The sequence below is a fragment of the Pseudomonas sp. GW823-FHT03E05 genome (genome assembly GCF_058796855.1).
In genome coordinates, this window is record NZ_JBXAJB010000003.1 from 56989 (window position 1) to 172331 (window position 115343).

The 115343-nt window shown below is 63.6% G+C and carries 102 protein-coding genes, 1 tRNA gene and 1 pseudogene (2 of these 104 only partly in view); 52 read left to right on the top strand and 52 right to left on the bottom strand.

Annotation, left to right across the window (positions count from 1 at the left end):
• On the top strand, positions 1–569 hold the 3' portion of the coding sequence (gene plsY, locus AC1RCO_RS13235; RefSeq protein WP_019094979.1) for a glycerol-3-phosphate 1-O-acyltransferase PlsY. It extends 1 nt beyond the left edge of the window; only the last 569 of its 570 coding nucleotides appear in the window; its start codon straddles the left edge of the window (only 2 of its three bases are visible, at positions 1–2); it ends in the stop codon at positions 567–569.
• A 45-nt stretch (positions 570–614) separates the two neighbouring features.
• On the opposite strand, the gene tsaD is transcribed toward plsY, so the two are convergent.
• A complete protein-coding gene (gene tsaD / locus AC1RCO_RS13240) occupies positions 615–1640 on the bottom strand; it encodes a tRNA (adenosine(37)-N6)-threonylcarbamoyltransferase complex transferase subunit TsaD (protein WP_011063838.1) in 1026 nt (341 codons plus the stop codon).
• Positions 1641–1840: 200 nt separating this feature from the next.
• Here tsaD and rpsU point away from each other — a divergent pair, with 200 nt between their 5' ends.
• The 5 genes from rpsU to AC1RCO_RS13265 all read left to right on the top strand — a co-directional run bounded on the left by rpsU (position 1841) and on the right by AC1RCO_RS13265 (position 10380).
• The gene (rpsU, locus tag AC1RCO_RS13245) at positions 1841–2056 is read left to right on the top strand and encodes a 30S ribosomal protein S21 (protein ID WP_002551877.1); all 216 of its coding nucleotides are present in this window, start codon (positions 1841–1843) and stop codon (positions 2054–2056) included.
• 483 nt (positions 2057–2539) lie between these two features.
• A complete protein-coding gene (dnaG, locus tag AC1RCO_RS13250; protein ID WP_019094980.1) occupies positions 2540–4513 on the top strand; it encodes a DNA primase in 1974 nt (657 codons plus the stop codon).
• A gap of 67 nt (positions 4514–4580) precedes the next feature.
• Positions 4581–6428 carry an RNA polymerase sigma factor RpoD gene (gene rpoD, locus AC1RCO_RS13255; RefSeq protein ID WP_410036825.1) on the top strand — a complete coding sequence of 616 codons (1848 nt, stop codon included), beginning with the start codon at positions 4581–4583 and terminating at the stop codon, positions 6426–6428.
• A gap of 116 nt (positions 6429–6544) precedes the next feature.
• Complete coding sequence (locus AC1RCO_RS13260; RefSeq protein ID WP_065365130.1) at positions 6545–10288, top strand: EAL domain-containing protein; 3744 nt, start codon at positions 6545–6547, stop codon at positions 10286–10288.
• A 15-nt stretch (positions 10289–10303) separates the two neighbouring features.
• A tRNA-Ile gene (locus tag AC1RCO_RS13265) sits at positions 10304–10380 on the top strand.
• 60 nt (positions 10381–10440) lie between these two features.
• Here AC1RCO_RS13265 and AC1RCO_RS13270 read toward each other — a convergent pair.
• The gene (locus AC1RCO_RS13270; RefSeq protein WP_170866334.1) at positions 10441–10746 is read right to left on the bottom strand and encodes a hypothetical protein; all 306 of its coding nucleotides are present in this window, start codon (positions 10744–10746) and stop codon (positions 10441–10443) included.
• Positions 10747–10965: 219 nt separating this feature from the next.
• Positions 10966–13341, bottom strand: coding sequence for a glucose/quinate/shikimate family membrane-bound PQQ-dependent dehydrogenase (locus tag AC1RCO_RS13275; protein WP_019094517.1), 2376 nt, complete (start codon positions 13339–13341; stop codon positions 10966–10968).
• A gap of 208 nt (positions 13342–13549) precedes the next feature.
• Between AC1RCO_RS13275 and AC1RCO_RS13280 the strand changes: the two genes are divergently transcribed.
• The 10 genes from AC1RCO_RS13280 to AC1RCO_RS13325 all read left to right on the top strand — a co-directional run bounded on the left by AC1RCO_RS13280 (position 13550) and on the right by AC1RCO_RS13325 (position 24582).
• Complete coding sequence (locus tag AC1RCO_RS13280) at positions 13550–14011, top strand: Lrp/AsnC family transcriptional regulator (RefSeq protein WP_011063845.1); 462 nt, start codon at positions 13550–13552, stop codon at positions 14009–14011.
• Positions 14012–14179: 168 nt separating this feature from the next.
• Entirely contained in the window at positions 14180–15862 is a 1683-nt protein-coding gene (locus tag AC1RCO_RS13285) for a flavin monoamine oxidase family protein (RefSeq protein ID WP_410036824.1), read from the top strand.
• Positions 15863–15973: 111 nt separating this feature from the next.
• Positions 15974–16768: a carbon-nitrogen hydrolase family protein gene (locus tag AC1RCO_RS13290; RefSeq protein WP_011063847.1), complete on the top strand. Its 795-nt coding sequence runs from the start codon at positions 15974–15976 to the stop codon at positions 16766–16768.
• 48 nt (positions 16769–16816) lie between these two features.
• Positions 16817–19279 carry a pyrroloquinoline quinone biosynthesis protein PqqF gene (pqqF, locus tag AC1RCO_RS13295; RefSeq protein ID WP_410036823.1) on the top strand — a complete coding sequence of 821 codons (2463 nt, stop codon included), beginning with the start codon at positions 16817–16819 and terminating at the stop codon, positions 19277–19279.
• A gap of 156 nt (positions 19280–19435) precedes the next feature.
• Positions 19436–19510: a pyrroloquinoline quinone precursor peptide PqqA gene (gene pqqA / locus AC1RCO_RS13300; RefSeq protein WP_003194766.1), complete on the top strand. Its 75-nt coding sequence runs from the start codon at positions 19436–19438 to the stop codon at positions 19508–19510.
• 104 nt (positions 19511–19614) lie between these two features.
• Entirely contained in the window at positions 19615–20526 is a 912-nt protein-coding gene (gene pqqB / locus AC1RCO_RS13305) for a pyrroloquinoline quinone biosynthesis protein PqqB (RefSeq protein ID WP_011063849.1), read from the top strand.
• Between the two features lie 92 nt (positions 20527–20618).
• Positions 20619–21371, top strand: a complete 753-nt coding sequence (gene pqqC, locus AC1RCO_RS13310) for a pyrroloquinoline-quinone synthase PqqC (RefSeq protein ID WP_492617786.1) — start codon at positions 20619–20621, stop codon at positions 21369–21371.
• Positions 21368–21643: a pyrroloquinoline quinone biosynthesis peptide chaperone PqqD gene (gene pqqD, locus AC1RCO_RS13315; protein WP_011063851.1), complete on the top strand. Its 276-nt coding sequence runs from the start codon at positions 21368–21370 to the stop codon at positions 21641–21643. The genes pqqC and pqqD overlap by 4 nt, the downstream gene beginning before the upstream one ends.
• Positions 21615–22784, top strand: coding sequence for a pyrroloquinoline quinone biosynthesis protein PqqE (pqqE, locus tag AC1RCO_RS13320; RefSeq protein WP_019094523.1), 1170 nt, complete (start codon positions 21615–21617; stop codon positions 22782–22784). Before pqqD ends, pqqE begins: the two co-directional genes overlap by 29 nt.
• On the top strand, positions 22750–24582 hold the full coding sequence (locus AC1RCO_RS13325; protein ID WP_492617787.1) for a S9 family peptidase: 1833 nt from the start codon (positions 22750–22752) through the stop codon (positions 24580–24582). Before pqqE ends, AC1RCO_RS13325 begins: the two co-directional genes overlap by 35 nt.
• A 36-nt stretch (positions 24583–24618) precedes the next feature.
• Here AC1RCO_RS13325 and AC1RCO_RS13330 read toward each other — a convergent pair whose 3' ends face one another.
• The 4 genes from AC1RCO_RS13330 to AC1RCO_RS13345 all read right to left on the bottom strand — a co-directional run bounded on the left by AC1RCO_RS13330 (position 24619) and on the right by AC1RCO_RS13345 (position 27778).
• Entirely contained in the window at positions 24619–24777 is a 159-nt protein-coding gene (locus AC1RCO_RS13330) for a YqaE/Pmp3 family membrane protein (RefSeq protein WP_011063854.1), read from the bottom strand.
• 297 nt (positions 24778–25074) lie between these two features.
• Positions 25075–25800, bottom strand: a complete 726-nt coding sequence (locus AC1RCO_RS13335) for a type 1 glutamine amidotransferase (RefSeq protein WP_011063855.1) — start codon at positions 25798–25800, stop codon at positions 25075–25077.
• Positions 25800–27083 carry an aspartate aminotransferase family protein gene (locus tag AC1RCO_RS13340; RefSeq protein WP_492617788.1) on the bottom strand — a complete coding sequence of 428 codons (1284 nt, stop codon included), beginning with the start codon at positions 27081–27083 and terminating at the stop codon, positions 25800–25802. The genes AC1RCO_RS13335 and AC1RCO_RS13340 overlap by 1 nt, the downstream gene beginning before the upstream one ends.
• On the bottom strand, positions 27080–27778 hold the full coding sequence (locus tag AC1RCO_RS13345; protein WP_015637267.1) for an MOSC domain-containing protein: 699 nt from the start codon (positions 27776–27778) through the stop codon (positions 27080–27082). The genes AC1RCO_RS13340 and AC1RCO_RS13345 overlap by 4 nt, the downstream gene beginning before the upstream one ends.
• Positions 27779–27880: 102 nt before the next feature.
• Between AC1RCO_RS13345 and AC1RCO_RS13350 the strand changes: the two genes are divergently transcribed.
• A complete protein-coding gene (locus AC1RCO_RS13350; RefSeq protein WP_011063858.1) occupies positions 27881–28810 on the top strand; it encodes a LysR family transcriptional regulator in 930 nt (309 codons plus the stop codon).
• Between the two features lie 237 nt (positions 28811–29047).
• Here AC1RCO_RS13350 and AC1RCO_RS13355 read toward each other — a convergent pair whose 3' ends face one another.
• The 10 genes from AC1RCO_RS13355 to bioB form a co-directional block, all read right to left on the bottom strand.
• Positions 29048–30826, bottom strand: coding sequence for an acyl-CoA dehydrogenase C-terminal domain-containing protein (locus AC1RCO_RS13355; protein ID WP_492617789.1), 1779 nt, complete (start codon positions 30824–30826; stop codon positions 29048–29050).
• Between the two features lie 183 nt (positions 30827–31009).
• Complete coding sequence (locus AC1RCO_RS13360; protein WP_401333013.1) at positions 31010–32806, bottom strand: acyl-CoA dehydrogenase C-terminal domain-containing protein; 1797 nt, start codon at positions 32804–32806, stop codon at positions 31010–31012.
• A gap of 91 nt (positions 32807–32897) precedes the next feature.
• Positions 32898–34190 carry a GGDEF domain-containing protein gene (locus AC1RCO_RS13365; RefSeq protein ID WP_011063861.1) on the bottom strand — a complete coding sequence of 431 codons (1293 nt, stop codon included), beginning with the start codon at positions 34188–34190 and terminating at the stop codon, positions 32898–32900.
• Between the two features lie 220 nt (positions 34191–34410).
• Positions 34411–36216, bottom strand: a complete 1806-nt coding sequence (locus AC1RCO_RS13370; protein WP_015637270.1) for a phenylacyl-CoA dehydrogenase — start codon at positions 36214–36216, stop codon at positions 34411–34413.
• Positions 36217–36512: 296 nt separating this feature from the next.
• Entirely contained in the window at positions 36513–36809 is a 297-nt protein-coding gene (locus AC1RCO_RS13375; RefSeq protein ID WP_011063863.1) for a hypothetical protein, read from the bottom strand.
• A 107-nt stretch (positions 36810–36916) separates the two neighbouring features.
• Entirely contained in the window at positions 36917–37597 is a 681-nt protein-coding gene (gene bioD / locus AC1RCO_RS13380) for a dethiobiotin synthase (RefSeq protein ID WP_011063864.1), read from the bottom strand.
• Positions 37594–38406, bottom strand: a complete 813-nt coding sequence (gene bioC / locus AC1RCO_RS13385) for a malonyl-ACP O-methyltransferase BioC (protein WP_053154238.1) — start codon at positions 38404–38406, stop codon at positions 37594–37596. Before bioC ends, bioD begins: the two co-directional genes overlap by 4 nt.
• A complete protein-coding gene (locus AC1RCO_RS13390) occupies positions 38399–39130 on the bottom strand; it encodes an alpha/beta fold hydrolase (protein ID WP_011063866.1) in 732 nt (243 codons plus the stop codon). Before AC1RCO_RS13390 ends, bioC begins: the two co-directional genes overlap by 8 nt.
• Positions 39123–40301 (bottom strand): 8-amino-7-oxononanoate synthase, encoded by a 1179-nt coding sequence (gene bioF / locus AC1RCO_RS13395; RefSeq protein ID WP_492617790.1) that lies wholly within the window; start codon positions 40299–40301, stop codon positions 39123–39125. The genes AC1RCO_RS13390 and bioF overlap by 8 nt, the downstream gene beginning before the upstream one ends.
• Positions 40302–40424: 123 nt before the next feature.
• Positions 40425–41480 (bottom strand): biotin synthase BioB, encoded by a 1056-nt coding sequence (bioB, locus tag AC1RCO_RS13400; RefSeq protein ID WP_011063868.1) that lies wholly within the window; start codon positions 41478–41480, stop codon positions 40425–40427.
• Between the two features lie 90 nt (positions 41481–41570).
• Here bioB and AC1RCO_RS13405 point away from each other — a divergent pair, with 90 nt between their 5' ends.
• The 5 genes from AC1RCO_RS13405 (at position 41571) to rarD (ending at position 47389) form a co-directional block, all read left to right on the top strand.
• Positions 41571–42311, top strand: coding sequence for a ComFC family protein (locus tag AC1RCO_RS13405; RefSeq protein ID WP_492617791.1), 741 nt, complete (start codon positions 41571–41573; stop codon positions 42309–42311).
• 64 nt (positions 42312–42375) lie between these two features.
• On the top strand, positions 42376–43140 hold the full coding sequence (locus tag AC1RCO_RS13410) for a TOBE domain-containing protein (RefSeq protein WP_492617792.1): 765 nt from the start codon (positions 42376–42378) through the stop codon (positions 43138–43140).
• An 84-nt stretch (positions 43141–43224) separates the two neighbouring features.
• Positions 43225–45129: a PhoX family protein gene (locus AC1RCO_RS13415; RefSeq protein WP_492617793.1), complete on the top strand. Its 1905-nt coding sequence runs from the start codon at positions 43225–43227 to the stop codon at positions 45127–45129.
• A gap of 158 nt (positions 45130–45287) precedes the next feature.
• Positions 45288–46262, top strand: coding sequence for a serine/threonine protein kinase (locus AC1RCO_RS13420; RefSeq protein ID WP_011063872.1), 975 nt, complete (start codon positions 45288–45290; stop codon positions 46260–46262).
• 239 nt (positions 46263–46501) lie between these two features.
• The gene (rarD, locus tag AC1RCO_RS13425; protein WP_011063873.1) at positions 46502–47389 is read left to right on the top strand and encodes an EamA family transporter RarD; all 888 of its coding nucleotides are present in this window, start codon (positions 46502–46504) and stop codon (positions 47387–47389) included.
• Between the two features lie 222 nt (positions 47390–47611).
• On the opposite strand, the gene AC1RCO_RS13430 is transcribed toward rarD, so the two are convergent.
• Positions 47612–48130, bottom strand: a complete 519-nt coding sequence (locus AC1RCO_RS13430) for a glycine cleavage system transcriptional repressor (RefSeq protein WP_011063874.1) — start codon at positions 48128–48130, stop codon at positions 47612–47614.
• 544 nt (positions 48131–48674) lie between these two features.
• On the opposite strand from AC1RCO_RS13430, the gene AC1RCO_RS13435 reads away from it, so the two are divergent.
• Positions 48675–50852, top strand: coding sequence for a malate synthase G (locus AC1RCO_RS13435; protein WP_011063875.1), 2178 nt, complete (start codon positions 48675–48677; stop codon positions 50850–50852).
• Between the two features lie 79 nt (positions 50853–50931).
• Here the strand turns inward: AC1RCO_RS13435 and AC1RCO_RS13440 are convergent, their stop codons facing one another.
• Positions 50932–51378, bottom strand: coding sequence for a response regulator (locus AC1RCO_RS13440; protein WP_015637278.1), 447 nt, complete (start codon positions 51376–51378; stop codon positions 50932–50934).
• A 258-nt stretch (positions 51379–51636) separates the two neighbouring features.
• Between AC1RCO_RS13440 and AC1RCO_RS13445 the strand changes: the two genes are divergently transcribed.
• The 7 genes from AC1RCO_RS13445 to AC1RCO_RS13475 all read left to right on the top strand — a co-directional run bounded on the left by AC1RCO_RS13445 (position 51637) and on the right by AC1RCO_RS13475 (position 60017).
• The gene (locus AC1RCO_RS13445; RefSeq protein WP_492617794.1) at positions 51637–53571 is read left to right on the top strand and encodes a putative nucleotidyltransferase substrate binding domain-containing protein; all 1935 of its coding nucleotides are present in this window, start codon (positions 51637–51639) and stop codon (positions 53569–53571) included.
• On the top strand, positions 53568–54275 hold the full coding sequence (locus AC1RCO_RS13450; protein ID WP_065365120.1) for a 3'-5' exonuclease: 708 nt from the start codon (positions 53568–53570) through the stop codon (positions 54273–54275). The genes AC1RCO_RS13445 and AC1RCO_RS13450 overlap by 4 nt, the downstream gene beginning before the upstream one ends.
• Positions 54276–54543: 268 nt before the next feature.
• Positions 54544–55062 (top strand): RNA polymerase sigma factor, encoded by a 519-nt coding sequence (locus tag AC1RCO_RS13455; RefSeq protein ID WP_011063879.1) that lies wholly within the window; start codon positions 54544–54546, stop codon positions 55060–55062.
• A complete protein-coding gene (locus AC1RCO_RS13460; protein ID WP_065365119.1) occupies positions 55059–56036 on the top strand; it encodes a FecR domain-containing protein in 978 nt (325 codons plus the stop codon). The genes AC1RCO_RS13455 and AC1RCO_RS13460 overlap by 4 nt, the downstream gene beginning before the upstream one ends.
• Before the next feature lie 181 nt (positions 56037–56217).
• Complete coding sequence (locus tag AC1RCO_RS13465) at positions 56218–58647, top strand: TonB-dependent siderophore receptor (protein WP_342402933.1); 2430 nt, start codon at positions 56218–56220, stop codon at positions 58645–58647.
• A 63-nt stretch (positions 58648–58710) separates the two neighbouring features.
• Positions 58711–59832, top strand: coding sequence for a PepSY-associated TM helix domain-containing protein (locus AC1RCO_RS13470; protein WP_492617795.1), 1122 nt, complete (start codon positions 58711–58713; stop codon positions 59830–59832).
• The gene (locus AC1RCO_RS13475) at positions 59829–60017 is read left to right on the top strand and encodes a hypothetical protein (RefSeq protein ID WP_145713302.1); all 189 of its coding nucleotides are present in this window, start codon (positions 59829–59831) and stop codon (positions 60015–60017) included. The genes AC1RCO_RS13470 and AC1RCO_RS13475 overlap by 4 nt, the downstream gene beginning before the upstream one ends.
• On the opposite strand, the gene AC1RCO_RS13480 is transcribed toward AC1RCO_RS13475, so the two are convergent.
• Complete coding sequence (locus AC1RCO_RS13480) at positions 59964–60416, bottom strand: hypothetical protein (protein ID WP_011063884.1); 453 nt, start codon at positions 60414–60416, stop codon at positions 59964–59966. The two genes, AC1RCO_RS13475 and AC1RCO_RS13480, sit on opposite strands and share 54 nt — an antisense overlap.
• 100 nt (positions 60417–60516) lie before the next feature.
• Between AC1RCO_RS13480 and AC1RCO_RS13485 the strand changes: the two genes are divergently transcribed.
• Positions 60517–61146: a glutathione S-transferase gene (locus AC1RCO_RS13485; protein WP_011063885.1), complete on the top strand. Its 630-nt coding sequence runs from the start codon at positions 60517–60519 to the stop codon at positions 61144–61146.
• Here AC1RCO_RS13485 and AC1RCO_RS13490 read toward each other — a convergent pair.
• The 5 genes from AC1RCO_RS13490 to rloA2 all read right to left on the bottom strand — a co-directional run bounded on the left by AC1RCO_RS13490 (position 61143) and on the right by rloA2 (position 65432).
• Complete coding sequence (locus AC1RCO_RS13490; protein WP_158267418.1) at positions 61143–61313, bottom strand: hypothetical protein; 171 nt, start codon at positions 61311–61313, stop codon at positions 61143–61145. The two genes, AC1RCO_RS13485 and AC1RCO_RS13490, sit on opposite strands and share 4 nt — an antisense overlap.
• Positions 61306–62682 carry a cell envelope integrity protein CreD gene (gene creD, locus AC1RCO_RS13495; protein WP_011063886.1) on the bottom strand — a complete coding sequence of 459 codons (1377 nt, stop codon included), beginning with the start codon at positions 62680–62682 and terminating at the stop codon, positions 61306–61308. Before creD ends, AC1RCO_RS13490 begins: the two co-directional genes overlap by 8 nt.
• Before the next feature lie 91 nt (positions 62683–62773).
• Positions 62774–64192 (bottom strand): two-component system sensor histidine kinase CreC, encoded by a 1419-nt coding sequence (creC, locus tag AC1RCO_RS13500; protein WP_019094051.1) that lies wholly within the window; start codon positions 64190–64192, stop codon positions 62774–62776.
• The gene (gene creB, locus AC1RCO_RS13505) at positions 64192–64872 is read right to left on the bottom strand and encodes a two-component system response regulator CreB (protein ID WP_011063888.1); all 681 of its coding nucleotides are present in this window, start codon (positions 64870–64872) and stop codon (positions 64192–64194) included. The genes creC and creB overlap by 1 nt, the downstream gene beginning before the upstream one ends.
• Before the next feature lie 59 nt (positions 64873–64931).
• Positions 64932–65432: a retropepsin-like aspartic peptidase RloA2 gene (gene rloA2, locus AC1RCO_RS13510; RefSeq protein ID WP_011063889.1), complete on the bottom strand. Its 501-nt coding sequence runs from the start codon at positions 65430–65432 to the stop codon at positions 64932–64934.
• A 237-nt stretch (positions 65433–65669) separates the two neighbouring features.
• On the opposite strand from rloA2, the gene yihG reads away from it, so the two are divergent.
• On the top strand, positions 65670–66557 hold the full coding sequence (yihG, locus tag AC1RCO_RS13515) for a 1-acylglycerol-3-phosphate O-acyltransferase, YihG family (RefSeq protein ID WP_011063890.1): 888 nt from the start codon (positions 65670–65672) through the stop codon (positions 66555–66557).
• Here the strand turns inward: yihG and AC1RCO_RS13520 are convergent, their stop codons facing one another.
• From AC1RCO_RS13520 to AC1RCO_RS13535, 4 genes are all read right to left on the bottom strand, one after another.
• Positions 66558–67715 (bottom strand): glutathionylspermidine synthase family protein, encoded by a 1158-nt coding sequence (locus AC1RCO_RS13520; RefSeq protein ID WP_015637287.1) that lies wholly within the window; start codon positions 67713–67715, stop codon positions 66558–66560.
• Complete coding sequence (locus tag AC1RCO_RS13525) at positions 67712–68407, bottom strand: DUF1190 domain-containing protein (protein WP_492617796.1); 696 nt, start codon at positions 68405–68407, stop codon at positions 67712–67714. Before AC1RCO_RS13525 ends, AC1RCO_RS13520 begins: the two co-directional genes overlap by 4 nt.
• Before the next feature lie 10 nt (positions 68408–68417).
• Complete coding sequence (locus tag AC1RCO_RS13530; RefSeq protein ID WP_011063893.1) at positions 68418–68846, bottom strand: DUF350 domain-containing protein; 429 nt, start codon at positions 68844–68846, stop codon at positions 68418–68420.
• A gap of 138 nt (positions 68847–68984) precedes the next feature.
• Positions 68985–69551 (bottom strand): DUF2780 domain-containing protein, encoded by a 567-nt coding sequence (locus tag AC1RCO_RS13535; RefSeq protein WP_011063894.1) that lies wholly within the window; start codon positions 69549–69551, stop codon positions 68985–68987.
• Positions 69552–69774: 223 nt separating this feature from the next.
• Here AC1RCO_RS13535 and AC1RCO_RS13540 point away from each other — a divergent pair, with 223 nt between their 5' ends.
• The 3 genes from AC1RCO_RS13540 to AC1RCO_RS13550 all read left to right on the top strand — a co-directional run bounded on the left by AC1RCO_RS13540 (position 69775) and on the right by AC1RCO_RS13550 (position 71832).
• Complete coding sequence (locus AC1RCO_RS13540; protein ID WP_015637290.1) at positions 69775–70419, top strand: sigma-70 family RNA polymerase sigma factor; 645 nt, start codon at positions 69775–69777, stop codon at positions 70417–70419.
• The gene (locus AC1RCO_RS13545; protein WP_492617797.1) at positions 70416–71090 is read left to right on the top strand and encodes an anti-sigma factor; all 675 of its coding nucleotides are present in this window, start codon (positions 70416–70418) and stop codon (positions 71088–71090) included. Before AC1RCO_RS13540 ends, AC1RCO_RS13545 begins: the two co-directional genes overlap by 4 nt.
• Before the next feature lie 157 nt (positions 71091–71247).
• A complete protein-coding gene (locus tag AC1RCO_RS13550; RefSeq protein WP_072443634.1) occupies positions 71248–71832 on the top strand; it encodes a hypothetical protein in 585 nt (194 codons plus the stop codon).
• Positions 71833–72030: 198 nt separating this feature from the next.
• On the opposite strand, the gene fdhA is transcribed toward AC1RCO_RS13550, so the two are convergent.
• From fdhA to AC1RCO_RS13590, 8 genes are all read right to left on the bottom strand, one after another.
• Positions 72031–73230 (bottom strand): formaldehyde dehydrogenase, glutathione-independent, encoded by a 1200-nt coding sequence (gene fdhA / locus AC1RCO_RS13555; RefSeq protein WP_011063898.1) that lies wholly within the window; start codon positions 73228–73230, stop codon positions 72031–72033.
• A gap of 170 nt (positions 73231–73400) precedes the next feature.
• The gene (purU, locus tag AC1RCO_RS13560; RefSeq protein ID WP_258611255.1) at positions 73401–74258 is read right to left on the bottom strand and encodes a formyltetrahydrofolate deformylase; all 858 of its coding nucleotides are present in this window, start codon (positions 74256–74258) and stop codon (positions 73401–73403) included.
• A gap of 156 nt (positions 74259–74414) precedes the next feature.
• Entirely contained in the window at positions 74415–75047 is a 633-nt protein-coding gene (locus AC1RCO_RS13565) for a sarcosine oxidase subunit gamma (RefSeq protein ID WP_492617798.1), read from the bottom strand.
• 53 nt (positions 75048–75100) lie between these two features.
• Entirely contained in the window at positions 75101–78118 is a 3018-nt protein-coding gene (locus AC1RCO_RS13570; protein ID WP_492617799.1) for a sarcosine oxidase subunit alpha, read from the bottom strand.
• Positions 78115–78417: a sarcosine oxidase subunit delta gene (locus AC1RCO_RS13575; RefSeq protein ID WP_019094046.1), complete on the bottom strand. Its 303-nt coding sequence runs from the start codon at positions 78415–78417 to the stop codon at positions 78115–78117. The genes AC1RCO_RS13570 and AC1RCO_RS13575 overlap by 4 nt, the downstream gene beginning before the upstream one ends.
• 14 nt (positions 78418–78431) lie before the next feature.
• Positions 78432–79682, bottom strand: a complete 1251-nt coding sequence (locus AC1RCO_RS13580; protein ID WP_016964291.1) for a sarcosine oxidase subunit beta family protein — start codon at positions 79680–79682, stop codon at positions 78432–78434.
• Between the two features lie 23 nt (positions 79683–79705).
• Entirely contained in the window at positions 79706–80959 is a 1254-nt protein-coding gene (locus tag AC1RCO_RS13585; protein WP_125062331.1) for a serine hydroxymethyltransferase, read from the bottom strand.
• 311 nt (positions 80960–81270) lie between these two features.
• Positions 81271–82011 carry a TraX family protein gene (locus tag AC1RCO_RS13590; protein WP_053160268.1) on the bottom strand — a complete coding sequence of 247 codons (741 nt, stop codon included), beginning with the start codon at positions 82009–82011 and terminating at the stop codon, positions 81271–81273.
• Between the two features lie 100 nt (positions 82012–82111).
• On the opposite strand from AC1RCO_RS13590, the gene AC1RCO_RS13595 reads away from it, so the two are divergent.
• From AC1RCO_RS13595 to AC1RCO_RS13605, 3 genes are all read left to right on the top strand, one after another.
• Positions 82112–83152, top strand: a complete 1041-nt coding sequence (locus tag AC1RCO_RS13595; RefSeq protein ID WP_011063906.1) for a threonine aldolase family protein — start codon at positions 82112–82114, stop codon at positions 83150–83152.
• A gap of 381 nt (positions 83153–83533) precedes the next feature.
• On the top strand, positions 83534–84979 hold the full coding sequence (locus AC1RCO_RS13600) for a purine-cytosine permease family protein (RefSeq protein ID WP_492617800.1): 1446 nt from the start codon (positions 83534–83536) through the stop codon (positions 84977–84979).
• Complete coding sequence (locus tag AC1RCO_RS13605; protein WP_283993969.1) at positions 84976–85803, top strand: nitrilase-related carbon-nitrogen hydrolase; 828 nt, start codon at positions 84976–84978, stop codon at positions 85801–85803. The genes AC1RCO_RS13600 and AC1RCO_RS13605 overlap by 4 nt, the downstream gene beginning before the upstream one ends.
• 78 nt (positions 85804–85881) lie before the next feature.
• On the opposite strand, the gene gbcB is transcribed toward AC1RCO_RS13605, so the two are convergent.
• Positions 85882–86982, bottom strand: a complete 1101-nt coding sequence (gene gbcB, locus AC1RCO_RS13610) for a glycine betaine monooxygenase reductase subunit (protein ID WP_011063909.1) — start codon at positions 86980–86982, stop codon at positions 85882–85884.
• 291 nt (positions 86983–87273) lie between these two features.
• On the opposite strand from gbcB, the gene gbca reads away from it, so the two are divergent.
• On the top strand, positions 87274–88569 hold the full coding sequence (gene gbca / locus AC1RCO_RS13615; RefSeq protein WP_011063910.1) for a glycine betaine monooxygenase oxygenase subunit: 1296 nt from the start codon (positions 87274–87276) through the stop codon (positions 88567–88569).
• Between the two features lie 422 nt (positions 88570–88991).
• Here gbca and AC1RCO_RS13620 read toward each other — a convergent pair.
• The 7 genes and pseudogenes from AC1RCO_RS13620 to AC1RCO_RS13650 all read right to left on the bottom strand — a co-directional run.
• Positions 88992–89287: pseudogene (locus tag AC1RCO_RS13620) on the bottom strand (hypothetical protein); the annotation flags it as partial.
• Between the two features lie 1157 nt (positions 89288–90444).
• Positions 90445–91215: an electron transfer flavoprotein subunit beta gene (gene etfB, locus AC1RCO_RS13625; RefSeq protein WP_342402937.1), complete on the bottom strand. Its 771-nt coding sequence runs from the start codon at positions 91213–91215 to the stop codon at positions 90445–90447.
• A gap of 9 nt (positions 91216–91224) precedes the next feature.
• Positions 91225–92445: an electron transfer flavoprotein subunit alpha gene (gene etfA / locus AC1RCO_RS13630; RefSeq protein WP_015637306.1), complete on the bottom strand. Its 1221-nt coding sequence runs from the start codon at positions 92443–92445 to the stop codon at positions 91225–91227.
• Positions 92445–94394, bottom strand: a complete 1950-nt coding sequence (gene dgcB, locus AC1RCO_RS13635) for a dimethylglycine demethylation protein DgcB (RefSeq protein WP_072443626.1) — start codon at positions 94392–94394, stop codon at positions 92445–92447. Before dgcB ends, etfA begins: the two co-directional genes overlap by 1 nt.
• 114 nt (positions 94395–94508) lie before the next feature.
• Positions 94509–96569, bottom strand: coding sequence for a dimethylglycine demethylation protein DgcA (gene dgcA, locus AC1RCO_RS13640; RefSeq protein WP_065365108.1), 2061 nt, complete (start codon positions 96567–96569; stop codon positions 94509–94511).
• 15 nt (positions 96570–96584) lie between these two features.
• Positions 96585–97115 (bottom strand): 4-vinyl reductase, encoded by a 531-nt coding sequence (locus AC1RCO_RS13645; RefSeq protein ID WP_011063916.1) that lies wholly within the window; start codon positions 97113–97115, stop codon positions 96585–96587.
• Positions 97116–97276: 161 nt separating this feature from the next.
• Positions 97277–98254, bottom strand: coding sequence for a dipeptidase (locus tag AC1RCO_RS13650; RefSeq protein ID WP_011063917.1), 978 nt, complete (start codon positions 98252–98254; stop codon positions 97277–97279).
• A 235-nt stretch (positions 98255–98489) separates the two neighbouring features.
• On the opposite strand from AC1RCO_RS13650, the gene AC1RCO_RS13655 reads away from it, so the two are divergent.
• Complete coding sequence (locus tag AC1RCO_RS13655) at positions 98490–98891, top strand: lysozyme inhibitor LprI family protein (RefSeq protein ID WP_492617801.1); 402 nt, start codon at positions 98490–98492, stop codon at positions 98889–98891.
• A 108-nt stretch (positions 98892–98999) separates the two neighbouring features.
• Here the strand turns inward: AC1RCO_RS13655 and AC1RCO_RS13660 are convergent, their stop codons facing one another.
• Genes AC1RCO_RS13660 through AC1RCO_RS13670 form a run of 3 tightly spaced genes read right to left on the bottom strand, consistent with a single transcriptional unit; the run spans position 99000 to position 101249 of the window.
• Positions 99000–99350 carry a hydroxyisourate hydrolase gene (locus AC1RCO_RS13660; RefSeq protein ID WP_065365107.1) on the bottom strand — a complete coding sequence of 117 codons (351 nt, stop codon included), beginning with the start codon at positions 99348–99350 and terminating at the stop codon, positions 99000–99002.
• Positions 99347–99856 (bottom strand): nucleoside deaminase, encoded by a 510-nt coding sequence (locus AC1RCO_RS13665; RefSeq protein WP_041120175.1) that lies wholly within the window; start codon positions 99854–99856, stop codon positions 99347–99349. Before AC1RCO_RS13665 ends, AC1RCO_RS13660 begins: the two co-directional genes overlap by 4 nt.
• Positions 99857–99911: 55 nt before the next feature.
• Positions 99912–101249, bottom strand: coding sequence for a nucleobase:cation symporter-2 family protein (locus AC1RCO_RS13670; protein WP_072451775.1), 1338 nt, complete (start codon positions 101247–101249; stop codon positions 99912–99914).
• A gap of 181 nt (positions 101250–101430) precedes the next feature.
• Between AC1RCO_RS13670 and AC1RCO_RS13675 the strand changes: the two genes are divergently transcribed.
• The 4 genes from AC1RCO_RS13675 (at position 101431) to AC1RCO_RS13690 (ending at position 103457) form a co-directional block, all read left to right on the top strand.
• Complete coding sequence (locus AC1RCO_RS13675) at positions 101431–102345, top strand: LysR family transcriptional regulator (RefSeq protein WP_011063922.1); 915 nt, start codon at positions 101431–101433, stop codon at positions 102343–102345.
• Positions 102346–102444: 99 nt separating this feature from the next.
• A complete protein-coding gene (locus tag AC1RCO_RS13680) occupies positions 102445–102699 on the top strand; it encodes a type II toxin-antitoxin system RelE family toxin (protein WP_011063923.1) in 255 nt (84 codons plus the stop codon).
• Positions 102683–103006, top strand: a complete 324-nt coding sequence (locus tag AC1RCO_RS13685) for a helix-turn-helix domain-containing protein (RefSeq protein ID WP_015637312.1) — start codon at positions 102683–102685, stop codon at positions 103004–103006. The genes AC1RCO_RS13680 and AC1RCO_RS13685 overlap by 17 nt, the downstream gene beginning before the upstream one ends.
• 34 nt (positions 103007–103040) lie before the next feature.
• Complete coding sequence (locus AC1RCO_RS13690; protein ID WP_011063925.1) at positions 103041–103457, top strand: DUF3010 family protein; 417 nt, start codon at positions 103041–103043, stop codon at positions 103455–103457.
• 37 nt (positions 103458–103494) lie between these two features.
• On the opposite strand, the gene AC1RCO_RS13695 is transcribed toward AC1RCO_RS13690, so the two are convergent.
• Complete coding sequence (locus AC1RCO_RS13695; protein ID WP_015637314.1) at positions 103495–104454, bottom strand: GlxA family transcriptional regulator; 960 nt, start codon at positions 104452–104454, stop codon at positions 103495–103497.
• 194 nt (positions 104455–104648) lie between these two features.
• On the opposite strand from AC1RCO_RS13695, the gene AC1RCO_RS13700 reads away from it, so the two are divergent.
• From AC1RCO_RS13700 to AC1RCO_RS13720, 5 genes are all read left to right on the top strand, one after another.
• Positions 104649–105593, top strand: a complete 945-nt coding sequence (locus AC1RCO_RS13700) for a choline ABC transporter substrate-binding protein (RefSeq protein ID WP_041120180.1) — start codon at positions 104649–104651, stop codon at positions 105591–105593.
• 88 nt (positions 105594–105681) lie between these two features.
• Positions 105682–106569, top strand: coding sequence for a 3-dehydrocarnitine:acetyl-CoA trimethylamine transferase CdhC (cdhC, locus tag AC1RCO_RS13705; protein ID WP_019095257.1), 888 nt, complete (start codon positions 105682–105684; stop codon positions 106567–106569).
• 159 nt (positions 106570–106728) lie between these two features.
• Positions 106729–107694, top strand: coding sequence for an L-carnitine dehydrogenase (locus tag AC1RCO_RS13710; protein WP_019095258.1), 966 nt, complete (start codon positions 106729–106731; stop codon positions 107692–107694).
• Between the two features lie 108 nt (positions 107695–107802).
• Entirely contained in the window at positions 107803–108279 is a 477-nt protein-coding gene (locus tag AC1RCO_RS13715) for a thioesterase family protein (RefSeq protein ID WP_103408019.1), read from the top strand.
• 24 nt (positions 108280–108303) lie between these two features.
• Positions 108304–109464 carry a gamma-butyrobetaine dioxygenase gene (locus AC1RCO_RS13720; protein WP_210672158.1) on the top strand — a complete coding sequence of 387 codons (1161 nt, stop codon included), beginning with the start codon at positions 108304–108306 and terminating at the stop codon, positions 109462–109464.
• A gap of 255 nt (positions 109465–109719) precedes the next feature.
• Here the strand turns inward: AC1RCO_RS13720 and AC1RCO_RS13725 are convergent, their stop codons facing one another.
• Positions 109720–110184 (bottom strand): DUF4952 domain-containing protein, encoded by a 465-nt coding sequence (locus AC1RCO_RS13725; protein WP_258611258.1) that lies wholly within the window; start codon positions 110182–110184, stop codon positions 109720–109722.
• A gap of 278 nt (positions 110185–110462) precedes the next feature.
• On the opposite strand from AC1RCO_RS13725, the gene AC1RCO_RS13730 reads away from it, so the two are divergent.
• A complete protein-coding gene (locus tag AC1RCO_RS13730) occupies positions 110463–110726 on the top strand; it encodes a hypothetical protein (protein WP_015637320.1) in 264 nt (87 codons plus the stop codon).
• A gap of 62 nt (positions 110727–110788) precedes the next feature.
• Positions 110789–111235 (top strand): aminoglycoside 6'-N-acetyltransferase, encoded by a 447-nt coding sequence (gene aac(6'), locus AC1RCO_RS13735; RefSeq protein WP_019095262.1) that lies wholly within the window; start codon positions 110789–110791, stop codon positions 111233–111235.
• On the opposite strand, the gene gbdR is transcribed toward aac(6'), so the two are convergent.
• The gene (gene gbdR / locus AC1RCO_RS13740) at positions 111236–112339 is read right to left on the bottom strand and encodes a choline metabolism transcriptional regulator GbdR (protein ID WP_011063935.1); all 1104 of its coding nucleotides are present in this window, start codon (positions 112337–112339) and stop codon (positions 111236–111238) included.
• Between the two features lie 412 nt (positions 112340–112751).
• Positions 112752–114128 (bottom strand): L-serine ammonia-lyase, encoded by a 1377-nt coding sequence (locus AC1RCO_RS13745; protein ID WP_011063936.1) that lies wholly within the window; start codon positions 114126–114128, stop codon positions 112752–112754.
• Positions 114129–114555: 427 nt separating this feature from the next.
• Between AC1RCO_RS13745 and AC1RCO_RS13750 the strand changes: the two genes are divergently transcribed.
• Positions 114556–115343: the 5' portion of a choline ABC transporter substrate-binding protein gene (locus AC1RCO_RS13750; protein ID WP_011063937.1), read on the top strand. Its footprint extends 169 nt past the window's final position; the window shows 788 of its 957 coding nt (coding positions 1–788); the start codon lies at positions 114556–114558; its stop codon lies beyond the right edge, outside the window.

Here is a 115343-nt window from a genome sequence, read left to right on the forward strand (position 1 = left end):
TGTTTTGGTTACTGGCGATTTTCGCCTACCTGCTCGGCTCTCTGTCCTTCGCCATTTTGCTCAGCCGCCTTACGGGTAATCCCGACCCGCGAATGAGTGGCTCGGGTAATGCCGGCGCCACCAACATGCTGCGCCTGGCCGGCAAGAAGCTCGCAGTCCTGACCCTGCTGGGAGATCTGTGCAAAGGCCTGGTGCCTGTGCTGATCGCCCACCTCGCGGGCTTGTCCCTGCAACAACAGGCCTGGGTGGGGCTCTATGCCGTCCTCGGCCATCTGTTTCCACTGTACTTCCGCTTCCGCGGCGGCAAGGGTGTCGCCACCGCCGCCGGCATGCTGCTGGGGCTCTACCCCCCGGCCGCGCTGCTGGCCATCGCCGCCTGGGCGCTGACCTTCTATCTCACTCGTACCAGTTCACTGGCCGCACTGATCGCCACCCCCCTGACCTTGCCACTGCTGGCCTGGCAGGAACCGGAGGCGCTATTGCCGATGAGCGTGCTGACACTGCTGATCGTCTGGCGCCACCGCGGCAATTTACGCGACCTGTTTGCCGGGCGCGAACGGCATTTTTGAATCCCTCAGATGAAAAGGCCTCAGCCCGAGCCTCCCCGCATGAAATCAGAGAGCTGACAACTGCTCCATCGGCCAACGCGCCTGTACGCTGATCGCCAGGCTTTCCTGCTGCCCGGCCTGCAAGCGCTGGCAACCGGCAAAGGCGATCATCGCTCCGTTGTCGGTGCAGAACTCGGGACGGGCGTAGAACACATTGCCCTTCATTTCAGCCAACATCTTTTCCAGCGAAGCGCGCAATGCCTTGTTGGCACTTACACCTCCTGCAATAACCAGACGTTTGAGACCGGTCTGCTTCAAGGCACGCTTGCATTTGATGGTCAGAGTCTCCACCACCGCCTGCTGGAACGCGAGGGAGATGTCGCAACGGGTTTGCTCGCCGTCGTCTCCAGCGCTGACGCACTGCTGCCAGGTGTTCAAAGCGAAGGTTTTCAAGCCGCTGAAGCTGAAATCCAGCCCCGGGCGATCGGTCATCGGCCGCGGAAAGACAAAGCGCCCCGCTACGCCCTGAGTCGCCAGGCGCGCAATCTCGGGGCCGCCCGGATAATTCAGGCCGATCATCTTCGCCGTCTTGTCGAATGCCTCGCCTGCGGCGTCATCCAGGGTCTCGCCCAACAACTCGTATTGGCCGATACCATCGACCCGAACCAACTGGGTATGACCACCGGAGACCAACAAAGCGACGAACGGGAATTGCGGAGGTTGCTCCTCCAGCATCGGCGCCAGCAGGTGGCCCTCCATATGGTGCACGCCCAGGGCTGGAATGCCCCAGGCAAAGGCCAGCGCCTGGGCGCAGGAAGCCCCCACCAGCAAGGCACCGACAAGGCCGGGGCCAGCGGTGTAGGCAATCGCGTCGATCTCGGTAGGCACGCAGTCGGCCTCGGCCAGCACCTGGCGGATCAAGGGCAGCATGCGCTTGACGTGATCCCGGGAGGCCAGCTCCGGCACCACGCCACCGTAGGCGCGATGCAGGTCGATCTGGCTGAACAGCGCGTCGGCCAGCAGGCCCCGCTCACTGTCGTATAACGCGACGCCGGTTTCGTCGCAGGACGTTTCTAATCCCAGTACTAGCATGGGTTTGCGCCTTGTAGAGGCTGAATTCGAAGGCGCGCATAATAGTCGCCACTCCCGCGCCCGACCAGCGGTTTTCGATCAGAGGCTTTGCATTCCGAGCGTTGAGGGGTTAACATCCGCAACCCTTAAAAACCGACGACCTCAGCCGCGATTTTTGCGACGAGAACGTTGACCCCGGTAATGAATGAAGGTAGCTCTGGATGCCAGCCGTCAAAGTTAAAGAGAACGAACCCTTCGACGTAGCTCTGCGTCGTTTCAAGCGCTCCTGCGAAAAAGCCGGTGTTCTGGCTGAAGTTCGTAGCCGCGAATTTTACGAGAAGCCGACTTCTGAGCGTAAGCGCAAAGCAGCTGCTGCTGTTAAGCGTCACGCCAAGAAAGTTCAGCGCGAACAGCGCCGCGCCGTACGTCTGTACTAATACACAGACGTTCGTTGCAAGCTTCTGCCAAGCCCGGCCCTCAGCCGGGCTAATGGCATTTGCGGAATACGCTTGATGCTTCACCGTCGAAGCCGCCCATGCGACCCAGACGATTCTGCTTCACCACGTCAGACCTGGCTTCTTGCCAGCGGTGCACGTCTTTTCTGACGAGCCTTCCAAGGCTACTGACGAGCACACCCTTATCTGATTCCTACAGACGATCAGCCCAAGGCGCCCTTCTCCAGCGCCCGCTTAATGAGCTATCCGAGGCCAGCCCAAAGCCACTGTCGGACTCAGCGCAACACCTTCAAATAGTCGAATACTGATTGAAACTAACGTCAGTGGACGTTCGGCAGATACACTTCCCGACTGCGATCACGCCGAAAACCAGGGTCGAGCCGCGCAACCTCACGCTTGGCCGCCACCTGAACTTTCGACAGTGTCGCCAGGGCTATCTTTGCGCGCAGTGATGACGAGAACGCCATGGCCGGGCTTATTCCCCAGAGCTTTATTGACGACCTTCTGAACCGCACCGACATCGTCGATGTCGTCAGTTCGCGCCTGCAAATCAAGAAAGCTGGCAAGAACTACACCGCCTGCTGCCCCTTCCACAAGGAAAAGACCCCCTCCTTCAGCGTCAGCCCCGACAAGCAGTTCTACTACTGCTTCGGCTGCGGCGCAGGCGGGAACGCCCTCGGCTTCATCATGGACCACGACAACCTGGACTTTCCCCAGGCCGTCGAGGAACTGGCGAAGGCGGCTGGCATGGAAATCCCCCGCGAAGAGAGCAGCCGCGGCCAGCGCAAGCCTCGGCAACCCACCGACTCACCGCTGTATCCGCTGCTCACCGCCGCCGCCGACTACTACCGCCAGGCCCTGAAAAGCCATCCAGCGCGCAAGGCTGCGGTCGACTACCTGAAGGGGCGCGGCCTTACCGGCGAGATCGCCCGGGACTTCGGCCTGGGCTTCGCTCCGCCTGGCTGGGACAACCTGTTCAAACACCTGAGCAGCGATACCCTGCAGCAGAAAGCCATGATCGATGCCGGCCTGCTGATCGAGAACGCCGAGACCGGCAAGCGCTATGACCGCTTTCGCGACCGGGTAATGTTCCCGATCCGCGACACTCGCGGCCGAATCATCGCCTTCGGCGGCCGGGTTCTGGGGGACGACAAGCCCAAATACCTGAACTCTCCGGAGACCCCGGTCTTTCACAAGGGCCAGGAACTCTACGGCCTGTTTGAAGCCCGCAAGAACAACCGCAACCTCGACGAAATCATCGTTGTCGAGGGCTACATGGACGTCATCGCCCTGGCCCAGCAAGGCCTGCGCAACGCCGTGGCCACCCTGGGTACCGCCACCAGCGAAGAACACCTCAAGCGCCTGTTCCGCATCGTACCCAACGTACTGTTCTGCTTCGACGGTGACCAGGCTGGACGCAAGGCCGCCTGGCGCGCCCTGGAGGCGACCCTGACCTGCTTGCAGGACGGGCGCCGCGCGCGCTTTCTGTTCCTTCCCGAAGGCGAAGATCCGGATACCCTGGTCCGCTCCGAAGGCACCGATGCCTTCCGCGCTCGAATCAACCAGCACGCACAGCCGCTGGCCGATTACTTTTTCCAGCAACTGATCGATGAAGCCGACCCGCGCTCACTGGAAGGCAAGGCCCATCTGGCGACCCTGGCCGCGCCCCTGATCGAGAAAATCCCCGGGGCCAACCTGCGTACCCTGATGCGCCAGCGCCTGAGCGAAATCACCGGCCTGACCAACGAAACGGTCAACCAACTGGCCCACAGCGCACCGCCCGAAGCGCCACCCGCGTACGACGCAGGCATCGATTACGACGCGATGCCGGATTATGCCGACTACCATGAGCCGCACCAGGAGGCGTACGCCCCACAACAAGAGTGGACGCCAAAGAAAAATGCCGGCGGCAAGAAGTGGGAAAACAAACCCTGGGACAAGAACGGCAAGGGCAAGCGCCAGGGCGATCGCGACCAGCCACGCGGCCCGCGCATTCCCGCTGCAGTGGAACCGCCGACCCTTTCAGCCTTGCGCACTTTGCTGCATCACCCGCAATTGGCAGAAAAAGTTGAAGATGCCGGGCATTTTGCCGATGACGACAACACCAATACCCAGTTGCTGGTGGCTCTGATCGAAGCCGTGCAGAAAAATCCTAAGCTACGCTCTATTCATCAATTGATGGCGCGCTGGCACGGCACCCAGCAAGGGCATCTGCTCACCGCATTGGCGGAAAAAGAATGGCTGATCGACGGAGATAACCTTGAACAACAGTTTTTCGACACCATTAATAGTTTGTCAGCTCGCCAACGCGAGCGTGTTTTAGAGCAACTTCTCAGGAAATCGCGTCAAAGCGAGCTCAGCAGCGAAGAGAAAAAACAGCTGGTTGAGCTTCTAAAACGCAATGTTCCCGCATCAAACCCGACCTCAACTGGCGCGTGAGGTCATAGCTCGGGTATAATCCTCGGCTTGTTTTTTGCCCGCCAAGACCTTCAGTGGATAGGGTGTTATGTCCGGAAAAGCGCAACAGCAGTCTCGCCTCAAAGAGTTGATCAGCCGTGGACGTGAGCAGGGTTACCTGACTTACGCGGAGGTCAACGACCACCTGCCGGAGGATATTTCAGATCCGGAACAGGTGGAAGACATCATCCGCATGATCAACGACATGGGGATCAACGTATTCGAGAGTGCTCCGGATGCGGATGCCCTTTTGTTGGCCGAAGCCGATACCGACGAAGCAGCAGCTGAAGAAGCCGCCGCAGCGTTGGCGGCTGTGGAAACCGACATTGGTCGCACTACCGACCCAGTGCGCATGTACATGCGCGAAATGGGCACGGTAGAGCTGCTCACACGTGAAGGCGAAATCGAAATCGCCAAGCGTATCGAAGAGGGTATCCGTGAAGTGATGGGCGCAATCGCGCACTTCCCTGGCACGGTTGATCACATCCTCTCCGAGTACACTCGCGTCACCACCGAAGGTGGACGCCTGTCCGACGTTCTCAGCGGGTACATCGACCCGGATGACGGCATTACGCCGCCAGCCGCCGAAGTGCCACCGCCTGTCGACACCAAGACCGCGAAAGCGGATGACGACAGCGAAGACGAAGAAGCGGAAGCGACCGAAGACGAAGAAGAAGCGGAAAGCGGTCCGGATCCGGTCATCGCCGCACAGCGCTTTGGCGCCGTCGCCGACCAGATGGAAGTCACCCGCAAGGCGCTGAAGAAACACGGCCGCGAGAACAAGCAAGCCATCGCCGAAATGCTGGCCCTGGCTGAACTGTTCATGCCGATCAAACTGGTTCCGAAGCAATTCGAAGGCCTGGTTGAACGTGTACGCAGTGCCCTGGATCGCCTGCGCCAGCAGGAACGCGCCATCATGCAGCTCTGCGTGCGTGATGCCCGCATGCCACGTGCCGACTTCCTGCGCCAGTTCCCGGGCAACGAAGTGGATGAAAGCTGGACCGACGTCCTGGCCAAAGGCAAGAGCAAGTACGCCGAAGCCATCGCCCGCCTGCAGCCGGACATCATCCGTTGCCAGCAGAAGCTGACCGCTCTTGAAGTCGAAACCGGCTTGAAGATCGCCGAGATCAAGGACATCAACCGTCGCATGTCGATCGGTGAGGCCAAGGCCCGCCGCGCGAAGAAAGAGATGGTTGAAGCCAACCTGCGTCTGGTGATCTCCATTGCCAAGAAGTACACCAACCGTGGCCTGCAGTTCCTCGACCTGATCCAGGAAGGCAACATCGGCTTGATGAAGGCGGTGGACAAGTTCGAATACCGTCGCGGCTACAAGTTCTCGACTTATGCCACCTGGTGGATCCGTCAGGCGATCACTCGCTCGATCGCCGACCAGGCCCGCACCATCCGTATTCCGGTGCACATGATCGAGACGATCAACAAGCTCAACCGTATTTCCCGGCAGATGCTGCAGGAAATGGGTCGCGAACCGACTCCGGAAGAGCTGGGCGAACGCATGGAAATGCCTGAGGACAAGATCCGCAAGGTATTGAAGATCGCCAAAGAGCCGATCTCCATGGAAACCCCGATCGGTGATGACGAAGACTCCCATCTGGGCGACTTCATCGAAGACTCGACCATGCAGTCGCCAATCGATGTCGCCACGGTTGAGAGCCTCAAGGAAGCAACTCGCGAAGTACTCTCCGGCCTCACTGCCCGTGAAGCCAAGGTACTGCGCATGCGCTTCGGCATCGACATGAATACCGACCATACCCTCGAGGAAGTCGGTAAGCAGTTCGATGTGACCCGTGAGCGGATCCGCCAGATCGAAGCCAAGGCGCTGCGCAAGCTGCGCCACCCGACGCGAAGCGAGCATCTGCGCTCCTTCCTCGACGAGTAAGCCCAAGACCCCCAGCCCAGCTGGGGGTTTTGCTTTTTGCAGCCCGTCCTTCTTTCCTTCCCCGCCCCATAGCCGGTCTACACTCGAAACATTCCCCGTGCCATAACGAGACGGTTATGCCCAGACTGTCGGCCATGCTCCTGCTGGCGCTGCTCACCTGGACCGCAACGGCTGGCGCGCTGACTCTCACCGACGAAGAACGTAGCTGGCTCAAGACTCACCCGGAACTGCGCCTGGGTGTGGACGCTTCATGGCCGCCTTTCGAGTATCGGGATGAAGAAGGCCGCTACCAGGGCCTGGCCGCGGACTACATCCACCTGATCCAGGAACGCCTGTCCGTAAACCTCAAGCCCGTCGAGCCCGCCAGCTGGACCGCGGTGCTAGAGGACGCCAAGCAGGGCAAGCTGGACCTGCTGCCCGGGATCATGTCGACCCCCGAACGCCAGAGCTACATGGCCTTCACCCGGCCTTACCTGGACTTCCCCATCGTCATCCTCGCCCATGAAGGCGGCGCGCAACCCCACAATCTCAAGGAACTGTACGGCCTCAAGATAGCGGTGGTGGAAAACTACGCCCCTCACGAACTGTTGCGCACCCACCACCCGGACCTGAACCTGGTGGCCATGCCCAATGTCAGCTCGGCGCTGCAGGCCCTGGCCACCGACGAAGTGGACGCCGTGGTCGGCGACCTCGCCTCCAGTGTCTGGAGCCTGCGTCAGCTCAAGCTCGACGGTCTCTACGTCAGCGGCGAAACCCCCTATCGCTATCAGTTGGCGATGGGCGTCCCGCGGGAAAACAAGGTCCTGGTAAGCATTCTCGACAAGGTGCTCGCCGACCTCAGCCCCGAGGAAATCAGCACCATCCAGCAACACTGGGTGGGCAGCGTGCTCGACCACAGGACCTTCTGGTCGGATGTCCTGATGTATGGCCTGCCTGGTCTTCTGCTGCTGGTGACCGTGCTGGCGGTGGTGATCCGTATCAACCGCCGCTTGAGCTCGGAAATTTCCCGGCGGGTCGCCCTGGAACAGGAACTGCGCAGCAGCGAATACCACTACCGCAGCCTGGTGGAAAGCCTGTCCGCGATTGCCTGGGAAGCGCGCATCAGCGACTTTACCTACAGCTATGTCTCGCCCCATGCCGAAGCCCTGCTGGGCTATCCCCTGGCCCATTGGCTGATACCCGGTTTCTGGCGCAACATCATCCACCCCGCGGACCTGACCCGGGCCCAGGCCTTCTGCGACCACGAAGTGCAGGCCGGGCGGGATCACAGCCTCGATTACCGGGTGATCGCCGCCGACGGTCGCTGCCTCTGGGTGCGCGACATCGTCAGCCTGATCGAGCATGGCCACGAACCGGTGATGCGCGGGCTGATGATCGACATCAGCGAGACCAAGCACACCGAAGAGGCCCTGCGCCTGTCCGAACAGAAGTTCGCCTCGGTGTTCCAGCAATGTCCGGACATCCTGGTGATTGCCCGGCTGTCCGACGGCTGCCTGCTGGAAGTCAACAAGGCCTTCGAGGAGCAGATCGGCCTGAGCGCGCAAAGCGTGGTTGGCCAGACCGCCACCGAGCTCAATATCTGGGGCATCCCCGGGGTCGGGCCGGGGCTGCTGCAACGCTTGCAGGCCGGCAGCATCCGCAATCTGGAAATGCCCTTTCGCCGGCATAACGGCCAGTTGTTCACCGGCCTGATCTCCGCCGAGCCCTTCGACCTCGACACCACGCCAGCGCTGGTGGTAGTGGTACGCGACATCAGCCAACTCAAGGAGACCCAGCAACAACTGCAGACCTCCGAGGAGAAGTTCGCCAAGGCCTTCCATGCCTCCCCCGATGGCCTGCTGCTGACCCGTCAGCGCGACGGTCTACTGATCGAGGTCAACGAAGGCTTCAGTCGCATCACCGGCTTCAACAGCGCCATGTCGCTGGACCGCTCGACCCTGGACCTGGGCATCTGGGTCAATCTCAATGAGCGCAAGCAGATGCTCGACCTGCTGCAGCGCGATGGTTTCGTCCGCGACTTCAACTGCCATATCCGGCGCAACGATGGCCAGATCCGCCTCTGCGAGCTGTCGAGCCGGCCACTGCCCATCGGCGGTGACGACTGCATGCTGACCATCGCCCGGGACATCACAGACCGACGCCTGATGCAGGAGAAGCTGCAACAGGCGGCGACCGTATTCGAAAGCACGGCCGAAGGCGTGATGATCACCGATACCCAGCAGCGCATCAGCGCAGTCAATCGCGCCTTCAGCGAAATCACCGGCTACAGCGAACGCGAAGCCCTGGGCCACACTCCGCGCCTGCTTGCCTCGGGCCTGCATGACAGCGCCTTCTACGCCGCGATGTGGCATCAGTTGACCCTGGAGGGCCACTGGCAGGGTGAGATCTCCAACAGGCGCAAGAACGGTGAGCTTTATCCCAACTGGCTGACCATCAATGCGGTGCGCAACCGGGAAAACCAGATCACCCATTTCGTCGCGGTGTTCGCCGATATTTCCAGCCTCAAGCACGCCCAGGCGAGGCTCGACTACCAGGCTCACCACGACCCCCTGACCGGCCTGCCGAATCGCACCCTGTTCGAAAGCCGGCTGCTCAGTGCCCTCAATAACCAACAGGACAACGGCAGCCAGGGCGCGGTGCTGTTCCTCGACCTGGACCGGTTCAAGCACATCAACGACAGCCTCGGCCACCCGGTGGGCGACCTGCTGCTCAAGGGCATCGCCGTGCGTCTGAAGGAACAGCTGAGGGATATCGACACCGTGGCCCGCCTGGGTGGCGACGAATTCATCATCCTGCTGCCGGGCCTGCACCAGGCCAGCGATGCCGATCACATCGCCACCAAGCTGCTGAACTGCTTTACCGCCCCCTTCCAGGCCGGCGAACACGAGTTCTTCATCAGTGCCAGCATCGGCACCAGCCTGTACCCCAAGGACGGCTGCGATGTCGCCACCCTGATCAAGAACGCCGACGCCGCCATGTATCGCTCCAAGGCCAAGGGCCGCAACCGCGTGGAGCGCTACACCCGCGACCTGACCGCCCAGGCCAGCGAACGGGTAGCCCTGGAGCACGAGCTGCGGCGAGCCATAGAGCGCAACGAGCTGTCACTGTATTTCCAACCCAAGATCAGCCTCAGCAACCACGAGCTGGTGGGCGCCGAAGCCCTGATCCGCTGGCATCACCCCACTTTCGGTGATGTGCCCCCAGAGCACTTCATTCCCCTGGCCGAAGAAAACGGCATGATCCTGCTGATCGGCGACTGGGTACTGGAACAGGCCTGCCTGCAACTCAACAACTGGAACCGGCGCTTTGAGGATTTCGGCCCGCTGTCGGTGAACCTCGCCGGCGCCCAGTTGCGCCAGCCCAACCTGCTGGGGCGCATCGAGCAACTGCTGCGCGACTATGACCTGCAGCCCGGAATGCTACAGCTGGAGATCACCGAGAATTTCATCATGAGCCAGGCCGAAGAAGCCCTGGAAGTGCTGCATCAGCTCAAGCGCCTGGGCGTGCAACTGGCCATCGACGACTTCGGCACCGGCTATTCGTCCCTCAGCTACCTCAAGCGCCTGCCCCTGGACTTTCTCAAGATCGACCAGTCCTTTGTCCGCGGGCTGCCGGACGACCCCCACGACGTGGCGATTGTCCGCGCCATCATCGCCCTGGGGCGCAGCATGCAGTTCACGGTGATTGCCGAAGGCGTGGAAAACCAGGAGCAGCAGACCTTCCTCACCCTGGAAGGCTGCGAACAGATCCAGGGTTATATCGTCAGCCTGCCCCTTGAAGCCGAGGAGTTCTGTACGACCTTCCTGCGGATCCGAGTTTCCGATTTTTCGGATAGCACAGCCGAGAAACCATCGCTATAATCCGGCGCCTACTGAGGGCCTATAGCTCAGTTGGTTAGAGCAGAGGACTCATAATCCTTTGGTCCACGGTTCAAGTCCGTGTGGGCCCACCAAACAAGAAAGCCGCGCAATGCGCGGCTTTTATGTGTCTGTTACTTGAAAAGCAAACCTCATCAAGTCTTGGTCCGATAGCGCTCTTTCAACATGGGGCGAATCTTCAGGCGATCTTCCGGCGCCCACTCCCACACGGTTTCCAGTTCTTCGGTGACGGTTTGCACACTGATTCCCGGAAGCAGGACGACGAAGGTATTCCTTTGCAGGCAGTGCAATTCTGCACGGCCTGCGCCAGGTGCATCCCCCTCCCTCTCCTGAAGGCTTTCATAGAAGGCCAGGGCCTCGACCACCGTGTGGAAATGCTCGACCGCATCCTGAAAGCCTGAAAGAGACAGCCTGTACGTCATGCCGACATCCTTATTCATTCCCACTATTTCGGGATCTGGAAAAGGCGGCTTTTTAGCAAAATACCCACAAACAGTATCTAAGACAGTTCTTATTTACACTCCCCTGCAGTCAACCACCAACGCCCTCCCGGAACATGCCCCGCCTTCCCCAAATCGCAAGGGGGCTGAAGCCCGTTGCCTGCGTCCATGAAAAAGCCGCGCATTGCGCGGCTTTTTCATGCTGCTGCCAGGCTGCGCTTATTTCTTGGGCAACGCGTAAGCAATCACGTAGTCGCCACGATCCGTCGACTGCCGCGCACCGCCAGCGGTGAGCAGGATGTACTGGCGACCGGTCTTGGGCGACACGTAGGTCATGGGGCCCGACTGGCTGCCTACGGGCAGGCGCGCCTTCCAGATCTCATTGCCATTGCCGGTATCGAAGGCCCGCAGGTAGAAATCCTGGGTACCGGCGAAGAACAGCAGACCGGATTGGGTAGCCAGGGACGCGCCCAGGGTCGGCATGCCAATCGGGATCGGCAGGTGCATGCGGATCCCCAGCGGGCCGGTGTCCTGCACGGTACCCACCGGCACTTGCCACACCAGCTTGCGGGTCTTCAGGTCGATGGCCGACATGGTGCCGAACGGCGGCTTCTGGCAGGGAATGCCCGCCGCCGAGAGGAAGCGCTGGCGCATGGCGCCGAACGGCGTGCCTTCCTGAGGCACCACGCCCATCTCGATGCCACTGGCACCGGCGGCGATCTGGTCCCGGGGAATCATGTAGTTGGCCAGGCCCAGGCGCATGTCGTTGACGAACATGTAATTGCTGGTGGGGTCCACCGACACGCTGCCCCAGTTCATACCGCCCAGGGAGCCGGGAAACTGCAACGCATGATCCAGGCCCGGCGGGGTGTACACACCCTCATGGCGCATACCCTTGAACTGGATACGGCACATCAGCTGGTCGAAGGGAGTCGCGCCCCACATGTCGGACTCGGTCAGGGTCTGGTTGCCGATCGACGGCATTTCCACCGAGAACGGCTGGGTCGGCGAATACCGCTCGCCCGGCACATTGCCCTGGGGCACGGGGCGCTCTTCCACCCGGGCAATCGGCTTGCCGGTCTCACGGTTGAGCAGGAATATCTCGCCCTGCTTGGTGACCTGGGCCAGCGCCGGTTGCACACCGCCCTTGTCGTCCGGAATGTCGTACAGCAGCGGCTGTGCCGGCAGGTCGAAGTCCCAGAGGTCGTGATGGGTGGTCTGGAAGTGCCAGCGAACCTGGCCGGTCTTCACGTCGATGGCGACGATGGAGGAGTTCCACTTGTCGTCGAACTCGGTGCGCTGGCCGCCGAAGAAATCCGGGGTGGCGTTGCCAGTGGGCAGGTACACCAGGCCCAGCTTGGCGTCATAGGACATTGCCGACCAGACGTTGGGCGTACCACGGGTGTAGGTTTCACCCGCCGGCGGGCGCTTGGTGGTGGCCGGGTTGCCCGGGTCCCAGGCCCACATCAGCTCGCCGCTGCGTACATCGAAAGCCCGAACCACGCCCGGCGGTTCGCCGGTGGAGAAGTTGTCCGCCACCCGGCCGCCGACGATCACCACGGTGCCCGCCACCAACGGTGTCGAAGTCTGCTGGTAGTAGCCCGGCTTGATCTCGCCCATGTCGGTTTTCAGATCGACCGTGCCCTGGTTGCCAAAGTCCTCACAGGGCTTGCCGGTTTCAGCGTTGATCGCGATCAGGCGCGCATCACCGGTCGGCAGGAACAGGCGCTTGGTGCAGGCCGCCGGAGCAGCAGGCGCCGAAGCATCGGCTACCGGGGTGGCAGAGGCGTCGAAATAACCCAGGCCGCGGCAGCGCTGCCAGTTTGGCGCGTAGCCCTGAGGGTCGAACTTCCAGCGCTCGGCGCCGGTGTCGGCGTCCAGGGCGAACACCTTGCCGTAGGCGGTGCAGGTGTAGACGGTATCGCCGATCTGCAGGGGTGTGTTCTGGTCTTCGGCACCAGCGCCGTTGCTTTCGGGCAGGTCACCGGTGCGGAAGGTCCAGGCCACCTGCAACTGGTCGATGTTGCCCTTGTTGATCTGGTCCAGTGCGGCGAAGCGGTTGCCCGCAGTGGTATTGCCCCAGTGGGCCCAGTCTTTCTGTTCCGTCCCGGGAGCCACCGGCTGGACCGCTGGCACCTTGTCCGCCTTGACCACATGGGTCGGCACGAACATGTAGGCCAGGGTCGCGACCACACCGATCCCCAACAGCCCAGCCAGGCCATAGGCACCGCGCCCGGCATGGGCTCCGGAGGCACGCACCAGGGTCGGGTAGATCAGCGCCACCACGAGGCCGATCACGGCGAAGGTCAGTACCCGCGAGACCAGCGGCCAGTATTCCAGGCCCGCATCCCAGACCGCCCAGATCGCCGTCAGCACCAGGGCCACCCCATACAGCCAGGCACCACGCGGGTTGCGCCGCGCGATCAACAGCCCGGACACCAGCATCGCCAGGCCCATCAACAGGAAATAGGCACTGCCGCCCAGGCTCAGGAGGTAACCCCCGCCTGCGGCCAGGCCCAGCCCGATCAGGGCAATCAGGATACCCAGCCCCCCGAGCAACCATTTGCTGCCGGCGGCAGCCCCCGTGTTTTTCATCTTAAAAACTCTCCCATCTTCAAAACCTGACGGCGAGAATGTACTAACCAGTTACTTATGACAATCTGTCGCAGGTCATTTGTTTCAAAAAAATTCCCGACTCACAGAGCGTAGCTGTCGCTTGCGCCATGTTCTCCGGGAGCTGCGGCGGGTGTTCACGGGAGCCTGTAACATGTGCGCTCCCCCGATAGCCGTGCTGGAGCCCACCTTGTCCGATAGCCGCCCTCCCGTTCTTGACGAAGTCGACCGTCAATTGATCGCAGCCTTGCAGATCAACGCCCGCGAAAGCGTGGCGATGCTGGCCCGGCAGTTGGGTATCGCCCGCACCACCGTGACCTCGCGCCTGGCCCGCCTGGAAAAGACCCGGGTCATTACCGGATATGGCGTGCGCCTGGGGCAGCGGGTAGTCGATGGCGGCTTGCAGGCGTATGTCGGCATCAAGGTCCAGCCGCGCTCTGGCAAGGAAGTGCTGCGGCGCCTGAGCGGCATGGCGCAGGTCCAGCAACTGTGTGCGGTCAGCGGCGAATTCGACTATGTGGCCTGGCTGCGCACCGACTCACCGGAACAGCTGGACCAGTTGCTGGACCAGATCGGCAGCGTTGACGGCGTGGAGAAAACCACCACCTCGATCATCCTCAGCAGCAAGATCGATCGCGGGCACGCGCTGTAAGGTGCGCCCTGCCAATCAGACAATCTGACGCACAAATTCGTCATATCGATAAATAACCGAGCATAACGACGACAGTTTGCGTCTTATTTACGTGTTTCACCCTCTCTAGAATGGCTGCCATCTTTTCCTATACTCAGCACTCTGCTGAGCCGCCCGCCAAGGTCAGCCATGAACAAGAACAATCGCCATCCTGCAGACGGTAAGAAGCCGATCACCATTTTCGGCCCGGACTTCCCTTTCGCCTTCGACGACTGGATCGAGCATCCTGCCGGCCTGGGCAGCATTCCCCAGGCACGGCACGGCACCGAAGTGGCGATTGTCGGCGCCGGTATCGCCGGGCTGGTGGCGGCCTACGAGCTGATGAAGCTGGGCCTCAAGCCAGTGGTCTATGAAGCCTCGAAAATGGGCGGCCGCCTGCGCTCCCAGGCCTTTGAGGGAGCCGAGGGGGTCATCGCCGAGCTGGGTGGCATGCGCTTTCCGGTGTCGTCCACGGCCTTCTACCATTACGTCGACAAGCTCGGCCTTGAAACCAAGCCCTTTCCCAACCCGCTGACCCCAGCCTCGGGCAGTACCGTCATCGACCTCGAAGGCCAGACCCACTACGCCCAGAAACTCGCCGACCTGCCGGCGCTGTTCCAGGAAGTCGCCGATGCCTGGGCCGATGCCCTGGAAGATGGTTCGCGCTTCAGCGAAATCCAGCAGGCAATCCGTGACCGCGACGTGGCGCGCCTCAAGGAACTGTGGAACACCCTGGTGCCGCTGTGGGACGACCGCACCTTCTACGACTTCGTCGCCACCTCCAAGGCCTTCGCCAAGCTGTCTTTCCATCACCGTGAGGTGTTCGGCCAGGTGGGCTTCGGCACCGGCGGCTGGGATTCGGACTTCCCCAACTCGATGCTGGAAATCTTCCGCGTGGTGATGACCAACTGCGACGACCACCAGCACCTGGTGGTGGGCGGCGTCGAGCAGGTGCCCCTGGGCATCTGGCGCCACGTGCCGGAGCGTTGTGCCCACTGGCCGGCCGGTACAAGCCTCAGCTCGCTGCACCACGGCGCGCCGCGTACCGGGGTCAAGCGCATTGCCCGGGCCGCCGATGGCCGTTTCAGCGTCACCGACAACTGGGGCGACACCCGGGAATACGCCGCGGTGCTGACCACCTGCCAGAGCTGGCTGCTGACCACCCAGATCGAATGCGAGGAATCGCTGTTCTCGCAAAAGATGTGGATGGCCCTGGACCGCACCCGCTACATGCAGTCGTCGAAGACCTTCGTCATGGTCGACCGGCCGTTCTGGAAGGACAAGGATCCGGAAACCGGTCGCGACCTGATGAGCATGACCCTCACCGACCGCCTGACCCGCGGCACCTACCTGTTCGACAACGGCGACGACAAGCCGGGGGTGATCTGCCTGTCCTACTCGTGGATGAGCGATGCCCTGAAGATGCTCCCGCAGCCGGTGGAAAAGCGCGTGAAGCTGGCCCTGGATGCGCTGAAGAAGATCTACCCCAAGGTGGATATCGCCAGCCGTATCATCGGCGACCCGATCACCGTCTCCTGGGAGGCCGACCCGCACTTCCTCGGTGCCTTCAAGGGCGCGCTGCCGGGCCACTACCGCTACAACCAGCGGATGTACGCGCACTTCATGCAGGACGACATGCCCGCCGAGCAGCGCGGTATCTTCATCGCTGGTGACGATGTCTCCTGGACTCCGGCCTGGGTCGAGGGTGCGGTGCAGACCTCGCTGAACGCGGTGTGGGGGATCATGAAGCACTTCGGTGGCGCTACCCACGCCGAGAACCCGGGCCCGGGGGATGTGTTCCACGAGATCGGGCCGATTGCCCTGGCCGACTGAAACCGGCGGCCGGGCAGGCGCTCGTCCCCGCAGGCTTGCCCTGCGGGGATGTCGTACGAACCTGCGACAGCGGCTACAGTGGCCGGTCTGTCAGTGAGTGGAGTGAAGACCATGCGCGTCGCCCTGTATCAGTGCCCGCCACGGCCGCTGGATGTGGCCGGCAACCTGCAACGCCTGCATCAGGTGGCCATGGAAGCCACCGATGCCGATCTGTTGGTGCTGCCGGAGATGTTTCTCAGCGGCTACAACATCGGCCTGGAAGCGGTGGGCGCTCTGGCCGAGGCCCAGGACGGCCCTTCGGCCCAGCGCATCGCCGCCATCGCCCAGGCCGCCGGCACGGCGATCCTCTATGGCTACCCGGAGCGCAGTGTCGACGGCCAGATCTACAACGCCGTGCAGTTGATCGACGCCCAGGGGCAGCGCCTGTGCAACTACCGCAAGACCCACCTGTTCGGTGACCTCGACCATTCGATGTTCAGCGCCGGCGAAGATGACTTTCCGCTGGTGGAACTGGACGGCTGGAAACTCGGCTTTCTGATCTGCTACGACATCGAGTTCCCGGAGAATGCACGACGCCTGGCCCTGGCAGGCGCGGAGCTGATTCTGGTGCCGACCGCCAACATGATCCCCTACGACTTCGTCGCCGACGTGACGATCCGTGCCCGGGCCTTCGAGAACCAGTGCTACGTGGCCTATGCCAACTACTGTGGCCATGAAGAACAGATCCGCTATTGCGGCCAGAGCAGCATCGCCGCCCCCGACGGCAGCCGGATTGCCCTGGCCGGTCTCGACGAAGCCCTGATCATCGGCACCCTGGACCGCCAACTGATGGGCGAATCCCGGGCACTCAACCGCTACCTGTCCGATCGCCGCCCCGAGCTTTACGACGACCTGAGCAAGCGCTGATCCGGGGATATCCGCTAGCATGAGCGCTTCTCTGTTCTGGAAGTGCTCATGCCCGCGCCGAATCACCCTCTGCCCCCACTGGAAACCCTGGCCAACGGCCTGCGGGTTTCACTGCGTCATGCTCCCCATTTGAAACGCTGCGCCGCGACATTGCGGGTCGCCGCCGGCAGCCACGATGTACCGCTGGCCTGGCCGGGCCTGGCGCACTTTCTGGAACACCTGCTGTTTCTCGGGACCGAGCGCTTTCCTGTCGAACAGGGGCTGATGGCCTATGTACGGGCCCAGGGCGGGCAACTGAACGCGCGAACCTGCGAACGTGCCACCGAGTTCTTTTTCGAGCTGCCGGCCAGCGCCTTTGCCGGTGGCCTGGAACGTCTGTGCGAGATGCTTGCTCAACCGCGCATGAGCCTGGAGGACCAACACCGGGAGCGGGAAGTCCTGCACGCCGAGTTCATCGCCTGGTCCCGGGATGCGACAGCGCAGCGTCAATTCGCACTGTTTGACGGTCTTAATGACGCGCACCCGCTAAGGGCCTTCCATGCCGGCAACCGCTACAGCCTGAACCTGCCCAATAACGCCTTCCAGCAGGCCTTGCAGCAGTTCCATCGCGAGTATTACCAGGCCGGGCAAATGGTCTTGAGCCTCGCCGGCCCGCAGCCACTGGAGGAGCTCCGAGCCCTGGCGGAACGCTACGGCAGTTGCCTGCCGAGCGGTCAACACCTTGAGCAGACAGCGCCTCCCGCCCTAATGGCCACGGGCAACCAGACCTACCAACAACTCAGCGGCCAGCGGCTGGACCTGCTGTTTGCTCTAGAGCGGCTGCCCGCGGGCGCTACTGCCGCTGTGGATTTTCTCTGCACCTGGCTGCAATCGGCCAAGCCCGGCGGGTTGCTGGCGGAACTCCAGCAGCGCCAACTGGCTCACAGCCTCAAGGCAACGCTCCTGTATGAGTTCGCCGGCCAGGCCCTGCTGCACCTGGAGTTCGATCTGACCAGCGTGGCGGCATCAGCCCCGGTTCAGGTACGCGAGCTGCTGACAGAGTGGCTGGGGTTCTTCAGTGCCCAGGCCGACTGGGCACCGTTGCGCGAAGAATATGCCTTGCTGCAACAGCGCCAGATCGAAGTTGCCAGCGCCCTGGAACTGTCCCGACGCGACAGCCGCCAAGCTGCCGATGGGCTGGATGAGTCGGGGCTGGCCGCCCTCAAGCAGGTGCTCAAGCAGTTGCAACCCCAGGCTGTGGACCACTTCAGCCACGACTGGCGCCTGCCTCCTGCCAACCCCTTTCTGCGCAGCACGATCGAGGCACCACGGGCCGGGTTGATTCGTGGGCAGACCAGCGCTCATCGCGGGCTGCGCACCTTTGCCCAGGATCGCTCCCGGGGCCGCAAGGAAAGCTCGGCCCTGAGCTTCAGCCAGGCGCTGCCAGCAGATCCTTCTGGTAGCGCCCTGACTCTGCGCTGGCAACTGGCCTCGCCTGCCCCGATGGGCTTGCATGCCCGGTTGCTGCGCAGCCTGGCGACATTGCGCGACGATGCCCGCCAGGCCGGCGTAGAGCTGAACTTCACCTCTTGTGGCAAAGACTGGCTGCTGAAACTGCACGGTTTGCCGTCCCCCATGCCCGCAGTGCTACTGCAAGCATTGAAAGCCCTGGGACGACCTGCCGAGTCGTTCTGGCAGGAGCAGGCAAGCGTCAATGCTGAAGCGCCCCTGCTGCCGATCCGCCAATTGCTCAAGGCATTCAGCGAACAGCCACAGACCGACAGCCAGGCCCAGCCCGACCCAGCGGCCTTGCAAGCACTCTGGGCCAGCGCTCGCTGGGACGGACTGGGCCTGGCGCTGCCAGCCGCCGTCCAGGAAGCCTTGAGCCGAACCCTGCAACAGATGCCCGGCACAGCGGACGCCACCCTCTGCCGGCCGGTGCCAGCAGGCACCGGCCAGCAGTGGCAGAACCTGCCCGGGAGTGCCGGTGAGCATGCCCTGCTGCTGTTCTATCCCGTGCCCAGCGCCAGCCTTGCCGACGAAGCCGCATGGCGCCTGCTCGGCCAGCTCTGCCAGACCCCGTTCTATCAGCGCCTGCGGGTGGAGCTGCAACTGGGCTATGGCGTCTTCAGTGCCGTTCGCCAGCGCAACGGCCGGACGGGTCTGTTGTTCGGCGTGCAATCCCCCGGCGCGACAGTCACCGAGATACTTCAGCACATCGCACAATTCCTTGAGCACCTGCCCGAACAACTCCAGGCACTCGACGAGCCCAGCTGGAATGATCAGCGACAGGCCCTGGCTCAACAGTTGCAGCCCGCGACCCTGCCTCAGGAACAGGCCATGGAGCTGTTGTGGCAGGCAAAACTGGCCGGCCACTCGTCGGATTACCTGCCGCAGTTGCAAGGCTGCATAGAGGCCCTGACGCCCGCCATCGTGATCCAGGCCGCCCGCCAACTCAGAGAGGCTGCCGGCGGCTGCAGCGCGCTGGCCAACAGGCCGTGCCCGGGTACACCCTGGCAAGTGGCAGAATGATCATTACCAGCGCTGCAATGAGCTTTCTTCAGAATTGCGGGCAACCTTCCGCGGGAATTTAGTAAGATAGCCTCCTAAGCATCTGAACATCTCCCGCCGGAGGTGGACTATATGTATAGGCAACACCCGTCCCACCCACCTCAAAGGAGCAATTTTATGACCTGGTCCAAACCTGCTTACACCGACCTGCGTATCGGCTTCGAAGTCACCATGTACTTCGCCAGCCGCTAATTTCTGCCTCTGGCCAGAAACGCAGCGCAACGCCTCGGCCCGTCCGGGGCGTTTTTATTTTCAGTTCTCCGTCCTTTTTTCAGTCTTGAGCCCAGGGAGCGTCCATGTTTGTCCAGATTCTAGGTTCCGCCGCCGGCGGTGGTTTTCCGCAGTGGAACTGCAACTGTGTGAACTGCGCCGGATTTCGCGACGGTAGCCTGCGGGCCCAGGCGCGCACTCAATCGTCCATCGCGATTTCCGATGACGGGGTGAACTGGGTGCTGTGCAACGCCTCTCCGGATATCCGCGCGCAGTTGCAAAGCTTCGCCCCCATGCAACCGGGCCGCGCCCTGCGGGACACCGGCATCGGCGCCATCATCCTCATGGACAGCCAGATCGACCACACCACCGGCCTGCTCAGCCTGCGTGAAGGCTGCCCGCACCAGGTCTGGTGCACCGACATGGTCCATGAAGACCTGAGCACCGGTTTCCCGCTGTTCAAGATGCTCAGCCACTGGAACGGCGGCCTGAGCTGGAACCGCATCGAGCTGGACCAGAGCTTCAGCATCCCCGCCTGCCCCAACCTGCGCTTCACGCCGCTGCCCCTGCGCAGCGCAGCGCCGCCCTATTCGCCCCACCGTTTCGACCCGCACCCGGGGGACAACATCGGCCTGATCGTCGAAGACCTGCGCAGCGGCGGCAAACTCTTCTACGCGCCGGGCCTGGGCAAGGTCGACGCGCCACTCCTGGAGATCATGGCCGCCAGCGATGTGCTGCTGGTGGACGGCACCCTGTGGGAAGACGATGAAATGCAGCGTCGTGGCGTGGGCACCCGTACCGGCCGGGAAATGGGCCACCTGGCGCAGAACGGCCCCGGCGGCATGCTCGAAGTGCTGGAACAGTTGCCGCGCCAGCGCAAGGTGCTGATACATATCAACAACACCAACCCGATACTCGATGAAGACTCCGCCGAACGTGCCGAACTGGTACGCCGAAAGGTGGAAGTGGCTTACGACGGAATGAGTATTGAGCTGTAGGGCGAATCGCCCACAAGCTCGCCCCACGAGCCTTGGCCCCTTTGCGAAGGAGCGGGCTTGCCCGCGAAAGGGCTGCCCCCCGGAGAACACACATGACCGACACCCCGCTGTCCGCCGCCGAATTCGAGCAGGCACTGCGCGCCAAAGGCGCCTACTACCACATCCATCACCCTTATCACATGGCGATGTATGAAGGCCGGGCGACCCGCGAGCAGATCCAGGGCTGGGTCGCCAACCGGTTCTATTACCAGGTGAACATCCCCATGAAGGACGCGGCGATCCTCGCCAACTGTCCGGACCGGGAGATTCGCCGCGAATGGATCCAGCGCCTGCTGGACCATGACGGCGCCCCGGGCGAGGACGGCGGCATCGAGGCCTGGCTGCGCCTGGGCCAGGCCGTGGGCCTGGACCCGGACCAGTTGCGCTCCCAGGAGCTGGTGCTGCCCGGTGTGCGCTTTGCCGTGGACGCCTATGTCAATTTTGCTCGCCGGGCCAGTTGGCAGGAGGCGGCCAGCAGCTCGCTGACCGAACTGTTCGCGCCGCAAATCCACCAGTCGCGCCTGGACAGCTGGCCCCAGCATTACCCATGGATCGACCCCACTGGCTACGAGTACTTCCGCACCCGCCTGGGCCAGGCCCGCCGCGATGTCGAGCACGGCCTGGCGATCACCCTGCAGCACTACACCACCCGTGCCGGCCAGGAACGCATGCTGGAAATTCTCCAGTTCAAACTGGACATCCTTTGGAGCATGCTCGACGCCATGAGCATGGCCTATGAACTGAACCGCCCGCCCTATCACAGCGTCACCGATCAGCGGGTCTGGCATAAGGGGATCACCCTATGAGTTTCGACCGCAGTAAAACCCCACGCTGGCGCCCCGGCTACCGCTTCCAGTATGAACCGGCGCAAAAGGGCCACGTCCTGCTGTACCCCGAGGGCATGATCAAGCTCAACGACAGTGCCGCCCTGATTGGCGGCCTGATCGATGGCGAACGTGACGTGGCGGCGATCATCAGCGAGCTGGAAATCCAGTTCCCGGGGGTGGCCGAGCTCGGTGAAGATATCGAGCAGTTCATGGAGGTCGCCCGTGCTCAGCACTGGATCGAACTCGCCTGAACCGGCGGTTCTGCCCGGCAAACCGGAAGTTGGCCTGCCGCTGTGGCTGCTGGCCGAGCTGACCTACCGCTGCCCGCTGCAGTGCCCCTACTGCTCCAACCCCCTGGACTTCGCCGAGCAGGGCAAGGAGCTGAGCACCGAGCAGTGGATTAAGGTATTTCGCGAAGCGCGGGAAATGGGTGCAGCGCAGCTGGGTTTCTCCGGCGGCGAGCCGCTGGTGCGCCAGGACCTGGCCGAACTGATCGGCGAGGCGCGCAAGCTGGGCTTCTATACCAACCTGATCACCTCCGGCATCGGCCTCACCGAGCAGAAGATCAGCGACTTCAAGAAAGCCGGCCTGGACCATATCCAGATCAGCTTCCAGGCCAGCGACGAACAGGTGAACAACCTGCTGGCCGGTTCGAAAAAAGCCTTCGCGCAGAAGCTGGAAATGGCCCGTGCGGTCAAGGCCCATGGCTATCCGATGGTGCTGAACTTCGTCACCCACCGGCACAACATCGACAAGATCGACCGCATCATCGAGCTGTGCATCGCCCTGGAAGCCGATTTCGTCGAGCTCGCCACCTGCCAGTTCTACGGCTGGGCCCAGCTCAACCGCGTGGGCCTGCTGCCGACCAAGGAACAACTGGTGCGCGCCGAGCGCATCACCAACGAATACCGCGCCAGGCTGGAAGCCCAAGGGCATCCCTGCAAGCTGATCTTCGTCACTCCGGACTACTACGAGGAGCGCCCCAAGGCCTGCATGAATGGCTGGGGCAGCATCTTCCTCACCGTGACTCCGGACGGCACCGCACTGCCTTGCCACGGCGCGCGGCAGATGCCGGTGCAGTTCCCCAATGTGCGCGACCACAGCATGCAGCACATCTGGTACGACTCATTCGGTTTCAACCGCTTTCGCGGGTACGACTGGATGCCCGAACCCTGCCGCTCCTGCGACGAGAAGGAAAAGGACTTCGGCGGCTGCCGCTGCCAGGCCTTCATGCTCACCGGAGATGCCAGCAATGCCGATCCGGTGTGCAGCAAATCGCCACACCATGGGATGATCCTCCAGGCCCGTGAAGAATCTGAAACGGCCACCCACACCATCGAGCAACTGGCTTTTCGCAATGAACGAAACTCCCGCCTCATCGCCAAGGGTTGAGCCCTTCAGCGCCAGCCAGGCCACTACGGCCGGGGTCGATTTTGCTGAACTGCAACTGACGACCCACGGCCTGTTCTGGAATGAATATCGTCCCGAGGACGGCCGCTGTCGGATCTGGCAGTGGCATCAGGGCCAGGCCCAGTGCCTGACGCCAACCGGCTTCAGCGTGCGCAGCAGGGTCTATGAATACGGTGGTGGCGCCTTCTGCCTCAGCGATGATGCCCTGCTGTTCGTCAACGAGGCGGACCAGCAGCTGTATCGCCAGCCCCTGGCCGGTGGAGCGCCCAGCGCCTTGACTCAAGGCACGTGCCGCTACGGTGACCTGCGATACCACTCTGGCCAGGTGTTGGCCGTCGAGGAGTGCGCCGAGCAACACCAACTGGTGAGCATTGACAGCGTCACCGGTCAACGCCGGCTACTGGCTGCCGGGGCCGACTTCTATGCCGCTCCTACCCTCAGCCCCAATGGTCTGCGGCTGGCCTGGATCGAGTGGGACCGGCCCCATCAACCTTGGACCAGCACCCGCCTGATGCTTGCTGAGCGCCTGGGCAACGGGACCTGGGGGGATCCCCGCTGCGTGGCGGGCGATGGCGAGCCAGAGTCACTGCAACAGCCGCGCTTCGACCAGCACGATCATCTGTATTGTCTCAGCGATCGCGGCGGTTTCTGGCAACCCTGGACCGAGTCGAGCGATGGTTTGCGGCCGTTGCCCAGCACCGCCGCGGACCATGCCCCTGCGCCTTGGCAACTGGGAAGTTGCACCTGGCTGCCCCTGGGCGGCGATGCCTGGTTTGGCAGCTGGACCGAGCAGGGTTTTGGCCGCCTCGGGCTGCGTCAGGACGACGGTTTCCAGCAGGACTTTAGCGGCAACTACAGCCGCTTCCGCAGCCTGGCGCTGGACCAGCACTACCTGTACTGCATCGCGGCCTCGCCTGTCAGCCCCTCGGCCGTTATCGCCATAGACCGCAAGACCCGGCAGGTCCAAGTCCTGGCGGGAGGGATTGCCCCTCTGCCGGCGGAACGCATCAGCCGCCCGCAGACCCTGTGCTACCCCAGCGGCGACGGCCAGGCCCACGGTTTCTTCTACCCGGCCATGAACGGTGTCAACCGGCCGCCCCTGGTGGTATTCATCCACGGCGGCCCGACTTCGGCCTGTTACCCGATACTCGACCCGCGTATCCAGTTCTGGACCCAGCGCGGCTTTGCCGTGGCCGACCTGAACTACCGCGGCAGCACCGGATATGGCCGGGCCTATCGCCAGGCCCTGCACCTGCGCTGGGGCGAGGTGGATGTGCAAGACGCCTGCGCCGTGGTGGCCCACCTGGATGAGCAGGGGCTGATCGATCCGCAACAGGCATTCATACGCGGCGGCAGCTCGGGGGGCTACACCACCCTCTGCGCCCTGGCCTTCGCCAAGGTCTTCTGCGCCGGAGCCAGCCTCTACGGAGTCAGCGATCCGATCAGCCTGGCCCGCGCCACCCACAAGTTCGAAGGCGACTACCTGGACTGGCTGATCGGCGATCCTGAACGCGACAGCGAACGTTATCTGGCCCGTACTCCCCTGGCCCACGCCAGCAGCATCGGTGTGCCGGTGGTGTTTTTCCAGGGCGAGCAGGATGCGGTGGTGGTGCCCAAGCAGACTCGCGACATGCTCAAGGCACTACAGGACCAGGGCATCGCCGCCGAGGCCCACTACTATCCCGATGAGCGCCACGGCTTTCGCAAGGCCAGCAACCAGGCCCACGCCCTGGAGCAGGAGTGGCGGTTTTACCGCCGAGTGTTGCAGGCACAGCACTGATCAGCTACTGCCCGTTCCCCTGGAACGGGCAGACCATCAGCGTTTAGCGATGATGTACACCGCATGCACGATCCCCGGAATGTAGCCGCACAGGGTCAGCAGGATGTTCAGCCAGAAAGCGCCGCCAAACCCCACTTGCAGGAAGACCCCCAGGGGCGGCAAGAGAATGGCAAAGATGATGCGGATCAAGTCCATGGGCAGCTCCTGATAACAATCGGCTCGAATGAGCCTTACCTGCAATCGACCTTGGCCATACGCCAGGGTTCAGAGCGATTCGAGACCGCGCAGCCACTCGGGCGAGGATCTGGAGGCCATGTTCCTGCACCACGCTCAACAGCTTGAAGGCCATGGCGCCCGTACAACGAGCCGGTACTTGAAGGAGGTTGCAAGAACAAAGAAGGGGTTTGAAAAAGCTGGAGATAAAAAAACGCCCCGTGCGAAAAATCGGACACGGGGCGATGCGTTATACCGCGAGACGGTTCAGGAAGTCAGTCAACGTAAGGTCGCATGTGGCCCGGAAAGGTAATCCAGCACCCGGAACAGAGTGGGTGCCAGACCACTGCAATGCGGGATTCCGGCGAGAATCGCCTGTTGATCCTCGACGCTATCGGGCTCGGCGCTGTGTTCAGCGCTCAGCCAACCGTTGGGGCGCGCCTGCAAAAGTGCCTCGATGCTGTGCAAGTCGCTCTGCAACAGGCATTGCAAGCCGATGGCCCGCTCCTGCCAGATAAAGCCCTGGTGATCGCAGGCCGCCGAGCGATAGAGCGGCAACGCGCCCTTGGGGAGATCGAAGCTTTCGCCGTGCCAATGAAAGGCCATCAGACGTTCCGGCAAGGCCAGCCCCAAAGGCGAGTCCTGGGCATTGGGGTACTTTTCCACAGGCCACCAGCCAATCTCCCGCGCTGCACTGGGGCGAACCTGCGCCCCCAGCGCCTGCGCCAGGAGCTGGCCACCCAGGCCGATGCCCAGCACGCGCTTGCCGGCAGACAGGGCCTTGCGCAACAGGCGTTTTTCCGCGGCCAGCCACGGAGTCTGGGCCTCGTCGTGCACACTCATGGGCCCACCCAGAGCGATCAGCAGGTCGAAACTGTCGAGCCGCGGCAAACGTGCCTGGGCGTACAGATGGCAGATGTGCACGGCGCTCGCCCGCTCCAGCAGCCACTGGTTGATCCGCCCCGGCCCGGAGGCAGGCGAATGTTGCAGGATCAGTACACGCATCAGACGGCCACTCCCTTGCGACATTGCAATTGCGCCGTGCGCACCCGGGAAAAAGCCCGAGCCAGGCGCAGGAGCATTTCGTCGATATTGCCTTTGCTGACACTCAATGCCGGGGTAAAACGCAGGCAGTCCGGTTGCGGCGCGCTGAGCAGCAAGCCTTCATGCAAGGCGGCCTTGACCACCGCGTCGGCGGACTCATCCGCCAGGGTCATGCCCCACAACAAACCCTGCCCCCGCACTTGGCCCTGTGCATACCGGCTCGCCAGGCGGGTCAGTTCCTGCCCCAGGTACTGGCCGTTATGGCGCGCCTGCTGAAGAAAGCCATGCTCCTGCAAGCTATCCAGAACCGCCAGGCCGGCCGAGGTCATCAGCGCATTGCCATGGTGAGTACCATCCAGCTCGCCCGACTCGAAACAGCAGGCCTTGCCCCGTGCCAGCAACGCCGCCAGTGGCACGCCACCGCCGAGCCCCTTGCCCAGAGCGATGATGTCGGCACGCACGCCATACAGCTGTTCGGCCAGCAGGGTGCCGCAGCGGCCGATGCCAGTCTGGACCTCATCGAGAATCAGCAGGATGCCCAGTTCACGGCACAGGCGCTCGACACCCTTGAGGTAATGCTCGGTCGCCGGAATGACACCAGCCTCACTCTGGATCGGCTCCAGCATGATCGCCACGGTTTGCGCATCCACCGCCGCGTGCAAAGCCGGCAGATCGTTGAACGGCACCTGGCTGAAACCCGGCAGCCCGGGGCCGAAACGATTGCCCGGAGCGCCGCTGCCAGCCGCCGACAACGCAGCAAAGCCACGACCATGGCAGCTCTGGCTGGCGGTGATGATGCCAGCCGCGCCGCCACGATGCAGTTGCCCCCATTTACGCGCCAGCTTGATTGCGGCCTCGCAAGCTTCAGTGCCGCTGCTCAGCAGGTAGGCCTGGTCGCTGCCGGTGCTGCGGCACAGGCGATCGGCCAGCTTGAGCATGCCCCGATTGTAGAACCCGGAACCCGGGTTGATCAGCGACTGCGCCTGCTCGGCAAGCGCGGCGACCAGGACCGACGGGCTGTGGCCAAGACTGTTGGCGGCCCCGGCCTGGGTGAAATCCAGGTAAGTACGGTCTTCACTGTCCCACAGCCAAGAGCCCTGGCCGCGCACGAAGACCGGTTGGGGACGCTGCACACTGGGCATCAGGCACTCGTTGGAAAAGGCCGGGGCCGAAGCGTTTGCATAGGGCTCGGCGGCCAGATCTTCCAGGCTCGGCACAGTGCGGCGCAGGTTGAACAGATTCATGCCCGCAGGCCCTCCAGCGGCAGCCCCAGCAGGCGCGCGGACCAGTCTTCAACCCGGCCAGTACGCATGCGCTTGATAGCGATATCACGCCAGCGCGAGGAAAGCGCCGGGCAATCAATGAGGGTTTTCAAGCCAGCATGTTCCAGAGGTTCCTGGAAAAAACAGCGCAGGGCCCAGGCCACGGTGAGGCCGGGGTAACTGCGCTGAATCAGTTCAAAAGGTTCATCCGCTTGTACGAAACCTGGCTTGAGGACCCGGTAAAACCAGCCGCAACGACCATTGTCCTGGGCCTGTTGCGGCAGATTGGCCAGGCCCCAGCGATGGCTCAGGCGATAGCAGGGCGAACGCGGCTGGCTGACCTGCAATAGCGCACCGCCCCAGCGAAACAGATCGCCCAGGCACACCTGTTCTTCGGTGAGGCCATGGGTGGACAGGTTTTCACCGAAGGCCGGCGCGCACCAGGCGAACTGTGGGTAACGTTTGCGCCAGTGGTCATAGTGTTCAGCGGGGTAATGATGCAAGGCGCGCTCGGGACCGGTGTGAAAGCGCGGATCGCCGTGCTCATCGCTGCCCAGGCCTTGTGGCCACAACCAGAGTCGGTTGGCAACCGGGTACTTGTCAGTGTCGCTGACCAGACCCTGGCCGAGATTTTTTGCCTTGCCTATGTAAACACCATCGACGTAAACGGTATTCATCGCCCTTCGTGGCCCTGTAAGCCTTGTGAATAGGCGCTAGACTAGGCCCCTCCGGGGCTTCGGGCCATTTCGTTTTTTAAGCTTTTTCGATAAGAAATACTTATGGATTTTAAGCAACTGCGTTATTTCGTCGCGGTGTATGAAGAAGGTCATGTGGGACGTGCCGCCGAACGGCTGTCGATCTCGCAACCGGCGCTTTCCCAGCAGATCCGCCAGCTGGAACAGAACCTCGACGTCAGCCTGTTCGAGCGCAGCAGTAAACGCCTGTTGCCGACACTGGCGGCGCATACGCTGTACAACCACGCCCTGCCCCTGCTCGACGGCTTGCAACAGGCCCGCGAAGCCTTGCGCAACTTCAAGGGCCAGGCGCTGCGCACCTTGGCGATCGGCGTACTGCAAACCGTGCATACCAGCCTGGTGCCGCAGATGCTTGAGCGTGTACGCAAGGCCCAGCCCCATCTTGTGGTGCAGATCTATGAATTGACCGGCCTGGAGATCGAAAGGCGCCTGCTCAATGGCTCGCTGGATATCGGCATCAGCTACTTGCCGCCACGCCAGCCAGGTCTGCATGGGGTACCGCTGTACGAAGATGAACTGACCCTGGTCATCCCGGAGCAGCATCCGCTGCGCGAGTTCAAGAAGGTCTCCATGAGCCAGGCAGCAGAGTTGCCGATGCTGTTGTTGGGAGAGGAGTTCCAGATCCGCCAGATCTGGCAGGCTCAACTGGCCAATCTGGGGCGGCGCCCGCAGGTGCAGGCGGAGCTGAACAACATGGCCGGGATTCTCGACAGCCTGCCCCATACACGGCTGGCCACCGTGCTTCCCGGGCGCTCCCAACAGCAGCACGGCAACAAGGAACTGTTGTGGAAACCACTGAGCGAGCCCAGGGTGCCGCTAAAGGTGGGGTTGGTCTGCCGGGATCTGCAGCGTCAACAGGGGACGCTGGAGCTGCTGCGCAGCTTGTTGGAAGACTCGATGAATGCGCAGGAGCCGCGCCTGGGGGGAACTTCCGCCGTGGAGGTGCCGGGATAAGCCCGCCAAAATAAAAAACCCGGACAAAAGAAAACCCCGCCGAAGCGGGGCTTTGCAGACTGTTTCCCTGACATCCTTTTCACTCCACCATCCTGGCGGAATCCTACGTGTCCGTGTTGTTGCTTTGCGCTTCCTGCGCGACGTCCATGTGAAGTAGATTAGCTTCAGCCGTCATCTACCGATATGGACGATCAGCAGCACGTTATGTAAGAGATGACTTACAAACGCCCTTGCTGGTTAAAACTGCTCAGCCTGCAACAGGAACAGCGATTCGCTACCGGCCTTGACCGAGGCGCTAAGCGAGTGGATACGCGGCAGCAGGCGGGCGAAGTAGAACCGCGCCGTCCCCAGTTTGCTGGCATAGAAGTCATCTTCCTGCTCCTTGCCCAACGCAGCCTTGGCCATCAGTGCCCACATGTAGGCGTAGGCGGTGTAGCCAAATACCTGCAAGTATTCCACCGACGCTGCCCCGATTTCGTTGGGGTTGCTGGCGGACCGGTCCAATACCCAGGCGGTCAGCTCATCCAGATTGTCCAGCGCCGCGTTCAGCGGGCGGGTGAACTCCCCCCATTGCTCATCCGCCGTAGCGGTGAAATGGCGGATCTCGTCGGCAAACAGCTTATAGAACGCACCGCCGCTCCCGACGATCTTGCGTCCCACCAGATCCAGAGCCTGGATACCGTTGGTGCCCTCGTAGATTTGGGTAATCCGTACATCGCGTACCAGTTGTTCCTGGCCCCACTCACGGATATAGCCGTGGCCGCCGAAGATCTGCTGGCCATGAACCGTGGTTTCCAGACCCAGGTCGGTCAGGAAAGCCTTGGCCACCGGGGTCAGCAATGCCACCAGGCTTTCTGCCCGCTTGCGGGTATCCGGATCTTCGCTGAACTTGGCGGTATCCAATTGCATCGCCACATAGGTGGAAAATGCCCGGCCGCCTTCGTTTGCAGCCTTCATGCTCAGCAGCATGCGCCGCACATCCGGGTGCACAATGATCGGGTCGGCTACCTTGTCCTTGGCTTGCGGGCCGGTAGGCGAGCGGCTCTGCAGGCGATCACGGGCATATTCAATAGCGTTCTGGTAGGAACGCTCGCCAGTGGCCAGCCCCTGGATACCTACCCCCAAACGCTCGTAGTTCATCATGGTGAACATGGCCGCCAGGCCCTTGTTCGGTTCACCCACCAGGTAACCGATGGCCTGATCGAAGTTCATCACGCACGTGGCCGAAGCCTGGATGCCCATCTTGTGCTCGATCGAACCACAGGTCACCGGGTTGCGCTCGCCCAGGCTGCCATCGGCATTGACCATGAACTTGGGCACCAGGAACAGGGAAATACCCTTGGGACCAGCCGGCGCATCCGGCAGCTTGGCCAGCACCAGGTGAATGATGTTTTCCGTCAGGTCGTGCTCACCACCGGTAATGAAGATCTTGGTTCCGCTGATGGCATAGGAACCGTCGGCCCGAGGCTCGGCCTTGGTGCGGATAATCCCCAGATCGGTACCGGCATGGGGCTCGGTCAGGCACATGGAGCCTGCCCAGACACCGGCATACATGTTCGGCAGGTAGGTGGCTTTCAGCTCTTCGCTGGCATGGGCGTTGATCGACAGGCAGGCCCCGGCAGTCAGCATCGGGTACAGACCAAAGGCCAGGCTCGCGGAGTTGACCATTTCCTCGACCTGGGCCGATACCGCCTTGGGCATGCCCATGCCGCCGAACTCGGGATCGCCACCCACGCCGACCCAACCACCTTCGGCGTAGGTCTGATAGGCCTGTGGGAAACCTTCAGGGGTGGTCACCTCGGTGTTGTCCCAGTGGCAACCTTCCTCGTCGGCACCGCGACTCAGCGGAGCAATGCTTCTGGCGGTGACTTTGCCCGCTTCCTCCAGAATCGCCTCGACCGTCTCGACATCCACAGTCTCAGCCAGAGCCGGCAACTGGGCCCAGAGTTTGGCGACCTCGAAAACTTCATTGAGGACGAAGCGCATATCGCGCAAGGGCGCTTTGTAGTCAGCCATGGCAAACCTCGCAAGAACTAAAAAAGCGGGCCGAAACGGACCCATTTAGAAAACCAGAGTGTACCCGAACAACTTTTGCGACACATAGGGTCAACTAGTGACCTTTATGTAATTTTTAGTCACATATATTCCCAAGCACGAAAAAACCCGCAGCAGCGGGCTTTGTTCGTGCCGCCCTAGCAGTTACAAGGCGAACAACTGCGCGGGAAGCTTCATCAGGCAATCACTGCCGGCCTCGATGGCCGCCCGATGAGCCCCCGTACGGGGCAGCAGGCGCTTGAAATAGAACTCGCAGGTGATCAGCTTGGCGGTGGCGAAGTCCTGGTCGCCCTGCCCGGCGTCCAGTTGCTGCTGTGCGACCAGAGCCATGCGCAACCAGAAATAGGCCAGGACGATGTAGCCGCTGTACATGAGGTAATCCAAGGCCGCGGCCCCCACTTCGTCGGGGTTGTTCATGGCTGCCATGCCGACCTTGGTGGTCAACTCGCCCCACTGACGGTTCAAGGCATCGAGTTGCGCGACATAAGCCTGGAGCTGCGGATGCTCGGCATGCGCGCTGCAGAACTTGTGCACAATCCGGGTAAAGCCCAGCAGCAGCTTGCCCTGGCTGCCCAGCACCTTGCGGCCCAGCAGGTCCAGGGCCTGGATGCCATTGGTACCTTCATAGATCGGAGCAATGCGGCAATCACGTACCAACTGCTCCATGCCCCATTCGCGAATAAACCCATGACCGCCGAACACCTGCATGCCGTGGTTGGTCACTTCCAGCCCGGTCTCGGTCATGAAGGCCTTGCAGATCGGGGTGAGGAACGCCAGGAGGTTCTCGGCGTCCTGGCGCTGGGCTTCATCGCGGCTCAGATGCGCCACATCCAGCAACTGGGCGGTGAAGTAGGCCAGGGCCCGGTTGCCTTCGTTGAACGCCTTCATGGTCAGCAGCATGCGCCGCACATCAGGGTGGACGATGATCGGGTCCGCCGCCTTGTCCGGAGACTTGGGGCCGGTCAGCGACCGCATCTGCAAACGATCGTTGGCGTATCTGATCGCCCCCTGGAAGCTGGTTTCACCCAGACACAGGCCCTGCATTCCGGTCCCCAGGCGGGCGTGGTTCATCATGGTGAACATGCAGTTCAGGCCTTTGTTGGCCTGACCAATCAGAAAGCCCCTGGCACCGTCGAAGTTCAGTACACAGGTCGCGGACGCCTTGATCCCCATCTTGTGCTCGATGGAGCCGCAGCTCACGCCATTGCGCTCGCCGGCCTCACCTGCCGCATCCAGCAGGAACTTGGGCACGATGAACAGCGAAATACCCTTGGTTCCGGCCGGCGCGTCCGGCAGCTTGGCCAACACCAGGTGAACGATGTTCTCGCTCATGTCGTGCTCGCCGGCGGAGATGAAGATCTTGCTCCCCGTCACCGCATAGCTGCCGTCTGCCTGGGGCACCGCGCGAGTCTTGATGATGCCAAGATCAGTGCCGCAATGGGCTTCGGTCAGGCACATGGTGCCGGTCCATTGCCCGGCGGTGAGCTTGCCCAGGTACAACTGCTTCTGTTCCGCGCTGCCGTGGGCATGAATAGCCGACATGGCACCGTGGGTCAGGCCCGGGTACATGCCCCAGGAGGTGTTGCTGGAGCCCACCATCTCGCTGATCACCAGCCCCAGCGAGTGGGGCAGTCCCTGGCCGCCATAGGCCGGATCGGCGGCCAACCCGTGCCAGCCGCCTTCAACGTACTGGGCGAAGGCCTGCTTGAAGCCCTTGGGCGTGGTGACCACGCCGTTATCAAAGTGGCAACCTTCCTCGTCACCGGAACGGTTCAACGGGGCCAGGACGTTTTCGCAGAATTTCGCGCCTTCCTCGAGGATGGCACTGACCATGTCCGGGCTGGCGTCAGTGGCCCCCAACGCCGCGTAACTGGCATGAAAGTCGAAGACGTGATCGATCAGAAAGCGCATGTCGCGCAAGGGGGCTTGATACTCGGGCATGGTGGTTTCTCCGGCAGCAGATCAGACCAACCTACTGCCGCCGCCCTCAGCCTGCCAATGACTGTGCAGGCGCTGAATGCGCCATCATCACTCAACCCGCAGCTGTATCCATGCGCACCGCACCGCGGCGGTTCTGCCCGAATGCAATGACACAGTTACGCCCCGCCCCCTTGGCGCTGTAGAGCGCCTGGTCTGCAGCCTTGAGCACTTCCTCCGGAGTCCGGTGCTCTGCCAGCCGCTCGGCGACGCCGATACTGATGGTCACCGAGACACTGGACGCGGCAGCGACACCGCGACGCTGGCGACCCTGCTGGTCGTCCTGAGGGCGGTTGTCCTGATTACGCAGTTGAATGTTGTAGGTGGCGATGATCTCGCGAATCATCTCCAGATGCGGCATGCATTCGTCCATGGTCTTGCCGGCGAACACCACGGCAAACTCCTCGCCTCCGTAACGGTAGGCCCGGCCGCCCCCGGTGACTTTCGAGAGCTTGCTGGCCACCAGACGCAACACCTGGTCGCCCACATCGTGCCCGTGGGTGTCATTGAATTTCTTGAAGTGATCGACGTCGGTCATCGCCAGCACATAGTTGCGCCCCAGGCGCTGCATGCGCTCGTTAAGCGCGCGGCGCCCCGGCAGTCCGGTCAGTTCGTCGCGGAACGCCATCTGGTAGGCCTCGTGGGCGACAGCAGCAGCGATCATCAGCATCACCTGGCTGCACATGATGTTCAGGGTGAACGGCAGGATGAAGGTCTTGGGCAGCATCCAGAACAGCCCCAGAAGCCCCACCAGCTGCGCCGCGTGCAGCGGACGCGGGCTGCGCCAGTACTGGATCGCCAGCAGCAGGAAGGCTGCGAAGAACACTGGATACGACAACTGGATCAAACTCATCCAACTGCCATGCAGGGCCGGCCAGCGGATCTCCGCCAACCAGTTAAGCAGAGCCTGCGGGTAACTCTGCTCGAGCCCCAGAGCCACACTGCCGAAGGCCAGCAGCACGGCAAAACGCGCCACCATGTCCTGGAACAGGTGCGTGCGCTCCTGCCAGGCAGCGAACAGGCCGAACAACAGCGGCAGCAACAGGCAGCAGAGATGGAACACCACCGCCGCGTCTTCCCGGACCCTGCCGTTGTCCCGGTAATAGTCGGTCTGGGTGTCCAGCAGGAAATAGGCGATGTACACGGTGACCATCAAGAACAGTTCGCGCTGGCGCCGATACACCGCGCAATACGCCCCGCCCAGCAACAGCACCAAGGTTGGCAGCACGTTGAACAGCGAGGTGAAGAAGACGTTGAGGTCCTTGACGTAGGCGGCCGCCAGCCCCGCAAGCAGAAGCAGTAAAGACGGTACAAAGTGACTGAAACGTACAGCGAAAGAACGCGGCAAGGGTAAAACTCCGACCCGGCTGATCAATGAATGGCATTGTGCCTTCATTTGTTGAAGTTAAGCACACGCGGTGTGATGGACATCACATTGCCATCTCTTTAACGGCAGGAAATCGCTTCTGCTTAGCGATTTAGTCGGGAATTTTCATGAAGATTCTGCGGGCATAAAAAAACCGCTCGCCCCAAGGGGCGAACGGCTTTTCGAACCACTGCGGTCGGGCTTAGTAAGCCAGGCCGAAGTCTTCTTCCTTCATGTCCATCAGGTTGTTGGCACCCGAAAGCATGGTTGCAACGTGAGTGCGGGTACGCGGCAGGATGCGCTGGAAGTAGAAACGCGCAGTCTGCAGCTTGGCGGTGTAGAACGCCTCTTCGGTGGTGCCGGCCGCCAGCTTTTCAGCCGCCAGGCGTGCCATGTCGGCCCAGAAGTAGGCCAGGCAGGCATAACCGGAGTACATCAGGTAGTCCACGGAGGCCGCGCCGACTTCTTCGCGATCTTTCATGGCAGCCATACCGACCTTCATGGTCAGCTCGCCCCATTCTTTGTTCAGTGCAGCCAGGGGTGCGACGAATTCCTTGACGGCTTCGTTGCCTTCGTTGTTCTGGCAGAACTTGTGGACGATCTTGGTAAAGCCTTTCAGAGCCTCGCCCTGAGTCATCAGCACTTTACGGCCCAGCAGGTCGAGTGCCTGGATACCGGTGGTGCCTTCGTACAGCATCGAGATACGGCTGTCGCGAACGTTCTGCTCCATGCCCCACTCGGCGATGAAGCCGTGGCCGCCATAGATCTGCACACCGTGGTTGGCGGATTCAAAACCAACTTCAGTCATGAACGCCTTGGCGATCGGAGTCATGAACGCCAGCAGTGCGTCGGCTTTCTTCTTCTCTTCTTCATCCACACCGTACTTGACGATATCGACCTGCTTGGCAGTGAAGTAGACCATTGCCCGGTTGCCTTCGGCGAAGGCCTTCATGGTCAGCAGCATGCGGCGCACGTCAGGGTGCACGATGATCGGGTCGGCAGCCTTGTCCGGCGCTTTCGGGCCAGTCAGGGAGCGCATTTGCAGGCGATCGCGAGCGTACTTCAGGCCGCCCTGGAAGCCGATTTCGGCATGGGCCAGGCCTTGCAGAGCGGTACCCAGGCGCGCGGTGTTCATGAAGGTGAACATGCAGTTCAGGCCTTTGTTCGCCGGGCCGATGAGGAAACCGGTGGCCGCGTCGAAGTTCATCACGCAGGTGGCGTTACCGTGGATCCCCATCTTGTGTTCCAGGGAACCACAGCTCACGGCGTTGCGCTGGCCTACGCTGCCATCAGCGTTAGGCAGGAACTTGGGCACGATGAACAGCGAAATACCCTTGGTACCGGCCGGTGCGTCCGGCAGGCGGGCCAGAACGATGTGGACGATGTTGTCGGCCATATCGTGTTCACCGGCAGAGATGAAGATCTTGGTGCCAGTGACTTTGTAGGAACCATCGGCCTGAGGTTCGGCCTTGGTGCGCAGCATGCCCAGGTCGGTGCCGCAGTGCGGCTCGGTCAGGCACATGGTGCCGGTCCACTCGCCGGACACCAGCTTGGTCAGGTAGGCCTCTTGCTGCTCGGCAGTACCGTGCTCGGAAATGGTGTTCATCGCGCCATGGGACAGGCCAGGGTACATGCCCCACGACCAGTTGGCTTCGCCAACCATTTCGCTGACCGCCAGGCCCAGGGATTCAGGCAGGCCCTGACCACCGTGCTCAACGTCGTGAGCCAGGCTTGGCCAGCCGCCTTCGACGAATTGCTTGTAGGCTTCCTTGAAGCCGGTAGGGGTCTTAACGCCGGATTCACTCCAGGTGCAACCTTCCAGGTCGCCCACACGGTTCAGCGGAGCCAGCACCTGCTCACAAAACTTGGCACCTTCCTCGAGAATGGCGTCAACCATGTCCGGAGTGGCGTCCTGGCAAGCCGGGAGGCTCTGATAATGCGCCTCATAGCCGAGCAGCTCGTCACGAACGAAGCGAATATCACGCAAGGGGGCCTTGTAGTCAGGCATAGCGATAAACCTCTGCTGATGTAACCGGGAATGAACAACCGCGTTGAGTTTTTATAGCGGTCAAACAGTTGTTTGAAACATACGTTTACGCCCAAATCTTGTCAAGCGTCGCGCCAATGCCTTTCGTCATCGAAACAAAATGCATACGCAGGCGAACACCCACGGCACTGCCATGAAGTGTAGGAGCCGACGCACCGGCAATCAGTCAGGGAAAGGAATCAGCGAGAGCCGCTATCAACAGAAAAGGCATGAAAAAGCCCGGTCTCTTTGGGAGGCCGGGCTTTTGCAGAGGGTAATCAGGCGTAGGTATCGATCAGGGTGCCGAGGACTTCATCCGAGGCCTTGGCGACATTGACGCCCAGTTCTGCCTGGATCTTGCCCATGGACATCTCCACCATGCTGCTGGCCAGATCCGATTCCTGGCTGCGATCCACAGCGCGCAGGCGGTCAACCTGAACATCCGACGACTGGCTGCCGGCAGAGCGTTCAACTGCAGTGCTGGCAATCTGGCCGGCGGCTTGATCGACGCGATTCTGCCCGGTCTGGATAGCGTTCAGCCCGGCGTAGAAAGCGGTGTTCCCGGAGATTTGCATGGGAGAACTCGACCTTGAGAATGAGTGACAGGTGTCATTGAAGCAGACCCGTCAAGAAAACACCCGTCAAAAACACTAATGGCAATATGCCTTGCAATAGGCAAAATCTAGTCCAGCAGATCCAGTTGCAAATGCTCGGCCACCGCCTCGGCGCTGGCCGGCTTGAGTTTCGGCACCCTGCCCAGGCACGGGGCCGGCAAGCGCTCGGCCAGGGTTGCGAGGTTTTCCTCCAGACGAGAGGTCTTTGGATCGATGATATTGGCCACCCACCCCGCCAGTTGCAGGCCGTCCTGAGCGATGGCTTCGGCCGTCAGCAACGCATGATTGATGCAACCCAGACGCACGCCCACCACCAGGATCACCGGCAACCCCAGCGCCATGGCCAGATCCGACAGATTGTCCTGGTCTGCCAGGGGTACCCGCCAACCACCCGCGCCTTCGATCAGCGTGAAGTCCGCGCCCTTGGCCAGCAGATGGCGCATGGGCGTCAACAGCGACTGCACGGTCAGCGCCACCCCGGCCTCTCGCGCTGCCAGATGAGGGGCGATGGCCGGTTCGAAGGCAACCGGATTCACTTCTGCATAGGCCAACGGCAACGAAGACTGCGCCTGCAATGCCAGGGCATCGGCGTTGCGCAGGCCCTTGGCCGTCAGCTCGCAACCCGAAGCCACCGGCTTGCCCGCAGCAGTACTCAGGCCGGCCAGACGCGCCGCATGCAGCAAGCCGGCCGCAATGGTGGTTTTCCCCACATCGGTATCGGTACCCGTAATGAAGTAGGCAGGGCTCATAGCGGTTTCTCCAGCACGGCATAGACCACTTGATAAGTCGCCGGCAGGCCCTTGGCCTGTCGGAAACCCTCGTAGGCATCGATCAACCCGGCGATCCGCGCCCGTCCGGTCAAGCCGCCCGGGCGTCCGGGATTGAGGTTGTGCGCGCCCAGGGCTTTCAACTCATGGGTCAGGCTGCGCACATCCGGGTAATACAGGACATGGGGCGCCTTTTCCAGACTGCGCACTTGCAAGCCACTGGCTTCACACAGCTGTCGATAACGTTCGAACTCACGGAAGCGATTGACGTGAACCTGGCCATCGACCTGCGCCCAACTATCGCGCAGTTCCTGCAAAGTACCCACGCACAGGCTGGCAAAAGCCAGCACGCCGCCCGGCTTGAGCACCCGCATCGCTTCACTGAGCACGGCAGAGAAATCGTCGCACCACTGCACCGCCAGGCTGGAGAAGATCAATTGGCAACTGTCGCCTTGCAACGGCAGGCGTTCAGCGTCCCCGGCGATGAAATGGTCCGCGCCACCCAAAGGCCGGGCGTGATTGAGCATGCCCTCGGCAATATCCAGGGCCAGCCCCTGGGCAGCACTGAAACGCTGCCCCAGCACCCGGCTGAAATGCCCGGTGCCGCAGCCCAGGTCCAGCCAGCACCGTGGCTCAAGGCCCGGGGGCAGACGGCTGAGCAATTGTTGCCCGACCGCACGCTGCAGCTCCGCGACACTGTCGTAGCTGGCCGCCGCGCGGGAGAACGAAGCCGCGACCTGGCGCTTGTCAGGCAGGCGACCGGGAAAGGCAGTCAGAGAAAGGTCAGTCATCACCGGACTCATGCAAGAAAGCCTGGATCGCTCCCGCCACTCCATGGGGGTCCTCCAGGAGAAATCCGTGGCTGGCGTGTTCAATCAGGCCAACTTCAATATCCGGCAGCAAGGCCAGCAATTCACCGGCCGCCTCGGCAGGCACCAGAGCATCGAGCCCGGCAAACAAGTGCAACTGCGGCCCGCGAAAGCCTTGCAAGGCTTCGCGGGTATCCAACTGCGCCAGCAACTCCAGCCCGGCCATCAGCACCGCCGGCGCCGTGGTCGGCGCGCCGCTCAGGAGCAACCGCGACAGGCCTCGCGTGTCCGCGGCGCCCTGGGCGCAGAGCAAGGCAAAACGCTTGAGGGTGGTTCGCGGATCGGTCGCGCAGCCAGCCAGGAAGCCGTCGAAGGTTTCCCCGGCCATGGCACTGGCCCATTGTTCATGGGCGACAAAACTGGGATTGCTGGCCAGGGTCAGCAGGCCGCAGCAGCGCTCACCACGGCGCGCCGCCAGTTCCGAAGCCAGCATGCCGCCGAGGGACCAGCCACCCAGCCAGGCATTGTCCGGCACGGCGTCATCGAGTTCGTCCAGCCAGTCCTGCGGGTCGCTGGAGGTCAACTCCGGCAAGGGCTCGATCTCCACCCGCAAGTGTTCATCCAGCCCCTGCAAGGCCGCCGCCAGAGGTTCCAGCGGCGACACGCCCAAGCCCCAGCCCGGCAACAGAATCAGTCGATCACGCATGGCTCGGCTCCGCTTGCAGTTCACTGAAACAGTCTGCCAACGCGCTTAACAATAGCTGCACCTGGGCCTCGCTGTGGGCCGCGGACAAGGTCACCCGCAGCCGCGCGCTGCCGGCCGGCACGGTAGGCGGGCGAATGGCGCTGACCATGACTCCCCGTTCACGCAGCATCTGCGACAGACGCACGGCCCGAGCACTGTCGCCCACCAGGATCGGCTGGATCGGGGTGAAACTGTCCATCAGCTGCAGGCCGATCTGCTCGGCGCCCTGGCGGAATTGACGGATCAAGGCCGCCAGGTGCTCGCGCCGCCAATGCTCGCTGCGCAGCAGCTCCAGGCTTTTCAGGGTGGCGCAGGCCAGGGCTGGCGGCTGGCTGGTGGTGTAGATATAAGGCCGGGCAAACTGGATCAGGCTTTCGATCAGATCCTCGCTGCCGGCGACAAAGGCCCCGGCGGTGCCGAAAGCCTTGCCCAGGGTGCCCACCAGTACCGGCACCTCATCCAGCCCCAGGCCGAAATGCTCCACCAGCCCGCCGCCATTGGCCCCCAGCGGTCCGAAACCATGGGCATCGTCCACCATCAGCCAGGCGCCACGGGCCTTGGTTGCCCGAGCCAGGGCCGGCAGGTCGGCGACATCGCCGTCCATGCTGAACACCCCATCGGTGACCACCAGGGTATTGCCGGTGGCCTTTTCCAGACGCTTGGCCAGGCTGTGCGCATCGTTGTGCAGATAGCGGTTGAAGCGCGCGCCGGAAAGCAGCCCCGCATCAAGCAGCGACGCGTGGTTGAGACGATCCTCCAGCACCGTATCGCCCTGCCCCACCAGCGCCGTCACCGCCCCCAGGTTGGCCATGTACCCGGTGGTAAACAACAGCGCCCGAGGGCGGCCAGTGAGTTCGGCCAGCGCCTCTTCCAGGGCGTGATGGGGCGTGCTGTGGCCGATCACCAGATGGGAAGCACCACCACCCACGCCCCAGCGGCTGGCACCGTAGCGCCAGGCTTCGATCACTTGCGGATGGTTGGCCAGGCCCAGGTAGTCGTTGTTACAAAAGGCCAGCAATGGCTGACCGTCGACCACCACTTGCGGCCCCTGGGGGCTCTGCAGCAGCGGGCGCTGGCGATAGAGGTGTTCGGCACGGCGGGCAGCAAGGCGCGCGGCGAGATCAAAAGACATGCAGGCCTCGATGTTGGCTTACGGACAGTTCATCGCCAGGAGCTGGCTTGCCGGCGAAGCAGGCGACGCGAAATCCATGAGGCTCGCGAGATTCGCCGGCAAACCGGCTCCTACGGCAGAAGGTCAGACGGCGGCGTTGTAGAACTGCTCGCTGCTTTTCTGCTCCACCAGGGCCTGTTCGATGGCGGCCTGGTGCACCTCGTCGGCGTGTTCTTCGCGGGCTTCGGGCTGGATGCCCAGGCGCGCGAACAGCTGCATGTCCTTGTCGGCCTGCGGGTTGGCGGTGGTCAGCAACTTGTCGCCATAGAAAATCGAGTTGGCGCCGGCGAAGAACGCCAGGGCCTGCATCTGCTCGTTCATCGCCTCACGGCCGGCCGATAGCCGCACATGGGATTGCGGCATGAGAATCCGCGCCACCGCGAGCATGCGGATAAAGTCGAAGGGGTCTACCTCTTCGGCATTTTCCAGCGGCGTACCCGCCACCTTCACCAGCATGTTGATCGGCACCGACTCCGGATGCTCCGGCAGGTTGGCCAGCTGGATCAGCAGGCCGGCGCGGTCATCCAGGGATTCGCCCATGCCGAGAATGCCGCCGGAACAGATCTTCATGCCCGCGTCACGCACATAGGCCAGGGTCTGCAGGCGCTCGCTGTAGGTGCGGGTGGTGATGATGTTGCCGTAGAACTCCGGCGAGGTATCGAGGTTGTGGTTGTAGTAGTCCAGGCCGGCCTTGGCCAGCGCCTCGGTCTGGTCCTGATCGAGACGGCCCAGGGTCATGCAGGTTTCCAGGCCCATGGCCTTCACGCCTTTGACCATCTCCAGCACATAGGGCATGTCCTTGGCCGAAGGGTGCTTCCAGGCCGCGCCCATGCAGAAACGGGTAGAACCGATGGCCTTGGCCCGGGCGGCCTCTTCCAGGACCTTCTGCACCTCAAGGAGCTTTTCCTTTTCCAGGCCGGTGTTGTAGTGACCGGACTGCGGACAATATTTGCAATCTTCCGGGCAGGCGCCGGTCTTGATCGACAGCAGCGTGGAAACCTGGACCCGATTGGCGTCGAAATGCGCGCGGTGCACCGTCTGCGCCTGGAACAGCAAGTCATTGAACGGCTGGACGAACAGGGCTTTGACTTCAGCCAAAGTCCAGTCATGACGCAGGGTGGCGGTGGTGCTGGCGCTCATGGGCGATTCCTTGATTATGCTTGGCAAGCGGTGCGGGGCAGGAAAGCCCACAGCCGCGACACGGATGTTCGGCATATTTAAGGAAGAGTCATGCACTGTCAACCCAGATACAAAGTACCGGTTTACATCTGGTTAAAAAACAATCAGTCATGTTTATTGTGTGACGAACCCAGCGATTCGGCCCTGGCCCTGTGTGCTCCCTGCCTGGACGAGCTGCCCTGGCTCGGCGCCCAGTGTTCAGTCTGCGCCCTGCCCCTGCCTGGGCCCGGCCTCACCTGTGGCCAGTGCCTGCAAGAGCCGCCGGCGTTTCAGCGGGTGATCGCACCCTGGCGCTACGATTTCCCGGTGGACAGCCTGATCAGCCGTTTCAAGCACCATGAAAAATGGCCTTTTGGCCGGCTGATGGCCGAACTTCTCGGCCAGTTCCTCCACTATCGCTTCGATGAAGGCCTGCCGCGGCCTGATTGCCTGCTGCCGGTGCCACTGTCCCGCAGGCGGCTGCGCCAGCGCGGCTTCAATCAGGCAGGCATGCTGGCCCAGTGGCTGGGCGCTTCGTTGCAATTGGTGGTGCAACCCAAGCTCCTCCTGCGCACCCAAGACACCCCCGCCCAGCAGGGCCTGGATGCCCGGGCCCGCCAGCGCAACCTGCGCCAGGCCTTCGCCCTTGCAGATCAGGCCCAGGTTGCAGGACGACACCTGGCCCTGGTGGACGATGTCCTGACCACCGGCGCCACCGCCCAGGCCCTGGCCCGTTTGCTGATCAACGCCGGTGCCCGTCGGGTGGATATCTACTGCCTGGCCAGGACCCCAAGCCCCGGCACCGGCGACTGACTTGACTCTCGTCGCCCAAGCCGCAAACTCCCAGTCCCACCCCAGTGTTCAAAGCGCCCCCGCCATGTCCTTGCCCACTCTGTTGACCCAGCACATCGTCCGCCGCCCGCAACGCATTGCCTTGCTGCAACACATCGCCGAACAAGGCTCCATCACCCGCGCGGCAAAAAGCGCCGGCCTGAGCTACAAGGCAGCCTGGGATGCCATCGACGAACTGAACAACCTGGCCCAGAGCCCGCTGGTGGAGCGCAGCGTCGGCGGCAAGGGCGGCGGCGGCGCCAAGCTGTCCGCCGAGGGCGAGCGGGTGCTGCGTCTTTACCAGCGCCTGCAAGCTCTGCAGGCCCAGGTACTGGAAGCGGCGGAAGACACCAGCGACCTCGACTTGCTCAGCCGCCTGATGCTGCGCACCAGCGCGCGCAATCAGTTGCATGGCAAGGTCCGGGCTTTCGAAAGCCAGGGCTGCAACGACCTGATCGTCCTGGAGCTGCCCGAGGGCCTGCAACTCCAGGCGCAGATCACCCACGACAGCACCCTGCGCCTGGAACTGCTGCCGGGGACCGAAGTGGTGGCACTGATCAAGGCTGGCTGGCTGGACGTACAAGCTGCGGGCGCCCAAGTAACAACTGGACACAATTGCCTGAGGGGCACGATCGAGCAGATTCTCGACGCCGAGGACGGCCCCTGCGAGGTGCGAATTGCCCTGCCCAATGGTCAGACGTTGTGCGCCCTGGCCGAGCCGTTGCTGCTCAAGACCCTGGAGTTAAAGGAATCCTCGACTGTCCAGGTGCAGTTCTCACCGTCCCACGTGCTGATCGGAACCCCGCTCTGACCAAGGCTCCACCGCCATTTCACTGCAACATATTCGTCATGGGGGCTCATTAAGGTGGCTGCAAAAACCTGCAGGGAGCCTGATATGAGCCTGTTACTAGAAGAAGACCAACCCACCGACCTGGAACAGCTGGTCGGCCTCAGCCGCCGCGGTTTCATCGGTGCCGGCGCCCTGTGCGGTGCAGCGCTGTTCCTGGGCGGCAACCTGTTGAGCCGCAGCGCCCTGGCCGCCAGCGTCAGCGCCGGCACCAGCCAGTTGCTGGGCTTTGCCGGCATCCCTGCCGCCACCAGCGACAGCATCACCTTGCCACCTGGCTACAAGTCCTCGGTACTGATCAGTTGGGGCCAGCCCCTGGCCAAGAACGGCCCGGCCTTCGACCCCAGCGGCAATGGCACCGCCCGGGCCCAGGAAGTGCAGTTTGGCGACAACAACGACGGCATGAGCCTGTTCGCCTTCCCGGACGACCGCCACCGCGCGCTGATGGCCATCAATAACGAATACACCAACTACCGCTACCTCTACCCCCATGGCGGCTTGCCGCAATCCGCCGAAGACGTGCGCAAGGCCCAGGCCAGCGAAGGCGTGTCGGTGATTGAAGTGCAGCGCAAGAATGGCCAGTGGCAGTTCGTCCAGGGCTCACGCTACAACCGACGGATCCACGGCAACACGCCGATCCGCCTGAGTGGCCCCGCCGCCGGTCACGATCTGCTCAAGACCAGCGCCGACCCCAAGGGCAGGAAAGTCCTCGGCACCTTCCAGAACTGCGCCAACGGCAAGACCCCATGGGGCACCTACCTGACCTGCGAAGAGAACTTCACCGACTGCTTCGGCAGCAGCAACGCCGAGCAGAAATTCGACGCCGCGCAGAAGCGCTACGGCGCCGTGGTGGCCAGCAAGGAGATCAACTGGCACCTGCACGATCCGCGTTTCGACCTGGCGAAGAACCCCAACGAACTCAACCGTCACGGCTGGGTGGTGGAAATCGATCCGTTCGACCCGCAATCGACCCCGGTCAAGCGCACCGCCCTGGGTCGCTTCAAGCACGAAAACGCCGCCCTGGCCGAAACCCGCGACGGCCGCGCCGTGGTCTACATGGGTGACGACGAGCGTGGCGAATTCATCTACAAGTTCATCAGCCGCGACAAGATCAACCACCGCAACCCCAAGGCCAACCGCGACCTGCTGGACCACGGCACCCTGTACGTGGCGCGCTTCGATGCCGGCGACGGCAACCCGGACCACCCCAAGGGCCAGGGCCAGTGGATCGAACTGACCCACGGCAAGAACGGCATCGACGCCAGCAGCGGCTTCGCCGACCAGGCCCAGGTGCTGATCCAGGCTCGCCTGGCCGCCAGCGTGGTCCAGGCCACGCGCATGGACCGCCCGGAATGGATAGTGGTCAGCCCCAAGGACGGCCAGGTCTATTGCACCCTGACCAACAACTCCAAGCGTGGCGAGGACGGCCAGCCGGTAGGCGGCCCCAACCCGCGGGAGAAGAACGTCTACGGGCAGATCCTGCGCTGGCGCACCGGCGGCGACGACCATGGTGCCATGAGTTTTTCCTGGGACCTGTTCGTAGTGGCCGGCAACCCGGGGGTGCACGCCGGCCAACCCAAGGGTGGGTCGTCCAACATCACCCCGCAGAACATGTTCAACAGCCCCGACGGGCTGGGTTTCGACAAGGCCGGGCGCCTGTGGATCCTCACCGACGGCGACTACAGCAACAGCGGCGACTTCGCCGGCATGGGCAACAACCAGATGCTCTGCGCCGACCCGGACAGCGGTGAGATCCGCCGTTTCATGGTCGGGCCGGTGGGTTGCGAAGTCACCGGCATCGCCTTCGCCCCGGACCAGAAGACCCTGTTCGTGGGTATCCAGCACCCTGGGGAAAACGGCGGTTCGACCTTCCCCGAACACCTGCCCAAAGGCAAGCCACGCTCCTCGGTCATGGCCATCACCCGGGAAGACGGCGGCGTCATCGGCGCCTGACCCCGCCTCGCGCCCAGCCGGCTTCTGCACCCGCAGGAACCGGCTGGGCGGCGAACCCGACGCACGGCCGAACCACCGGCAAACCCTCCCCCGCTGGCTCCCCGTCTGCGTTACCATGCTTGGCCGGACGCGGCAGCCTGCTGCGCGCAGGAGTAAGCATGTCGCACCCGTTTGAAACACTGACCCCCGATCTGGTCCTGGACGCCGTTGAAAGCATCGGCTTTCTCAGCGACGCCCGCGTGCTGGCGCTCAACAGCTACGAAAATCGCGTCTATCAAGTCGGCATCGACGAAAGCGAGCCACTGATCGCCAAGTTCTACCGGCCCCAGCGCTGGACCAACGAAGCGATCCTGGAAGAGCACCGCTTCACCTTCGAACTCGCCGAATGCGACGTGCCGGTGGTGGCGCCGATCATTCATGACGGCGCCAGCCTGTTCGAACACGCGGGCTTTCGTTTCGCCCTGTTTCCCCGCCGCGGCGGCCGCGCACCGGAGCCAGGCAACCTGGACCAGCTCTACCGTCTCGGCCAGTTGCTGGGCCGCCTGCACGCGGTGGGTGCCACCCGCCCGTTCGAACACCGCGAAGCCCTGGGGGTGAAGAACTTCGGTCACGATTCCCTGGCAACCCTGCTGCAGGGCAACTTCATCCCCAAGAGCCTGCTGCCAGCCTACGAGTCGGTGGCCCGGGACCTGCTCAAGCGGGTGGAAGAGGTCTACCAGGCCACGCCACACCAGAACATCCGGATGCACGGCGACTGCCACCCCGGCAACATGATGTGCCGCGACGAGATGTTCCATATCGTCGACCTGGATGACTGCCGCATGGGCCCGGCGGTGCAGGACCTGTGGATGATGCTCGCCGGCGACCGCCAGGAATGCCTGGGCCAGTTGTCCGAGTTGATGGATGGCTACAGCGAGTTCCATGATTTCGACCCGCGGGAGCTGGCCCTGATCGAACCACTGCGAGCCTTGCGCCTGATGCACTACAGCGCCTGGCTGGCACGACGCTGGGACGACCCGGCGTTCCCCCACAGTTTCCCCTGGTTCGGCAGCGAACGTTATTGGGGCGATCAGGTGCTGGCCTTGCGCGAACAGTTGGCGGCCCTCAACGAAGAACCTCTCAAGCTGTTCTGACCCGGCCTGCAGGAGCCGGCTTGCCAGCGAAGGGGGCCCGAGAAATCGCCTTCGCCGACAAGCCGGTACCCACACAAGGGCGCCAGCCGTAGGAGCTGGCTTACCAGCGAAAGGGCCCGAGAGATTGCCCTCGTCGGCAAGCCGGCGTCCACAGTGGGCAGCGGGGTAAAAGTCAGGACAGGTCTAGACAATTGTCCTTACAATTGCGGCTTTGTTAGCTGCCTAAGCAAGGATTCTGCATGCAAGCCGCCAACCCGCGCCGCGGGTACATCCTGGGTCTGACCGCCTACATCATCTGGGGTCTGTTCCCGCTCTATTTCAAAGCTATCGCCAGCGTTCCCGCGGTCGAGATCATCATCCACCGGGTGCTCTGGTCGGCGCTGTTCGGCGCCCTGCTGCTGATGGTGTGGAAGCACCCCGGCTGGTGGCGCGAACTGCGGGACAACCCCAGGCGCCTGGCGATCCTGGCCCTGAGCGGCACCCTGATCGCCGCCAACTGGCTGACCTACGTCTGGTCGGTAAACAACGGGCGCATGCTCGAAGCCAGCCTGGGCTACTACATCAACCCACTGGTCAACGTCCTGCTGGGCATGCTGATTCTTGGCGAACGCCTGCGGCGCATGCAGTGGCTGGCGGTGATCCTGGCGGCGGTGGGCGTGGCCCAGCAAGTGTGGCAGGTAGGCAGCCTGCCCTGGGTCTCTCTGATGCTGGCGCTGAGCTTCGGCTTCTACGGGCTGATCCGCAAGCAGGCGCCGGTCAAGGCCCTGCCCGGCCTGGTGGTGGAAACCTGGATGCTGGTGCCCATCGCTCTGGGTTGGCTGCTGCTGCACCCCGATGCCAGCAGTGCCCATGCCGAGTTCTGGAGCAGTTCCCAGGCCTGGTGGCTGGTGGCTGCCGGCCCGGTGACCCTGGTACCTCTGGTGTGCTTCAACGCTGCCGCACGGGACCTGCCCTACACCACCCTGGGTTTCCTCCAGTACCTGGCTCCCACCCTGGTGCTGCTGCAGGCCGTGCTGCTGTTCGACGAGCACCTGTCCTCCAGCACCTTGCTGGCCTTCATGTTTATCTGGGCCGGCCTGGCGGTATACAGCGTGGATGCCTGGCTCAGCCTGCGCGGGCGTCGCTGATCAATAAACGTACAAAGCCCTGCAGGCCACGCTCTTCGTGGCTTGCAGCGGTTCTTCCCAAGGTTATCCACAACCTGATCCCCGCCCTTTGTGCACAAGCCCTTGAAACTGCTGATTTTTTGATCAACTGGCGCAACGCCGCGCTGGCTCTGGGCCAGGGCCTGGTCTCTACAGGTTATCCACAGGCACATGCACGGTTTACTGGGATAACCCTCACAAGGCTCAGGGCTCGCTGCGCAGGACCAATTCCACCATCAAGTCGTCCGCCAGGGTTTCCAGGCGCGCCTGCAGCACTTCCAGGGACAGGGTCAGGGGCACCGCAAGGATCGCCTCGGCGTGGAACAGCGGCTCGCTGCTCATGGGCGCTGGGCGCACCTCGGTCACCAAGCGCTCCAGGTTCACCCCCTGCTCGGCCAGCAGCCGGGTGATGTCGCGCACGATTCCCGGGCGGTCGTTGCCCACCAGTTCCATGGCGATGGGTTTCCAGGTGCAGGACTGCTCCACGCCGCTTTCGGCGATCAACACGCGAATGCCCTGGGCCGACAAGCCTTGCAGGGCGTCCACCAATTCATCGTAGGCTTCGGCCGGCACTGCCACCCGCAGGATCCCGGCGAACTGCCCAGCCATGCGTGACAGGCGGCTTTCCAGCCAGTTGCCGCCATGCTCGGCGATGCACTGGGCAATGCGCTCGACCTGGCCGGCCTTGTCCGGGGCGAATACCGTGAGAACGAGATGGTCCATGGCGCAGCCCTCTTTGAGCAATGAAAGATCCAGTATAGGCAGCCTCATTCCCCGCGCCTTCCAGCCCATATGGCAGCAGCTTGTGCAGGACAGCGAATGTGCCCGCAAGGCCGACGCAAACCCCGAAGGCCCATTCGCCGGCAAGCCGGCTCCTACGAGGGTGCGCAAGGCAAAACACAAATCGTGTACAACTTTTTGTATTTATATGGAACAATCCACCGGCTTTTTGAGAACATCGCATTCCCCTGCGTGACCGCACTGCACTTTAAAGTCGCGGAACGACGCTTTTAGTCTAATTTTCACAACCGCAGTTCATCATGTAGTATGCCGCAGCGCGCACTACATAACGTTGGAACGATGTCCGCCAAGGCCTGATCGCAACCCCCGCAACAGCCTGTCAGCAAGGCTCCGCCGTTGATTGGAAGGACCCAGCCGCCAGCGATGGCATGTACTGGAGAACAGGGTTGTGCTTTAAATGGCCGCCGGCTTCATTGTTAATTTGAAGAGCTGAAAAGCGAAATAGCTGAGCAGAGTGAGGCAAGCAATGACTGAGCACGTTCAAGTCGGTGGCCTGCAGGTCGCCAGAGTCCTGTTCGACTTCGTGAACAACGAAGCCATTCCCGGTACCGGCCTCACCGCCGACTCGTTCTGGGCCGGTGCAGACAAGGTCATTCACGACCTGGCGCCGAAGAACAAAGCCCTACTCGCCAAACGCGATGATTTCCAGGCACGTATCGATGCCTGGCACCAGTCCCGTGCCGGCCAGGCGCATGACGCTGTGGCTTATAAAGCCTTCTTGCAAGACATCGGTTACCTGCTGCCAGAAGCGGCGGATTTCCAGGCCACGACGCAAAACGTCGATGAAGAGATCGCCCACATGGCCGGCCCGCAGCTGGTGGTGCCGGTGATGAATGCGCGCTTCGCCCTCAACGCTTCCAACGCTCGCTGGGGCTCGCTGTACGACGCCCTGTACGGCACCGATGCCATCAGCGAAGCCGATGGTGCGGAAAAAGGCAAAGGCTACAACAAGGTCCGCGGTGACAAGGTCATCGCCTTCGCCCGCGCCTTCCTCGATGAATCCGCGCCGCTGACTGCCGGCTCCCACGTGGACTCGGTGAGCTACAAGATCGTCGGCGGCAAGCTGGTGGTCGGCCTCAAGGGTGGCAGCAACAGCGGCCTGCGCAACGACGCGCAACTGATCGGCTACCAGGGCGACGCTGCGGCCCCTACCGCGATCCTGCTCAAGCACAACGGCCTGCACTTCGAGATCCAGATCGACGCCACAAGCCCGGTCGGCCAGACCGACGCCGCCGGGGTCAAGGACCTGCTGATGGAAGCGGCCCTGACCACCATCATGGACTGCGAAGACTCGGTCGCCGCAGTGGATGCCGACGACAAGGTGGTGATCTACCGCAACTGGCTCGGCCTGATGAAGGGCGACCTGGCGGAAGAAGTTTCCAAGGGCGGCAAGTCCTTCACCCGCACCATGAACGCCGACCGCGAATACACCGGGGTCAATGGCGAGCCGGTGAAACTGCACGGTCGTTCGCTGCTGTTCGTGCGCAACGTCGGCCACCTGATGACCATCGATGCGATCCTCGACAAGGATGGCAACGAAGTGCCGGAAGGCATCCTCGACGGCCTGGTCACCAGCCTGGCGTCGATCCACAACCTCAACGGCAACACGTCGCGCAAGAACAGCCGCACCGGCTCGATGTACATCGTCAAGCCGAAGATGCACGGCCCTGAAGAAGCGGCGTTCACCAACGAGCTGTTCGGCCGCATCGAAGAGGTGCTGAACCTGCCGCGCAACACCCTGAAAGTCGGGATCATGGACGAGGAGCGCCGCACCACGGTCAACCTCAAGGCCTGCATCAAGGCGGCCAGCGAGCGCGTGGTGTTCATCAACACCGGCTTCCTCGACCGTACCGGCGACGAAATCCACACCTCCATGGAGGCCGGCGCCATGGTGCGCAAGGCCGACATGAAGGCCGAAAAATGGATCGGCGCCTACGAGAACTGGAACGTCGATATCGGCCTGAGCACCGGCCTGCAAGGTCGCGCGCAAATCGGCAAGGGCATGTGGGCGATGCCGGACCTGATGGCAGCGATGCTCGAACAGAAAATCGCTCACCCACTGGCCGGCGCCAACACTGCCTGGGTTCCATCCCCGACCGCCGCTGCGCTGCACGCGCTGCACTATCACAAGGTCGACGTATTCGCCCGCCAGGCCGAACTGGCCAAGCGTGCCCGCGCCTCGGTGGACGACATCCTGACCATCCCGCTGGCGGTCAACCCGAGCTGGACGCCGGAGCAGATCAAGAACGAACTGGACAACAACGCCCAGGGCATTCTCGGTTACGTGGTGCGCTGGATCGACCAGGGCGTGGGCTGTTCGAAAGTGCCGGACATCAATGACGTCGGCCTGATGGAAGACCGCGCCACCCTGCGTATCTCCAGCCAGCACATCGCCAACTGGCTGCGCCACGGCGTGGTCACCCAGGAGCAGGTGCTCGAAAGCCTCAAGCGCATGGCTCCGGTGGTTGACCGGCAGAACGCCAGCGACCCGCTGTACCGCCCCCTGGCACCGGACTTCGACAGCAACATCGCCTTCCAGGCCGCCCTGGAACTGGTGATCGAAGGCACCAAGCAGCCAAACGGCTACACCGAGCCGGTCCTGCACCGCCGGCGTCGCGAGTTCAAGGCCAAGAACGGTCTGTAAGCCCGCGTAACCAGCAGTAATTAAAAAAGCCCCGGTCGCAAGGCCGGGGCTTTTTTTCGCCTGTGTGGCAAGGGATCGGCTAGAGCACCACGCCCAGCTCGTGCTTGACCAGGGCCAGCAGCTTGGTGGTGTCGATCGGCTTGAGCAGGAAGTCCACCACGCTCAGGTGCATGGCGGCGATGGCATCGCGGACATCGGCGTCGCCGGAAATGATGATGATCGGCAGCGCCGCCCGCTCCGATTCACGCACCTGGCGGATCAGGTCCAGGCCATTGCAGGGCGCCATGCGCAGATCGGTGATCAACAGGCCGATGGATTTATTCGATTCAAGCAACTCAAGTGCGGCCTTGCCACTGGCCGCCGTGATGCAACGGATGCCATCCAGGCCAAGAATCTCCGCAAGCAGCTCCCGTGCATCCTTGTCGTCATCGGCGATCAGCACCCGCTGGGGCGGCAGATCCGGTTCCAGCATGACCGCACTCAGGGCCTCGCGCTCGGCGTCACTCAAAATATCGTGGTCGGGCATACATTTCTCTACATGAACAGATCAATCCCCTAGCACAGTGGTCAGACATCGCTAAGCAGGCCTCCAATGTGCACTTCGTCGGAAAAATTGCCAAGAGTCTTGATCAGAGCTTTTTCGCATTGATTGCCGACGCTTCAAAGCCAAATGTCCGGCCCCTAGGGCGCTACCTAGACTTACGTCCAATGGGCACCCCAGACGTTGCAGCCGACCATGCCGTGATCCGACCACAACAAATCCAAAAAGACTGCGGTAATCGTTATGAGTAAAGCGGACGCCTTCACCCAGGCCGGGAAGACCGCGGTGTTGCAGAACATCCAGGGGACCGTGCAGTTCCTGCAACGGTTCCCGCCGTTCAACCAGATGGAGCAGCTGCATCTGGCCTACCTGGTAGAACAATGCCAACTGCGCTTCTACGGCCCCGGCGACAGCATCATCAAGCCGGCCGACGGCCCGGTCGAGCACTTCTATATCGTCAAGCAGGGCCGCGTGGTGGGCGAACGCACACACGCCGCCAAGGGCAGCACCGAGACCACCTTCGAAATCACTTCCGGCGAGTGTTTCCCCCTGGCCGCGCTGCTGGGCGAGCGCGCGACCCGCACCGAGCATCGCGCCGCCGAAGATACGTTCTGCCTGCAACTGAACAAGGGCGCTTTCATCAAGCTGTTCGCCCTGTCCGCGGAGTTTCGCGACTTCGCCCTGCGTGGAGTCAGCAGCCTGCTGGACCAGGTCAACCAGCAAGTCAAACAGAAAGCCGTGGAAACCCTCGGCACCCAGTATTCGCTGAACACCCGCCTGGGCGACCTGGCCATGCGTCATCCGGTGGCCTGTTCACCGCAGACGCCGCTGCGCGAAGCCGTGGCGCTGATGCATGAGCAGCAGGTCGGCAGCATCGTCGTGGTGGACGAACGCAAGGCCCCGCTGGGGATCTTCACCCTGCGCGACCTGCGCCAGGTGGTGGCCGACGGCACCCAGGACCTCAACCAGCCCATCGAACAGCACATGACCCAGGCGCCGTTCTTCCTCAGCCCGGACCACAGCGCCTTCGACGCCGCCATCGCCATGACCGAGCGGCATATCGCCCACGTCTGCCTGGTGAAAGAACAGCGCCTGTGCGGGGTGGTTTCCGAGCGCGATCTGTTTTCCCTGCAGCGGGTCGACCTGGTGCACCTGGCGCGGACCATCCGCAACGCGCCCCGGGTCGAACACCTGGTGGCGCTGCGGGGCGAGATCGGCCAGTTGGTGGAGCGCATGCTGGCCCACGGTGCCTCCTCGACCCAGATCACCCATATCATCACCCTGCTCAACGATCACACCGTGTGCCGGGTCATCGAACTGACCCTGGCCGACAAGGGCGACCCCGGCGTGCCTTTCAGCTGGCTGTGCTTTGGCAGTGAAGGCCGACGCGAACAGACCCTGCACACCGACCAGGACAACGGCATCCTGTTCGAGGCCCGGGACGCGGCCCACGCGGCAGAAATCCGCGGCAAGCTGCTACCCATCGCCCAGCAGATCAACCAGAGCCTGGCCATGTGCGGTTTCACCCTGTGCAAGGGCAGCATCATGGCCGGCAACCCCGAGCTGTGCCTGTCCCGTGCTGAATGGGCCCGGCGCTTCGCGGCCTTCATCCGCGAGGCCACCCCGGAAAACCTGCTGGGTTCGAGCATCTATTTCGACCTGCGGGTGGTCTGGGGCGATGAACAGAGCGCCGAACAACTGCGTCGGGGCATCCTCGACCAGGTGGCGGACAACCGTCTGTTCCAACGCATGATGGCGGAAAACGCCCTGCGCCAGCGCCCGCCCGTGGGGCGTTTTCGCGAGTTCGTGCTGGCCAGGAAAAATGGCGAAAAGGCCACCCTGGACCTCAAGGTCCAGGGCCTCACCCCCTTCGTCGACGGTGCCCGGTTGCTGGCCCTGGCCAACGGCATCGGCGCGATCAATACCCTGGAGCGCCTGCGCCAGCTGGTGTCCAAACAAGTGATCGAGCCCCTGGACGGCGCCGCCTATGAAGAGGCCTATCACTTCATCCAGCAGACCCGCATGCAGCAGCACCAGCGCCAGACCCGGGAGAACCAGCCCTATTCCAACCGGGTCGACCCGGACAGCCTGAACCACCTGGACCGGCGCATCCTGCGTGAATCCCTGCGCCAGGCCCAGCGCCTGCAAAGCAGCCTGGCCTTGCGGTACCAGCTATGAGCCTGTTTGCCTGGTTCCGCCCCGCAGTCAGCCTGCTGAGTGCCGAGCAGCAACAGCGTCGCGATCGGCTACCGGCCTTCACCGAGCTGAATGAAAGCAGCCTGCGAGAGCAGCGCTGGGTAGTGGTGGACGTGGAAACCACCGGCCTCAACCTCAACCGCGACCAGGTGCTGTCCATCGGCGCGGTGGTGATCGAAGACGGTGCCATCGACTTCAGCCAGCAGTTCGAGCGCACCCTGCAACGCGAGGGCCACAAGCTCAGCCCCAGCGTACTGATCCACGGCCTGGGGCCCAGCGCCATCGCCGCCGGCTGTGATCCGGTGGAGGCCCTGCTGGATTTCATGGAGTTCGTCGGCGACAGCCCGCTGCTGGCCTTTCATGCCCCGTTCGACCAGCACATGCTCGGCCGGGCGCTGAAGGACAGCCTGGGCTACCGCCTGCAACACAGCTTCCTCGATGTAGCGGACATGGCACCGTTGCTGTGCCCCCAGGCCCAGATCCGCGAAGCCGGGCTGGACGACTGGGTGCGCTGGTTCAACCTGCAAGTGGTGGAGCGGCATAACGCGGCGGCCGATGCCCTGGCCACCGCGGAGCTGGCGCTGATCCTGTTCAACCGCGCCCGCCAGCAGCAGATCCACAGCCCGCTGAACCTGCAACAGCGCCTGGGCCAGTGGAAACGCCGGCAGCAGGCACCTTCGTTCTGAGCCACCGCACTGTGGCGAAGGAGTTTGCTCCCGCTCGGCCGCGCCGCGGCCGTAGAAACTGAGTCCTGGATCTAACAGATACAACGCCTTGGGCGTGCTGCGCACGCCAACGGGAGCCATTTCCCTCGACACAACTAGTTCCTTGCCTTGGGCACCCGCCCTCTCCAGCCACAAGGCAGCCGACCAGCGTCAATTGCGCCACTGTTTCGCCTCTGCCACAATCGCGAATAATTCTCGTTAGTTTAAACTTCTCGATTGGTGAGTTCCGTTGTCGTCAGTCCAAAGCCCTCACAATGAGCTGGTTGGTGCGTTGTATCGCGACCATCGTGGTTGGCTGTTGGCCTGGCTACGGCGCAACGTTGCCTGCAGCCAGCGGGCCGAGGACCTGAGCCAGGACACCTTCGTGCGCCTGCTGGGCCGCGACGAACTCAAGGCGCCCCGGGAGCCGCGGGCGTTTCTGGTGGCCATCGCCAAGGGCCTGCTGTTCGACTATTTCCGGCGCGCCGCGCTGGAACAGGCTTACCTCAGCGAACTGATGCTGATCCCCGAAGGCGAACAACCGTCGCCCGAAGAACAGCAGATGATCCTCGAAGACCTCAAGGCCATCGACCGCCTGCTGGGCAAGCTCTCCAGCAAGGCGCGCATGGCCTTCCTCTATAACCGCCTCGACGGCCTGAGCCACGCCGAGATCGCCGAACGCCTGGGGGTCTCGGTGCCAAGGGTGCGCCAATACCTGGCCCAGGGCATCCGCCAGTGCTACATCGCCCTGTACGGGGAGCCGCTATGACCCCCATGAGTTCCAAGCCGGTGTCGGCCCAGGTGCTGGATGCCGCCATCGCCTGGCAGCTGTCGCTGGATGGCGGCGCCAGTGCCGTGGAGCGCGAAGAGTTTGCCAAGTGGCACGCTGCCCATGAAGAACACGCCCGCGCCTGGCGCCAGTTGGGCATGCTCGACCAGCGCTTTGGCGTGGCCACCGGCCCGGCCCGCAACGCCTTGCTGCAATCGCGCGAAGGCTTGCGCCGGCGGGTACGCAAGCTGGGTCGCGGGGTCGCCAGCGTCGTGCTGTTCGGCGGCCTGGCGCTGTTTGCCGGGGAACGCTACCTGCCGATGGACTACTGGCTGGCAGACCAGCGCACCGCCACCGGTGAGCAGCGCACCCTGCGCCTGGCCGACGGCACGGTGATTAACCTCAATACCCACAGTGCGCTGGATGTGCGCTTCGATGAGAAGCAGCGGCGGATCGTGCTTCAGGAAGGCGAGATCCTGATCGAGACCGGGCACAACGACAGTCGGCCGTTCATCGTCGAAACCCGCGACGGCCGAATGCGCGCCCTGGGCACACGGTTCCTGGTCAAGCGCGAGGACCAGGGCACCCGCCTCGGGGTGCTGCAATCGGCGGTGGCGGCGCGGCCGCAAGCCGGTCAGGACGAGCACGTGTTCAAGGAAGGCCAGCAAGTGCTGATGCGCCGCGATGGCCTCGGCCCGCTGCAGGCCCTGAACCTGGGGGCCGACGCCTGGACCCGGGGCATGCTGGTGGTGGACAACGCCCGGCTCGGTGACCTGATCGATGAGCTGGGCCGTTACCGCCGTGGTCACCTGGGCGTCGCACCGGAACTGGCCGACCTGCGGATCACCGGCAGTTTCCCGTTGCAGGACACGGACCTCGCGCTCAATGCCCTGCTGCCGACCCTGCCGGTGAAGATCGAACGGCACACCCCCTGGTGGGTGACGGTGGTGGCCAAGGCCGACGCCAAGCACTGAGGTCGGTGTCGCAGCCTTCGCCGGCAAGCTGGCTCCTGCACCGATCCCGTAGGAGCTGGCTTGCCGGCGAATTAGCCTCAATCAGTCTAAATCTAAATTATTTTCAATCCGCCCCTATCACTTTTCCAATCTCGTCCGGCACCTAGGCAATTGCGAAACATTTCCATTCAGGAGCCGCCGTATGTCCCGCCCGCTAGACACCCTGTTGCGCCCCAGTCTCTTGGCCGTTGCCATCGCCCTCTGCGCCCCCCTGGCCAGCCCGGCGCTGATGGCTGCCGAACAGTCCACCAGCGTGCGCGCCTACAACCTGCCGGCCGCACCGCTGGCCAGCACCCTGAACCAGATCGCCAGCCAGGCCGGCCTGGCCCTGAGCCTGAATCCGTCCCTGGCGGCGGGCAAGACTTCGGCCCCGGTCAAGGGCCAGTTCGATGCACCGGGCGCCCTGCGTGAGGCCCTGCGTGGCACCGGCCTGCAACTGGAGCACAGCAGCGCCGGCACCTACAGCCTGGTGGCCACGCCGGAAGGCGTGGTGGCCTTGCCGCAAACCAATATCAGCGGCCAGCAAGCTGGCGAGAGCGCCTGGGGCCCGGTCGACGGTTACCTCGCCACACGTACCGCCGCCGGCACCAAGACCGATACCTCGCTGGTTGAAGCTCCGCGCTCGATTTCCGTCGCTACCCGCCAACAGATGGAAGACCGCAACGTTCAGAATCTAGACGATGCCGTGCGCTACATGCCCGGGATTGTTTCTGCCAGCTATGGCAGCGACACCCGCTATGACTGGATGCGTGTACGTGGCTTTGAACCCACACAATTTCTCGACGGCCTGCCCCTGCCCCGCGGTGTGTATGCCAATCCGAAAGCGGAAACCTGGAACCTCGACCGCCTTGCCCTGCTGCGCGGCCCGGCGTCCTCGGTGTATGGGCAGACCCCACCGGGCGGCCTGCTGGATATGGTCAGCCGGCGCCCAAGCGCAGACACCAGCCACGCCGTCCAGATTCAGTACGGCAGTGACAACTACCGCCAGATCAACTTCGCCAGCACCGGCAAGATCGACGATGAAGGCCAGTTCCTTTATGGGCTCAGCGGTGTCGTTCGCGACGCCGGCACCCAGGTCGACCACATCGACAACAAGCGTTACAACATCGCTCCCAGCCTGACCTGGAACATCGATACCGATACCAAGCTGACCCTGCTCACGCAGTTCACCCGTGACGATACGGGTGCCACCAGCCAGTTCATGCCGATCCAGGGCACCAAGATCAAGTCGCCACTGGGCGACGTTTCCCATCACAAGAACCTGGGTGACCCGGACTACGAGTTCTACGATCGGACCTACTACGCGCTAGGCTACGCCTTCGAGCACCGCCTCAACGATGTCTGGCAGTTCCGTCAGAACCTGCGCTACACCAAATCGGAGCTGTCCTTCCAACAGTTGACCGTTGGTTCTTACGCCTACTCCCCGGCTGATGCAGCAGGCAACATCAGCCGTACCTCGACCAACGTCGACGAAGACATCGGCCAGTTCGCGGTCGACAACAATTTCCAAGCGGACTTCACCACTGGCGACATCAGCCACACCGTGCTGCTTGGCCTGGACCACCAACGTACCGATACCTCCTACCTGTCGATCTACGGTAACGGGGGAACCACCAACATCTTCAACCCGGTCTATGGACAGTCGATTGTTCGTCCGTCGCGCGCCGACGCCTATTACGACTACGACCAGAAGACCATTCAGACCGGCCTCTACGTCCAAGACCAGATGGCCCTGGACAACTGGCGCCTGACCCTGGGTGGCCGTGAGGACTGGGTGCACCAAGGCACCACCTACCTCAACAAGAAAGACGTGACCAACACTGATCGCAGCAAGAACTTCAGTGGCAATGCGGCGCTGAGCTATGTGTTCGACTCGGGTGTTGTGCCGTACATCTCCTACGCCGAATCGTTCCAGCCAGCGAGCAACGCCAGCGTTTCACCGACCGAATCGTATAAACCCACGGAAGGCAAACAATGGGAGCTGGGGGTCAAATATCAGCCACCAGGTTCGAACACTCTGCTGAGCGCGGCGGTCTACGACCTGACACAGAAAAATGTCCTGGTGACCAGCATTGGCGCCGGTGGCGAATCGATCACCAACCAGACCGGCGAAGTGAAGGTCAAAGGCCTGGAACTGGAGGCGGTGTCTGACGTAACCGAAAACCTCAAGGTCATCGCCGCGTATACCCTGGCCAAGTCTGAGGTGCAAAAAGGCATCTACAAAGGCAACCGCTTGCAACTGATGCCAAACCAGCAAGCCTCCCTGTGGACTGACTACACCTGGCATTCCGGCGTACTCGATGGTTTCGGCATCGGTGCGGGCGCCCGCTACACCGGCAATACCTATGGCGACCAAGCCAACACCTGGCTGGGCAAGGCCGACGCCTACACGGTGTTCGATGCCGCCGTGCATTACGACCTCGGCCGCCTGGACAACAGCCTCAAAGGAGCGTCGCTGAAACTCAACGCCACGAACCTGTTCGACAAGGATTACCTTTCCACTTGCGATGGTTCCTACTGCTATTTCGGCGATCAGCGTAGCGTGGTCGCCAGCGCCACCTATCAATGGTAACCAGCTGAGTTAACAACCAGGCCGTCCGACAAGGGCGGCCTTGGTGTGTCTGAAGGCTAAGAAATGAAAAGCAAGACAATCCGCCGCTGGTCCTTTATCCACACCTGGACCAGCCTGATCTGCACGGTGTTCCTGCTGATGCTGGCGCTCACCGGCCTGCCGCTGATCTTCCACCACGAGATCGACCACCTGCTGGGGGATTCCCCCGAACTGCGGGAGATGCCTGCCGACACCCCGCACCTGGACCTTCAACAGTTGGTCAAGGCCGCCAAGGCTCATCGCCCGGGTGAGGTCATGCAGTACTTCGGCTGGGACGAGGACGAACCCAATGGCGTGATGACCATCATGGCCAGGACCGCCGGCACCGAGCCTAACGCCTCCCACACCTTCATGCTCGACGCCCGCACCGGCGAGGCCGTGGCCATGCCCTCGGCCAATGGCGGGTTGATGATGGTCATGCTGCGCCTGCATGTGGACATGTTCGCCGGGCTGCCGGGCAAGCTGCTGCTGGCCTTCATGGGCATCCTCTTCGTGCTGGCGATCATCTCCGGCACGGTGCTCTACCTGCCGTTCATGCGCCGCCTGAAGTTCGCCACGGTGCGCCAGGACAAGTCCAGCCGCCTGCGCTGGCTCGACCTGCACAACCTGGTCGGCGTGGTAACCCTGACCTGGGCCCTGGTGGTGGGCGTTACCGGCGTGATCAGCGCTTGTGCCGACCTGATCATCGCCGCCTGGCGCAACGACAGCCTCAGCGCCATGGTCGCGCCCTACCGCGACGCGCCGCCACTGACCTCACTGGCGCCGGCCAGCCGCCTGCTGGATATCGCCAGGGAAGCCGCCCCGGGCATGCAGCCGGACTTCATCGCCTTCCCCGGCACACGCTTTTCCAGCGAGCATCACTACGCGGTGTTCCTCAAGGGCAGCAGCCACCTGACTTCGCACCTGCTGACCCCGGTGCTGATCGACGCCAGTAGCCTGCAGGTCACCGCCGTGGCCGGGCGGCCCTGGTACATGGACGCCATGGGCATGTCCCAGCCGCTGCATTTCGGCGACTACGGCGGCATGCCGATGAAGGTGCTGTGGGCGGCGATGGACGTGCTGACCATCATTGTCCTGGGCAGCGGCCTGTACCTGTGGCTAGTCCGCCGGCGAGCCGGCAAGTCGATGCCGCAGGTGCGCCCATGAAACCCCGGCAATCGAAATTCTGGAAGGTCTTCGCCGCGCCCCTGGGCATTGGCCTGCTCTGCGCCGCCGGGTTGTTCGCGGCGCTACTGGGAGACGGGGCCTGGGACAGCCTGAGCTGGCTGGGCCTGGGCCTACCGACGCTGATCGCCCTGCGCGGCCTGTTGCGGCGCAAGCCGGCGGCCTGAACCTGGCGCCGGGAAACCACGCCACAGGTACATCGAGAGCCCGAGGCCGATCAGCATCACCGGGATGAACAGGCGATTTTCCAGCAGCGCCTCGATGGCCACCAGCACGCTGAACAACGCCAGCCCCAGCAGCGGCACATAGCTGGCCGCCAGGCTCCAGCGCCAGGGCTGGGTCACCGGGTCGGGCCCGCGCCAGGCCAGCAGTGCGCAGCCCAGGCCCGGCAGGGCCAGTGCCGGTAGGGCCCAGTACCAGGCCATGTAGGCGAACGCCATGACCAGCTCCGGCTCCCCTTCACCCTTGCGGCGGAACTCGTATTGCAAGGCCAGATACACCGCCAGCGCGCCCAACAGGGTCAGGGCCAGGCTGTACAACCCGTGTAGAAGATAGGACCTGCGCACTCATCACTCCTCGTCTGTATCGCCAATCGCCCCTGTGGCCAATGCCACAGGCTGCGCTAAGATCCCCGGGCTGCGAGACTTCCACCCGCGAGGAATATTCATGTCCACCCCAAGCATGACGCTGTTCCACAACCCGGCATCACCTTACGTACGCAAAGTCATGGTGCTGCTGCATGAAACCGGGCAGTTGAACCGGGTCGCCCTGCAAGCCAGCCAGTTGAGCCCGGTAGCTCCGGACGCCGCGCTGAACCAGGACAACCCCCTGGGCAAGATCCCCGCCCTGCGCCTGGACAACGGCCAGGTGCTGTACGACAGCCGGGTAATCCTCGACTACCTGGACCAGCAGCACGTCGGCAACCCGCTGATCCCCCGGGACGGCTCGGCCCGCTGGCGGCGCCTGACGCTCGCGGCCTTGGCCGACGGGATCATGGACGCCTCGGTACTGGTGCGCTACGAGCTGGCCCTGCGTGCCCCGGAAAAACACTGGGAACAGTGGCTCGACGGCCAGCGCGACAAGATCCGCCGAGCCCTGGCGGTTCTCGAAGCCGAAGCGATTGCCGAACTGGCCAGCCACTTCGATATTGCCGCCATCAGCGTTGCCTGCGCCCTGGGCTACCTGGATTTCCGCCACCCCGACCTGGAATGGCGCCAGGACCATCCCCAGCTGGCCGCCTGGTACTTCGAGATCAGCCAGCGCCCGTCGATGCTGGCGACCCGGCCGCCGGTCTAATCAGTCAGGCGATCGGGCCTCTTCGCCGGCAAGCCGGCTCCTGCAGCACGGGGCATGGCTTGCTGGCGTACCAGCCACCAGGCATCGAGCGGAAACAACTGGCCGATGCGCTGCGCCAGATGCTCCCGCTGGCGCTGATCCTCACGCAAACCCAATGACCTACTCATGGACGGCCTCCAGATCGAACTGCAAAGGCTGCGCTGCCTTGCGCTGGCCAATGCCATACCAGTCCAGCTTGCGGGTCAGCACCATGAACACGCCCAACAGCCCGAACAGCAGCAGCGAGCCCATCAGCAGCGCGTAATCCTCGGCGCTGAGCAAGCCATAGAGCAGGCCGTACAAGGCCGCCAGCGCGATCGCGAACAGCGCGCCGTTACGCCAGCTGTGCAGCACATGGCTGACATAGAAGCCGATCAGCCCCACACAGGCTGCCGCCGACACGCCATAGGCCAGCGCAAAGCCCAGGTGCTCCGATAGCGACAGCAGCAACAGGTAGAAGAACGCCAGGGCCACGCCCACCAACCCGTACTGGATCGGGTGCACCGACAGGCTCTTGAGTACCTCGAAGAGAAAGAAGCCGGCGAAGGTCAGGCCGATGAACAGCAAGGCGTATTTGATGGCCCGGTCGCTCTTCAGGTACTGGTCCACCGGGTCGATGAAACTCACGCCGAAGCTGCGGCCGTTGAAGTCCTGGCATTGCGTGCCGAATGCGCAACGCTCCATGGCCTGTTCCAGGTTGGTGGAGAAGAACGAGGTCTGCCAGATGGCTGAAAAGCCCTGCTCGGTCACTTCACGCTGCACCGGCAGGTAGTTGCCGATAAAGCTCGGGTGCGGCCAGTTGGCCGTCAGCAGGACCTTGCTGGTCTTGCCCACCGGCAGCACCTGCAACTGGCCGGTGCCCTGCAGGCGCAGGTCGAAGGCGAAATCCAGGCGGGTGTTCTTTTTCAGGTCCAGGGGCGGCAGCAGCACATGCACGCCTTCATCCAGCCAGCTGACAAAGGTGCCCGGGGCGAAGTCCAGGGTCTGGCCGTTGAGTTGCAGTTGCAGGGCGTTCTCGATGCCGCGGATATCGCTGATGCCCACCGCCAGGAAGGGCTGGTCGAACTGGTAGTCGGCAAAATCTTCCTTGATCCCGTATTGCTCGGGCACGGCGAAATGGCCGCTGATGTGATTGTCGGCGTGGAACAGCCGAGCCTCGTAGATGCCCCGGGCACGCAGCTCGGTCTGGGCCTTGCCGTCCAGCTCGAAGTGTTCCGGCAGGAAGAACATGCGCCCTTGCTCCTCGCCGATGTCCTGATAGCGCTTCTTGGTCTTTTCGTCGGTCTTCCAGGTGCGCACGGTCTTGCGGTAATCCACCACCATCACCGGGCCGCGGATCTGCTGCTGGGTGCTGGAGCTGCGGGCAATATCGTCGAGCACGCCGTCGCGCAGGCTCTGGCGCTCGCTGATCAGGCCGCTGATCATCAGCAGCGGTATCAGCAACAGCAGGATCAACAGGCCAATGGCCCCGAGTTTGAAGGTCAGGTTGCGGTTCATGAGGCTCTCCCGGTTCGAATGGGAGAGAGTCTGGAACGCGGCTATGGGGGTTTTATGGAAGCAATGTGGAGAATCTGTGGAGAATCCCCGGTCAGGGCAGGCGCAAGGTCACCTGCACCCCGCCCGGAACGTTGTCGATACGCATCTGGCCGCCATGCAACTGCACCACTTCCTCGACGAAGTTCAGCCCCAGGCCGGTGCTCTTGCGTCCGCTGTCCGGGCGCGGCAGGGAATAGAACCGCTCGCACAGGCGCGGCAGGGCATAGTCCGGAATCGGCTCGCCCTGGTTGAACAGCACCAGCTCCACGCCCTCCTCCACAGGTTGCGCGCTGCAACGCAACAGGCCGCCCACGGGGCTGAAGTCCAGGGCATTGGTCAGCAGGTTGCCCAGGGCCTGGCGCAGCAGGAACGGCTCGCCGGACCAGGCCAGGTCCGCCGGCACCCGAAGTTCCACCTGCAGTTGCTTGCCTTCGATACGCCCGTGCTGGCTGTTCAGCAGCTCCTTGCACAACGGCGCCAGGGGCACATTCACCCGCTCTTCCAGGCCCTGGCGCTGCTCCACCTGCGCCAGGTTCAGCAGGCGCTCGATCAACTGCTGCATGCGCGCGCTTTCGCTGTCGATATTGCCGACGAAACGCTGGCGCTGTTCCAGGGGCATTTCGCCCTGCAGCAGCTCCGCCGCCCCGCGAATCGCCGCCAGGGGGCTTTTCAGTTCGTGGGTCAGGGTATGCACGTAGCGCTCGACGTAGGCCTTGCCTTCGAGCTGGGTGCGCATGTGTTCCACCGCCGTGGCCAACTGTTCCATTTCACCGCCGCGATAGTGCGGCAACTCGGCCCGGCGCCCTTCGCTGACCGCCAGGGCATAGGCGGTCATGCGCCGCAGCGCGGCGCTCAGCCACCAGGACAGCAAGGCACCGAACAGCAGGCCCATGGCGATCAGCCCGGCGCCGTACCACAGCAGGCGCCGCTCGGTGCGATCGACATAGGGCTGCAGGGAACTGTTGGGCTTGGCCACGGTGACCACGCCGATGATCTGGCCGTTGTCGCGGATCGGCGCACCCACGTGCATCACCGAGGAATTGGGATCGTCGGCCAGCGAGCGCGACGAGCGCGCGCCGTACTGGCCGCGCAGGGTCAGGTACACGTCGTTCCAGCGCGAATAGTCCTGGCCCACCGCCAGGCCGCTGGAATCCAGGACCACGATGCCCTTGGCGTCGGTCACGTAGATGCGGTGGTTGACCTGATTCTTCGGCAGGCCCCAGATGGTCGCCGCCGGTTGCCGCTCGCCATAGGCACGCAACAGCTGCGGCCAGCGGTTCTCGCTGAGGGTGCCGGCCTTGAAGTCATCCCGCAGGATCTCCGCCAGCAGGTTGGCGGTGTCCACCAGGGTTTCCTCGGTGGACTGGCGGACCCCGGGGCGGATCTCCTTCATCACCGTGCTCAGCACGAAATAGCCGGTCAGGCTGATGAACAGCAAATAGACCAGGAAGATCCGCAGCCCCAAGGTCATCAGGCGTGGCTCGGGCTGTAGCTGTAGCCCAGGCCGCGATGGGTCTGGATCGGCTCGGCCTGGGCCGCCACCAGGCGCAGCTTGGCCCGCAGGCTTTTGATATGGCTGTCGATGTTGCGCTCATAGCCCACATCCGCCATTACCCCCAGGGCGTCCAGCAACTGCTCGCGGCTGAACACCCGCTCGGGCTGTTCCAGCAGGCATTGCAGCAGGCGGAACTCATGCCGGGTCAGGCTCAGGGGCTGGCCACGGTAACTGATCTGCACCCGCTCAGGGTCAATCACGAACAACGCCGCGACCGCCTCGGGAGCCACCCGCGGGACCATGCGCTTGAGGATCGCCTTGACCCGCGCCGCCACTTCCCGCGGGCTGAAGGGCTTGACCACATAATCGTCGGCACCGATTTCCAGGCCCACCACCCGGTCGATCTCGCCGTCCCGGGCACTGAGGAACATCACCGGCACCTCGCTGAAGCGCCGCAGTTGCTTGCAGGTTTCGAAGCCGCTGATATCCGGCAGGCCGATGTCGAGGATGATCAGGTCCGCCGGGCTCGCCTGTTGATGCTCCAGGGCCGCACGGCCCAGGCTCAGCCAGGTGGTAGTGAAGCCTTCGCCTTGCAGGGCAAAGATCAGGGTGTCGGCAATCGCCGCTTCGTCTTCGACAATCAGGATATGGGGCATGGCATCCAAGCACGCAAATTCAGTGGGCGAACGGTGCCGGATGCCTGGTAAGTCGTCAATCAGCAGTCGGGTTTATCGGCGGTATAACGCCGCGCCGGGTTCACCGCCGCACCGAATTCGCGCAGGGCCTTGGCGCCAATCAGCAGCGGGTAGTTGAAGCTGCTGCGGTCGGTGAGGTTGACCTCCACCGTGCGCTTGACGTTGCCCAGGCACATTTCCAGTTCCACCACCGGGCGCTTGGCCGCCTGCGGCTCTTCCCGGTCATCGTCCTCGTCGGAACGGCTCTTGATCTTGCTGATGCGCGCCACCTTGTGTTCGTAGACCTTGCTGCCAGCGTCCTTGGTGGCCAGGCGGAAGCGCACCCAGTCCTCGCCATCGCGGGTGAAGGTCTGGATATCCTTGGCCGACAGCGAAGCGGTCAGGGCCCCGGTGTCCATCTTGGCTTGCAGGGTTTCGCCGATTTCCGGCAGGCGGATGTATTCGTAACGGCCATACAGGGTCGGCTCGGCAGCCATCACCGGCAGCGCCAACAGAGACACAAGAGCAAGGACAGATTTCACGACGGTGGATTCCTTGAAGAAAGTGGGCAGCGGGATTTTAGACCGCTGCCAACGAATTGGTTCTACCCGAGCCCCGTAGGAGTCGGCTTGCCGGCGAAAGGGCCCCGATAGACACCCCAGCCAATTGCCACCCACCCTACCCGCCCCCAGGTGAAACATTCGTCAGCACACTAGAATTTGGCCTGCCCGCCGAAGCTGCTTATCATGGCGCGCCCAAAAGATTGCAAAGAGTGCCTTATGCGCCGCCTGCTCACCGGCTGTTTCGTCACCCTGCTCCTGCTGCTCAACACCCTGGTGCTGTTCGGCCCATTGATGGTGTTCGCCCTGCTCAAGCTGGTCCTGCCCGGGCGCCTGCGTGACTACGCCTCGGCCGCGGTGATGTGGATCGCCGAGACCTGGGCCGAGATCGACAAGCTGATCTTCGCCCTGTGCATCCCCACCCGCTGGGACATACGCGGCGGCGAGGGCCTGCGGGTCGACACCTCCTACCTGGTGGTGAGCAACCACCAATCCTGGGTCGACATCCCGGCCCTGATCCAGACCCTCAACCGGCGCACGCCGTTCTTCAAGTTCTTCCTCAAGAAGGAACTGATCTGGGTGCCGTTCCTGGGGCTGGCCTGGTGGGCCCTGGACTACCCCTTCATGAAGCGCTACAGCAAGGCCTTCCTGGCCAAGCACCCGGAACTGCAAGGCAAGGACCTGGAAATCACCAAGGCTGCCTGCGAGCTGTTCAAGCGCCAGCCGGTGACCGTGGTCAACTACCTGGAGGGCACCCGCTTCACCCCGGCCAAGCGCCAGCAGCAGGGCTCGCCCTTCCAGCACCTGCTCAAGCCCAAGGCTGGCGGCGTGGCCTTTGTCCTCGCGGCCATGGGCGAACAGCTGGACGCCATGCTGGATGTCACCGTGGTCTATCCCCAGGAACGCATTCCCGGTTTCTGGGACCTGATCTGCGGCAGCGTGCCCAAGGTGATCATCGACATCCGCACCCGCGAACTGGACCCCGCGCTGTGGCAGGGCGATTACGAAAACGACCCGGCGTTCCGCCAGCAGGTGCAGGACTGGGTCAACCGGCTGTGGACCGACAAGGACCAGCGCATCAGCGAGTTGCTGGGCGAAAGCCGCTGATCAATCGCTGATCACGTGGGGCAGGAAGCGGCTGCTGTCCTTGGTGATCGGCGAGTTGTCCTCACGAATGCCGATACCCGCCGGCTGGTCCCCGATCACCCAACTGCCGATCACCGTGTGGTTGCCGGCAAACACCGGCAAGGGGTGGAACTGCTGGCGGATGCAGGGCCCGCCGCCGTAGGGCCCGGCCTCGATCAAATGCTCGCCGCCTTCGGTGCAGATTTCCACATTGGCGCCCTCTCGGGAAAAGAACGGCTTGCGCACCCACCCCGGGCCCAGGCTGGCGGCGGGGTCGTCGTCGATAAACGCCGGCAGCAGGTTCGGGTGCCCCGCATGCCGTTCCCAGAGCAGGGCCAGCGCGCCCTTGTTGGAGAGAATGGCTTTCCACGGCGGCTCGACAAACTGCGTGCGGCTGCCGGCAATGGCCGGGCCAAAGGCTTCGTTGAACAGGTGCTCCCAGGGGTAGAGCTTGAACAGGCTGTCGATGGGGGTGCCCAGCAGGTCGACGAAACGCCCGCCGGCATTCAGACCGATGTCCTCGATGTCGAGCAACCGCGTCCCCAGGCCAGCCTGACGGGCAATGTCGCGCAGGTATTCGACCGTGCCGCGGTCTTCGAGCGAATCCCTGACCGAGGCAAAGTGCATCGGCGACTTGAAGCCGCCCTGGACGAAGGCCTGGAGCAGCTTGTCCTCGATGCTGTTGAACTGGTCGCAGCCGGCCGGCAATTGCCCGCGCTGCATCTGCTGTTCGAGCCAGACGTACTGGAAGAAGCTCGCCTCGTACAGCGAGGTCGGCGTGTCGTAGTTGGTTTCCAGGAGCTTGGCCGGGCCGGTGCCGTCGTAGCACAGGTCCATGCGCCCATAGAGGTGGGGGTCGCCCTGCTTCCATGACTGGCGGATCAACTCATGAAAGGCCGCAGGGATAGCCAGGCGCTCCAGCAGTTCCTCGCTGTCCACCACCTCGGCCACCAGGGCCATGCACAGCTCGTGCAGTTCCTGGGTCGGGTCTTCCAGGTCGTCCTCGATCTGCCGCAGGCTGAAGCGGTAGTAGGCCGACTCGTCCCAGTAAGGCTCACCGTCGAAGGTGTGGAAGGCAAAACCCAGTTGCTCCGCCGTGGCTTGCCAGTCCGCACGCGGAGTGCTGGGGATGCGCTTCAAGAACCGAAGCTCCAACTGCTGCGGCTGGAGGAACCGAAGCCGCTGCGGCTGACCACTTCATGGGCGCCGGCCAGCGGGTTGCCGGCGCTGGTGAAGTGTTCCGGGCTGGATATCCCGAAGCGCCCGCCACTGGCGCCGGAGAAGGTCTTGCCGGCCTCCACCTGCTGGCTGAGGGTGCTCAGCTGGGTACCGCCACGACCATCGCGCTGCTTGTACAGGGCCTCGCTGAAATAGCGCGGTTCAGGGGTCGAATCCAGGCCGATCCAGCGCCAGAAGCGCGAGCCCGAGCTGGAGCCACCACCACCACCACCACCACCACCACTGGAGCTGGTCTGTTGTTCTTCTTCGGGCTTGTCCGGCACCGTGCGCTGGGAGGTCAGGGCAAAACCGCTGGAAATCGGTACATAGGCTCGGTTATCGCGCGAGACCATGCAGTTGGCGGTGACGAAATCCTCCTCGCAACGTTGCAGGTCCAGGTAACGCGGGGCCACACGCTCCCCACGTTCGCGGGCGTCATCGCGGGCGGCCTGGCAAATGGCGGACGGAATCTGTGCCCGTTCGCATTCGCTGACGCTGCTGAAATTCTGGGTCTGGCGCACTTCCCGGGTCGCCTGGGACCGGCCGTCACAGGCGGCCAGGGCAAACGGCACGCTGCCCAGCAACACCAGGCGCACGCTCTTGCTGCGTTTCATGGCCGCGCCCTCAGACCGAAGGGGTCATGCAGGCCGCGTTCAGCAGGCCGACACCGACAGAAACCGATGCCACCAGGATGGCCGCCGCGTACTCCTGGCTGGCAATGCGCTGGGACAGGCCCTTGAGGATCAGGCTGACCACAAAGAACGCCAGCAGCTGCACCACCGCGGCGATGCCGGCCCAGAGCAGGAAGTCGATGATCGAGATTGAATGGGAAATAGCGCTGGCCACCGGAATGGCAAAACCCAGCAAGGCACCGGACAGGGCGATGGAAGCCGCGCTGTTGCCCTCGCGGATCAGGGCGAATTCGTTATAGGGGGTCAGGCGCGTATAGATGAACGCATAGAGGGCAAAGACCAGGGCCGCGCCCAGCATGTAGAGCATGAAACCGAGCACCGCATCGGCGGGCAGAGACATCTTCAGTGCATCCATGAACATCGCGTTCAAGCTTCCTTGGAAAACGGGGCGCGAGATATAGCACAGGCCCGATTCGGCGAAAACTCCGGGAAAGGTAAAGACCAGGATTGCAGGAAACTGGGAGGGCCCCGGCGCGCCAGGCGCCGGGGCCGGAGCGCGCTACTTGGCCACGCCCCAGATGCCGCTCAGGCTTTGCAGCAGGGAGCCGCCAACGCCCTGCTGGCCCAGGTACTGCAGGATCACCGGCGCAAACTGGCCGATCATGCCGCTGTCCATGCCCAGGGCGCCGAAGGCGTTGTTCAGGTCATTGGTGTCCTTGACGTCGCCCAGGGCGCTGTCCAGGCCCTTGGTCTGCCCGGACGACTGGCCCAGCAGGCCGCTCAGGGCACCCAGGCTGCCCAGGGCGTTGCTGCCCGAGAGCTTGTCCAGGCCCGGGACACTTTTGCTCAACTGGGAATAGTCGGTGCTGCTCAACTGGTTCTTCGCCAGGCCAAGCATGGCGCCCGTACCGCCGATGGCTTGCTGGGGAGTGACATTCAGTTGCGAACCCAGGGCTCCGAGCAGGCCGGCGGTCTGGGAAGTGGGGGCCGCGGCGGCAGCCTTGTCGCCGCCCTGCATGCCGGAAATGGCATTGGCCGCGTCGTTCAGGCTGAAACCGCCGGCCAGGGCCGAACCGGCTGCCAGGGTCATCAGGGTAGCCAAGGCGAAACCGCGTGGAATATTCATCGAAACAACCTCATGGGGCAGGAAACCACCCGTGTTCGGATGGCTGGAAAACAGCCTTTTGACTGAAGCATCGGGCGAATGTTCCGAAAGTGACGCAGCGGCGCCCGCACCCTGCGGATTTTAGTCGAGAATCACGCATCCACGGCTCGCCGCTCTGCGTATATGCAGCAACGACGACCGGCGCAGGCACATCGGCACCGGCCGTAGCAGGAGGTCGCAACCCGTGAATGGAACAACCGCCCACCCTGGACTACCCTCTGGCTGGATCGACCGTTGCCAGCCGTGGTCCATTCATTTGCCACCTGCCTGGAGAACCGCCATTTCCGCTCTCGACCCCGATCAACTGCGGCACTTGCTGGCCCAGTGCTCACTGGGCGATCGCCGCGCCTTCGAAACCCTGTACCGCAGCGTTGCCCCGTGCCTGAATGGGGTGGCCCTGCGCTTCATGGGCCGCCGCGACCTGGCCGAGGAGGTGCTGCAGGAAAGCTTCGTGCGCATCTGGAACAACGCCGTGCGCTACCAGCCGCACCTGTCCGCCCCCCTGACCTGGATGATCAACATCACCCGCAACCAGGCCATCGACCAACTGCGCAAGCACCGCGAGCGGCCCCTGGGCGAGGGGGAGCAGCAGCAACTGATGGACGACGCCCCCTCGGCCCACGAACAACTGGACAGCGCCCGCCAGGCCCGGGCCCTGAACCGCTGCCTGGAAAGCCTGGAGGGCATGCAACGCCAATCCATCACCGTGGCCTACTTCCAGGGCCTGTCCTGCTCGGAACTGGCCGAGCAACTGGCCGCGCCCCTGGGCTCGGTCAAGTCCTGGATCCGCCGCGGCATGGAACGCCTGCGCAGGTGCCTTGAATCATGAATTATCAAACCCCCGAACGGCGCCGCGCCCTCGCCGCCGACTACGCCATCGGCCTGATGCAGGGCGCCGCGCGCCGGCGCTTCGACATGCTCCTGCTGGACGACCCGGCCCTGCGCGAGGAACTGGCGCAGTGGCAGGAGAGCCTCGCCAGCCTGACCGCAGGCCTGCCCGAGCAGGAAGTGCCGGAGCATGTGTGGCAAGGCATCCAGGCGCGTATCCAGCCCCAGGTCCTGCACATGCCGCAGAAAAACCCGCTGTGGATGCGCCTGCGCCTGGCGATCGCCGCCTGCGCCGTGCTGGCCACCCTGTACATCGGCTTTATCCGGCAGGACGACCAAGTGCGCTACAGCGCCACCCTGCTCAGCGCCGACCAGCAACCGGCCTTGCAGATCAAGGCCCACGCCCAGTACCTGCAGGTGGAACCCCTGACCCTGGCCGCCATCGGCCTGGACCGCAGCCTGGAACTCTGGGCGATTCCTGCCGATGGCAAGCCTATTTCCCTGGGCGTGGTACCGGTGGGCGGCAAGGGCCGGATCAACCTGACCCAGGCCCAGCGCGACCTGCTGGGTACCCCGATCGCCCTGGCGGTGAGCCTGGAACCCCACGGCGGCTCGCCTACCGGGCAACCCACCGGGCCGGTGCTGTACCAGGGGCAATTGGCGGCGCTCTGACGGGAATCTTCGCCGGCAAGCCGGCTCCTGCAAGGCTTGTGTAGGAGCTGGCTTGCCAGCGAAGCCGCCAACGCTAAACTGCCCTGCCCACTCACCAGCAGGGTCTGCGCCAGCCCCGGGTTGCCGCGCAAGCCCCCCGCACCTTTCGGCACTTGCAGTGAAACGATCTCCAATCAGAACGGCCCTCTACAGCTGCATCGCCCTGGTCCTGGCCATCCCCCTCGTCATCTGGATCATCGGCCGCCCCATCGACGGCAACCGTTGCTCGGACGCAGCCCATGCCACCGGCCCCCTGACCGAGGTCATCAGCCAGTACTTCCAGGAGACCCACGGCGCCGACTGGCAAGAGGAGATCCACTCACTGATCATTCTCGAAGTCCCGGCGGCCCAGACCCTGGCTCGCCAGCCCCAGGCCCATTACTGCGAAGCCCTGGGCCTGCTGGAAAACCCGCAACGAGCGCCCACGGAAAAATTCCATACCGCCGTGCTGATGCTCTCGCTGCCCATCGGCTACTACCTGGATTTCATGGACCGCATTCACCAGTTGTATCAGCGCGGGCTCATCGACCAATCCGTCCTGAGCATGGTGCTTTTCCCAAGAGGCACGGCGCTCAACTACTGGTGGCTGCCCCAGTGGCGATCGCGTTTCCAGCGGGATGCGCCAGGCGTGTTTAGCGAGGCCGCCGCGCAGTACATCCTCAGTGGAGAACACTGGGTCGACTACCCGGGCAAGGGTTTCTGACTCGGTATCGGCAGTGCTCGACGCTTGATCGCCACGCAAGGTCCTGCGGACCTTTGCGCAGCCTCGCAAGCTCGACAGCGGCGACAGGGGGAGGGGGTTTAGCCACAGGGTACGAAGTGCTCGCGGCGGTCTCGGGCTTATGCCACAACACAAAAGGGCGACCCGTGGGTCGCCCTTTTTCTTCTATCGCCTCAAGTCTCAGGCAGCGCTGAACAGCTTGTGCGGGTCGATGACGAATTTCTTCGGCACGCCGGCGTCGAACTCGCCATAGCCGCGTGGGGCGTCGTCGAGGCTGATGACTTCAACCCCTACCACGTCGGCAATGTTGATGCGGTCCCACATGATGGCCTGCATCAGTTGGCGGTTGTACTTCATCACCGGGGTCTGGCCGGTGTGGAAGCTATGGGACTTGGCCCAGCCCAGGCCGAAGCGGATGCTCAGGCTGCCCATCTTCGCCGCGGCGTCCACGGCGCCCGGGTCTTCGGTGACGTACAGGCCGGGGATACCGATCTTGCCCGCCACCCGCACCACGCCCATCAGGGAGTTGAGCACGGTGGCCGGGGCTTCGTGCTGGGCACCCGCATGGCCGTGGCCCCGGGCTTCGAAGCCCACGGCGTCCACGGCGCAGTCCACTTCCGGCTCGCCCAGCAAATCGGCGATCTGCTCGTGCAGCGGGGTGTCCTTGGACAGGTCGGCAATTTCAAAACCCTGGGCCTTGGCGTGGGCCAGGCGTACCGGGTTGACGTCACCGACGATCACCACCGCGGCCCCCAGCAGGCGCGCCGAAGCAGCGGCCGCCAGGCCCACCGGACCGGCACCGGCCACGTAGACGGTGCTGCCAGGGCCGACACCGGCGGTGACGGCGCCGTGATAACCGGTGGGCAGGATGTCGGAAAGGCAGGTCAGGTCGCGGATCTTCTCCATGGCCTTGTCGCGGTTCGGCAGTTTCAGCAGGTTGAAGTCGGCGTAAGGCACCAGCACGTATTCGGCCTGGCCGCCGGTCCAGTCGCCCATGTCGACGTAGCCATAGGCACCGCCGGCGCGAGCCGGGTTGACGGTCAGGCAGACTCCGGTGTGCTGTTCCTTGCAGGAGCGACAGCGCCCGCACGCCACGTTGAAGGGCACCGAGACCAGGTCGCCGATCTTCAGGTTCTCGACGTCGCTGCCCTTCTCGATCACCTCGCCGGTGATTTCATGGCCCAGCACCAGGCCGACCTGGGCGGTGGTACGACCACGGACCATGTGCTGGTCCGAACCGCAGATGTTGGTGGAGACCACGCGCAGGATGACGCCGTGCTCAATCTTCCTGCCACGCGGGTCCTGCATTTTTGGATAGTCGATTTTCTGTACCTCGACCTTGCCGCTGCCCAGATACACGACACCACGATTACCAGACATGCTTTCACCTCGCTGTTGTTGTTATGGAACCGCGTAACCCAAAGGGGAAACACGTGGATTGCTCGGGTACAGATGCTGTTTCGTTTTCAAAATCGCTTTCGCGCGAACAGGCGCAACGCCTGTAGGAGCGAGCTTGCTCGCGAAGGGCTGCGCAGCAGCCCCGGGAATCATCAGAGCACCACCGTCCGGTTGCCGTTCAGGAACACCCGCCGCTCGATGTGATAACCCACCGCCCGGGCCAGGGTCAGGCCCTCGATATCCCGGCCCTTGGCGATCAGGTCCTCGGGGTAATAGCTGTGGTCCACCACCTCCACGCCTTGGGCGATGATCGGGCCTTCGTCCAGGTCGTTGTTGATGTAGTGCGCCGTGGCTCCCACCAGTTTCACCCCCTTGTTGTAGGCCTGGTGATAAGGCTTGGCGCCCTTGAAGCCCGGCAGCAGCGAGTGGTGGATGTTGATGGCCTTGCCATCGAGCTTGCGGCACAGCTCCGGCGACAGCACTTGCATGTAGCGGGCAAGGATCACCAGTTCGGCGCCGGAGTCCTCGATCACCTGCCACACCTGACGCTCCTGGGACGGCTTGTCGTTGGGGTCTAGGGGGAAGTGGTGGTAGGGAATCTGGTGCCAGTCGGCCAGGGGCTTGAGGTCCGGGTGGTTGGACACCACCGCCACCACGTCCATGGGCAACTGGCCGATGCGCTGGCGGTAGAGCAGGTCGTTGAGGCAGTGGTCGGCCTTGGAGACCATGATCACCACCTTCGGCCGGTAGTGCGGCGCGGTCAGTTCGAAGTTCATCTCGAAGGCCTTGGCCCGCTGTGCCAGGCCCTCGCGAAAGCCCTGTTCGTCGAGGCCGTCGGGCTGGCGAAACTCCACGCGAATGAAGAAGCGGCCCGAGAGCCGGTCATCGAAGGAGTGGTGCTCGGTGACGTAGCAGCCCTGCTCGAACAGAAAGCGGGTCACCGCGTCCACCGTGCCGAGCACGCTGGGGCAGTCGGCGGTGAGGATCCATGTGTCGGGGGCGCGGCTCATGCGGGATAACTCCTGTTCGTTAGGGCAACCGCAGCGCGGTCGGTTCTCTGTAGGAGCGAGCTTGCTCGCGAAAAATCCAAGGGCGCTGTGGTCTTCCGGAAAATCCATCCTTCGCGAGTTCGCGAGCCAGCTCGCTCCTACCAGGCCAAGCTGGGCTCAGGCCTGGACGCTCAGGCCATATTCGGCCGCGGCATCCTGCAGCCACATCCACCAGTAATCGGAAAAGCTGCGGCGCACCAGCAGCTCCCAGGTGTCTTCGCCGGTACGGCGGATCACCAGTTGCGACTTGGCGAACACCGTGCCCACAGCCTTGCCCACCGGGAAGTTGTTGGGGTGCACGTCGTAGCTGGTGGACTTCATCAGCACCTGGCGCACGTTGGGCCCGGACAATTCGAGAATCTGCTGGCCGCCGCTGACGTTGACGATCTGGATATGCAGGTCGCCCAGGGCGGCCCGCAGGTTCTGCTCGGCGGCGAACTCTTCGCCGCTGGGCACGATCAGCAGCCACTCATCCGGGCCCAGCCATTGCAGGCTGGTCTCGCCCTTGACCACTACGCTCAGGGCGCCCGGCAGTTCGATGCCCAGGGCCTTGTGCACGCCGGCGGCGAAGGCCGGATCGTGGCCGTCGCCACGGATCGTCAGGTGGCCGAGGAGTTTTTTCTCGCGCAGGGTCACCCCGGCGTTCTTGCGGCCCTTGCCCACCAGGCTCGGCAGGTCGGCGTGGTGCAACGACGACTCGACCTTGGCCCCGGTGGTGGGGCGCTGTTGGTAAACGTTGACTGCGGTCATAGAGCACCTGTCCTGAATTCTGTTGATAACACCCTGTAGGAGCGTGTTGTGCCTTAGATGTTCTGGCGGTCGCCTTTGGGGTCGAAGAACACCGAGGAAACGATTTCCGCCTCGATCACCCGGCCATCGGCCAGCGGTGCGAAGACCCGCTCGCCCAGGCGCTTGAGCCCCCCCTTGACCACACCCAGGGCGAAGGAATAACCCAGGGAGTTGTGGGCATAGCTGGAGGTCACGTGGCCCACCATGCTCATCGGGATCGCCTGCTTGGGGTTGAACACCAGTTGCGCACCTTCCGGCAGCCACTGGGTCGGGTCGATCGGCTTGAGGCCCACCAGTTGCTTGCGCTGCTCGCGCACGCAGTCTTCACGGTTCATGCCGCGCCAGCCGATCCAGGAGAATGGCTTGGTCCGGCCCACGCACCAGCCCATGTTCAGGTCGTCCGGGGTCATGGAACCGTCGGTGTCCTGGCCGACGATGATGAAGCCCTTCTCGGCCCGCAGCACGTGCATGGTCTCGGTGCCATAGGGGGTCAGGTTGTACTTCTTGCCGGCCTCGACGATCTGCTCCAGCACGCCCATGGCGTAGTCGGCCTGGACGTTGACCTCGTAGGACAGCTCGCCGGTGAACGAGATACGGAACACCCGCGCCGGTACGCCACCCACCAGGCCTTCCTTCCAGGTCATGAACGGGAAGCCGTCCTTGTCCAGGTCGATGTCGGTGACTTCGCTCAGCAGCTTGCGGCTGTTGGGCCCGGACAGGGTCATGGTGGCCCAGTGGTCGGTGACCGAGGTGAAGTACACCTTGAGGTCCGGCCATTCGGTCTGCTGGTAGATCTCCAGCCACTGCAGCACGCGGGCCGCGCCGCCGGTGGTGGTGGTCATCAGGAAGTGGTTGTCGGCCAGACAGGCGGTGACGCCGTCGTCGAAGACCATGCCGTCTTCCTTGCACATCAGGCCGTAGCGGGCCTTGCCCACGTCGAGCTTGGTCCAGGCGTTGGTGTAGATGCGGTTGAGGAACTCCCGGGCATCGGGGCCCTGGATGTCGATCTTGCCCAGGGTCGAGGCGTCCAGCAGGCCGACGCTGTCGCGCACGGCCTGGCATTCACGCTTGACCGCGGCATGCAGGTCTTCGCCGTTTTTCGGGAAGTACCAGGGGCGTTTCCACTGGCCGACGTCTTCGAACTCGGCGCCATTCTTCACATGCCAGGCATGCAGCGCGGTGAAGCGCACCGGCTCGAAGATGTGCCCGCAGTGCCGGCCAGCCACGGCGCCGAAGGTGATCGGCGTGTAGTTCGGACGGAACATGGTGGTGCCCATCTGCGGAATGCTGACGTTCAGCGAACGGGCGGCAATGGCCAGGCCGTTGACGTTGCCCAGCTTGCCCTGGTCGGTGCCGAAGCCCAGGGCGGTGTAGCGCTTGACGTGTTCCACCGACTCGAAGCCCTCGCGGGTCGCCAGTTCGATGGCGGCCGCAGTGACGTCGTTCTGCAGGTCGACGAATTGCTTCGGCGCACGCGCCGTGCCTTTTTCGTGGGGCACCTGGAACAGCGCCAGGGTCGGTTCTTCAAGACGGGCCAGGGCCTTGGGCAGAACGCCCTCAACGGCCTGGAAACCGGCTTCGCTGGCGGCGCGCACACCGCCGTCGAAACCGTCGGCCAGGGTATCGCCGAGGCTGTAGACGCCGTTGATGCCACCGACGCACACACGTTTCTGCGGCGCTTCACCGGGCACGAAACCGAGGATGTCTTCGCGCCACACCGGCTTGCCGCCCAAGTGCGAGGCCAGGTGCACCACCGGGCTGTAGCCGCCGGAGCTGGCGATCAGGTCGCAGTCGAGCCATTCGCCGGGGCTGGTGACCTTGTGTGCCTTGACGTCGATGGCCGCTACACGCGCGCCGGTCACATGCTTGCTGCCACGGGCCTCGATCACCGCGCTGGAGGTGAGGATGCGAATGCCCTTGGCCCGGGCTTCTTCCACCAGGGCGCCGCGCGGGTTGTGCCGCGCATCGGCGATGGCCACCACTTGCAGGCTGGCGTCGAGCCAGTCCAGGGCCACACGGTAGGCGTGGTCGTTATTGGTGGACAGCACCAGTTTCTTGCCCGGGGCCACGCCGTAGCGGCGCACATAGGTGGAGACCGCGCCAGCCAGCATGTTGCCCGGCACGTCGTTGTTGCCGTAGACCAGCGGCCGCTCGTGGGCGCCGGTGGCCAGCACCACGCGCTTGGCGCGGACCCGATGGATGCGCTGGCGTACCTGGCCGATGGGCGCGCGGTCGCCGAGGTGATCGGTGAGGCGCTCGTGAATGGTCAGGAAGTTGTGGTCGTGGTAGCCGTTGACCGTGGCCCGCGGCAGCAGCAACACATCCGGCAGCGACTGGAGTTCGGCAACCACACTGGCCACCCACTCCGCCGCCGGCTTGCCGTCCAGGCTCTCGCGGCTGTCCAGCAGGGTACCGCCGAACTCTTCCTGCTCGTCGGCGAGGATCACCCGGGCGCCACTGCGGGCCGCTGCCAGGGCGGCGGCAAGGCCCGCGGGGCCGGCGCCGACGATCAGCACGTCGCAGTGCTGGTTCATGTTGTCGTAGGTGTCCGGATCGTTCTCGGTGGGCGAGCGGCCGAGGCCCGCCGCCTTGCGGATGTACTTCTCGTAGGTCATCCAGAACGATTGCGGGTACATGAAGGTTTTGTAGTAGAAGCCCGGCGGCATCAGCTTGCCGCCGACCTTGCCGAGGATTCCCATCATGTCGTTGTTGACGCTGGGCCAGCCGTTGGTGCTGGTGGCCACCAGGCCCTGGTACAGCGCCTGTTGGGTGGCACGCACGTTGGGGATCTGGGTAGCTTCGGTAGCGCCGATCTGCAGCACCGCGTTGGGCTCCTCGCAGCCTGCGGCGAAGATGCCCCGGGGCCGAGAGTACTTGAAGCTGCGACCGATGATGTCCACGCCGTTGGCCAACAGGGCCGAGGCCAGGGTGTCGCCCTCAAAGCCTTTGTAGCTCTGGCCGTTGAAGGTGAAAGTGAGGACTTTGTTGCGGTCGATGCGTCCGCCGTTGGACAGGCGATTGGTCTGGCTCATACCTTCTCTCCAGCAGCCTTGGCGGTGAACTGCGGCTTGGTGCCAATCTTGTAGGTTTCAAGAATTTCGTAGGTCACGGTGTCGCGGGTGGCGTTGAAGTACTGGCGGCAACCGGCGGCGTGAATCCACAGCTCGTGGTGCAGGCCGCGAGGGTTATCGCGAAAGAACATGTAGTCGCCCCACTCCTCGTCGGTGCAGGTGTTGGGGTCCAGGGGCCGGGGAATGTGCGCCTGGCCGGACGAATGGAATTCCTCTTCGGAGCGCAGCTCGCCGCAGTGAGGACAGAAGATATGCAACATAGGGAGTTGTCCTTTTAGTGGGCGACCGCAGCAGCGCCGTGTTCGTCGATCAGCGCACCGTTGTGGAAACGGTCGATGGAGAAAGGGGCGGCCAATGGATGCATCTCGCCCTTGGCGAGGCTCGCGGCAAACACGTTGCCCGAGCCCGGGGTGGCCTTGAAGCCACCAGTGCCCCAACCGCAGTTGAAGAACATGTTCGGCACCGGGGTCTTGGAAATGATCGGACAGGCGTCCGGGCTGGTGTCGACGATGCCGCCCCACTGACGGTTCATGCGCACTCGGGAGAGGACCGGGAACATCTCGACGATGGCCTGGATGGTGTGCTCGATCACCGGGTAGGAGCCGCGCTGGCCGTAGCCGACCCAGCCGTCGATACCGGCACCGATCACCAGATCGCCCTTGTCCGACTGGCTGATATAGCCGTGCACCGCGTTGGACATGATCACGCTGTCGATGATCGGCTTGATCGGCTCCGACACCAGCGCCTGCAGCGGGTGGGATTCGATCGGCAGGCGGAAGCCCGCGAGCTTGGCCATGTGCCCGGAGTTGCCGGCGGTGACCACCCCGACGCGCTTGGCACCGATAAAGCCCTTGTTGGTCTCGACGCCGATGCACACGCCGTTTTCCTTGCGAAAACCAATGACTTCGGTCTGCTGGATCAGGTCCACGCCCAGGGCGTCGGCGGCGCGGGCAAAGCCCCAGGCCACGGCGTCGTGACGGGCCACGCCGCCGCGGCGCTGGACCGTGGCGCCGAGGATCGGATAACGGGTGTTTTTCGAGCAATCCAGGTAAGGAATCTCGTCCGCCACCTGCTGGGTGTTGAGCAACTCGCCATCGATGCCGTTGAGGCGGTTGGCGCTGACCCGACGCTCGGAATCACGGATGTCTTGCAGGGTGTGGCACAGGTTGTAGACCCCGCGCTGGGAGAACATCACGTTGTAGTTGAGGTCCTGGGACAGGCCTTCCCACAGTTTCATGGCGTGCTCGTAGAGCTGCGCCGACTCGTCCCACAGGTAGTTGGAACGCACGATGGTGGTGTTGCGCGCGGTGTTGCCGCCGCCCAGCCAGCCTTTTTCCACCACCGCGACATTGGTGATGCCGTGCTCCTTGGCCAGGTAGTAGGCAGTGGCCAGGCCATGCCCGCCACCGCCGACGATGACCACGTCATAGACCTTCTTCGGGGTCGGCGTGCGCCACATCCGCTGCCAGTTTTCATGGTGGCTGAGAGAGTGCTTGAAGAGGCCGAAGCCCGAATAGCGTTGCATAGTCATTGCTCCAGTTGCGGCTCTCAGCGGTAAACCGGGAAATCAGCGCACAGGGTCGCCACCTGGCGAGCGACATTGGCCTCGACATCGGCATCGCCGAGGTGGTCGAGGATGTCGCAGATCCAGCCCGCCAGTTCGGTGCACTGGGTGACCTTGAATCCGCGGGTGGTGACCGCCGGGGTGCCGATGCGCAGGCCGGAAGTCACAAACGGCGACTGCGGGTCGTTGGGCACGGCGTTCTTGTTCACGGTGATGTGGGCACGGCCCAGAGCGGCATCGGCATCCTTGCCGGTCAGGCCCTGGCGAATCAGGCTGACCAGGAACAGGTGGTTGTCGGTGCCGCCGGACACTACATCGTAGCCGCGCTTGATAAACACGCCGGCCATGGCCTGGGCGTTGTCGATCACTTGCTGCTGATAAGCCTTGAAACCGGGCTCCAGCGCTTCCTTGAAGCACACCGCCTTGGCCGCAATCACATGCATCAGCGGACCGCCCTGGGCGCCGGGGAATACCGCGGCGTTGAGTTTCTTCTCGATCTCTTCGTTGGCCTTGGCCAGGATCAGCCCGCCACGGGGACCGCGCAGGGTCTTGTGGGTGGTGGTAGTGACCACGTCGGCATAGGGCAGCGGGTTGGGATACAGACCGGCGGCCACCAGCCCGGCGACGTGGGCCATGTCGACGAACAGCAGCGCCCCGACCTTGTCGGCGATCTGCCGGAAGCGCGGGAAGTCCAGGGTCTTGGAGTAGGCCGAGAAGCCGGCGACGATCATCTTCGGCTTGTGTTCCACGGCCAGGCGCTCGACTTCGTCGTAGTCGATCAACCCGGTGCGGGTGTCGATGCCGTACTGCACCGCGTTGTACAGCTTGCCCGAGGACGACACCTTGGCCCCGTGGGTCAGGTGGCCGCCATGGGCCAGGCTCATGCCGAGGATGGTATCGCCGGCCTGCAGCAGGGCCAGGTACACCTCGCTGTTGGCCGAAGAACCGGAGTGCGGCTGGACGTTGGCGTAGTCGGCACCGAACAGTTGCTTGGCGCGCTCGATGGCCAGGGCCTCGACCTTGTCCACGTGCTCGCAGCCACCGTAGTAGCGCTTGCCCGGATAGCCTTCGGCGTACTTGTTGGTCAGCCCGCTGCCTTGCGCCTGCATCACCCGCTTGCTGGTGTAGTTTTCCGACGCGATCAGCTCGATGTGATCTTCCTGGCGTTGTTCCTCGGCATTGATGGCCGCCAGCAGTGCATCGTCGTAACCCTGGATCTGGTCTTGCTTGCTGAACATCACGTCTCTCCCAGCGGCGGCGGTGCGCCTTTCGTCTCGGTGAGGCGAGCCTTACAGCTACGCCCTTTGGATGCGATGGTATGACCGGGAAGGGGAACTCAAATGCCTATGGACGCCACGCAAAGGTGCGTTTACGACATGCCCTGGCGTGCGGAGATAAATGCCTGCCCGCACCACCCGCCAACGGCTCTGGATCGGGCCTGTCCTTCCCCGCAACGCAACGCTCTCTGCCGTAGGAGCCGGCTTGCCAGCGAAGAGGCCCGCAAGCCGGGCGCAAATCCTCAGGGGCGCCTTCGCCGGCAAGCCGGCTCCTACAGGGCTGCGCGCAGGGCCAGCAGCAGGAGAAAGTGCGCCGGGTACAGCAGGTAGGCCCAGCGGCGCATGGCCGGCACCGACCTGCCACGCAGCCCCCGCAGCAGCATCAGCCCCAGCCACGGCGCCAGCAGACAAGCGGCAATACCGCAGGTCGCCACCTGATTGCCCAGGCGCGCCGCCGGGAACAAGGTTTCCCATTGATTGGCCGCCAGGCACAGCGCCCCAGGCAGCAGGCTGAAATACCAGGGCCGGCGCAACACCAGTACCAGGGCCAGCGGCAGCAACACCCCGAAGGCGCCGAACATCAGCCGCTCGCTGAAAACCACCGCCAGCAGCAAGGCCAGCAGGCCAAGCCCCAGGTCCAGGCCTCTGCGCCGCTGCCAGCCGCGAGCCACCAGCAGGCCCAGGGCCAGGGTGGGCAACACATTCAAGGTATCGGGGTCGGGAATGAACAGGCGATAGGGAATCTCGCTCAGCAGGCTGAACAGCAGCAACCAGCCCAGGTAGCGCCATGGGCCGGGCCGGCGGTCGATTTCATCCCTGGCCCGGGTCAGGTTCACCGCCATGGCCAGGCAGAACCAGGGAAACGCCAGGCGCCCGGGTACGTAAAGCCAGTCCAGGCTCAGGCCCACATAACGCAGGTGATCGAGGACCATGCTCAGCAGCGCCAGCCATTTCAGCGCATCCAGCGCCCCGTCGCGCCGGGCAGTGTCGGGTTTCAGCATCGCGTCACGCATAAATCCTTATGGGCCATGCATTATTCCGGCATAAACAGAGCGTGTGCTGGGCCATTATTCTTGGTTAAAGTGCGCACCATCATCGACCACGGAGCCGGCCATGACCGACAAGAGCCAACAATTCGCCAGCGACAACTACTCCGGCATCTGCCCCGAAGCCTGGGCCGCCATGGAGCAGGCCAACCACGGCCACGAGCGCGCTTACGGCGACGACCAGTGGACCGCTCGCGCCTCGGATCATTTCCGCAAACTGTTCGAAACCGATTGCGAAGTGTTCTTCGCCTTCAACGGCACCGCCGCCAACTCCCTGGCCCTGTCGTCGCTGTGCCAGAGTTACCACAGCGTGATCTGCTCGGAAACCGCCCACGTCGAAACCGACGAGTGCGGCGCCCCGGAGTTCTTCTCCAACGGCTCCAAGCTGCTGATCGCCGGCACCCAGAACGGCAAGCTGACCCCGGAATCGATCCGCGAGATCGCCCTCAAGCGCCAGGACATCCACTATCCCAAGCCGCGGGTGGTAACCCTGACCCAGGCCACCGAGGTGGGCAGTGTCTACACCCCGGAAGAAGTTCGCGCCATCAGTGCCACCTGCAAGGAACTGGGGCTGAACCTGCACATGGACGGCGCGCGCTTCTCCAACGCCTGCGCCTTCCTCGGCTGTACCCCGGCGGAGCTGACCTGGAAGGCCGGCGTGGACGTGCTGTGCTTTGGCGGCACGAAAAACGGCATGGCGGTGGGTGAAGCGATCCTGTTCTTCAACCACAAGCTGGCGGAAGACTTCGACTACCGCTGCAAGCAGGCTGGCCAGCTGGCCTCGAAAATGCGCTTTCTCTCCGCGCCCTGGGTCGGCCTCCTGGAAAACGACGCCTGGCTCAAGCACGCCCGCCACGCCAACCACTGCGCGCAGCTGCTGGCCCAACTGGTGGCCGACATCCCTGGCGTGGAACTGATGTTCCCGGTGCAGGCCAACGGCGTGTTCCTGCAACTTTCGGAACCGGCCATTGCCGCACTGACGGCCAAGGGCTGGCGCTTCTATACCTTCATCGGCAAGGGTGGCGCGCGCTTCATGTGCTCCTGGGACACCGAGGAAGACCGCGTGCGCGAACTGGCAGCCGACATCCGCACCGTCATGAGCGCCTGACCCACCACCCCCGCCTGTAGGAGCTGGCTTGCCAGCGAAGAGGCCCGCAACCCGGGCGCCGCGCTCATGGACGCCTTCGCCGGCAAGCCGGCTCCTGCAATGGCCAGCGCACCTCCCACCCCGTAGGAGCTGGCTTGCCAGCGAACAGGCCCGCAACCCGGGCGCAGCTCTCACCGACGCCTTCGCCGGCAACCCGGCTCCTACAATGGCCAGCGCACCTCCCACCCCGTAGGAGCCGGCTTGCCAGCGAAGAGGCCCGTCAAGCACGCCCCCTTCATCAGTTCACAAATTCCTGAACTGATTATTTGCCCCCACTGATTCAACAACCGCAGCGTTTGTCCGAGACTCCGGGGTCGACCTATAAAAATAAGGCTGTACCCCATGACGACTTCTTCTTGCGTCACCGAGAACGCCCAGCCTCCCGGCCTGAAGATCGAAACCCGCTCCATCGACTACGTGCCGCGCAACGAGCGCCACGGCAAGGTCTGGCACCAGGGCCCCTTCTGGTTCACCGGCAACTTCGTGCTCACCACCATGGTCACCGGTTTCACCGGCGCAGCCCTGGGCCTTGCCCTGCAATACGCCATCCTGGCGATCGTCATCGGCGTCTGCCTGGGTACCTTCTGCATGGCCTTCCACGCCAACCAGGGCCCGCGCATGGGGCTGCCGCAGATGATCCAGTCCCGCGCCCAGTTCGGCCTGCGCGGCGCCATCGTGCCGTTCACCGCCGTGGTGTTCGTCTACATCGGCTTCAACGTGTTCAACGTGATTCTCGCCACCGATGCCATCAACACCGTGATTCCCGGCGCCCGGGCGCCCTGGTACACCCTGATGATCGCCGTGGCGGTGCTGATCGCGGTGATCGGCCATGACCTGCTGCACACCGTGCAGCGCTGGCTGACCTACGTGATGATCAGCGTGTTCGCGGTGCTCACCGTCAGTGCCCTGCTGACCCTGCAGGCCGACTCGGCCCTGGCCGACCCGCAGTTCTCCTGGTCGGCGTTCCTGATCCAGCTGTCGGCCGCCGCCGGCTACCAGATCAGCTATTCGGTGTACGTCTCCGACTACTCACGCTACCTGCCGCACAAGACGCCGTCGCGCCAGGTGATCTTCTGGACCTACCTGGGCGCCGCCGGTTCGGCCCTGTGGCTGATGTCCCTGGGGGCGTTCCTGGCCTCGGCCCTGCCCTCCCCCGATGCCATCGCCAGCGTGCGCGAAGTGGGCAACCGGGTGATCCCCGGCTTCGGCACCTTCACCGTGCTGATCGCAGTGCCGGCGCTGGTGGGCATCATGGCGGTCAACTGCTACGGCGCCATGCTCACCGGCATCAGCGCCATCGACGGCTTCAAGTCGATCAAGCCCAACCTCAAGAGCCGGGTCTGCGGAATCGTGCTGGTGGCGGTGGTGATCTTTCTCATCGCCATGAACATTCCCGAGAGCTACCTGGGCAGCTTCAACACTTTCGTGCTGCTGATGCTGTATTTCCTGGTGCCCTGGACCGCAGTCAACCTGGCGGACTTCTACCTGGTGCGCAAAGGTCGCTATGCCATCAGCGACATCTTCAATCACGCCGGGATCTATGGCCGCTGGTCCAGCGCCGGGCTGCTGGCGTATTTCCTCGGCCTGCTGGCGATGGTGCCGTTCATGTCCCTGAGTTTCTTCCAGGGCCCGCTGTCCCAGGCCCTGGGCGGCGCCGACATTGCCTTCGTGGTTGGCCTTGCCGTGGCTGCGCTGGTCTACTGGGCGCTGACCCGCAACCTGGACCTGGACGCGGAGCGCCTGGCCATCCAGGCCAGCGAACAGCAACTGGAAGGAGGCGCGCAATGATTCCTCAGGCATCCCTCAAGGTGGCCTGCCAGCAAGTGGCCCCGCGCATCGGCGACCTTAAGTACAACCTCGCCCTGGGCGCCGAGGCGATACGCCAGGCCGCCGCCCGCGGCGCCCAGGTGGTGGTGCTGCCGGAACTGGTGCAGAGCGGCTATGTGTTCAGCGACCGCAATGAAGCCCTGGCACTCTCGGAAAGCCTCGACGGGCCGACCCTGAGCCTGTGGAAAACCCTGGCCGAAGAGCTGCAGGTGGTGATCGTCGGCGGCTTCTGCGAGCGCCTGGACCAGGAGCGCGTGGCCAACAGCGCGGCGCTGGTCGAACCCGAAGGCAGGCTGACGCTGTACCGCAAGGCCCACCTGTGGGATCGGGAAAACCTGATCTTCACCCCAGGCGACGAACCGCCGCCGGTGGTGGCGACCCGCTTCGGGCCGATCGCCATGATGATCTGCTACGACCTGGAGTTTCCCGAGTGGGTGCGCCTGCCAGCCCTGGCCGGCGCGGCCCTGCTGTGCGCCCCGGTGAACTGGCCGGATGGCCCGCGCCCGCTGGGCGAGCGGCCGGCGGAGATGGTCCGGGTGCAGGCCAATGCGGCGGTCAACCGGATGTTCATCGCCGCCTGCGACCGCTGCGGCGAGGAACGTGGAGTGAACTGGGTGGGCGGCTCGACCCTTGTCGATGCCGACGGTTATCCACTGGCGGGCAGGGATCGGGAAAGCGCCGAGCAGTTGCTGTTGGCGGAGCTGGACCTGACCCAGGCCTGGCACAAGTCCATCAGTGAACATAACCATGTGCACCTGGATCGGCGCCCGGCGTTGTATCAGTAACCGAAGGATCAGCTTGCACCTGTTCGCTGGCAAGCCGGCTCCTACAGCAAACGGATGCAGGGGCCGGTTTGCCGGCGATCAGAACTCCACGCGCACGTCGCCCTTGGGCACGCTGCAGCAGGACAGGATGTAGCCTTCGGCTTCGTCTTCCTCGGTGATCCCGCCGTTGTGCTCCATCTCCACCTCGCCCCCCAGCTTGAGCACCTTGCAGGTGCCGCAGATGCCCATGCCGCAGGCCTTGGGAATCATCAGGCCAAGCTTGGCGGCCGCCGCGTGCACGGTTTCTCCGGGGGCCACGCGGATGCTCTTGCCCGAAGCGGTGAACTCCACCTGATGCAGGTCCGCCAGGTCCGGCTCCGGCGCCTCGGCCGCCTGTTCGGCGTGTTCCACCGCATCGGCCCGGGCTTCGGCCGGGGTCGCGCCGAAGGATTCCTCGTGGTAGCGAGCCATGTCGAAACCGGCGGCTTCCAGCAGCCGCTTGACCGCGCTCATATAGGGCGTGGGGCCGCAGCAGAACACTTCCCGCTCCAGGAAATCCGGGGCCATCAACTCCAGCATCTTGTGGTTCAGGTAGCCGCGATAACCGGCCCAGGGCTCGCCCAGGCCGTGCTTTTCGCAGATCAGGTGCAGGCTGAAGTTGTCGATCCGCGAGGCCATGTGCTCCAGCTCGCGGTGGTAAATGATGTCCTTGGGGGAACGGGCGCTGTGGATGAACACCATGTCGACGTTGGCGTTGGTGTCGTAGAACCAGCGCGCCATGGACATCACCGGGGTAATGCCGACGCCGCCGCTGAGGTAGAGGATCTTCGGCGCCGGAAAGTCGATGGCGTTGAACAGCCCCACCGGCCCGTGCACCGCCAGTTCCTGGCCTTCGTGCAGGGTGTCGTGCAGCCAGTTGGAGACCTTGCCGCCGGGCACGCGCTTGATGGTCACCGAGAAGCTGTAGGGCACCGAAGGCGAGCTGGAGATGGTGTAGGAACGCATCACCGGCTGGCCCTCGATCTCCAGTTCCAGGGTGACGAACTGCCCCGGTTTGAAGAAGAACATGATCGGCTGGTCGGCCATGAAGCAGAAGGTCCGCACGTCCCAGGTTTCCTGGATGACTTTGACGCAACGGACGATGTGACGGCCATTGGCCCAGGTCTGGGTGGTTACCGGGTTGAGGAAGGTGTTGGACATGCTGTTCTCCACGGCCGACGGTCGGCGTCTTGTCAGCGATTCTGCGTAAGGCTTCTCGCGCCCATTTACCTATCTGCGACATTCACATGCTTATCGCGACCAGCCCCCAGCTGCCGGGGCTGGCGCGTCGGGAACAGATTGGGCCATGTCGCCCATGGATAAGGTTCTTGGCGCCTGCGGACCCACACTCGCCTCAACGACAACAGCCGTTTTTTTCGTGACTTGCGTAGCACCCACCGTAGCCACTAATTAATTCGCCGGCCGCACTGAACGGCCATGAGGACTTGAACGATGGACGTCACCGCAACCCTGAGCTTGGGCGATCCGCTGGAACCTGCACGCAAGGCCACTGCACAGATGCTGCAGGAACGTGAGCGGACCTTTTCCCTGCCGCAGCCGTTCTACTGCGATGAAAGGCTGTTCGATATCGACATGCAGGAGATCTTCCAGAAGGAATGGCTGATCGCCGGCATGACCTGCGAGATCCCTACCAAGGGCAACTACATCACCCTGCAGATCGGCAAGAACCCGATCATCGTCATCCGCGGCGCCGACGGCGTGGTCCACGCCTTCCACAACGTCTGCCGCCACCGCGGCTCACGGCTGTGCACCAGCGACAAGGGCAAGGTCGCCAAGCTGGTCTGCCACTACCACCAGTGGACCTACGAACTGGACGGCCGCCTGCTGTTCGCCGGCACCGAAATGGGCGCCGACTTCGACATGAAGCAATACGGCCTGAAACCGGTGAACGTGAAGACCGCCGGCGGCTACATCTTCATCTCCCTGGCCGAGAACCCGCCGGCCATCGACGACTTCCTGGCGACCCTGGCCCATTACATGGAGCCCTACGACATGGAGAACACCAAGGTGGCGGTGCAGACCACCTTGCATGAAAAGGCCAACTGGAAGCTGGTGCTGGAGAACAACCGCGAGTGCTACCACTGCGGCGGCTCGCACCCCGAATTGCTGAAAACCCTGCTGGAATGGGACGACGTCACCGACCCGCGGGCCGACCAGGCGTTCAAGGACCACGTGGCCGCCTCCGCTGCCGCCTGGGAAGCCGAGAAGATCCCTTACGCCCACGCCAGCTTCGGCCTGCGCAACCGCATCGTGCGCATGCCGCTGCTCAAGGGCACCGTGTCCATGACACTGGACGGCAAGCAGGGCTGCGCCAAACTCATGGGCCGGATCAAGAACCCGGACCTGGGCTCGATGCGCATCCTGCACCTGCCCCACTCGTGGAACCACTGCATGGGCGACCACATCATCGTGTTCACCGTGTGGCCCATCAGCGCGCAGGAAACCATCGTCACCACCAAGTGGATCGTGCACAAGGACGCCGTGGAAGGCGTGGACTACGACGTCGAACGCATGCGCCAGGTGTGGGACGCCACCAACGCCCAGGACCGGCGCCTGGCGGAAGAGAACCAGCGCGGCATCAACTCCACCGCCTACCAGCCCGGCCCGTACTCCAAGACCTACGAGTTCGGCGTGGTCAACTTCGTCGACTGGTACAGCGAGCGCATGCTGAGCAACCTGGGGGCGGAACCGGCGCCTTACCTCAAGGGTGTTCCGGTCACCGGCTGACACTGCAAGCACCGCAGCGGCTACAAGGCTTATGTAGCCGCTGCCGCAGGCTGCGAACGGCTTGGGCGGCATTCCGACGCAGCAGGCGCAGCGATCTTGAGAGCGCCTGGGTCCGGCGGAAAGCCGTCAAGCAAGGTCCTGCGGACCTTGTCGCAGCCTCGCGGGCTCGGCAGCGGCTACAGGGCCTTCAGGGCCTTCAGGGCCGCGACCAGCTGACCGCGCCGGTCTCGCCGATGAAGGTCTCGCTGATCTGCGGGCCGTCCAGCCTCACCTTCACATAGCCATTGCGCACCCGTAGCGGGTAGTTCGGATCGTCTGCCGAAAGGGTTTCCGACCATTGCACCTGGGTGTTGCCCTTCAGTTCGCTGGTAACGCCATAGGGAATCGCCCCATGGCCGATGCAGCGCCCATACATGCCGTCCCTGGGCGCTGTCCAGGTACTGGAAGCGCACGATCCAGCCGTCGCCGTCACGCTCCAGATGGCGCACCTGGGCCTGGCAGAAAATCTGCGCACCGTGATTGCGGTGGTGTTCTTGGCCTTGTTGTTACAGCCCCAGACGCAGTCGCCACAGTGGTTGCACGGCAGTTGCTCGCCCCCGACGTGGTTGAGGTTGTTGGGCAACTTGGCGAAGATCACGTTGATCGGCGGCTTGTAGAAACGCGCCTCCTGCTTGAGAAAGTCCGCGGACTTCTGGTTGGCCTGGAGCTTGGCCAGGGAAACACAAACTGTGGAAAAAGTGCCAACCGGCGGCAGCCCGGGGGCGCAGCTATAGGCGGGCGCGCTGGTTGGTGGCGCGGCGGCGGGTGCGTCGAGGGAGAAAGGCGCGGATCGCAGAAGCCTGCGATAAACGACAGTCCATTGCCTGAGCTCCCGAGAACCGGATGTGGATAAGTAACTGCCAAGTCCTTGTGGCATCAGTGAAGACAGGCCACTTGCCAGTGTCAAGGCAGCCATTAGAGCTGTATGAAATTTGATCTATTGCCGTGCAAGCCATGGATTACAAGGGGTGCAGCCTTCGACGAACACCTTATCCACACCTTGGCCCACAGCAACTGTGGGCAAGTTCCTCTGGCATGGGGATATTTCGCCGGGCAATGGCAATAAAATCCGTGACTTATGTAGAAAGTGCTGTTTTACAAGACATTGATCATTTTTTGAACATAGCCATCAAAGCCACGTATTCAGAGGGCTACAGAGGAAGGCGAACACCTTATCCACAGAACGGCCAACAGACTTTGGGGGCAACTCGGGTGCACGAGTCATGCACTGTGGAAAACCGCCAGAAGCCGCGCATTATCAGGGGCACGCCAGGATATTCTGCGGAAAAACCAGCATTTGGTCGTTTTTTGAACAAAAGCTTGAAAGCCCCGTTCTGCAAGGGATACAGCGCTAAGCGAACATCTTATCCACAGAAGCGCCAACAGACTTTGGGGGCAACTGCTGTGCAAAAGTCTGCCCGAGGGTTTTCCCATCATGGAAAAAACGCCATAAAAAACGCCGACTTAGCCTGATCAAAAATCGTACAGGCGGCGCCAGGGCCCGCTGCACAAGGGCTGGAGCGAGGCGCGAACACCTTATCCACAGGTCCGCACACAGGGATTGTGAGTAACCCTACCCCCCTGTCGCGAAAGACGGCCGGGAATTGTGCAAAACCGCGGCGGCCTCTTCGCCGGTAAGCCGGCTCCTACAAGGCATCGGTGCATTTCCCCTTGTGGGAACTGGCTTGCCAGCGCACGGCTGCGCCCGGGAATTGTGCAAAACCGCGCTGGCCTCTTCGCCGGCAAGCCGGCTCCTACAGGACATGGGTGCATTTCCCCCGTAGGAGCTGGCTTGCCAGCGAACAGCGGTGCCAGGGGTTGTGCATAACCCTGAGGTCAGCGCACTACGCCTTCTTCGATGAGCAATTTGAGAATGGCTTCGGCACCCGCCTCAGGGCTGACGCCCTTGAGTACCTGGCCGGTGCCGCCGCTGGCCTTGGCGGTAGCGGCTTTCATGCGGTCGGCGCCGCTCTTGGCCTTGATCACTTTCAGGCGCTTGGGGCGCGGCTTGGCCGGCTGCAGGCTGGAGCCTGTGAACAACTCGTCCTCCACCACCAGCACCTGGTCGGTTTCGAGCAGGCCCCGGCGCGCCGGGCCGTAGGCGCTCTGGCGCGGCTTGGGTGCGGCGTTATCCACAGTGGCGAGGAATGGCAGGCGCACCTTGAGCCGGCGTCGCTGGCCGCGAGGCAAGGCTTGCAGGACATGGGCCACGCCATCGCCCAGGGACTCGACCTGGGCCAGCCCCACCACCAGCGGCCAGCCGAGGTTTTCCGCCAGCAGGAATGGCAGCATCCCCGAGCCCTCGCCGGTTTCCGCCTGGCTGCCGGTGAGCACCACCTGGGCGCCGGCATGACGCAGGTACTGGGTCAGTGCCGGCAGGGCATCGGCGCCCGCCGGCTGCTCCAGCACATGCAGCTGTTCCAGGCCCATGCCCAGGTAGGCGCGCAGGGCCGGTTCGGCTACATCGCCGGCATGCAGCACCTGCAACTGCGCACCGGCCAGTTGCAGGCCCAGTTCCACTGCCCGGGCATCCTGTTCGGCACGCCGCGGGCGGCCGGAGGTGGGGTGGGCGCCAATCGAAATCAGGCTGATTACATTGCTGTGCATAACATCCCCTTAAGCCGCATCGCGCTTGGCGTCGTTGCGGTAGGCCGCTACCGCCGCGATCAAGGCCTTGAGAATCTCCGCGCTGTCGCCAATCACCGACAGGTCGGCACGCTTGATCATGTCGCAACCCGGGTCGAGGTTGATCGCCACCACCTTGTCGCAGGCACCAATGCCTTGCAGGTGCTGGATCGCTCCGGAAATCCCCACCGCCACATAGACCCGCGCGGTGACCCAGATACCACTGGCCCCCACTTGCCGGTCGCGGGCCATGAAGCCGTCGTCCACCGCCACCCGCGAAGCACCTTCGGTGGCCCCCAGGGCGGCGGCGGTCTGGTGAAACAGCGGCCAGTCCTTGACCCCGTTGCCCCCGGAAAAGATGAACTCGGCCTCGGCCATGGGAATCGCCGCCGGGTCCACCGCCACTGCGCCCAGGTCTTCGATCCGCGCCAGGCTGCGGGCCACGCTTGTGGATAACTCCACCGGCAAGGCTTCGTGGCGGGTTTCGCTGACTGGCTCCGCGCATTCGGCGGCGGCCAGGATCAAGCGCGCGACCGGCCGCGCCAGGTCCTGCAGGCCGGCGCCGGCACGGCCGATGCACTGCCCGTCCTTGACCTGCCAGACCCGGGTCGCCGGGCGTTCGCCCAGGGCCGCGGCAAAGCGCCGGCCCAGTTCGCCGCCGCCGGTGCGGCTGTCGGGCAGCAGCCAGTGGCGCGGGCTGAACTGGTTATCCACAGCCCGCAGGCCCTGCACCCGTTGTTCCGGTGCATAACCTTCGAACTCGCTGCCTTGCAGCACCAGCAGGCGGTCGACACCCGCGGTGGCGAAGGCCGATTCCTTGTGTTCGCCGAACACCACCGCCAGCACCGCGCCGTCCTGGCCCGCCAACTGATGGGCCAGGCCCAGCAGGTCGCGGTCGTGGCTGCTCAGGCGGCCACCGACCATGTCCGGCACCACGCTGATGTAGAACGCCGGCTGCGCCACTTGATGCAGCGGCAACTGCACCTCAGCCGCTGCCGTGCGCTTGGCGCTGCCGCCCTGCTGGGCGCCACTGCGGTCGATGCGCTTGAGGCCGTTGGGGCCGATGAAACCGATGCCGTGGGGGTTCTTGCGGATCAGGCCATTGGGCCCCATCCAGCTGTGTTGCGCCGGCTGCATGGCCGCGTGCAGCGGGTGCAGGCGGTTGCGGGCGATCCACTCGGCCCGGGGATCGCGGCGGATAATGTCGCTCATCAGTGCACCTCCGCAGGTTCAGGTTTCACCGACGCCGGCGCTTTGCTCGGGGCGGCGTCTTCGAGCAAGGCATCGGCTACCAGTTCGGCGATGTCCTTGATCATCGGCCGCGGCTCCACCACCCCTTCGAGCATCGCCGTGCACTGTGGACAACCCACGGCCACCAGCTCGGCGCCGGTTTCGCGGATGTCCTGCATGCGCATGTCGGGAATCCGTTGCTTGCCCGGAATGTCGGTGATCGGCGCGCCGCCGCCACCGCCGCAGCAACGGGAACGGAAGCCCGAGCGCTGCATTTCCTTGATCTCGATGCCCAGGGCACGCAGTACGTCCCGAGGGGCTTCGTACTCACCGTTGTAACGACCCAGGTAGCAAGGATCGTGATAGGTCACGCTGCTGCCCTTGTGCTGGCCCAGGTTCAGCGCACCGGCGCCGATCAGCTCGGCCAGGTAGGTGCTGTGGTGCTGCACCAGGTAGTTGCCATCGAAGGCGCCGTACTCGTTCTTCAGCACATGGAAACTGTGGGGATCGCAGGTGACGATGCGCTTGAAGCGGTACTTGGCCAGGGTCTGGATGTTGCGCTTGGCCAGCAGCTGGAAAGTCGCTTCGTCGCCCAGGCGCCGGGCCACGTCACCGCTGTCGCGCTCTTCCAGGCCGAGCACGGCGAAGTCCACCTTGGCCGCCTTGAGCACTTTGACAAAGGCCCGCAGGGTGCGCTGGTTGCGCATGTCGAAGGCGCCGTCGCCGACCCAGAACAGCACGTCGGTGCTTTGTTTGTCGCTGAGCAAGGACAGGTTCAGGTCCGCCGCCCAGTTCATCCGCCCGCCGGGGTTGAAGCCGCCGGGGTTGTCGGTGGCAATGAGGTTTTCCAGGACCTCGGCGCCCTTGTTCGGCGTGGCGCCCTTCTCCAGGGTCAGGTGGCGACGCATGTCGACGATGGCATCGACGTGCTCGATCATCATCGGGCATTCCTCGACACAGGCCCGGCAGGTGGTGCAGGACCACAGGGTCTCGGCGTCCACCAGGCCGTTGACGATGGGCTGGTGCGGGTTGCCGCCGTGTTCGCCGATGGCCTTGCCAGGGTACGGGCTGCCAGCGAACTGCGCGTCGGTACCGCCGGCCAGGCCGACCACCATGTCCTGGATCAGTTTCTTCGGGTTCAGCGGCTGGCCGGCGGCGAAGGCCGGGCACGCCGCCTCGCACTTGCCGCACTGCACGCAGGCGTCGAAGCCCAGCAACTGGTTCCAGGTGAAGTCCTTCGGCTTTTCCACCCCCAAAGGCGCGTTCGGGTCTTCCAGGTCCAACGGTTTGAGGCCGGTGGAGCGTCCGCCACCAAAGCGCTCGGCGCGCCGGTGCCAGGCCAGGTGCAGGGCGCCAGCGAAGGCGTGCTTCATCGGCCCGCCCCAGGTCATGCCGAAGAACAGCTCGGACACGCCCCAGAGCACACCCAGCGCAAGCAGCGCCGCCAGCAGCCAGCCACCGAAGTTTTCCGGAAGGATCCCGGCCACCGGCAGGGTCGCCACGAAGAAGCTCACGGAGAATGCCAGCAGGCTTTTGGGCAGGCGCATCCACGGCCCTTTGGACAGCCGCGCCGGCGGGTTGCGCCGGCGCTTGGCGACGAACAGCGCGCCGACGAACATCAGCGTGGTGGCCAGCAGCAAGGCATAACCCAGGATGCGGTTGTGCAGGCCGAAACCGTGCACCAGGATCGCCAGCACGGCGGCCAGGACAAAGCCCCCCGCCGTGGCCACGTGGGTGTTGGCCATGTATTTGTCCCGGGCCACCACGTGGTGCAGATCCACCATGTAGCGCTTGGGCATGGCCAGCAGGCCGCCAATCAGATCGACCTTGGAGGCTCGCCCCCGGCGCCACATGGCCACGCGTCGCAGCGCGCCAAGGACCGCAAGGCCGATGGCGGCGAACAACAGAATGGGAAGAAGGGTGTTCAACATGGTGGAGCTCCCAAAGACCTGGGGCCTTGTAGGAGCTGGCTTGCCAGCGATCAGGCAGCACGCGGTATCTCGCCAGTGCCGATCGCCGGCAAGCCGGCTCCTACAGGAAGTGGCTTAGAAATCCTTGCACAGGCGCAGTGCGTCGTAGATCGCGGCATGGGTGTTGCGCTGGGACACGCAGTCGCCGATGCGGAACAACAGGTAGCCCTCCCCCGTCTCGCTCAGGCACGGCTGCGGCTTGATCGCGAACAGCGCCTCGACGTCCATCTGGCCCTTGTTACGCGAACCTTCCTTGAGCCCGTAGTAGAGCTCTTCGTCAGGACGCACGCCGTTTTCCACCACCACCTGGTCCACCACCCGTTCTTCCCGGGCGCCGGTGTATTCGTTTTCCAGCACCGCCACCAGCTTGTCGCCCTCGCGGTACACCTTCTCCAGGGTCAGGTCCCCGGTCATGATCACTTCCTTGGGGTACAGGCTGCGGTAGTAGGTAGGGAACGAGGTGCCGCCCACGGCGATGCCCGGCTTGATGTCGTCGGTGACGATTTCCACTTGCGAACCCTTGTCGGCGATGAAGTCGGTGACCGACATGCCGGTGAACTCACAGATGGTGTCGTACACCAGCACGTTCTTGCCCGGCGCCACCTTGCCGTCGAGGATGTCCCAACTGCTGACCACCAACCCTTCGGCGGCGCCCCAGTGCTCGTTCTGCTCGATGAACGGATGGCCGCCCACGGCCAGCACCACCACGTCGGGGCGCAGGTCGAGGATGGTCGCGCTGTCCGCCGCGGTGCCCAGGCGCAGGTCGACTTTCAGGCGCGCCAGCTCCAGCTGGTACCAGCGGGTGATACCGGCGATCTGGTCCCGTTGCGGCGCCTTGGAGGCCGTGGTGATCTGCCCGCCAATGGCTTCCTTCTTCTCGAACAGGGTCACGTCATGGCCGCGTTCGGCGGCGACGCGAGCGGCTTCCATACCGGCAGGACCGGCACCGACCACCACCACCTTGCGCTTGATGCCGGTGGTTTTCTCGATGATGTGCGGCACGCCCATGTATTCACGGGACGTGGCGGCGTTCTGGATGCACAGCACGTCCAGGCCCTGGTACTGGCGGTCGATGCAGTAGTTGGCGCCGACGCACTGCTTGATCTGGTCGATCTGGCCCATCTTGATCTTGGCGATCAGGTGCGGGTCGGCCATGTGCGCGCGGGTCATGCCGACCATGTCGACGTAACCGCCTTCGAGAATCCGCGTGGCCTGGTTCGGGTCCTTGATGTTCTGTGCGTGCAGCACCGGCACCTTGACCACTTCCTTGATGCCCGCCGCCAGGTGCAGGAACGGCTCCGGCGGGAAGCTCATGTTGGGGATCACGTTGGCCAGGGTGTTGTGGGTGTCGCAGCCCGAACCCACCACGCCGATGAAGTCCAGCATGCCGGTGTCGTCGTAGTACTTGGCGATCTGCTTCATGTCCTCATGGGACAGGCCGTCCGGGTGGAACTCGTCGCCGCACAGGCGCATGCCCACGCAGAAGTCGTCGCCCACTTCAGCGCGTACCGCCTTGAGCACTTCCAGGCCGAAACGCATGCGTTTCTCGAAGGTGCCGCCCCATTCGTCGGTGCGCTTGTTGACCCGTGGGCTCCAGAACTGGTCGATCATGTGCTGGTGCACCGCCGACAGCTCGACACCGTCCAGGCCACCGGCCTTGGCCCGGCGCGCGGCCTGGGCGTAGTTGCCGATCACCCGCCAGATCTCCTCCGGCTCGATGGTCTTGCAGGTGGCGCGGTGCACTGGCTCGCGCACCCCGGACGGCGACATCAGGGTCGGCCAGTTGAAACCGTCCCAGCGCGAGCGCCGGCCCATGTGGGTAATCTGGATCATGATCTTGGCGCCATGCTTGTGCATAGCGTCAGCCAGGTTCTGGAAATGCGGGATGATCCGGTCGGTGGACAGGTTGACCGAGCTCCACCATTCCTGTGGGCTGTCGATGGCCACCACCGAGGAACCACCACAGATCGCCAGGCCGATGCCGCCCTTGGCCTTTTCCTCGTAGTACTTCACATACCGTTCGGTCGTCATGCCGCCGTCAGTCGCGTAGACCTCGGCGTGCGCGGTGCTCAGCACACGGTTGCGGATGGTCAGTTTGCCGATCTGGATCGGCTGGAACATCGCTTCGAAAGCCATTTTTCTTAACTCCGCTTACAACGGTTTGACGACGAACAGGCCATCGTCGTGGCCTTCTTCGGAACCACCGTAAACCTGCTCTGCCACGGTGCGGATCTTGCTGCCACGGGCCGCCAGGATCTGGTCCATGGCACCGGCGAACCAGCCGGTGAACATGTAGTCCACCTTGCGCCCGACCTTGCCGTACACGTAGACGAAGGCCGAGTGTTCGAGCTTGACGCTGGCGGTGCCTTTATCCAGGTCGATGTCCTGGATCTTGAACAGGCCCCAGCCGCGCTGGGACAGGCGCTTCATGTAGTGCTCGAACACCGCGACGCCTTCCAGGCCGTGGCATTCGGCTTCTTTTTCGCACCAGTGCCAGGCGGACTTGTAGCCGGCCTTGTAGAGGATCTCGGCGTAGGCATCGGCGCCCAACACCTCCTCGATGCCCATGTGGTTGTTGACGAAGAAATGCCGTGGCACGTAGAGCATCGGCAGGGCGTCGGAGGTCCAGACACCGGTTTCGCTGTCGACTTCGATAGGCAATTGCGGGGCGATCTTGGCCATGTTTCAAAACTCCGGAATTCTGTGGATAAGTACGTCTGTAGCCGCTGCCGCAGGCTGCGAAAAGGCTCGAAGAGCCTTCCGAGGGCCGCAAGAGCGCGTCTCCTTCGGAGCCGATCGCAGCCTGCGGCAGCGGCTACAGGAATGTGCTGTGGGGGGTGGCCTTATTCGCCCCAGACGTCCTTCAGGACGCTGACCCAGTTCTCGCCCATGATCTTGCGCACCACGCGCTCGCTGTGGCCGCGCTTGAGTAGGGTCTCGGTGAGGTTGGGGAACTCGCCCACGGTACGGATGCCCAGGGGATTGATGATCTTGCCGAAGTTGGTCAGGCGCCGGGCGTAGCCCTTGTCGTGGGTCAGGTATTCGAAGAAGTCCTGACCATGGCCCTGGGTGAAGTCGGTGCCGATGCCAATCGAATCTTCACCGACGATGTTCATGGTGTATTCGATGGCTTCGGCGTAGTCGTCGATGGTCGAATCGATGCCCTTGGCCAAAAACGGCGCGAACATGGTCACGCCGACGAAACCGCCGTGGTCGGCGATGAATTTCAGTTCGGCATCGGACTTGTTGCGCGGGTGCTCCTTGAGCCCCGACGGCAGGCAGTGGGAGTAGCAGACCGGCTTCTTGGATTCGAGGATCACTTCCTCGCTGGTCTTGGAACCAACGTGGGACAGGTCGCACATGACCCCGACGCGGTTCATCTCGGCGACGATCTCGCGGCCGAACCCGGAGAGCCCGCCATCACGCTCGTAGCAGCCGGTGCCCACCAGATTCTGGGTGTTGTAGCACATCTGCACGATGCCCACGCCCAGCTGTTTGAACACCTCGACGTAGCCGATCTGGTCTTCGAAGGCATGGGCATTCTGGAAGCCGAAGAGGATGCCGGTCTTGCCCAGCTCCTTGGCCTTGCGAATGTCCGCGGTGGTGCGCACGGGCATCACCAGGTCGCTGTTTTCGCGTATCAGCTTCTGGCTGGAGGCAATGTTGTTGACCGTGGCCTGGAAACCTTCCCAAACCGACACGGTGCAGTTGGCTGCGGTCAGGCCGCCCTTGCGCATGTCCTCGAACAGCTCGCGGTTCCACTTGGCAATGATCAGCCCGTCGATAACGATGCTGTCGGCGTGTAGTTCGGCTGGGCTCATCAGGCTGTCCCCTTATTGGCGATTCATGCGCCGAATCGTCTGCCGGCGCTTTGGGGTCAGCATATGCTTGAGGGCCGGGGCGCCTGGGTGCAAAAACGACAGGGGAATTGCCGAAAGCGTCAAGCGCCGACAAAGGGCCGGACGGAGGGCACGGGTGGCCTCTGTTCTTTGCCCAGGGCTTGCGCCAGAATTCGCCGCTTCAACGAAAGCGTCACTGGATGAGGGCAGCGCTGCAATGAAACTGATCTTCCTGGCCTTGTTACTGATAACGACAGGCGTACAGGCGGCCGAAGAGGCCGACAACACGCCCTGCGACGGCGTGGAAAACGACGTGCAGACCCTGGAATGCGCGACCTACAACAGGACCACCGCCGAACAGTTGCTGGGCGACAACGTGCAGAGCCTGCTGGAACGCCTGGGTACCCTCTATGGCAGCGACAAAGGGCAACTGGCCGACATCAGCGCCAAGGTCAAAAATGCCCAGCAACTGTGGCAGAAGCAGCGCGATGCCGACTGCGCGATGGAGTCCTTTCCGGCCAAGCCCGGCACCAAGGCCTACACCATCGCCACCAATGACTGCCTGGCGCGCATGAGCGACGAACGCTCGGAGTTCATCGAATCCATCGCCCAGGAATGACCCGCCACCGCTAGGAGCGGGCCGGCCCGCGAAAAGCGCTCTGGCGAACCGGTTGTGGTGGCTGCGAGCGTTTTGCGAGCAAGCTCGCTCCTACAGGTCAGCGCCGGGTCAGGCGCCACCGCGAAAGCAGGACACGCCCCAGGCGGTGAGCTTGAACGGCAGGTGGTAGTGCTGGCGCGGATCATCCAGGCCGAAGCGGTACACCAGCACCTCGAGGAAGGCCACCGGCGGCAGCGCCTGGCCTTGCTCGCGATAGAACGCCGCCACGTCCAGCTCCACTTCGTAGACGCCCTGGCCGAAGCTCGCCGAGCGCTCGGCAAGCTCGCTCAGCAAGCCGTCGCCGGCAATTCGCCCTGCGCAGAGCAGCTCGCCGCCCAGGCGGCGCACCCGCACCGCCATGCCTTCGGCCACCTTGCCGCTGGCGACGTCCACCACATGGATGGATAGGCCGCCGTTCATTTCCAGAAGCCCTTGTGCGCCAGCGCGGCCTCGCTCTCAAGCATCGGCCCGAACACCGGGATCTGCCGCTGCCCACGGGCGAACACTTCGCGGCACGGCAGGGAAAAGGTCGGGTTTTCCGGGTGGTCGCCGGTCAACTCCAGCAGCTCATGTTCGGACAAGGCGTAGACCACCCGACCAATGCCGGTCCAGTAGATGGCCCCGGCGCACATGCAGCAGGGCTCGGCGCTGGTGTACAGGGTGCACTCGGCCAGGGCCTGGGGGCTGAGGCGCTTGGCCGCCAGCGCCGCTGCCGCCAGCTCGGCGTGCTGGGTCGGGTCGCCTTCGGGGGGCATCGAGTTGTTGCCGGCGCTGGCGATGACCTTGCCGTCGCGATCGGCCACCAGGGCGGCGAACGGATGACGGCCGCGGGCCTTGGCCTCTTCGGCGAGCTGGATGCTCTGGCGCAGCAGGTGCAGGTCCAGTTCGGTGACGCCGGCAGGGATGGAAGAAAGAATCTGGGTCATCTTGACCTCCTTTTCATGGGCAGGAGCCGCCACAGCAATGGCGGCGAGAAAAACGTCAGTCATTGAGCTCGACATGGGCTGCCAGCACCTGGGTGGCGGCCTCACGGGGGTTGAGCAGCAGGTTGAGAACGATGGCGGTGATGGCGCCAAGGAAGATGCCGCTTTCCAGCACCAGCCTGAGGGGACCGTGCAGATGGGCGAACAGCGCCGGGAAGGACATCGGCAGCACCCCGACGCTGACCGACACCGCCACCACGATGGCGTTGCGCGTACCTTCGAACGGCACCCGCGACAGTTCCTGGATGCCGGCCACTGTAGTCATGCCGAACATCACGATGGCGCAACCGCCAAGCACCGGGGTCGGCACCGCGGCCACCAGGGCACCCAGCTTGGGAAACAGCCCCATGAGCACCATGATTGCCCCGGCCGCAGCCACCACGAAGCGGCTCTTGACCCTGGACAGCGCGATCAGCCCGGTGTTCTGGGTAAAGGCGTTGTAGGGAAAGCTGTTGAACAGGCCGCCGAGCAGGGTCGACAGGCCATCGGCGCGGAACGCATCGCCCAGGGTGCGCTGGGTGGTCGGCTTGCCGGTGAGCTTGCCGATGGCCAGGCAGTTGCCGGTGGTCTCGGCCATGATCACCAGCATCGCCAGGGTCATGATCAGGATCGGCACCAGGGAAAACTGTGGAGCCCCAAACGCCATGGGCCGGCTCAGTTCGAACCAGGCCGCCTGGCTCACCTGGGCAAAGTCGGTCATGCCGAACGCCGCGGCGATCAAGCTGCCCACCAGCAAGCCGATGAGCACGCTGAGGTTGCCGATAAAGCCCGAGAACTTGCCGTAGATCACCAGCGTCACCGCTACCGTGGCCAGCCCCAGCAGCAGGTTGGCCGGCGCGCCGAAATCGTCCGCCGCGGGGTTGCCGCCGCCGAGCCAGATCGCCGCTGCCGGCATCAGGGAAATGCCGATGATGGTGATCAGGCTGCCGATCACTACGGGCGGGAAAAACCGCAGCAAACGGCTGAACAGCGGCGCCAGGGCAATGGTGATGACGCCTGCGGCGATCACCGCGCCGAACACCTCGGTCAGGCCGAACTGCTTGCCGATCATGATCATCGGTGCCAGGGCGATGAACGAACAGCCCTGGATCAACGGCAGCCGCGCGCCAAAACGCCAGAACCCCAGGGTCTGGACCAGGGTGGCGATGCCCGAGGTCAGCAGGTTGGCGTTGATCAATAGCACCACCTGCGCCGGGGTCAGGCCCAGGGCATTGCCTAGAATCAACGGCACCGCCACCGCACCGGCATACATCACCAGCACATGCTGCAGGCCGAAGGTGAACAGCTGGCGGACGGGCAGGACCTCGTCCACGGGATGCACGCGGGAAATTGTCATGTCGCAGGTCTCCTGAAGGTGCAGCTTTTGCTTTTGTTTTGGCAGGCATCCGGGGCAAGCGCCGCCGGCAGGAAGTACGGACGTCGGGGCCATGATCTGTGCTTGAATACGATGAAACAAATGAGCAGCCATCGTTTTTAACGATGGATCAGACAGCCCTCTTCCAGGGCCGGGAGCCGCGATGCGCTTTTCGCTGGATCAACTGCAGATGTTCGTACAGGCCGCGCAAAGCGGCTCGTTCTCGGCCGCCGCACGCAAGCTGGGCAAGACCCAGTCCACGGTCAGCGTGGCCATCGGCAACCTGGAGGCGGATCTGGGGGTCGAGCTGTTCGACCGCAGCGCTCGCAGCCCGGTGCTGACGGCCACCGGGCAGAAGATGCTGCTGCAGGCCGAGGCGGTGCTGGAGCGCTGCCTGACCCTGCAGGCCAACGCCGACTGCCTGTCGCAGGTGGTGGAGCCACACCTGTCGATCGTCATCGAAACCCCCTATGGCCCGCTGATGCCGGCCCTGCGGGAGTTCGAACAGGCCTTTCCCTATGTCGACCTGCTGATCCGCCACCCGCTGTCCGGGGACGCCAGCGAGCTGGTGGCCCGGGGTGAGGCGGTGCTGGGCATCGCCTTCTCGCAACCGGGCTACCCCCAGGAGCTGGAGTTCCAGCAATTGGGCAAGCTGATCATGTTGCACGTCTGCCACCCGGACCACCCGCTGGCGCAGCTCGACAGCGTGACCTTCGACGACCTGCATGTGCACCGGCGCCTGGCCTTCAGCGCCCACGCCAACAAGCTGCCCAGCAGCGAATACCTGCGCTCCACCCAGCTGTGGCAGGCGGAAAACTACCTGGCGCTGCTGGAAATGGTCCGCGCCGGCCTGGGCTGGGCCACCCTGCCGCGGCAACTGATCCAGCGTGAACTGGCCAAGGGCGAGCTGGTGGAACTGCAACTGGGGGCCTACCCCCATACCGACTGGCTGATCGGCGTCGACCTGCTCTGGGCCCGACAACGGGTGATGGGCAAGGCCGAGCGCTGGCTCAAGGAGCGGCTGCTGCGCCAGAAGGTGTACGAGGTGGACCGGCGCGGGCAGTCCACGACCTGGTAATGCTGGCGCGGGCAACAAAGGGACAAGGTTCTGCACTTGGCCGGGCAGGAAATATAAGCAAGGATTCGCATTCCTTATAAAAGACTTATATAGTCCGCCATGAACGAGATCCTCTGGAGTAGAAAAGCGGTCAAGCAGTTGATGCGACTGCACCACGAGCATCAGGTCCAGGTTCGCGATGCGATTGCCCTGCTGGCCGACATGCCCGCCAGTGGCAACGTCAAAGCCCTGTCCGGCCACACTTATGCCTATCGTCTTCGGGTCGGGCAGTACCGGGTCCTGTTCGACTGGGACGGAGCCATACACATCGTCAGTGTTCAAGAGGTCAAGAAACGTGATGAACGTACCTACTGACATCCAGATCATCCACGGCCCGGACGGCAGCCCGGCATTCGTGGTGATTCCCTACGCGCAGTACATGGCGCAGTACAAGGAAGCCGATCTGATACCCCATGACGTGGTCAGCCGCATGGTCGACGGCGCCACGCCGATCCGCGCCTGGCGCGAGCACCTGCACCTCACCCAGGACGAAGTCGCCAGGCGCCTGGGGATCTCCCAGCCGGCCTTTGCCCAGCAGGAAAGCGTCGCCCGGCCGCGCCGGGCCACCCGGGAAAAGATCGCCGCCGCCTTCGGCATACGCGCCGACCAGCTGGAGCTGTAAGCTGCGCCTCACTCACTGATTGAAAGGGTTCCCCATGAGCATCTGCGGTATCGAGATCAAAGGCAGCGAAGCCATCTTCGCCCTCGCCACCCTGCAAGACGGCGCGGTGCAACACCAGCCGCTGGCCACCAAGAAAATCGCCCTGGAAGACGATGACGAGGCCGCCAACGTCAAGGCCTTCGCCAGCCAGGTCGGGGCCTTCGTGCGCGAACACGGGATCACCCGCATCGCCATCAAGAAGCGCAGCAAGAAAGGCGAGTTCGCCGGCGGCCCCACCACCTTCAAGATCGAAGGCGTGTTTCAGTTGCTGGAGAATTGCGAGGTGACCCTGCTGTCGCCCCAGACCATCAACGCCCAGTACAAGAAGCACGGCTTCGCTCTGGCCGCGAGCCTCAACAAATACCAGCACGAAGCCTACAAAGCCGCCTGCGCCGCCCTGCTGAAAAAGTAACCGTAGGAGCCGGCTGGCCGGCGCTACCGAGCCCGAGTCAAGCCAGCTCGCGGCCGCCGCCCGACGGGCGCCGGTCTTCCCGCGGGCACCGCACGAAACGCGCGCGGTAACTGCGGGTGAAGTAGGACGGCGATTCAAACCCACAGGCAATGCTCACCTCCAGCACGCTCATGTCGGTCTGGCGCAGCAGTTTGCGGGCTTTCTCCAGGCGCAGGCCCAGGTAGAAATTGCTCGGGGTGTCGTTGAGGTGCAGGCGGAACAGGCGCTCCAGCTGGCGCCGGGTGACCTTGATCGACTCGGCCAGGGCCAGGGTGCTCAGGGGCGGTTCACTGTGCTGTTCCATTTCGCCGATCACCTGCACCAGCTTCTTGTTGCTGATGCCGTAGCGGCTGGCGACTTCCATGCGCTGGTGATCCTTGCGCGGGCGGATGCGCCCCAGCACGAACTGCTCGCTGACCTGGACCGCCAGTTGCGGGCCGTGGGCCTGGGCGATCAGGTCGAGCATCATGTCGATGGACGCCGTGCCGCCGGCACAGGTGATGCGCCGTCGATCGATCTCGAACAGCTCCTGGGTCACGCTCAGTTGCGGGTAGGACTCCTTGAAGGCCTCGATGGCCTCCCAGTGCAAAGTCACCCGGTGCCCCTCCAGCAAACCGCTCTCGGCGAGGATCACGCTACCGGTGTCGATCCCGCCCAGGGTCACGCCCTCCACCTCCAGCCGCCGCAACCAGTGCTCCAGGGCCGGGGTGAGAAACTTCAACGGCTCGAAACCGGCCACCACCCACAAGGTTGCGCCTTTCTTCAGCGGCTCCAGGGCCGCATCGACATTCACCGACATGCCATTGCTGGCCAGCACCGCGCCGCCGTCGGCGCTCAGCACATGCCAGCGGTACAGCTCGCCACGAAAGCGGTTGGCCACCCGTAGCGGCTCGATGGCCGAGATGAAACCGATGGCGGAAAACCCCGGCATCAGCAGGAAATAGAAGTCCTGGGACATGCAACGCACTCCGGTGACGGCCAGCGTGGGCCTTGTGATACGCCAAATGCCCCCATGCCACAAGGGGGCAGGTCGCTGCAGTGCAAGAGTCGGTCGCCGCTGTGCGCTTGCCACCGGCGGCGCCTGCGTACCTTGGCAACACCTGCGCACAAAGACGCCGGGACCGACAATAACGACCTGCCGAGGAAAGCATCATGAAACGACTGATCAGCAGCTGTGTGCTTGCGCTTAGTGGTAGCGTTTTTCTGAGCAGCGGGGCCCTGGCCGCCGATGCCGCCAGTTGCCAGAACGTGCGCCTGGGCGTGGTCAACTGGACCGACGTGATCGCCACCAGCGCCCTGACCCAGGTCCTGCTCGACGGCCTCGGCTACAAGACCAAGCAGACCAGTGCTTCCCAGCAGATCATCTTCGCCGGCATCCGTGACCAGCGCCTGGACCTGTTCCTGGGCTACTGGAACCCGCTGATGACCCAGACCATCACCCCCTTCGTCGACGCCAACCAGGTCAAAGTCCTGGCCGAACCGAGCCTCAAGGACGCCCGCGCCACCCTGGCCGTGCCGGCCTACCTGGCGGACAAGGGGCTGAAGACCTTTGCCGACATCGCCAGGTTCCAGAAGGAACTGGGGGGCAAGATCTACGGCATCGAACCGGGTTCGGGAGCCAATACCCAGATCAAGGAAATGATCGCCAAGAACCAGTTCGGCCTGGGCAAGTTCCAGTTGGTGGAGTCCAGTGAGGCGGGCATGTTGTCGGCGGTGGCCCGGGCGGTGAAACGCAACGAGGCCATCGTGTTCTTCGGCTGGGCGCCGCACCCGATGAACGTCAACTTCAAGATGACCTACCTCAGCGGCAGCGAAAACGCCCTGGGGCCCAACGAAGGCCAGGCCACGGTGTGGACCGTCACCGCGCCTGACTACGCCGAGCAGTGCCCGAACGTGCACCGGCTGTTGACCAACCTGACCTTCAGCGCCGAAGACGAGAGCCGCATGATGCAGCCGCTGCTGGATCACAAGGATGCCCTGGAATCCGCGCGGCAATGGCTCAAGGACCACCCGCAGGACCAGCAGCGCTGGCTGGAAGGGGTCACCACCTTCGATGGCAAGCCGGCCGCCGAGCACCTGCAACTGACCAGCAAATAAGCCACCGCCACTGCCGCCCCGCAGCCCGCCCTGGGCTGCGCACGGCCACCTCACGCCCTCAGCAAACACGCCTGTAAGGAACCGCACCATGAACCACGACGTCATCATCACCTGCGCACTCACCGGTGCTGGCGACACAACCGCCAAGAGCCCGCACGTGCCGGTCACCCCGAAACAGATCGCCGCGGCCGCCGTAGAAGCCGCCAAGGCCGGCGCCACCGTGGTGCACTGCCATGTGCGCGACCCCGCCACCGGCAAGTTCAGCCGCGATGTGGCGCTGTACCGCGAAGTGATGGAACGGATCCGCGAGGCCGACATCGACATCATCGTCAACCTCACCGCCGGCATGGGCGGCGACCTGGAGATCGGCGGCGGCGAGAACCCCATGGAGTTCGGCCCCAACACCGACCTGGTCGGCCCCTTGACCCGCCTGGCCCACGTCGAGGAATTGCTGCCGGAGATCTGCACCCTGGACTGCGGCACCCTGAACTTCGGCGACGGCGACACCATCTACGTCTCCACCCCGGCCCAACTGCGGGCCGGCGCCAAGCGTATCCAGGAGCTGGGAGTGAAGGCCGAGCTGGAAATCTTCGACACCGGGCACCTGTGGTTCGCCAAGCAGATGATCAAGGAAGGCCTGCTGGACAACCCGCTGTTCCAGCTGTGCCTGGGCATTCCCTGGGGCGCCCCGGCGGACACCACCACCATGAAGGCCATGGTCGACAACCTGCCGGCGGACGCAGTCTGGGCCGGCTTCGGGATTGGCCGCATGCAGATGCCCATGGCTGCGCAAGCGGTGCTGCTGGGGGGCAACGTGCGGGTCGGCCTGGAAGACAACCTGTGGCTGGATCGCGGCGTGCTCGCCACCAACGGCCAACTGGTGGAACGGGCCACGGAAATCCTCAGCCGCCTCGGCGCCCGGGTCCTGACCCCGGCCGAAGGTCGGCAGAAAATGGGCCTGAAGCAACGCGGCTGACCCCAATCCACCTCTCCCCCCGTAGGAGCGAGCTTGCTCGCGAAGAGGCCGTCACATCCGAGCTCGTAGCAGCCGGCGTGCCGGCGAAGGGGCCCGCAAGGCCGCCAATAGCTTCGCTGGCAAGCCAGCTCCTACGAACTCTTTATCCAGGAAGACGCGATGACTTTTATTACCGATATCAAAACTTTCGCCGCCCTGGGCAGCGGCGTGATCGGCAGCGGCTGGGTGGCCCGAGCCCTGGCCCACGGCCTCGACGTAGTGGCCTGGGACCCGGCGCCCGGCGCCGAAGCGGCCCTGCGCAAGCGCGTCGCCAACGCCTGGGGCGCGCTGGAAAAACAAGGGCTGGCCCCCGGAGCATCACAACAGCGCCTGCGCTTCGTCGACACCATCGAGGAGTGCGTGAAGGATGCCGACTTCATCCAGGAAAGCGCTCCCGAACGCCTGGAGCTCAAGCTGGAACTGCACAGCAGAATCAGCGCCGCGGCCAAGCCTGAGGCGCTGATCGGCTCCAGCACCTCGGGCCTTTTGCCCAGCGAATTCTACGAGGGCTCGACCCACCCGGAACGCTGCGTGGTGGGCCACCCGTTCAACCCGGTGTACCTGCTGCCACTGGTGGAGGTGGTGGGCGGCAAGCGCACCGCGCCCGAAGCGGTCCAGGCCGCGATCAAGGTCTATGAATCCCTGGGGATGCGCGCCCTTCACGTGCGCAAGGAAGTACCCGGGTTCATCGCCGACCGTCTTCTCGAAGCGCTGTGGCGCGAGGCCCTGCACCTGGTCAACGACGGCGTGGCGACCACCGGGGAAATCGACGATGCGATCCGCTTTGGCGCCGGCCTGCGCTGGTCGTTCATGGGCACCTTCCTCACCTACACCCTGGCGGGCGGCGACGCCGGCATGCGCCACTTCATGGCCCAGTTCGGCCCGGCGCTGCAACTGCCCTGGACCTACCTGCCGGCCCCGGAGCTGACCGACAAGCTGATCGACGACGTGGTCGAAGGCACCGCCGAGCAACTGGGCACCCACAGCATTGCGGCCCTGGAGCGCTATCGTGATGACTGCCTGCTGGCGGTGCTGGAGGCGGTGAAAACCACCAAGGCCAAACACGGCATGCACTTTCACGACTAACCCAACCCCGTAGGAACTGGCTTGCCGGCGAACGGGCCGCCAAGCCAGGCGCAAACCCAACGGACACCTTCGCCGGCAAGCCGGCTCCTACCGTTATCCGGTGACCTTATGCCTGCCCTGACCACCTACAGCACCCGCATCATCAGCGACTGGGTCGATTACAACGGCCATCTGCGCGATGCCTTCTACCTGCTGATCTTCAGCTATGCCACTGACGCCCTGATGGATCGCCTGGGGCTCGACAGCGACAACCGCGAAGCCAGCGGCCACTCGCTGTTCACCCTGGAACTGCACCTGAACTACCTGCATGAGGTGAAGCTCGACACCGAGGTCGAAGTGCGCACCCAGGTCATCGGCCACGATCGCAAGCGCCTGCACCTCTACCACAGCCTGCACAGACTCGATGATCCCCGGGAGCTGGCAGGCAACGAGCAAATGCTGCTCCACGTCGACCTGGCCGGGCCGCGTTCGGCGCCGTTCAGCGAGCCGGTGCTGCAACGCCTGCAAACCCTGGCCGCCGAGCAGGCGGACCTGCCGCGCCCGGCCTGCCTCGGCCGGGTGATCGCCCTGCCCGCGGCAAAATAGCCCTCAGAAGAAAAGGAGATCGCCGTGAACACCGCCGCCCTTGCCGACTACCGCAGTTACCCGTTGATCAGCGCACTGGCCACTGTCCAGGTCCTGCCGGACCGGCTCCAGGTGCACTGGGCCGACGGCCGTCTCAGCCCTTTTCACCATCAATGGCTGCGGGACAACTGCCCTTGCCCGCAATGCGTCTACAGCGTGACCCGCGAACAGGTGCTGGAAATCGTCGATGTTGCCGAAGACCTCGAGTGCAACGCCGCACGCATTGATGCCGACGGCTGCCTGAACCTCGACTGGGCGGACGGCCACCGCAGCCGCTTCGACCCCGGCTGGCTGCGGGCCCATGCCTATGATCGACAGTCGCGCGAAGAACGGCAGGCCGCCAAGGCCCGGCACTCGCTGTGGGACGCCAGCCTGCAACTGCCCGTGTTCCAGTACCAGGCGCTGATGGAGGACCCCCAGGTGCTCCTGCAATGGCTGCTGGCCCTGCGCGATACCGGCCTGACCCAGGTCCGTGGCGCGCCCACCGAACCCGGCTCGCTGGCCCTGATTGCGCGGCGTATTTCGTTTATCCGCGAAAGCAATTTCGGCGTGCTGTTCAACGTGCAGTCCAAGGCCGATGCCGACAGCAACGCCTACACCGCCTTCAATCTGCCGCTGCACAGCGACCTGCCGACCCGCGAGCTGCAACCGGGGCTGCAATTCCTGCATTGCCTGGTGAATGACGCGGTAGGCGGCGAAAGCATTTTCGTCGACGGCTTCGCCATTGCCGACGCCTTGCGCCGGGAAGACCCCGAAGCGTTCCGCGCCCTGTGCGAAATTCCCGTGGAGTTTCGCAACAAGGACCGCCACAGCGACTACCGCTGCCTGGCGCCGGTCATCGCCCTGGATGCCCGGGGCCAGGTCGCGGAAATCCGCATGGCCAATTTCCTGCGTGGCCCCTTCGACACCACGGAAGAACAGATGCCCCGGCTGTACCGCGCCTACCGGCGCTTTATCGCCCTGACCCGCGAAGCCCGGTTCCGGGTCATTCGCCGCCTGGACCCGGGCCAGCTCTGGTGCTTCGACAACCGCCGCACCCTGCACGCACGCAACGCCTTCGACCCGGCCAGCGGCGCCCGGCACTTCCAGGGCTGCTACATCGACCGCGACGAACTGCTCTCCAGAATTCTGGTGCTGCAGCGCTGATCCTCACCCCTCCCGCCCCCGGCTCCCCTGTAGGAGCCGGCTTGCCGGCGAAACTTGCCGGAGAGCTTTCCACAGGCAAAAAAAAAGCCCCGATCAAGCCGTGACAGGATCGAGGCAGGGACTACTTCTGAGGAGCTGCGGTGAGAAGGTGACCAAACCGACACGACGCGAGCTGGTTTCAGTCTGCCCACTCTGCCTTCCCGCGAGTTAGCCGAGAGCGACCTGCTCATAGGTAATAGGGCCACTGCCACGCCTTCAGATGTCCTCGGTATACAGCACCACCGTCACATAGAAATAGCCGATCTTGTGCCAATCCTGGCGCCGGTTGTAGGGCGTCTCTTCAGAGCCCATGCCAATCTGGTAATTACGCCCGGTCTTTTTATCCCTATAGGAAATGAAACCCTTCGTTTCCCAGCCGCAGCAGACAAACCTGAGCCCCTCCTGCCCCCCCAACTCCCGCTGCAGATAGCGCTCTACCTCATGGGCGTCCTTACCTTTGACCCGGTAACTGGCAGTCAGCGGTGCGCCCTGATCCTGGGGCCTCGACTCACAACGGAAAAACTCCAGGGACTTCGGTGGATCGGTCATGGCCTTCAGAAAATCGTCGCACTCGGGAGCGGCCAGAACGGCGCCGGAAACCATCAACAACAAACAGGCGAACCCCATTCTGAACATCACTTTCATCCACTCCAGCTCCATGGTTTGCCACTTGGCGGCCATCCTACCGAACACCCAGCGCTGGCACAGAGTGTCTTTGCGCGGCAGGAGCGCTCATTACCCCACCCTTCAGGCAAGCCCGAGGCCTCACAAGCAAGCGCCGCAAGACTTGATTGCGCCGCCTTTTCCCAACGCTGTGGCAACCGGCCATGGCCATCGACTTAGCCGAAAACGACCTGTTCATAGGTAAACGGGCCATCGCGACAATCTGCCCTTGCCGCCACCCGGACGCCCTACCAGAATCGGCTCACGACCACGCTCCCTGAACAAGGATAAGAGTCATGATGCACGCGGATCTGATTGACCAGGACGACCTGCTGGGACAACTCCGGGCCCTGGGTTTCGAAATGCCCGCAGGCGCCAGCGCCGAGCAGGCCTGCGAATGTGCGGTAAGGGGCTTGAGCGATGCACGGGCCAAGGCGCTCAAGGGCATGGTCGAGCAGATGCTCACCGGCAATGCGACCATCCTGCCTGCCGTACGCCAGGCCATCGACCGCCAACTACTGCCGGCCCTGGCCGAGTACCAGCAGCAAAAACGCGCGTGAACGCCCCCGGGGCCCGGGCGGGTTGCTAAAGTGGGTTTCCTCCACAAACCACAGGCCCGCTCATGACCCCCATTGAACCTGGTTCATCCGCCAACGCTGGCGGGTGGCTGCAATTGCGCCAGGGCCTGTGGCCCGATTGCCCGCAGGATGAACACCAGGCCGAAATCCAGCAGATTCTGGCCGAGCCCCAGCGCTACGGCTGCTGGCTGGCCTGCACCGAGAACGGTGAGGCCGTGGGCCTGGCCGAGGCTGCATTGCGCCACGACTACGTCAACGGCACCGACAGCTCCCCCGTGGTCTTTCTTGAAGGCATCTATGTGGCCCCCGGGCATCGTCGCCAGGGCATTGCCCAGCGCCTGATCGAGCAGGTCGCCTATTGGGGGCAACAACAGGGATGCGTGGAAATGGCCTCGGACACCAGCCTCGACAACCTGGCCAGCCAGGATCTGCACCACGCGCTGGGTTTCGAGGAAACCGAGCGCGTGGTGTATTTCAAGAAACGCCTGTGACTACAGGCGCACGCTGGCGAAGGTCGATTCGTTGCGTGCCTGGCTCAGGGCCGACAATGGCCCGGACAGCGGCGCCAAAACCATGGCTTGCGGCAGCGGCATCATCGCCACCTGCTGGGTGGTGTTGGAACCGATGCGCTCGTCACGCGGTGGAATGCCGAAGTACTCGCGGTAGCACTTGGAGAAGTGCGGCGTGGAGACAAAACCACAGACCGACGCCACTTCGATGATCGACATGGGAGTCTGCTTGAGCAGTTGCCGAGCGCGGATCAGCCGCAGCTTGAGGTAGTAGCGCGACGGCGAGCAATGCAGGTACTTCTGGAACAGCCGCTCCAGCTGTCGCCGGGACACGGCGACGTACACCGCCAGTTCGTCGAGGTCGATCGGCTCTTCGAGGTTGGCTTCCATCAGGGCGACGATTTCCTGCAGCTTGGGCTGGTTGGTGCCCAGCATGTGCTTGAGGGGTACGCGCTGGTGATCCTGCTCGTTGCGGATGCGCTCGTAGACGAACATTTCCGAGATCGCCGCCGACAGCTCGCGGCCATGATCGCGGCTGATCAGGTGCAGCATCATGTCCAGCGGCGCGGTGCCGCCGGAGCTGGTGAAGCGGTTGCGGTCGAGGGTGAACAGGCGGGTGCTCATGGCCACCCGGGGAAAGGCTTCCTGCATCGACGCCAGGCATTCCCAGTGCACGCTGCAATCGAAGCCGTCCAGCAGGCCGGCGCAGGCCAGGGCCCAGCTGCCGGTACACACCGCGCCCAGACGGCGCGACTGGCGGGCCTGGCTCTGCAGCCAGGACACATGTTCGCGGGTGACGGTGCGCTGGATGCCGATACCACCGCAGACAATCACGGTATCGAGGCTGGGAGCTTTGTGCATCGCGGCATCGGGGGTGATCTGCAGACCGTCACTGGCCCAGACCTGGCCACCATCGACGCTGAGGGTGGTCCAGCGATACAGCTCGCGACCGGACAGTTGGTTGGCCATGCGCAGGGGTTCGACTGCGGAGGCCAGGGAAATCAGCGTGAAATTGTCCAGCAGCAGAAAGCCGATGGATTGAGGCGCACGGTTCTGGGGTTGGGCCCCGGAGTTGAACGACGTCATCGCGATATCTCCTCACACAAAGCGGGTGATGGCCTCAGGCGGAGGCTCTTTTTATGTGCCCTGTTCCTCAAGGGAGACGGGCTTGATATTCACAGAGCAATTGCCATGCCTAAAGTTGAATGGGCATTCAATAACTCCTGAAAACGACGTCGCGACGTGTCTACATAGCCCTTGTCAATGTGCGGATAAGAAGCGCCGCCGTCGGCGTGCGATGGCCAGGCTCAGAGAGCTGTGAGCAGTTAGGTAGCACTTGCGCGGCAGGCACTTCGCACAGGGGCGGGCGAGTGTCACTCAAAGCACAACCGGGCCACGGGCACGGGGGCTGCCCGGCCCGGTTGGCGACTTGTCTATTCACGACGCGCTAAAAGGTGGCGCGCCCCTGGGCATGTGAGCGATTTGTGCGCGCCGGCAATCAGCACTCCACGGCGCTGACCGCCAGGCCGCCACGGGAGGTTTCCTTGTATTTGTCGTGCATGTCGGCGCCGGTATCACGCATGGTGCGAATCACCCGGTCCAGGGAAATGAAATGCTGGCCATCGCCGCGCAAGGCCATTTGCGCGGCATTGATCGCCTTCACCGCGGCAATCGCGTTGCGCTCGATGCACGGCACCTGCACCAGCCCGCCCACCGGATCACAGGTCAGGCCGAGGTTGTGCTCCAGGCCGATCTCCGCGGCGTTGCACAACTGCTCCGGGGTCGCCCCGAGAATTTCCGCCAGCCCGGCCGCCGCCATGGCGCAGGCCGAACCCACCTCACCCTGGCAGCCGACTTCGGCACCGGAGATGGAGGCGTTCTTCTTGCACAGGATGCCGATGGCCGCCGCGCCGAGAAAGAAATCCACCACGTTGGCGTCGGTGACGTCTTCGCTGAACTTCATGAAGTAATGCAGCACCGCCGGAATGATCCCCGCCGCGCCGTTGGTGGGGGCGGTGACCATGCGTCCGCCGGCGGCGTTCTCTTCGTTCACCGCCAGGGCAAACAGGTTGACCCACTCCATGGCGCTGAGGGTGGAGCCGATCACATTGGGCTTGTTCAGTTCCTGCAGGCTACGGTGCAACTTGGCCGCGCGGCGACGCACATTGAGCCCGCCAGGCAGGATGCCCTCGTGCTTGAGCCCCTGTTCCACGCAGTCCTGCATGGCACGCCAGAGCGCCATCAGGCCGCTGCGAATTTCCTCTTCCGAACGCCAGACCTTCTCGTTGGCCAGCATCAGTTCGGCGACCCGCAGGTTGTGCTTCTGGCACAGGCCCAGCAGTTCCACCGCACTGGAAAAATCGTAAGGCAGCTCGCTGCGGTCCAGGTCCGCCACACCGCTGTCGGCCTGGGCCTGGTCGACGACAAAACCGCCACCCACCGAATAGTAGGTATCGCGGTGCAGCTCACCCTCTTCGCCCGCGGCCACCAGGGTCATGGCGTTGGGGTGGAACGGCAGGTTGCGGTCCACCAGCTGCATGTCCCGGGCCCAGATGAAAGGCACTGGCAGCCGCCCGTCCAGCAACAGGGTGTCGGTTTCCCGCAGCAGCTCGATGCGCGTGCCGATCAGCGACGGGTCGATCGCGTCCGGCCACTCCCCCATCAGGCCCATGATCACCGCGTTATCGCTGCCATGGCCGATGCCGGTGGCGGACAGCGAACCGAAGAGCTGCACCTCGACCCGGCGTACCTGCTCCAGCAGTTGCCTTTCCTTTAATACCTGGACGAACAAAGCCGCTGCGCGCATGGGCCCGACCGTGTGGGAACTGGAGGGGCCGATGCCGATCTTGAACAGGTCGAAAACACTGATAGCCATTGCTGCGTAACTCCTGGTTGAGCACTGTCCGGGCGCCGGAAACGCCCTCTGACGGAGCTGCTACGCTCAAGCTGCAATCCGCCGAGAAGGGCGCATCATCAGGCTTTTGCCAAGGCCCACGACGTCTGACACCGACTCACTCATGCCCACTAACGCCGCCAGGCGCAACGCAGGGGTTTTGGGCGTTTTTTGCGGCTCAGTTGTAGGAAAAATCGCTCGAAAACACTGTAAGCGACCTCACCGACACTGGATGCGACCCTCCCTGTACTGGATACGACGCACCCTGTAGGCGACAGATTTTCACTGGTACATGATCAGTCTCGACTCGATTGCAAGGCACGGTGGTAGAGCTGTTCCCGACACACCAACCGCCACACTTATAAGCGCGGTCCAAACGCCGCCAAAAAAACATCCAGGAGTCCCCCCTATGAAAGGTTCCCCGTCGTTGTTGTTGGCCGCCATGCTGAGTCTGCCGCTTCTGGCACAAGCCGCAGAACCGGCACAATGCAGCACCGTAAACTTCTCCGATGTCGGCTGGACCGATATCACCGTGACCACCGCCACCACCAGCGTCGTGCTCAACGCCCTGGGCTACAAGACCAAGACCACCATGATTTCCGTGCCCGTGACCTACAAGTCCCTGGCCGACGGCAAGAACATGGACGTGTTCCTCGGCAACTGGATGCCGACCATGGAAAACGACATCAAGCCCTACCGCGACGCCGGGACCGTGGCCACCCTGCGGGCCAACCTGGAAAACGCCAAGTACACACTGGCGGTGCCCGAGTCGCTGTACGACAAGGGCCTGAAGGACTTCGCCGACATCGTCAAGTTCAAGAAGGAACTGGACGGCAAGATCTACGGCATCGAGCCGGGCAACGACGGCAACCGCACCATCCAGACCATGATCGACAAGAATGCCTTCGGCCTGAAGGACGCCGGCTTCAAGGTGGTGGAATCCAGCGAGGCAGGCATGCTGTCCCAGGTCGAGCGCGCACAGCGCCGTGACACCGCGGTGGTGTTCCTGGGCTGGGAACCGCACCCGATGAACACCCGTTTCAAGATGAAGTACCTGACCGGCGGCGACGAGTTCTTCGGCCCCAACTTCGGCCAGGCCACCATCTACACCAACACCCGCAAGGGCTATGCCGAAGAGTGCAGCAACGTCGGCCAGTTGCTGAAGAACCTGTCGTTCACCCTGAACATGGAAAGCAC

Bases quoted from the DNA above. Each gene is read 5' to 3' on its own strand.
- tsaD (WP_011063838.1), bottom strand. From the start codon at position 1,640: ATGCTAGTACTGGGATTAGAAACGTCCTGCGACGAAACCGGCGTCGCG.
- rpsU (WP_002551877.1), top strand. From the start codon at position 1,841: ATGCCAGCCGTCAAAGTTAAAGAGAACGAACCCTTCGACGTAGCTCTG.
- dnaG (WP_019094980.1), top strand. From the start codon at position 2,540: ATGGCCGGGCTTATTCCCCAGAGCTTTATTGACGACCTTCTGAACCGC.
- rpoD (WP_410036825.1), top strand. From the start codon at position 4,581: ATGTCCGGAAAAGCGCAACAGCAGTCTCGCCTCAAAGAGTTGATCAGC.
- AC1RCO_RS13260 (WP_065365130.1), top strand. From the start codon at position 6,545: ATGCCCAGACTGTCGGCCATGCTCCTGCTGGCGCTGCTCACCTGGACC.
- AC1RCO_RS13270 (WP_170866334.1), bottom strand. From the start codon at position 10,746: ATGAATAAGGATGTCGGCATGACGTACAGGCTGTCTCTTTCAGGCTTT.
- AC1RCO_RS13275 (WP_019094517.1), bottom strand. From the start codon at position 13,341: ATGAAAAACACGGGGGCTGCCGCCGGCAGCAAATGGTTGCTCGGGGGG.
- AC1RCO_RS13285 (WP_410036824.1), top strand. From the start codon at position 14,180: ATGAACAAGAACAATCGCCATCCTGCAGACGGTAAGAAGCCGATCACC.
- AC1RCO_RS13290 (WP_011063847.1), top strand. From the start codon at position 15,974: ATGCGCGTCGCCCTGTATCAGTGCCCGCCACGGCCGCTGGATGTGGCC.
- pqqF (WP_410036823.1), top strand. From the start codon at position 16,817: ATGCCCGCGCCGAATCACCCTCTGCCCCCACTGGAAACCCTGGCCAAC.
- pqqB (WP_011063849.1), top strand. From the start codon at position 19,615: ATGTTTGTCCAGATTCTAGGTTCCGCCGCCGGCGGTGGTTTTCCGCAG.
- pqqC (WP_492617786.1), top strand. From the start codon at position 20,619: ATGACCGACACCCCGCTGTCCGCCGCCGAATTCGAGCAGGCACTGCGC.
- pqqD (WP_011063851.1), top strand. From the start codon at position 21,368: ATGAGTTTCGACCGCAGTAAAACCCCACGCTGGCGCCCCGGCTACCGC.
- AC1RCO_RS13325 (WP_492617787.1), top strand. From the start codon at position 22,750: ATGAACGAAACTCCCGCCTCATCGCCAAGGGTTGAGCCCTTCAGCGCC.
- AC1RCO_RS13330 (WP_011063854.1), bottom strand. From the start codon at position 24,777: ATGGACTTGATCCGCATCATCTTTGCCATTCTCTTGCCGCCCCTGGGG.
- AC1RCO_RS13335 (WP_011063855.1), bottom strand. From the start codon at position 25,800: ATGCGTGTACTGATCCTGCAACATTCGCCTGCCTCCGGGCCGGGGCGG.
- AC1RCO_RS13340 (WP_492617788.1), bottom strand. From the start codon at position 27,083: ATGAATCTGTTCAACCTGCGCCGCACTGTGCCGAGCCTGGAAGATCTG.
- AC1RCO_RS13345 (WP_015637267.1), bottom strand. From the start codon at position 27,778: ATGAATACCGTTTACGTCGATGGTGTTTACATAGGCAAGGCAAAAAAT.
- AC1RCO_RS13350 (WP_011063858.1), top strand. From the start codon at position 27,881: ATGGATTTTAAGCAACTGCGTTATTTCGTCGCGGTGTATGAAGAAGGT.
- AC1RCO_RS13355 (WP_492617789.1), bottom strand. From the start codon at position 30,826: ATGGCTGACTACAAAGCGCCCTTGCGCGATATGCGCTTCGTCCTCAAT.
- AC1RCO_RS13360 (WP_401333013.1), bottom strand. From the start codon at position 32,806: ATGCCCGAGTATCAAGCCCCCTTGCGCGACATGCGCTTTCTGATCGAT.
- AC1RCO_RS13370 (WP_015637270.1), bottom strand. From the start codon at position 36,216: ATGCCTGACTACAAGGCCCCCTTGCGTGATATTCGCTTCGTTCGTGAC.
- AC1RCO_RS13375 (WP_011063863.1), bottom strand. From the start codon at position 36,809: ATGCAAATCTCCGGGAACACCGCTTTCTACGCCGGGCTGAACGCTATC.
- bioD (WP_011063864.1), bottom strand. From the start codon at position 37,597: ATGAGCCCTGCCTACTTCATTACGGGTACCGATACCGATGTGGGGAAA.
- bioC (WP_053154238.1), bottom strand. From the start codon at position 38,406: ATGACTGACCTTTCTCTGACTGCCTTTCCCGGTCGCCTGCCTGACAAG.
- AC1RCO_RS13390 (WP_011063866.1), bottom strand. From the start codon at position 39,130: ATGCGTGATCGACTGATTCTGTTGCCGGGCTGGGGCTTGGGCGTGTCG.
- bioF (WP_492617790.1), bottom strand. From the start codon at position 40,301: ATGTCTTTTGATCTCGCCGCGCGCCTTGCTGCCCGCCGTGCCGAACAC.
- bioB (WP_011063868.1), bottom strand. From the start codon at position 41,480: ATGAGCGCCAGCACCACCGCCACCCTGCGTCATGACTGGACTTTGGCT.
- AC1RCO_RS13405 (WP_492617791.1), top strand. From the start codon at position 41,571: ATGCACTGTCAACCCAGATACAAAGTACCGGTTTACATCTGGTTAAAA.
- AC1RCO_RS13410 (WP_492617792.1), top strand. From the start codon at position 42,376: ATGTCCTTGCCCACTCTGTTGACCCAGCACATCGTCCGCCGCCCGCAA.
- AC1RCO_RS13415 (WP_492617793.1), top strand. From the start codon at position 43,225: ATGAGCCTGTTACTAGAAGAAGACCAACCCACCGACCTGGAACAGCTG.
- AC1RCO_RS13420 (WP_011063872.1), top strand. From the start codon at position 45,288: ATGTCGCACCCGTTTGAAACACTGACCCCCGATCTGGTCCTGGACGCC.
- rarD (WP_011063873.1), top strand. From the start codon at position 46,502: ATGCAAGCCGCCAACCCGCGCCGCGGGTACATCCTGGGTCTGACCGCC.
- AC1RCO_RS13430 (WP_011063874.1), bottom strand. From the start codon at position 48,130: ATGGACCATCTCGTTCTCACGGTATTCGCCCCGGACAAGGCCGGCCAG.
- AC1RCO_RS13435 (WP_011063875.1), top strand. From the start codon at position 48,675: ATGACTGAGCACGTTCAAGTCGGTGGCCTGCAGGTCGCCAGAGTCCTG.
- AC1RCO_RS13440 (WP_015637278.1), bottom strand. From the start codon at position 51,378: ATGCCCGACCACGATATTTTGAGTGACGCCGAGCGCGAGGCCCTGAGT.
- AC1RCO_RS13445 (WP_492617794.1), top strand. From the start codon at position 51,637: ATGAGTAAAGCGGACGCCTTCACCCAGGCCGGGAAGACCGCGGTGTTG.
- AC1RCO_RS13450 (WP_065365120.1), top strand. From the start codon at position 53,568: ATGAGCCTGTTTGCCTGGTTCCGCCCCGCAGTCAGCCTGCTGAGTGCC.
- AC1RCO_RS13460 (WP_065365119.1), top strand. From the start codon at position 55,059: ATGACCCCCATGAGTTCCAAGCCGGTGTCGGCCCAGGTGCTGGATGCC.
- AC1RCO_RS13465 (WP_342402933.1), top strand. From the start codon at position 56,218: ATGTCCCGCCCGCTAGACACCCTGTTGCGCCCCAGTCTCTTGGCCGTT.
- AC1RCO_RS13470 (WP_492617795.1), top strand. From the start codon at position 58,711: ATGAAAAGCAAGACAATCCGCCGCTGGTCCTTTATCCACACCTGGACC.
- AC1RCO_RS13475 (WP_145713302.1), top strand. From the start codon at position 59,829: ATGAAACCCCGGCAATCGAAATTCTGGAAGGTCTTCGCCGCGCCCCTG.
- AC1RCO_RS13485 (WP_011063885.1), top strand. From the start codon at position 60,517: ATGTCCACCCCAAGCATGACGCTGTTCCACAACCCGGCATCACCTTAC.
- AC1RCO_RS13490 (WP_158267418.1), bottom strand. From the start codon at position 61,313: ATGAGTAGGTCATTGGGTTTGCGTGAGGATCAGCGCCAGCGGGAGCAT.
- creD (WP_011063886.1), bottom strand. From the start codon at position 62,682: ATGAACCGCAACCTGACCTTCAAACTCGGGGCCATTGGCCTGTTGATC.
- creC (WP_019094051.1), bottom strand. From the start codon at position 64,192: ATGACCTTGGGGCTGCGGATCTTCCTGGTCTATTTGCTGTTCATCAGC.
- creB (WP_011063888.1), bottom strand. From the start codon at position 64,872: ATGCCCCATATCCTGATTGTCGAAGACGAAGCGGCGATTGCCGACACC.
- yihG (WP_011063890.1), top strand. From the start codon at position 65,670: ATGCGCCGCCTGCTCACCGGCTGTTTCGTCACCCTGCTCCTGCTGCTC.
- AC1RCO_RS13525 (WP_492617796.1), bottom strand. From the start codon at position 68,407: ATGAAACGCAGCAAGAGCGTGCGCCTGGTGTTGCTGGGCAGCGTGCCG.
- AC1RCO_RS13530 (WP_011063893.1), bottom strand. From the start codon at position 68,846: ATGTTCATGGATGCACTGAAGATGTCTCTGCCCGCCGATGCGGTGCTC.
- AC1RCO_RS13535 (WP_011063894.1), bottom strand. From the start codon at position 69,551: ATGAATATTCCACGCGGTTTCGCCTTGGCTACCCTGATGACCCTGGCA.
- AC1RCO_RS13545 (WP_492617797.1), top strand. From the start codon at position 70,416: ATGAATTATCAAACCCCCGAACGGCGCCGCGCCCTCGCCGCCGACTAC.
- fdhA (WP_011063898.1), bottom strand. From the start codon at position 73,230: ATGTCTGGTAATCGTGGTGTCGTGTATCTGGGCAGCGGCAAGGTCGAG.
- purU (WP_258611255.1), bottom strand. From the start codon at position 74,258: ATGAGCCGCGCCCCCGACACATGGATCCTCACCGCCGACTGCCCCAGC.
- AC1RCO_RS13565 (WP_492617798.1), bottom strand. From the start codon at position 75,047: ATGACCGCAGTCAACGTTTACCAACAGCGCCCCACCACCGGGGCCAAG.
- AC1RCO_RS13570 (WP_492617799.1), bottom strand. From the start codon at position 78,118: ATGAGCCAGACCAATCGCCTGTCCAACGGCGGACGCATCGACCGCAAC.
- AC1RCO_RS13575 (WP_019094046.1), bottom strand. From the start codon at position 78,417: ATGTTGCATATCTTCTGTCCTCACTGCGGCGAGCTGCGCTCCGAAGAG.
- AC1RCO_RS13580 (WP_016964291.1), bottom strand. From the start codon at position 79,682: ATGCAACGCTATTCGGGCTTCGGCCTCTTCAAGCACTCTCTCAGCCAC.
- AC1RCO_RS13585 (WP_125062331.1), bottom strand. From the start codon at position 80,959: ATGTTCAGCAAGCAAGACCAGATCCAGGGTTACGACGATGCACTGCTG.
- AC1RCO_RS13590 (WP_053160268.1), bottom strand. From the start codon at position 82,011: ATGCGTGACGCGATGCTGAAACCCGACACTGCCCGGCGCGACGGGGCG.
- AC1RCO_RS13595 (WP_011063906.1), top strand. From the start codon at position 82,112: ATGACCGACAAGAGCCAACAATTCGCCAGCGACAACTACTCCGGCATC.
- AC1RCO_RS13600 (WP_492617800.1), top strand. From the start codon at position 83,534: ATGACGACTTCTTCTTGCGTCACCGAGAACGCCCAGCCTCCCGGCCTG.
- AC1RCO_RS13605 (WP_283993969.1), top strand. From the start codon at position 84,976: ATGATTCCTCAGGCATCCCTCAAGGTGGCCTGCCAGCAAGTGGCCCCG.
- gbcB (WP_011063909.1), bottom strand. From the start codon at position 86,982: ATGTCCAACACCTTCCTCAACCCGGTAACCACCCAGACCTGGGCCAAT.
- gbca (WP_011063910.1), top strand. From the start codon at position 87,274: ATGGACGTCACCGCAACCCTGAGCTTGGGCGATCCGCTGGAACCTGCA.
- etfB (WP_342402937.1), bottom strand. From the start codon at position 91,215: ATGCACAGCAATGTAATCAGCCTGATTTCGATTGGCGCCCACCCCACC.
- etfA (WP_015637306.1), bottom strand. From the start codon at position 92,445: ATGAGCGACATTATCCGCCGCGATCCCCGGGCCGAGTGGATCGCCCGC.
- dgcB (WP_072443626.1), bottom strand. From the start codon at position 94,394: ATGTTGAACACCCTTCTTCCCATTCTGTTGTTCGCCGCCATCGGCCTT.
- dgcA (WP_065365108.1), bottom strand. From the start codon at position 96,569: ATGGCTTTCGAAGCGATGTTCCAGCCGATCCAGATCGGCAAACTGACC.
- AC1RCO_RS13645 (WP_011063916.1), bottom strand. From the start codon at position 97,115: ATGGCCAAGATCGCCCCGCAATTGCCTATCGAAGTCGACAGCGAAACC.
- AC1RCO_RS13650 (WP_011063917.1), bottom strand. From the start codon at position 98,254: ATGAGCCCAGCCGAACTACACGCCGACAGCATCGTTATCGACGGGCTG.
- AC1RCO_RS13655 (WP_492617801.1), top strand. From the start codon at position 98,490: ATGAAACTGATCTTCCTGGCCTTGTTACTGATAACGACAGGCGTACAG.
- AC1RCO_RS13660 (WP_065365107.1), bottom strand. From the start codon at position 99,350: ATGAACGGCGGCCTATCCATCCATGTGGTGGACGTCGCCAGCGGCAAG.
- AC1RCO_RS13665 (WP_041120175.1), bottom strand. From the start codon at position 99,856: ATGACCCAGATTCTTTCTTCCATCCCTGCCGGCGTCACCGAACTGGAC.
- AC1RCO_RS13670 (WP_072451775.1), bottom strand. From the start codon at position 101,249: ATGACAATTTCCCGCGTGCATCCCGTGGACGAGGTCCTGCCCGTCCGC.
- AC1RCO_RS13675 (WP_011063922.1), top strand. From the start codon at position 101,431: ATGCGCTTTTCGCTGGATCAACTGCAGATGTTCGTACAGGCCGCGCAA.
- AC1RCO_RS13680 (WP_011063923.1), top strand. From the start codon at position 102,445: ATGAACGAGATCCTCTGGAGTAGAAAAGCGGTCAAGCAGTTGATGCGA.
- AC1RCO_RS13685 (WP_015637312.1), top strand. From the start codon at position 102,683: ATGAACGTACCTACTGACATCCAGATCATCCACGGCCCGGACGGCAGC.
- AC1RCO_RS13690 (WP_011063925.1), top strand. From the start codon at position 103,041: ATGAGCATCTGCGGTATCGAGATCAAAGGCAGCGAAGCCATCTTCGCC.
- AC1RCO_RS13695 (WP_015637314.1), bottom strand. From the start codon at position 104,454: ATGTCCCAGGACTTCTATTTCCTGCTGATGCCGGGGTTTTCCGCCATC.
- AC1RCO_RS13700 (WP_041120180.1), top strand. From the start codon at position 104,649: ATGAAACGACTGATCAGCAGCTGTGTGCTTGCGCTTAGTGGTAGCGTT.
- cdhC (WP_019095257.1), top strand. From the start codon at position 105,682: ATGAACCACGACGTCATCATCACCTGCGCACTCACCGGTGCTGGCGAC.
- AC1RCO_RS13710 (WP_019095258.1), top strand. From the start codon at position 106,729: ATGACTTTTATTACCGATATCAAAACTTTCGCCGCCCTGGGCAGCGGC.
- AC1RCO_RS13715 (WP_103408019.1), top strand. From the start codon at position 107,803: ATGCCTGCCCTGACCACCTACAGCACCCGCATCATCAGCGACTGGGTC.
- AC1RCO_RS13725 (WP_258611258.1), bottom strand. From the start codon at position 110,184: ATGGCCGCCAAGTGGCAAACCATGGAGCTGGAGTGGATGAAAGTGATG.
- AC1RCO_RS13730 (WP_015637320.1), top strand. From the start codon at position 110,463: ATGATGCACGCGGATCTGATTGACCAGGACGACCTGCTGGGACAACTC.
- gbdR (WP_011063935.1), bottom strand. From the start codon at position 112,339: ATGACGTCGTTCAACTCCGGGGCCCAACCCCAGAACCGTGCGCCTCAA.
- AC1RCO_RS13745 (WP_011063936.1), bottom strand. From the start codon at position 114,128: ATGGCTATCAGTGTTTTCGACCTGTTCAAGATCGGCATCGGCCCCTCC.